The organism is Kribbella sp. VKM Ac-2566 (genome assembly GCF_004366005.1).
GTDB lineage: Bacteria > Actinomycetota > Actinomycetes > Propionibacteriales > Kribbellaceae > Kribbella > Kribbella pratensis.
In genome coordinates, this window is record NZ_SODT01000012.1 from 342331 (window position 1) to 455712 (window position 113382).

108 protein-coding genes and 3 tRNA genes (1 of these 111 only partly in view) are annotated in these 113382 nt (G+C 67.9%); 81 read left to right on the forward strand and 30 right to left on the reverse strand.

The window, feature by feature from the left end; all coding sequences use genetic code 11:
• The 3 genes from EV647_RS28665 to EV647_RS28675 all read left to right on the forward strand — a co-directional run.
• On the forward strand, positions 1 to 1061 hold the 3' portion of the coding sequence (locus EV647_RS28665) for a PQQ-binding-like beta-propeller repeat protein (RefSeq protein WP_134008243.1). It extends 1132 nt beyond the left edge of the window; the window shows 1061 of its 2193 coding nt (coding positions 1133-2193); the start codon falls outside the window, past its left edge; its stop codon occupies positions 1059 to 1061.
• A gap of 65 nt (positions 1062 to 1126) precedes the next feature.
• Complete coding sequence (locus EV647_RS28670; protein ID WP_134008246.1) at positions 1127 to 2218, forward strand: hypothetical protein; 1092 nt, start codon at positions 1127 to 1129, stop codon at positions 2216 to 2218.
• An 81-nt stretch (positions 2219 to 2299) separates the two neighbouring features.
• A complete protein-coding gene (locus EV647_RS28675) occupies positions 2300 to 2818 on the forward strand; it encodes a YciI family protein (protein WP_134008249.1) in 519 nt (172 codons plus the stop codon).
• Between the two features lie 7 nt (positions 2819 to 2825).
• On the opposite strand, the gene EV647_RS28680 is transcribed toward EV647_RS28675, so the two are convergent.
• On the reverse strand, positions 2826 to 3512 hold the full coding sequence (locus EV647_RS28680; RefSeq protein WP_134008252.1) for an alpha/beta fold hydrolase: 687 nt from the start codon (positions 3510 to 3512) through the stop codon (positions 2826 to 2828).
• On the reverse strand, positions 3509 to 3934 hold the full coding sequence (locus EV647_RS28685) for a MarR family winged helix-turn-helix transcriptional regulator (RefSeq protein WP_134008254.1): 426 nt from the start codon (positions 3932 to 3934) through the stop codon (positions 3509 to 3511). Before EV647_RS28685 ends, EV647_RS28680 begins: the two co-directional genes overlap by 4 nt.
• A 92-nt stretch (positions 3935 to 4026) precedes the next feature.
• Here EV647_RS28685 and EV647_RS28690 point away from each other — a divergent pair, with 92 nt between their 5' ends.
• Positions 4027 to 4911: an LLM class flavin-dependent oxidoreductase gene (locus EV647_RS28690; protein WP_134008257.1), complete on the forward strand. Its 885-nt coding sequence runs from the start codon at positions 4027 to 4029 to the stop codon at positions 4909 to 4911.
• A 126-nt stretch (positions 4912 to 5037) separates the two neighbouring features.
• Here EV647_RS28690 and EV647_RS28695 read toward each other — a convergent pair whose 3' ends face one another.
• Complete coding sequence (locus tag EV647_RS28695) at positions 5038 to 5721, reverse strand: RraA family protein (protein WP_134008260.1); 684 nt, start codon at positions 5719 to 5721, stop codon at positions 5038 to 5040.
• 108 nt (positions 5722 to 5829) lie between these two features.
• Entirely contained in the window at positions 5830 to 6369 is a 540-nt protein-coding gene (locus tag EV647_RS28700) for an AAA family ATPase (protein WP_238175633.1), read from the reverse strand.
• An 82-nt stretch (positions 6370 to 6451) separates the two neighbouring features.
• Here EV647_RS28700 and EV647_RS28705 point away from each other — a divergent pair, with 82 nt between their 5' ends.
• On the forward strand, positions 6452 to 7714 hold the full coding sequence (locus EV647_RS28705; protein ID WP_134008263.1) for an AlkA N-terminal domain-containing protein: 1263 nt from the start codon (positions 6452 to 6454) through the stop codon (positions 7712 to 7714).
• A gap of 4 nt (positions 7715 to 7718) precedes the next feature.
• On the opposite strand, the gene EV647_RS28710 is transcribed toward EV647_RS28705, so the two are convergent.
• Both EV647_RS28710 and EV647_RS28715 read right to left on the reverse strand, forming a co-directional pair.
• Positions 7719 to 8459: an isocitrate lyase/phosphoenolpyruvate mutase family protein gene (locus EV647_RS28710; protein ID WP_134008266.1), complete on the reverse strand. Its 741-nt coding sequence runs from the start codon at positions 8457 to 8459 to the stop codon at positions 7719 to 7721.
• On the reverse strand, positions 8456 to 8752 hold the full coding sequence (locus tag EV647_RS28715) for a putative quinol monooxygenase (protein ID WP_134008269.1): 297 nt from the start codon (positions 8750 to 8752) through the stop codon (positions 8456 to 8458). The genes EV647_RS28710 and EV647_RS28715 overlap by 4 nt, the downstream gene beginning before the upstream one ends.
• 169 nt (positions 8753 to 8921) lie before the next feature.
• Here EV647_RS28715 and EV647_RS28720 point away from each other — a divergent pair, with 169 nt between their 5' ends.
• Positions 8922 to 9716: a methyltransferase domain-containing protein gene (locus EV647_RS28720; RefSeq protein ID WP_134008272.1), complete on the forward strand. Its 795-nt coding sequence runs from the start codon at positions 8922 to 8924 to the stop codon at positions 9714 to 9716.
• 230 nt (positions 9717 to 9946) lie between these two features.
• On the opposite strand, the gene EV647_RS28725 is transcribed toward EV647_RS28720, so the two are convergent.
• Both EV647_RS28725 and EV647_RS28730 read right to left on the reverse strand, forming a co-directional pair.
• Positions 9947 to 10753 (reverse strand): RNA methyltransferase, encoded by an 807-nt coding sequence (locus EV647_RS28725; RefSeq protein ID WP_134008275.1) that lies wholly within the window; start codon positions 10751 to 10753, stop codon positions 9947 to 9949.
• A gap of 124 nt (positions 10754 to 10877) precedes the next feature.
• Positions 10878 to 11945, reverse strand: coding sequence for a LacI family DNA-binding transcriptional regulator (locus EV647_RS28730; protein WP_202870652.1), 1068 nt, complete (start codon positions 11943 to 11945; stop codon positions 10878 to 10880).
• 222 nt (positions 11946 to 12167) lie between these two features.
• Here EV647_RS28730 and EV647_RS28735 point away from each other — a divergent pair, with 222 nt between their 5' ends.
• From EV647_RS28735 to EV647_RS28785, 11 genes are all read left to right on the forward strand, one after another.
• Positions 12168 to 13454, forward strand: coding sequence for an extracellular solute-binding protein (locus EV647_RS28735; protein ID WP_134008279.1), 1287 nt, complete (start codon positions 12168 to 12170; stop codon positions 13452 to 13454).
• Complete coding sequence (locus EV647_RS28740) at positions 13451 to 14404, forward strand: carbohydrate ABC transporter permease (RefSeq protein WP_202876348.1); 954 nt, start codon at positions 13451 to 13453, stop codon at positions 14402 to 14404. Before EV647_RS28735 ends, EV647_RS28740 begins: the two co-directional genes overlap by 4 nt.
• Positions 14391 to 15272 (forward strand): carbohydrate ABC transporter permease, encoded by an 882-nt coding sequence (locus EV647_RS28745; RefSeq protein ID WP_238177442.1) that lies wholly within the window; start codon positions 14391 to 14393, stop codon positions 15270 to 15272. The genes EV647_RS28740 and EV647_RS28745 overlap by 14 nt, the downstream gene beginning before the upstream one ends.
• A 34-nt stretch (positions 15273 to 15306) precedes the next feature.
• On the forward strand, positions 15307 to 16071 hold the full coding sequence (locus EV647_RS28750) for an SDR family NAD(P)-dependent oxidoreductase (RefSeq protein ID WP_134008282.1): 765 nt from the start codon (positions 15307 to 15309) through the stop codon (positions 16069 to 16071).
• Positions 16072 to 16223: 152 nt separating this feature from the next.
• Positions 16224 to 17819, forward strand: a complete 1596-nt coding sequence (locus tag EV647_RS28755) for a heparinase II/III family protein (protein WP_134008285.1) — start codon at positions 16224 to 16226, stop codon at positions 17817 to 17819.
• The gene (locus EV647_RS28760; RefSeq protein ID WP_134008288.1) at positions 17819 to 19798 is read left to right on the forward strand and encodes a hypothetical protein; all 1980 of its coding nucleotides are present in this window, start codon (positions 17819 to 17821) and stop codon (positions 19796 to 19798) included. The genes EV647_RS28755 and EV647_RS28760 overlap by 1 nt, the downstream gene beginning before the upstream one ends.
• Before the next feature lie 158 nt (positions 19799 to 19956).
• Positions 19957 to 20448 (forward strand): hypothetical protein, encoded by a 492-nt coding sequence (locus EV647_RS28765; protein WP_202876349.1) that lies wholly within the window; start codon positions 19957 to 19959, stop codon positions 20446 to 20448.
• A gap of 47 nt (positions 20449 to 20495) precedes the next feature.
• Positions 20496 to 21548: a right-handed parallel beta-helix repeat-containing protein gene (locus tag EV647_RS28770; RefSeq protein ID WP_134008295.1), complete on the forward strand. Its 1053-nt coding sequence runs from the start codon at positions 20496 to 20498 to the stop codon at positions 21546 to 21548.
• Positions 21549 to 21997: 449 nt separating this feature from the next.
• The gene (locus EV647_RS28775) at positions 21998 to 22834 is read left to right on the forward strand and encodes a GDSL-type esterase/lipase family protein (RefSeq protein ID WP_202876350.1); all 837 of its coding nucleotides are present in this window, start codon (positions 21998 to 22000) and stop codon (positions 22832 to 22834) included.
• Positions 22835 to 22844: 10 nt separating this feature from the next.
• A complete protein-coding gene (locus EV647_RS28780; protein ID WP_134008301.1) occupies positions 22845 to 25154 on the forward strand; it encodes a polysaccharide lyase 8 family protein in 2310 nt (769 codons plus the stop codon).
• 26 nt (positions 25155 to 25180) lie between these two features.
• A complete protein-coding gene (locus EV647_RS28785) occupies positions 25181 to 26161 on the forward strand; it encodes an acetylxylan esterase (protein WP_134008304.1) in 981 nt (326 codons plus the stop codon).
• Here the strand turns inward: EV647_RS28785 and EV647_RS28790 are convergent.
• Entirely contained in the window at positions 26124 to 27341 is a 1218-nt protein-coding gene (locus EV647_RS28790; protein ID WP_134008307.1) for a hypothetical protein, read from the reverse strand. The two genes, EV647_RS28785 and EV647_RS28790, sit on opposite strands and share 38 nt — an antisense overlap.
• A gap of 84 nt (positions 27342 to 27425) precedes the next feature.
• Complete coding sequence (locus EV647_RS28795; protein ID WP_134008310.1) at positions 27426 to 28424, reverse strand: LacI family DNA-binding transcriptional regulator; 999 nt, start codon at positions 28422 to 28424, stop codon at positions 27426 to 27428.
• A 157-nt stretch (positions 28425 to 28581) separates the two neighbouring features.
• Between EV647_RS28795 and EV647_RS28800 the strand changes: the two genes are divergently transcribed.
• The 4 genes from EV647_RS28800 to EV647_RS28815 are packed head-to-tail and all read left to right on the forward strand — an operon-like array spanning position 28582 to position 33531.
• Complete coding sequence (locus EV647_RS28800; protein ID WP_134008313.1) at positions 28582 to 30438, forward strand: glycoside hydrolase family 127 protein; 1857 nt, start codon at positions 28582 to 28584, stop codon at positions 30436 to 30438.
• Complete coding sequence (locus EV647_RS28805) at positions 30387 to 31751, forward strand: extracellular solute-binding protein (protein ID WP_202871195.1); 1365 nt, start codon at positions 30387 to 30389, stop codon at positions 31749 to 31751. The genes EV647_RS28800 and EV647_RS28805 overlap by 52 nt, the downstream gene beginning before the upstream one ends.
• Positions 31748 to 32698 carry a carbohydrate ABC transporter permease gene (locus EV647_RS28810; RefSeq protein ID WP_134008317.1) on the forward strand — a complete coding sequence of 317 codons (951 nt, stop codon included), beginning with the start codon at positions 31748 to 31750 and terminating at the stop codon, positions 32696 to 32698. The genes EV647_RS28805 and EV647_RS28810 overlap by 4 nt, the downstream gene beginning before the upstream one ends.
• Positions 32699 to 32700: 2 nt before the next feature.
• Positions 32701 to 33531, forward strand: a complete 831-nt coding sequence (locus tag EV647_RS28815) for a carbohydrate ABC transporter permease (protein WP_134008320.1) — start codon at positions 32701 to 32703, stop codon at positions 33529 to 33531.
• 57 nt (positions 33532 to 33588) lie between these two features.
• On the opposite strand, the gene EV647_RS28820 is transcribed toward EV647_RS28815, so the two are convergent.
• Positions 33589 to 34797, reverse strand: coding sequence for a TerC/Alx family metal homeostasis membrane protein (locus EV647_RS28820; RefSeq protein WP_134008323.1), 1209 nt, complete (start codon positions 34795 to 34797; stop codon positions 33589 to 33591).
• A gap of 219 nt (positions 34798 to 35016) precedes the next feature.
• On the opposite strand from EV647_RS28820, the gene EV647_RS28825 reads away from it, so the two are divergent.
• Positions 35017 to 35625: a TetR family transcriptional regulator gene (locus EV647_RS28825; protein WP_134008326.1), complete on the forward strand. Its 609-nt coding sequence runs from the start codon at positions 35017 to 35019 to the stop codon at positions 35623 to 35625.
• Positions 35626 to 35689: 64 nt separating this feature from the next.
• On the forward strand, positions 35690 to 37201 hold the full coding sequence (locus EV647_RS28830; protein WP_134008342.1) for an FAD-dependent monooxygenase: 1512 nt from the start codon (positions 35690 to 35692) through the stop codon (positions 37199 to 37201).
• Here EV647_RS28830 and EV647_RS28835 read toward each other — a convergent pair.
• Entirely contained in the window at positions 37168 to 37728 is a 561-nt protein-coding gene (locus EV647_RS28835) for an XRE family transcriptional regulator (RefSeq protein WP_166680044.1), read from the reverse strand. The two genes, EV647_RS28830 and EV647_RS28835, sit on opposite strands and share 34 nt — an antisense overlap.
• Before the next feature lie 42 nt (positions 37729 to 37770).
• Between EV647_RS28835 and EV647_RS28840 the strand changes: the two genes are divergently transcribed.
• Entirely contained in the window at positions 37771 to 38292 is a 522-nt protein-coding gene (locus tag EV647_RS28840; protein WP_134008348.1) for an arsinothricin resistance N-acetyltransferase ArsN1 family B, read from the forward strand.
• On the opposite strand, the gene EV647_RS28845 is transcribed toward EV647_RS28840, so the two are convergent.
• On the reverse strand, positions 38289 to 38933 hold the full coding sequence (locus EV647_RS28845; protein WP_134008351.1) for a M15 family metallopeptidase: 645 nt from the start codon (positions 38931 to 38933) through the stop codon (positions 38289 to 38291). The genes EV647_RS28840 and EV647_RS28845 overlap by 4 nt on opposite strands.
• Positions 38934 to 39054: 121 nt before the next feature.
• On the opposite strand from EV647_RS28845, the gene EV647_RS28850 reads away from it, so the two are divergent.
• Positions 39055 to 39564: a GNAT family N-acetyltransferase gene (locus tag EV647_RS28850; protein ID WP_134008354.1), complete on the forward strand. Its 510-nt coding sequence runs from the start codon at positions 39055 to 39057 to the stop codon at positions 39562 to 39564.
• 5 nt (positions 39565 to 39569) lie between these two features.
• On the opposite strand, the gene EV647_RS28855 is transcribed toward EV647_RS28850, so the two are convergent.
• Positions 39570 to 40490: a M23 family metallopeptidase gene (locus tag EV647_RS28855; protein WP_238177443.1), complete on the reverse strand. Its 921-nt coding sequence runs from the start codon at positions 40488 to 40490 to the stop codon at positions 39570 to 39572.
• 335 nt (positions 40491 to 40825) lie between these two features.
• Here EV647_RS28855 and EV647_RS43750 point away from each other — a divergent pair, with 335 nt between their 5' ends.
• From EV647_RS43750 to EV647_RS28910, 12 genes are all read left to right on the forward strand, one after another.
• A complete protein-coding gene (locus EV647_RS43750; protein WP_355483003.1) occupies positions 40826 to 40900 on the forward strand; it encodes a putative leader peptide in 75 nt (24 codons plus the stop codon).
• Between the two features lie 113 nt (positions 40901 to 41013).
• A complete protein-coding gene (locus EV647_RS28860; RefSeq protein WP_134008357.1) occupies positions 41014 to 41907 on the forward strand; it encodes an amino acid ABC transporter permease in 894 nt (297 codons plus the stop codon).
• Positions 41904 to 42656: an amino acid ABC transporter ATP-binding protein gene (locus EV647_RS28865; RefSeq protein ID WP_134008360.1), complete on the forward strand. Its 753-nt coding sequence runs from the start codon at positions 41904 to 41906 to the stop codon at positions 42654 to 42656. The genes EV647_RS28860 and EV647_RS28865 overlap by 4 nt, the downstream gene beginning before the upstream one ends.
• Positions 42656 to 43588: an ABC transporter substrate-binding protein gene (locus tag EV647_RS28870; protein ID WP_134008363.1), complete on the forward strand. Its 933-nt coding sequence runs from the start codon at positions 42656 to 42658 to the stop codon at positions 43586 to 43588. Before EV647_RS28865 ends, EV647_RS28870 begins: the two co-directional genes overlap by 1 nt.
• A 9-nt stretch (positions 43589 to 43597) precedes the next feature.
• On the forward strand, positions 43598 to 44551 hold the full coding sequence (locus EV647_RS28875; protein ID WP_134008366.1) for an ABC transporter substrate-binding protein: 954 nt from the start codon (positions 43598 to 43600) through the stop codon (positions 44549 to 44551).
• A 9-nt stretch (positions 44552 to 44560) separates the two neighbouring features.
• A complete protein-coding gene (gene ssuE / locus EV647_RS43535; protein ID WP_134008369.1) occupies positions 44561 to 45616 on the forward strand; it encodes an NADPH-dependent FMN reductase in 1056 nt (351 codons plus the stop codon).
• The gene (locus tag EV647_RS28885) at positions 45613 to 46692 is read left to right on the forward strand and encodes an LLM class flavin-dependent oxidoreductase (RefSeq protein ID WP_134008372.1); all 1080 of its coding nucleotides are present in this window, start codon (positions 45613 to 45615) and stop codon (positions 46690 to 46692) included. The genes ssuE and EV647_RS28885 overlap by 4 nt, the downstream gene beginning before the upstream one ends.
• Positions 46689 to 48005, forward strand: a complete 1317-nt coding sequence (locus tag EV647_RS28890) for an NtaA/DmoA family FMN-dependent monooxygenase (protein ID WP_134008374.1) — start codon at positions 46689 to 46691, stop codon at positions 48003 to 48005. The genes EV647_RS28885 and EV647_RS28890 overlap by 4 nt, the downstream gene beginning before the upstream one ends.
• The gene (locus EV647_RS28895; protein WP_134008377.1) at positions 48002 to 49939 is read left to right on the forward strand and encodes an FAD/NAD(P)-binding domain-containing protein; all 1938 of its coding nucleotides are present in this window, start codon (positions 48002 to 48004) and stop codon (positions 49937 to 49939) included. The genes EV647_RS28890 and EV647_RS28895 overlap by 4 nt, the downstream gene beginning before the upstream one ends.
• A complete protein-coding gene (locus EV647_RS28900) occupies positions 49929 to 51029 on the forward strand; it encodes an LLM class flavin-dependent oxidoreductase (protein ID WP_134008379.1) in 1101 nt (366 codons plus the stop codon). Before EV647_RS28895 ends, EV647_RS28900 begins: the two co-directional genes overlap by 11 nt.
• The gene (locus tag EV647_RS28905; protein ID WP_134008382.1) at positions 51026 to 51802 is read left to right on the forward strand and encodes a DUF1684 domain-containing protein; all 777 of its coding nucleotides are present in this window, start codon (positions 51026 to 51028) and stop codon (positions 51800 to 51802) included. The genes EV647_RS28900 and EV647_RS28905 overlap by 4 nt, the downstream gene beginning before the upstream one ends.
• 6 nt (positions 51803 to 51808) lie before the next feature.
• Positions 51809 to 52852 (forward strand): LLM class flavin-dependent oxidoreductase, encoded by a 1044-nt coding sequence (locus EV647_RS28910; RefSeq protein WP_134008384.1) that lies wholly within the window; start codon positions 51809 to 51811, stop codon positions 52850 to 52852.
• Positions 52853 to 52859: 7 nt separating this feature from the next.
• Here the strand turns inward: EV647_RS28910 and EV647_RS28915 are convergent, their stop codons facing one another.
• Positions 52860 to 53492, reverse strand: a complete 633-nt coding sequence (locus EV647_RS28915; RefSeq protein WP_134008387.1) for a DUF899 family protein — start codon at positions 53490 to 53492, stop codon at positions 52860 to 52862.
• Positions 53493 to 53613: 121 nt separating this feature from the next.
• On the opposite strand from EV647_RS28915, the gene EV647_RS28920 reads away from it, so the two are divergent.
• The 4 genes from EV647_RS28920 to rpmG all read left to right on the forward strand — a co-directional run bounded on the left by EV647_RS28920 (position 53614) and on the right by rpmG (position 55103).
• Positions 53614 to 54555, forward strand: coding sequence for an NAD-dependent epimerase/dehydratase family protein (locus tag EV647_RS28920; RefSeq protein WP_134008391.1), 942 nt, complete (start codon positions 53614 to 53616; stop codon positions 54553 to 54555).
• Positions 54556 to 54678: 123 nt separating this feature from the next.
• A tRNA-Thr gene (locus EV647_RS28925) sits at positions 54679 to 54751 on the forward strand.
• Between the two features lie 44 nt (positions 54752 to 54795).
• Positions 54796 to 54869 (forward strand) — tRNA-Met (locus EV647_RS28930).
• A 66-nt stretch (positions 54870 to 54935) separates the two neighbouring features.
• Entirely contained in the window at positions 54936 to 55103 is a 168-nt protein-coding gene (gene rpmG / locus EV647_RS28935; protein WP_130384703.1) for a 50S ribosomal protein L33, read from the forward strand.
• A gap of 57 nt (positions 55104 to 55160) precedes the next feature.
• On the opposite strand, the gene EV647_RS28940 is transcribed toward rpmG, so the two are convergent.
• Positions 55161 to 55907: a (2Fe-2S)-binding protein gene (locus tag EV647_RS28940; RefSeq protein WP_238177444.1), complete on the reverse strand. Its 747-nt coding sequence runs from the start codon at positions 55905 to 55907 to the stop codon at positions 55161 to 55163.
• A gap of 71 nt (positions 55908 to 55978) precedes the next feature.
• Here EV647_RS28940 and EV647_RS28945 point away from each other — a divergent pair, with 71 nt between their 5' ends.
• From EV647_RS28945 to EV647_RS28990, 10 genes are all read left to right on the forward strand, one after another.
• The gene (locus EV647_RS28945; RefSeq protein ID WP_134008394.1) at positions 55979 to 56401 is read left to right on the forward strand and encodes a MaoC family dehydratase N-terminal domain-containing protein; all 423 of its coding nucleotides are present in this window, start codon (positions 55979 to 55981) and stop codon (positions 56399 to 56401) included.
• The gene (locus EV647_RS28950; RefSeq protein ID WP_134008397.1) at positions 56398 to 56799 is read left to right on the forward strand and encodes a MaoC family dehydratase; all 402 of its coding nucleotides are present in this window, start codon (positions 56398 to 56400) and stop codon (positions 56797 to 56799) included. The genes EV647_RS28945 and EV647_RS28950 overlap by 4 nt, the downstream gene beginning before the upstream one ends.
• Entirely contained in the window at positions 56796 to 57821 is a 1026-nt protein-coding gene (locus EV647_RS28955; RefSeq protein WP_134008399.1) for a UDP-N-acetylmuramate dehydrogenase, read from the forward strand. The genes EV647_RS28950 and EV647_RS28955 overlap by 4 nt, the downstream gene beginning before the upstream one ends.
• Positions 57822 to 57963: 142 nt before the next feature.
• Positions 57964 to 58815, forward strand: a complete 852-nt coding sequence (locus tag EV647_RS28960; RefSeq protein WP_134008402.1) for a type IV toxin-antitoxin system AbiEi family antitoxin domain-containing protein — start codon at positions 57964 to 57966, stop codon at positions 58813 to 58815.
• 214 nt (positions 58816 to 59029) lie between these two features.
• The gene (locus EV647_RS28965) at positions 59030 to 60289 is read left to right on the forward strand and encodes an ABC transporter substrate-binding protein (protein WP_238177445.1); all 1260 of its coding nucleotides are present in this window, start codon (positions 59030 to 59032) and stop codon (positions 60287 to 60289) included.
• Positions 60289 to 61221, forward strand: coding sequence for a carbohydrate ABC transporter permease (locus tag EV647_RS28970; RefSeq protein ID WP_134008405.1), 933 nt, complete (start codon positions 60289 to 60291; stop codon positions 61219 to 61221). Before EV647_RS28965 ends, EV647_RS28970 begins: the two co-directional genes overlap by 1 nt.
• Positions 61214 to 62038: a carbohydrate ABC transporter permease gene (locus tag EV647_RS28975; RefSeq protein WP_134008407.1), complete on the forward strand. Its 825-nt coding sequence runs from the start codon at positions 61214 to 61216 to the stop codon at positions 62036 to 62038. The genes EV647_RS28970 and EV647_RS28975 overlap by 8 nt, the downstream gene beginning before the upstream one ends.
• The gene (locus tag EV647_RS28980) at positions 62035 to 63414 is read left to right on the forward strand and encodes a hypothetical protein (protein WP_134008410.1); all 1380 of its coding nucleotides are present in this window, start codon (positions 62035 to 62037) and stop codon (positions 63412 to 63414) included. Before EV647_RS28975 ends, EV647_RS28980 begins: the two co-directional genes overlap by 4 nt.
• 22 nt (positions 63415 to 63436) lie before the next feature.
• On the forward strand, positions 63437 to 64312 hold the full coding sequence (locus EV647_RS28985; protein WP_238177446.1) for a MurR/RpiR family transcriptional regulator: 876 nt from the start codon (positions 63437 to 63439) through the stop codon (positions 64310 to 64312).
• Between the two features lie 11 nt (positions 64313 to 64323).
• Positions 64324 to 66546, forward strand: a complete 2223-nt coding sequence (locus EV647_RS28990) for an FAD-dependent oxidoreductase (protein WP_134008416.1) — start codon at positions 64324 to 64326, stop codon at positions 66544 to 66546.
• On the opposite strand, the gene EV647_RS28995 is transcribed toward EV647_RS28990, so the two are convergent.
• Genes EV647_RS28995 through EV647_RS29005 form a run of 3 tightly spaced genes read right to left on the reverse strand, consistent with a single transcriptional unit; the run spans position 66540 to position 69165 of the window.
• Positions 66540 to 67187 carry a hypothetical protein gene (locus EV647_RS28995; RefSeq protein ID WP_134008418.1) on the reverse strand — a complete coding sequence of 216 codons (648 nt, stop codon included), beginning with the start codon at positions 67185 to 67187 and terminating at the stop codon, positions 66540 to 66542. The two genes, EV647_RS28990 and EV647_RS28995, sit on opposite strands and share 7 nt — an antisense overlap.
• On the reverse strand, positions 67184 to 67822 hold the full coding sequence (locus EV647_RS29000; protein ID WP_134008421.1) for a 2'-5' RNA ligase family protein: 639 nt from the start codon (positions 67820 to 67822) through the stop codon (positions 67184 to 67186). The genes EV647_RS28995 and EV647_RS29000 overlap by 4 nt, the downstream gene beginning before the upstream one ends.
• A complete protein-coding gene (locus tag EV647_RS29005; RefSeq protein WP_134008424.1) occupies positions 67819 to 69165 on the reverse strand; it encodes a hypothetical protein in 1347 nt (448 codons plus the stop codon). Before EV647_RS29005 ends, EV647_RS29000 begins: the two co-directional genes overlap by 4 nt.
• Before the next feature lie 449 nt (positions 69166 to 69614).
• On the opposite strand from EV647_RS29005, the gene EV647_RS29010 reads away from it, so the two are divergent.
• Positions 69615 to 70118 carry a hypothetical protein gene (locus EV647_RS29010; RefSeq protein ID WP_134008427.1) on the forward strand — a complete coding sequence of 168 codons (504 nt, stop codon included), beginning with the start codon at positions 69615 to 69617 and terminating at the stop codon, positions 70116 to 70118.
• Positions 70119 to 70121: 3 nt separating this feature from the next.
• Here the strand turns inward: EV647_RS29010 and EV647_RS29015 are convergent, their stop codons facing one another.
• The 4 genes from EV647_RS29015 to EV647_RS29030 form a co-directional block, all read right to left on the reverse strand.
• On the reverse strand, positions 70122 to 71492 hold the full coding sequence (locus EV647_RS29015) for a TrpB-like pyridoxal phosphate-dependent enzyme (RefSeq protein WP_134008430.1): 1371 nt from the start codon (positions 71490 to 71492) through the stop codon (positions 70122 to 70124).
• A 63-nt stretch (positions 71493 to 71555) separates the two neighbouring features.
• Entirely contained in the window at positions 71556 to 72155 is a 600-nt protein-coding gene (locus tag EV647_RS29020; protein ID WP_134008433.1) for a histidine phosphatase family protein, read from the reverse strand.
• A complete protein-coding gene (locus EV647_RS29025; RefSeq protein ID WP_134008436.1) occupies positions 72122 to 73156 on the reverse strand; it encodes an adenosine deaminase in 1035 nt (344 codons plus the stop codon). The genes EV647_RS29020 and EV647_RS29025 overlap by 34 nt, the downstream gene beginning before the upstream one ends.
• A 37-nt stretch (positions 73157 to 73193) precedes the next feature.
• Positions 73194 to 74387 (reverse strand): pyridoxal phosphate-dependent aminotransferase, encoded by a 1194-nt coding sequence (locus tag EV647_RS29030; protein ID WP_134008439.1) that lies wholly within the window; start codon positions 74385 to 74387, stop codon positions 73194 to 73196.
• A 290-nt stretch (positions 74388 to 74677) separates the two neighbouring features.
• On the opposite strand from EV647_RS29030, the gene EV647_RS29035 reads away from it, so the two are divergent.
• From EV647_RS29035 to rplA, 5 genes are all read left to right on the forward strand, one after another.
• Positions 74678 to 74750 (forward strand) — tRNA-Trp (locus tag EV647_RS29035).
• 55 nt (positions 74751 to 74805) lie between these two features.
• A complete protein-coding gene (gene secE / locus EV647_RS29040; RefSeq protein WP_134008442.1) occupies positions 74806 to 75048 on the forward strand; it encodes a preprotein translocase subunit SecE in 243 nt (80 codons plus the stop codon).
• 358 nt (positions 75049 to 75406) lie between these two features.
• Positions 75407 to 76315 carry a transcription termination/antitermination protein NusG gene (gene nusG, locus EV647_RS43165; protein ID WP_370344271.1) on the forward strand — a complete coding sequence of 303 codons (909 nt, stop codon included), beginning with the start codon at positions 75407 to 75409 and terminating at the stop codon, positions 76313 to 76315.
• A gap of 12 nt (positions 76316 to 76327) precedes the next feature.
• Positions 76328 to 76759 (forward strand): 50S ribosomal protein L11, encoded by a 432-nt coding sequence (gene rplK, locus EV647_RS29050; RefSeq protein WP_132319511.1) that lies wholly within the window; start codon positions 76328 to 76330, stop codon positions 76757 to 76759.
• Between the two features lie 74 nt (positions 76760 to 76833).
• A complete protein-coding gene (gene rplA / locus EV647_RS29055; RefSeq protein ID WP_134008448.1) occupies positions 76834 to 77556 on the forward strand; it encodes a 50S ribosomal protein L1 in 723 nt (240 codons plus the stop codon).
• A gap of 428 nt (positions 77557 to 77984) precedes the next feature.
• Here rplA and EV647_RS29060 read toward each other — a convergent pair whose 3' ends face one another.
• Positions 77985 to 78824, reverse strand: coding sequence for a methionyl-tRNA formyltransferase (locus EV647_RS29060; protein WP_134008451.1), 840 nt, complete (start codon positions 78822 to 78824; stop codon positions 77985 to 77987).
• 14 nt (positions 78825 to 78838) lie between these two features.
• On the reverse strand, positions 78839 to 79870 hold the full coding sequence (locus EV647_RS29065; protein ID WP_134008454.1) for an alpha-hydroxy acid oxidase: 1032 nt from the start codon (positions 79868 to 79870) through the stop codon (positions 78839 to 78841).
• A 226-nt stretch (positions 79871 to 80096) separates the two neighbouring features.
• Here EV647_RS29065 and EV647_RS29070 point away from each other — a divergent pair, with 226 nt between their 5' ends.
• Positions 80097 to 81215, forward strand: a complete 1119-nt coding sequence (locus tag EV647_RS29070) for a hypothetical protein (protein WP_134008457.1) — start codon at positions 80097 to 80099, stop codon at positions 81213 to 81215.
• Here the strand turns inward: EV647_RS29070 and EV647_RS29075 are convergent.
• Positions 81170 to 81724: a hypothetical protein gene (locus EV647_RS29075; RefSeq protein ID WP_134008460.1), complete on the reverse strand. Its 555-nt coding sequence runs from the start codon at positions 81722 to 81724 to the stop codon at positions 81170 to 81172. The genes EV647_RS29070 and EV647_RS29075 overlap by 46 nt on opposite strands.
• A 166-nt stretch (positions 81725 to 81890) precedes the next feature.
• Between EV647_RS29075 and EV647_RS29080 the strand changes: the two genes are divergently transcribed.
• The 3 genes from EV647_RS29080 to EV647_RS29090 are packed head-to-tail and all read left to right on the forward strand — an operon-like array spanning position 81891 to position 84563.
• Complete coding sequence (locus EV647_RS29080; protein WP_134008463.1) at positions 81891 to 83168, forward strand: sensor histidine kinase; 1278 nt, start codon at positions 81891 to 81893, stop codon at positions 83166 to 83168.
• Between the two features lie 58 nt (positions 83169 to 83226).
• A complete protein-coding gene (locus tag EV647_RS29085; RefSeq protein WP_134008466.1) occupies positions 83227 to 83871 on the forward strand; it encodes a response regulator transcription factor in 645 nt (214 codons plus the stop codon).
• Positions 83871 to 84563 carry a DUF4097 family beta strand repeat-containing protein gene (locus EV647_RS29090; protein WP_134008468.1) on the forward strand — a complete coding sequence of 231 codons (693 nt, stop codon included), beginning with the start codon at positions 83871 to 83873 and terminating at the stop codon, positions 84561 to 84563. Before EV647_RS29085 ends, EV647_RS29090 begins: the two co-directional genes overlap by 1 nt.
• Here the strand turns inward: EV647_RS29090 and EV647_RS29095 are convergent.
• From EV647_RS29095 to EV647_RS29110, 4 genes are all read right to left on the reverse strand, one after another.
• The gene (locus EV647_RS29095) at positions 84550 to 85113 is read right to left on the reverse strand and encodes a hypothetical protein (protein WP_134008470.1); all 564 of its coding nucleotides are present in this window, start codon (positions 85111 to 85113) and stop codon (positions 84550 to 84552) included. The genes EV647_RS29090 and EV647_RS29095 overlap by 14 nt on opposite strands.
• Positions 85114 to 85176: 63 nt before the next feature.
• Positions 85177 to 85809 (reverse strand): bifunctional 4-hydroxy-2-oxoglutarate aldolase/2-dehydro-3-deoxy-phosphogluconate aldolase, encoded by a 633-nt coding sequence (locus tag EV647_RS29100; protein ID WP_134008473.1) that lies wholly within the window; start codon positions 85807 to 85809, stop codon positions 85177 to 85179.
• Positions 85806 to 87410 carry an amidohydrolase family protein gene (locus tag EV647_RS29105; RefSeq protein ID WP_134008476.1) on the reverse strand — a complete coding sequence of 535 codons (1605 nt, stop codon included), beginning with the start codon at positions 87408 to 87410 and terminating at the stop codon, positions 85806 to 85808. The genes EV647_RS29100 and EV647_RS29105 overlap by 4 nt, the downstream gene beginning before the upstream one ends.
• A 1-nt stretch (position 87411) precedes the next feature.
• Complete coding sequence (locus EV647_RS29110; protein ID WP_134008478.1) at positions 87412 to 88716, reverse strand: amino acid deaminase; 1305 nt, start codon at positions 88714 to 88716, stop codon at positions 87412 to 87414.
• A 144-nt stretch (positions 88717 to 88860) separates the two neighbouring features.
• Here EV647_RS29110 and EV647_RS29115 point away from each other — a divergent pair, with 144 nt between their 5' ends.
• The 20 genes from EV647_RS29115 (at position 88861) to EV647_RS29210 (ending at position 113275) form a co-directional block, all read left to right on the forward strand.
• Entirely contained in the window at positions 88861 to 89835 is a 975-nt protein-coding gene (locus EV647_RS29115) for a sugar kinase (RefSeq protein WP_134008481.1), read from the forward strand.
• Positions 89832 to 90566, forward strand: coding sequence for an IclR family transcriptional regulator (locus EV647_RS29120; RefSeq protein ID WP_134008484.1), 735 nt, complete (start codon positions 89832 to 89834; stop codon positions 90564 to 90566). Before EV647_RS29115 ends, EV647_RS29120 begins: the two co-directional genes overlap by 4 nt.
• A gap of 15 nt (positions 90567 to 90581) precedes the next feature.
• The gene (locus EV647_RS29125; RefSeq protein ID WP_134008487.1) at positions 90582 to 90986 is read left to right on the forward strand and encodes a RidA family protein; all 405 of its coding nucleotides are present in this window, start codon (positions 90582 to 90584) and stop codon (positions 90984 to 90986) included.
• A 147-nt stretch (positions 90987 to 91133) separates the two neighbouring features.
• Positions 91134 to 91943 (forward strand): IclR family transcriptional regulator, encoded by an 810-nt coding sequence (locus tag EV647_RS29130; RefSeq protein ID WP_134008490.1) that lies wholly within the window; start codon positions 91134 to 91136, stop codon positions 91941 to 91943.
• Positions 91943 to 93127, forward strand: a complete 1185-nt coding sequence (locus tag EV647_RS29135; protein WP_134008493.1) for an MFS transporter — start codon at positions 91943 to 91945, stop codon at positions 93125 to 93127. Before EV647_RS29130 ends, EV647_RS29135 begins: the two co-directional genes overlap by 1 nt.
• 231 nt (positions 93128 to 93358) lie before the next feature.
• Entirely contained in the window at positions 93359 to 93979 is a 621-nt protein-coding gene (gene rplJ / locus EV647_RS29140; protein WP_134008501.1) for a 50S ribosomal protein L10, read from the forward strand.
• 64 nt (positions 93980 to 94043) lie between these two features.
• Entirely contained in the window at positions 94044 to 94430 is a 387-nt protein-coding gene (gene rplL / locus EV647_RS29145) for a 50S ribosomal protein L7/L12 (RefSeq protein WP_133789427.1), read from the forward strand.
• A gap of 223 nt (positions 94431 to 94653) precedes the next feature.
• Positions 94654 to 95601: an ABC transporter ATP-binding protein gene (locus EV647_RS29150; RefSeq protein ID WP_133789426.1), complete on the forward strand. Its 948-nt coding sequence runs from the start codon at positions 94654 to 94656 to the stop codon at positions 95599 to 95601.
• A 115-nt stretch (positions 95602 to 95716) separates the two neighbouring features.
• Entirely contained in the window at positions 95717 to 96490 is a 774-nt protein-coding gene (locus EV647_RS29155; RefSeq protein ID WP_134008504.1) for an ABC transporter permease, read from the forward strand.
• A gap of 1 nt (position 96491) precedes the next feature.
• Positions 96492 to 97322 (forward strand): ABC transporter permease, encoded by an 831-nt coding sequence (locus EV647_RS29160; protein ID WP_134008508.1) that lies wholly within the window; start codon positions 96492 to 96494, stop codon positions 97320 to 97322.
• The gene (locus EV647_RS29165; RefSeq protein WP_238177447.1) at positions 97319 to 98647 is read left to right on the forward strand and encodes an MCE family protein; all 1329 of its coding nucleotides are present in this window, start codon (positions 97319 to 97321) and stop codon (positions 98645 to 98647) included. Before EV647_RS29160 ends, EV647_RS29165 begins: the two co-directional genes overlap by 4 nt.
• On the forward strand, positions 98644 to 99675 hold the full coding sequence (locus EV647_RS29170; protein ID WP_134008511.1) for an MCE family protein: 1032 nt from the start codon (positions 98644 to 98646) through the stop codon (positions 99673 to 99675). The genes EV647_RS29165 and EV647_RS29170 overlap by 4 nt, the downstream gene beginning before the upstream one ends.
• The gene (locus EV647_RS29175; RefSeq protein WP_133789423.1) at positions 99672 to 100685 is read left to right on the forward strand and encodes an MCE family protein; all 1014 of its coding nucleotides are present in this window, start codon (positions 99672 to 99674) and stop codon (positions 100683 to 100685) included. Before EV647_RS29170 ends, EV647_RS29175 begins: the two co-directional genes overlap by 4 nt.
• Entirely contained in the window at positions 100685 to 101872 is a 1188-nt protein-coding gene (locus EV647_RS29180; RefSeq protein ID WP_134008514.1) for an MCE family protein, read from the forward strand. Before EV647_RS29175 ends, EV647_RS29180 begins: the two co-directional genes overlap by 1 nt.
• The gene (locus EV647_RS29185; RefSeq protein ID WP_134008517.1) at positions 101869 to 103113 is read left to right on the forward strand and encodes an MCE family protein; all 1245 of its coding nucleotides are present in this window, start codon (positions 101869 to 101871) and stop codon (positions 103111 to 103113) included. The genes EV647_RS29180 and EV647_RS29185 overlap by 4 nt, the downstream gene beginning before the upstream one ends.
• Entirely contained in the window at positions 103110 to 104399 is a 1290-nt protein-coding gene (locus EV647_RS29190; protein ID WP_134008520.1) for an MCE family protein, read from the forward strand. The genes EV647_RS29185 and EV647_RS29190 overlap by 4 nt, the downstream gene beginning before the upstream one ends.
• Positions 104396 to 104887: a hypothetical protein gene (locus EV647_RS29195; RefSeq protein ID WP_134008523.1), complete on the forward strand. Its 492-nt coding sequence runs from the start codon at positions 104396 to 104398 to the stop codon at positions 104885 to 104887. The genes EV647_RS29190 and EV647_RS29195 overlap by 4 nt, the downstream gene beginning before the upstream one ends.
• A complete protein-coding gene (locus EV647_RS29200) occupies positions 104887 to 105600 on the forward strand; it encodes a hypothetical protein (RefSeq protein ID WP_134008527.1) in 714 nt (237 codons plus the stop codon). Before EV647_RS29195 ends, EV647_RS29200 begins: the two co-directional genes overlap by 1 nt.
• Before the next feature lie 263 nt (positions 105601 to 105863).
• Positions 105864 to 109346 carry a DNA-directed RNA polymerase subunit beta gene (gene rpoB, locus EV647_RS29205; protein WP_134008532.1) on the forward strand — a complete coding sequence of 1161 codons (3483 nt, stop codon included), beginning with the start codon at positions 105864 to 105866 and terminating at the stop codon, positions 109344 to 109346.
• 68 nt (positions 109347 to 109414) lie between these two features.
• The gene (locus tag EV647_RS29210; RefSeq protein ID WP_133789417.1) at positions 109415 to 113275 is read left to right on the forward strand and encodes a DNA-directed RNA polymerase subunit beta'; all 3861 of its coding nucleotides are present in this window, start codon (positions 109415 to 109417) and stop codon (positions 113273 to 113275) included.
• The last annotated feature ends 107 nt before the right edge of the window (positions 113276 to 113382 follow it).

Here is a 113382-nt window from a genome sequence, read left to right on the forward strand (position 1 = left end):
ATCCTCCGGCGAACGTCGACGCGGCATCTGTCGTGTACGGCAGCGACCGGATGTGGACGAACACCGGCCGGCTCGACTTCGGTGAGACCGTCGCGACCGCGCACGGCATCGCGGTCGCGCGGGGACGCGGCACTGTCGAGATGCTCGACCCCGCGACCGGCAAATCCCGCTGGCGCTACCTCCGCGCGAACACGAACGACAAACCCGACCTGTTTGTCGTGGACGGCGGTCAGAAGCTGCTCGTCCGGTACGACGACTTCGGGTACCTCGTCCTCGACGCCGACACCGGAAAACGTACGGCGGGCTGGCACGAACGCACCCGCGACTACGACATCGACGACAACGACCCGCTCATCACCGGAAAGTCGGTCAGCAAAGGCTCCGACAAGCTGTACGGGACGAAGCTCGACGGCTCCAACCGCTGGACGTACGAACCCGGCCGCTGCACCAGCATCAGCGCCGAGGCCACCACCGACATGGTGGTAGTCCACCTGGGGCACAGCTGCGGCAACCTCCCCGACCAACTCGTCGGCCTGGACCTGAAGCGCGGCGGAAAACGCTGGATGCGCGACGGCTCGCTCAGCGACCTGACGACGGTCGGCGGCCTGGTCGTCGGCATCGAGGGCAGCGTCCAGCATCCGAGGCAGCTGACTGCCCTCGACCCGCATTCCGGGGAAGTGCGCTGGCAGTCCGAGATTCCGCAGGACTGGTCCTGCCCGGTCCAGATCGAGCCGGCTACCAACCGCGTCGTACTGCTCAGCTGCCTGGGTGCCGCGGAGCGCACCACGCAGACCGTCGTACGGTTCGTCGACGCCGCGAACGGTCAGGTCGTCTCTACTGCGCAGCCGAGCATTCCGTCGGGCATCCGGTACGCCGTGACGCCCAGCGGACGGGTGTTCCTGATGGGTAACGAAAACGCTTGCCGAATCGCGAAGGTCGTCGCGGGCGCACCTGTCGAGTACGTCCCGCTGGATCCGGAGGTCAACTGCCGGGCCGGTGTCGTTGCCGCCGGCGAGCTGATCCTGGTCAGCGGCAGGGACAGCCTGATCGCGCTGAGATAGTGGGGAATAGGGTCAGCTCGGGCGGGAGTTGAAGGTTGAGTCCGAGTGTCTGAGCGAGGAGAACGATGAAACCCACCGAGTTCGTGAAGGTGAACAGCCAGTTCTGGGGGGAGCACCTGAAGGAGGCCGCCGGGCATCTGCCGGTGAGTCACCGGACCGAGCTGCCCGGGCCGATGCTGTTCCCGCGGATGATGGTGCTGACCGAGACGCCGGACTGGAACATCCTCGAGCTCGTCGGGCTGAGCCGTGAGTACCGGACGCTCGAAGTCCGGCGGCAGAAGGCCGCCACGGTCGAGGAGTACTTCGGGATCGGCGACGGCCGCACCGTGGTTGCGAACCTCAAGGGACAGAACTGGTTCAAGGACGCGACCATCACGACCGAGGCCGGCAAGAGCGCCCTCGAAAAACGTTTTCCGGGTACCGGGAACATGCTCGGAAGCGAGGTCGTCGGCCCGGCGGACGAGCTGTTGCGGTTCGGGCCGGGAAACTACTCGACCTTCGACCGCGCGCTGCTCGTGCACACCGCGGGCGACTCGCTCCGCGCGCACTGGGTGTTCTTCGCGCTCGCGATCCACCGCTCCGAGCCGGCCGACAAGTACCTCGATTTCCTCCGGAACTACTCCAACGCCAGCCCGCACCTCGACCCGATCGGCACGATCAGCCTGCCGGTCGACCCGGCCGTGCTGAAGGCGGACGCGTTCGAGAGCACCTATCTCGCGCACGGTCTGCAGGATTCGACCGTCGACGAGTTCCTGGACAAGCACGAGAGCATCCTGCTGTCGGCGTTCGACGCGACCAAGCTGGTCCGGCAGCCGGCGCTCGGCGACCTGCACCCGGACTTCATCCTCGAGCGCGCGGACGGCAGCCACGTCGTCGGCCGGCTCGAACTCCCGGTCGTCGACACGGTCAACGGAAAGAAGCGCCGCCGCGTTTTCCGCGCGCCGGTGCAGGACAGCGCGACCGAGCTTGCGCAGTACGCGGAGTACCTCGGCAACGCGGAGAACCGTTCCCAGGTGAAGTCGAAGTACGACGTCGACGTCAGCGACCTGCGCCAACTGGTGATCGTCCCCTCCCAGGGAACCGTGACCCCCGCGGCCGGCGTCGAGGTCGTCGACTACGACACGATCCTGCGCATCCACCTGGCCGCCACAGCCTGACCCCGCGCCACGCGTAGTGCGTACGGCGACCCGCCGTACGCACTACGGTCTACGGTTTTCACGGGTCCGGAGGAGCTGAGCATGGAGTACTTCGTCTATGGGCGTGACAAGCCGGATGGATTCGAGATCAAGGTCGCGCTGAAGGAAGAACACTGGGCGTTCATGGACGAGTACGCCGACCGTCTGATCGCCCGTGGCCCGACGCTGACCGACGACCGCGAGCGAACGACGGGCAGCCTGCACATCGTCGTACTGCCGGACGACGAGGCGGCCGGCAGGTTCGCGTATGACGAGCCGTACTACCGCGCCGGTGCCTTCGAGACCGTGGAAGTCCAGCGTTTTCACAACCACAACCCGGGCCGCACGATGTGGGACTTCGCGACTGCCGTCGAGGGCTACAACCGCTACCTCGTCCTCACCAAGGACGCCGCGCGCCCGCTCACGTCTGACCACTTGATCATGTACGGCGACCTCCTAACCGACGACAGTCACGTAGGACGGGCCGCCTTGGTGGAAGCGCCGAGCCCAGAGGCCGCCGCAAACCTCATCCAGGCCGACAACGCCGAAGTACGCCCGTGGGAGTTCGGCGGCAGGCGCTAGCGCGACTTCACGCTGCGCCCTGGCCGAGCAGCCGATCCGCCACTGTCTGCGCAACGCGCAGACCATCGGCTGACTCGTCGCCGAGCCCGCACGCGGTATGGCTCAACCCGTCGAACTCCAGATAGCGGAAGCCGATACCTTCCAGCACCGGCCGGAGTTTCCGGAGCCGCCGGATCGCCGGGTCAGCGGTGCCGATGTACGCCACCTTGGTCCCCGCATAGAACCTGAGCTCGTGGTGCCAGTCGTACGAGCGATAGCTCCGCCAGAACTCCAGCGCAGCCTTTGGTAGCCGCGGCTCCCGCTCCATCCGGCGCATCGTGGCGTCGGTCGGAAAACCGATCGGCGGTACGCCGCCCATCACCAGTGCGGCCGCCCGATCCGTCGACCGGGCGACGATCGCCGACATACAAGCCGGCTGTGAGAATCCCCAGACGGCGAACCGATCGATGCGTTCGTGATCGAGTACGGCGAGCACCTGCCGGCCGATGCTGCCGAAATCGTATTCCGCGGGCCGGTCGCCGGCGCCGAACCCGACGGGATGGATCTGCAGGACCCGAAATCGCTGGGAGAGCACGGATGCGACCGGGTAGTCCAGCGGGCGGCGGTTGTTCTTCATCAGTACGAGCGCGGGCCCGGAACCGCTTGCCCGGTAGGCGATGCGGGCGCCGGCCACAGCGACGTACTGGTAGCTCATCGGGTCAGGATCGACTGCAGTGCTGTGGTGATGGTCGCGCGCGTGGTGCGGGGGAGGTCGGCAGTCATCGCGTTGATGCGGTTGACCACCGCGTCGTGGGCCTCGTGCGCGAGGGCCAGGCCGTCAGGGGTCAGCTCGATCTGGCTGGCGCGGCGGTCGGTGGGGTTGGGGGTGCGAGCGACCAAGGTACGGCGTTCCAGGCGGTCGACCATGCTGGTGAGGCTGGAGCGTTCGATGCTCAGGATGCGGCTGAGTTCGGTCATGCCGAGTGGGCCGCTGAGCAGCACGCACAGGAGATGTGCCTGCTGCGGGGTCAGGCCGAGCGGGCGGCTCGTCTCGGCGTGGAGGTCCTGCAACCGGTGCATCATCTGCACCAGCGCGCTCGCGAGATCGGTGTCCCGGGCAGCCGTCGTCGTCGCCATGTCCCCAATGATAGTCCGTTGGCCTAATAGTTTGCAGTGCTAACATTTCGTGCTACAACTAGTTAGAACAACGAACTACCTGAGGAGTCGATATGAACGTGCGGTTCGGATATGGATCGCCGGACTCGGTGCGGGAAGCGGCCGGTATCGTCCGGCTCGCGCAGCAGGCCGATAGGGACGGTCTCGATCACGTCAGCCTCGCCGATCACCCGTACGTCCCGGACATGCTCGACGGCTACGCCGCGATCGCCTTCATCCTGGGGCGAACGGAGCGACTGTCGGCGTTCGTCAACGTGACCAACCTGCCGCTGCGGCCCGCACCGGTCCTCGCCCGTACGGCGACCTCGTTGTCGGCACTGTCCGACGGCCGCTTCGTCCTCGGGCTCGGCGCCGGCGGGGCCTGGGACCGCATCACGATGATGGGCGTGCCGGAACTGCGTCCGGCCGAGGCGGTCGAGGCGTTCGAGGAGGCGATGCAGCTCGTCCACTCGATGTCCGACGGCGGTACCCCGGCGCCGACCAAGCACTACCCGATCGGTGCCCTCCGCCCCGCCGCCGTACCCGCGCCGCTGATCTGGACCGGCTCGAACGGCCCGAAATCGCTGGCCGCGACCGGCCGGAACGCCGACGGCTGGATCCCCGGTCACGCCGCCGACTGGCTCAGCGACCGTTTCCGTTGGTCCCGCCCGATCATCGACGAAGCGGCACTCTCGGTCGGCCGGAAACCGTCGGACGTCGCGACGATCTACAACTTTCCCGGTGCGATCACCGCGATCCCGCTGCGCCGTACCCGCGACGAGGAAGGCCGCTGGGTCGGCGGCTCGGCAAAGCAATGGGTCGAGGAACTCACCGACGCAATCCTCAACCACGACGCCGCCGGCTTCACGCTCTTCCCACGCGGCTCCGACCCGTTCGAAGTCCAACTCTCCCGCTGGTCCCAGGAGGTCGTGCCCGCCATTCGAGCGGCGATCAGTTGAGGCGGACGTGCGCCACTCGCCAAACGCGTCACGGGTAGGTCGGCTCAGCGCGCAGCTGACCCGCGGCGCCGGCTTGGTGAGTGGCTCAGGTCCGCTCGGCGGCGACCTCACCCAGCAGACACGTGGTCATTCCTCGATCGCTGCCCGCACCGCGCGCAGATGCTGGCGGAAGGTCAGCGACGGATCGGCGGCCCGGCGCTCGAGGTACTGCTTGAAGCTCACCTGCTCACGCAACGACCGCCCGGCCCGGATCTCGTCCGCCTGCCGGTGCTCGGTGTCGCGGATCGACTCCGCCAGGTCGAACAGTTCCTCCAGGCGATCCGCCGGCACGAAGACCGCCCCGTCCTCGTCCGCGAGTACGACGTCGTCCCGGGTCACCGTCCACTCGCCGATCGTTGCTCTGGACAACGCATCGGCCGGCTGCGGGTCGAGCCGCAACGGCCCGGTCGGCAATGCACCGAGGCTGAAGACCGGCAACCCGATCGCGGCGATGTCGACCGTGTCCCGGTGCAGACCCCAGATCACGATCCCAGCGACACCGGCGGCAGCAGCCTCCAGCGCGGCCAGGTCGCCGACGCAGGCCTCGTCCCGCCGGCCACCGTTGTCCACGACGAGTACGTCGCCCTCGGCGGCGGACTCGAACGCCTCCAGGAAAACGTCGACACTGCCGACATGCTGCGCCGGCAACACCCGCCCCGCGACCCGACCGCCTGCGACCGCTGTCAACGACACCGTCCGCACCGGCACCCCGGCCCTGACACAAGCATCCGCAACATGTGCAGTGGTCAACCCGGCAAACCGCTCAAGCATGTGGACCCCTCCGCGAACCGCTAACGACAGGAGGTAGTCCACCACGCCCGTCGACTCCTCGCGTGCGCGCCCCGGACCCGGCCGCTCCGACGCGACTACCTCCTGTCGTTAGCGCGACAAGAACGCCAGCACTTCCTCGATCGATGGCTCGGCAGTCGTATCGATGGTGATGGAAGGAACCGGCAGATCAACGGGCTGGAAGGAGTTGTGGGTGCGGAGCCGGGCATCCGGGCTGATCTGCGCATCCTCGTGAGCAGAACGGCGTGGGTCCGAGCTGGTCCGGGCGGTGATCCGCTCGAGCGCAACCTCGGCCGGGACCGTGCAGTGCACGATCCGGACGTCGGCGCGGCCGAGGAGCGGGGTCAGGCCCGGGTTCCACAGCCGGTCCTGGAACGCCGCTTCCGCGACCACCGTCGTACCGCGGCCGATCAGCAGGCCGAGTACGTCGAAGAACGTCGACAGCGTCCGCATCGTCAGTGGGTCGCCGGGGCCTGGCACGAAGCCCGGGGTCGCGTGCGCCATGCCTTCCTTGATCTCGTCCCGGCAGATCGCCGGGCAGCCGATCGCGGCCGCGATCCGGTGCGCCAGCGTCGTCTTCCCGGTCCCGGGCGGCCCACTCACCACGACCAGCATCGGTTTCGACTGCACCCGCCGTACCTTAGCCGTCACGGTGGGCGCTCGGTGTAAAACGCGTGTCAGAACTGTCGGTGGCCCCGCCTAGCGTGTTCTCGTGACCACCTATTCCGCGGTCCGTACGACGGGGATCTACTGCCGGCCCGGGTGCGGGGCCAAGCCGCTCGCGGAAAACGTGAGCACGTTCGAGCTGCCCGCCGCCGCGGAGGCGGCCGGGTATCGCGCCTGTTTGCGCTGCCGGCCGTACCGGGTCGCCGGGACTGTGGCCGACGAGGCGCCCGAGCTGGTCTGCCGTGCGGTGCAACTGATCATCGCGGGCCTGCTCGACGAGTCGGGTGAGGAGGCGCTGGGTACGCGCCTCGGGGTGTCGGCGCGGCACCTGCGGCGGATGTTCCACGAGCACCTGGGTGTCACGCCGGATCAGTTCGCCCGCTCCCGGCGGGCGCACTTCGCGCGACGTCTGCTGGACGACACCGATCTCGGCGTCGCGGAAATCGCGTTCGCGTCCGGTTTCGGCAGCCTTCGCCAGTTCAACCGGGCGATGCGCGAGATTTTCCGCGCGTCACCGCGCGCGCTTCGCGATCGCCGGCGCCGCGGCGACCGCCTCGCAGCGGATGGTGGTCTGGTGCTGCGGTTGCCGTTCACTCCGCCGTACGACTGGGCAGCGATGAGCACGTACCTCCGGGCGCACGCGGTCCCGGGCGTCGAGTCGGTCGAGGACGGCGTCTATCGGCGGACGATCTCGCTCGACGGTGAGCCCGGCCTGCTGGAGATCGGTGCGGGCGGTGACGATCACCTGATTCTGCGCGCGCATCTCCCGTTCTGGGAGGGCGTCATCCATGCCGTCGACCGGGCCACCCGGCTCGTCGGGCTCGATCATGAGCCGATCCGCGCCAGGGAGCATCTGGCCGCGGACGCCGACCTCGGGCCGCTCGTTGCCGCGCGTCCCGGAATACGTGTTCCTGGCGCGTGGGGTCCGTTCGAGGTTGCGGTCCAGGCGGTCGTCCGGGACCGGCTCGCTCCGGACGACGGGACCGAGGCGTTGCGGAAACTCGTCGAGGTGTACGGCGCACCGGTCCCCGGGCTCGGGCACGGATTGACGCACGCGTTCCCGGGACCGGAGGCGTTGACCGGAGCGGAGCTGATCGGCCCACTCGCGCGCGAAGTTGCTGACGGCAACATTACACTTCAGGCAGGCGTGGAGCTCCGATCGCTTGCGGCCGTCACGAGCCCGCGCGCCGCGCAGGAAATCGCCTTGCGCCTCGGAGCTCGCGACGCCTGGCCGTTCGGCGGCGAGGCCGAGCACCTCCGCCCGTGGCGCTCGCTCGCCGCCGTCTATCAACTGGTCAACGCCTCGTAGGCACTCAACTGGTCAATCCCGCGTAGGTGCCGCTGGTCAGCAGTTCCTTGGCGGCCGATTGAGCCAGCGCGTACGCCGCGCTCGTGATCGCCGGCCCGACGCTGATCCGCGCCACGCCGACCTCCGCGAGCTCAGCGACCGTCGGCGCACCTGGGCCGACCATCACGTTGAGCGGCAGCGGCGACTCCAACACGAGTTCGGCGATCGTCGGAAGGTCGACCACGCCAGGGACGAAGAGCACGTCCGCGCCCGCGTCGGCGTAGATCTTCGCGCGTTCGATCGTGCCGGTCCGGTCACTGAACAAATACGTGTCGGTCCGCGCGTTGATCACCAGATCGATGCCAGCGGCAACAGCTGCAGCGCGTGCCGTCTTGATCCGCTCGGCCTGCACCAACGGATCGTCGAGGACCCGGGCCGTGCTGTCCTCGAGGTTGATGCCGACCGCACCCGCCTCGACGACAGCGGTCACCGTCCCCGCGACATCGCCGTACCCGGCCTCGATGTCGGCCGTGACCGGGACGGAAACTGCCGCGCAGATCGCGCGTAGTGCAGCGATCGCGGACTCCTGGTTCAGTCCGCCGGCGTCGTCCACACCGGCGGCCCAGGCGACACCCGCGCTCGTCGTCGCGATCGCCGTCGCCCCCGCGGCCTCGATCGCCCGCGCTGAGCCGGCGTCCCACGCGTTCGGCAGGACGAGCGGCGGCTGTCCGTGCAGTTCGCGCAGCCGTCGCGCCAGGTCGTTCACAGGCTGACCAGCAGTTCGTGATCGACCTCGACGAACTCGACGATCAGGTCGGCGAACCGGCCGGCGATCAATTCCTTGTACGCCGCCGACCCGGTGTGCGCGCCGTACGCCGCCTGGTCCGCGAAATGCTCGACGAACAACAGGTAGTCCGGGTTCGACGGGTCGCGGTACACGCGGAAGGACAACGTACCCTCCTCGGCACCCGGTCCCTTCGGCGCGAACTCCTGCACGATCGCCTCGGCAGCGGCCTGGTGGCCGTCCTTCAGCTTGATCGGAAACACCTTTGCCAGCATCGGAATCCTCCTGGGTTCTGTTCGAGTCCCTCAAGGTTCACCCGCGGACACAGGCCCGGTCTGGCCATATTCGGTCACGTATGTCGTCTCTTATTGCAAGATGATATGTCTCATTCAGTAAGATCCTGGGCTAGCGTGAGGACCATCGAGCAAGGCAAAGGAGCCTGGGATGAACAACGTGTACACGCACGGCCATCACGAGTCAGTCCTGCGGTCGCACAGCTGGCGGACCGCCGAGAACTCGGCCGGATACCTGCTGCCGCACCTGCGGCCCGGGATGTCGTTGCTCGATGTCGGCGCCGGTCCCGGCACGATCACCGCTGACCTGGCTCGCCTGGTCGAACCGGGCCGGACGACCGCGCTGGAGGCGAACGCCGCCGCACTCGACATCACCAAGTCGGCGTTCGAAAACCTGGAGCTCGACGTGCAGTTCGTCGTCGGCGACGTTCACGCACTGGATCTGCCGGACGACACGTACGACGTCGTGCACGCGCATCAGGTTCTGCAGCACGTCGCGGATCCCGTGCAGGCGCTGCGGGAGATGCGGCGGGTGTGCAAGCCCGGCGGCATTGTCGCGGTCCGCGACTCGGACTATCACGGCTTCGTCTGGTACCCGGAGCTTCCCGAACTGGACGAGTGGATGGCGCTCTACCAGCGGATGGCGCGCGCGAACAGGGGTGAACCGGACGCGGGCCGGCGCCTGCTGTCGTGGGCGCTCGCGGCCGGCTTCGAGCAGGCGGAAGCGACCACGTCGACCTGGGCGTTCGCCAGCCCGGAGGATCGTGCCTTCTGGGGCGGCATGTGGGCGGACCGCATCCTCAAGTCGGCTCTGGCGGATCAGGCGCGCGCATCCGGCGTACCGGAGCAGCAACTCGAGGCGATCTCCCAGGCGTGGCGGACCTGGGCCGACACCCCCGACGCCTGCATCTCCATCCTCCACGGCGAACTACTCTGCACCGCCTGAGCACACCCCATCCCCTCGCCGGCCGTCGCTCGACCAGCCCGGCGCCATTTGCTGGGTTGACCAGGCAATTTGCTGGGTTGGCCAGTCAAATTGGGGGTTCGTGACCGAAACTCAGGGTGTGGAACCCCGCATTTCGCTGGCTGACCCATCAAATTCGCTGGCTGACCCATCAGATTCGCTGGCTGACCCAGCAAATGTGGACGACGGCTACGGGTGGTGCGGGGATGTGGTCAGTGGGGAGAGTGTGAGCGCTGGCGGGAGATTTCGTAGAGGACCGCGGTTGCGGCGTTGGCGGCGTTGAGGGAGCTGGCCGATCCGGTGATCGGGATCCGGACCAGGTGGTCGGCGGCTTCCTTCCACGCCGTACTCAGGCCTGCGGTCTCGTTGCCGATCAGCAGCAGGACAGGCTGGGTGAAGTCGAAGTCGTAGACGTCGGTCGACCCGTGCTCGTCGGTGCCGACCACGACGACCGGCTGCGTGGACCGGCGTACCCAATCGAGGACTTCGCGGTGAGAGGGCGCGCGTACGGCGGGAACCGCGAACAGCGATCCCGTCGTCGCGCGGACCGCCTTCGGGTCGTAGACGTCGGCGGCATGCCCGGTCACGATCACCCCGTCGGCGCCGAACGCGTCGGCGGAGCGGATGATCGACCCGATGTTCCCCGGCCCGGTCGGCCGGTCGAAGACGACGCCCAGGAACTCCGGCCCGACCGGGATCCGATCGAGATCGTCCGCCGGCAGCTCCAGTACGGCGATCAGCTCGGGCTCCTCCTTCTCGCCAAGCTCGGCCAGCAGCTCCGGCGCCATCGTGACCCGTTCGACGTCCGGCAGTCGCTGCAGCAGGTCGGAAGCCCAGCGGGACAAGGGGCGGGATGCGTCGGTGATGACGGTGCGCACCGGCCAACCGTTGTCCACGGCAACCGAAATCGGGCGCACGCCCTGCACCAGGAACTCGCCGGACCGCTGCCGTTTGGTGCGATTGGTCAGCGACGCCTGCCACACTTGGAACCGAGCGTTCCGCGAGGAGATCCGTTGCACCGCCCCACCCTACGACGACGACGCGCCCGCGACACCCGGCTGCTGCGCCTCGGGGCCGCAGGCCGCGGCGGCAGAGCCGGCACCTCACCCCGGGACCTCGCGCCCGGGGTTCCGGGGCGGAGTGTCAGGTCGGTGGTGCGGTTGATTCGCGGACGATGAGTTCGGGGCGGAACAGCAGGGACTGGCCCTGGGTCGGTCCGGAGTCGTCCAGGCGGGATCGGAGTTGGGTGAACGCGGCCGCCGCCATCTCCTTCATCGGCTGCCGCACCGTGGTGAGCGTCGGCGCGTACAGATCCGCGAGCACGATGTCGTCGAACCCGACCACCGACACGTCCTTGCCCACCTCGAGACCGCCGTCCCGCAGCCCGCGGCAGACCCCGAGAGCGCACATGTCGTTGATCGCGACGATCCCGGTCGGCGGCTCCTCCAGCGCGAGCAGCTCCGCCGCGGCCGCGCGACCCAACTCGGACGCCTCGACATCGCCGAAGTCGTCCGCATCGCCCTTGACCGGCGCCCGGACCGAAGTCGCCGGATCAATGCCCGCCTGTTCGAGACCGGCCGTGAACCCGCGGTACCGCTCCTTGCGGTTGACGCTCGCCAACGCGCCGGACACGAACGCCAGCCGACGATGCCCGAGATCCGTGAGGTGCTGCGTGGCGAGCTGACTGCCGATCGCGTTGTCGACGCTGATGCTGACGAGCGACGCGGGGTCGCCGGCTTGCGACGTACGGTCGAAGGCGACCAGTTGCAGCCCGCGCTCGACCAGCGGCATCACATGCTCGAGCGACGGCAGCGACGAGCACAGTACGACGCCGTGGACGCCGTCGGCCCACAACTCGTCGACGTAATCGCGCTCGCGCCGGGGATCGCGCTCGGAATTGCAGAGCAGCACGTGGTACCCCTCGGCCAGCGCCGCGGATTCCAGGTGCCGCGCGAGCGCGCCCCAGAACGGGTTGCCCACCGAGGGGACGACGAGCCCGATCGTGGTGTTCCGGCCGGTGCGCAGTTGCCGGGCGGCCCGGTTCGGCCGGTAGCCGAGCTTGTCGATGGCGCGCTCGATCCGCTGCCGGGTCTCCGGCAGCATCCGGTGGTTGCGCCCGTTGAGCAGGTTCGACACCGTGCTCGGCGAGACGCCGGCCTCGGTCGCGACCTGCTGGATCGTCACCTCGCCAGTTCTCAATTCACCGCCCACCCGCGCATTCTGTCACCCCGTCGGTGCTGCCGTGTCGCAGTGCAACGATGCATCAGATGGCGTCGAAAGTCCAGCGTGAAGTTGATGGCGCCGACCTCTTGACGTGCCATGAAATCCGTTCCTAGCATGCGGTGCATCGTTGCACCAGCCTCGCATAACTGCGCCGCTCCGGCTGGTAGATCGTTGCACCACTCCCTTCCGCAGCACCACGAAAGGCGCGCCATGGAGTACACCCGCAGATCAGTCCTGACGGCCCTCGGGCTCGGCGCGGTCGCCGCCGCCACCGGGTGCTCCGCGCCGTCCGGCAACAGCCAGGCGACCGCCGACGGACCCGTCGAAGGCGAGATCAGCCTGCTCACCCCGCTGTTCGAGGGCAGCACCGGCAAGGACCTGCTGGAGGGCAAGCTGCTGCCGGCGTTCAAGCAGAAGAACCCGAACGTCACGGTCAAGGTCGACTACACGACGTACGCCGCCCTGAACGAGAAGATCACCACCAGCCTGGCCGGGGGCCTGATGCCGGACGTGGTGATGCTCGGCGTCGGCTGGATCCCGCCGTTCGCGCACAAGAAGGTGCTCGCGCCGCTGCCCGACGACCTGGCCAAGCGGTACGAGTACGAGGACCGCGTCCTCGAGCCGTCCCGGTACGACGGCAAGCTGTACGCGTTGCCGATGGTCCTCGACACCCGCATCGTCACCTACCGCAAGGACCTGTTCGCCGAGGCCGGGATCAAGGCACCGCCGAAGGACTGGGCCGAACTGCGGGAGATGTCCAAGGAACTGGCTCGTAGCGACAGCTCCGGCAAGCTCAGCCGGGTGGGCTTCGACCCGTTCTCGATCGATCTCCGGCAGTGCTGGGAGACGTTCCTGTTCGCCAACGACGGCAACCTGTTCGACGAGAGCGGGCAGCAGGTCAAGTTCAACGACGACCGTGGCGTCGAGGCGTTGCAGCTGTTCCTGGACGTCATCAAGGACAAGTCCGCCGACTATTCGTTCAAGTCGGCCGCCGGTCAGCCGACCACCCTGCAGCAGGGTCGCTCCGCGATGATGATGTCGAACAACTCGCTCTGGGTGCAGCTCAAGAAACAGAACCCGGAGCTGCTCAAGGAGGACAAGGTCGGGGCGTTCATCCTGGCCAACAAGGTGCCCGCGATGTTGCAGGGCGGCACCATGGTGGCCCGGTCGGCCTCGTCCAAGCACGCCGCCGCGGCCCAGGCGCTGGTGGAGTTCATGGGTACGCCGGAATCCATCCTGCCGACCGCGGAACAACGCGGATCCGTGCCCGGTGTCCAGGACCTGCGGACCTCGGACTACGTCAAGGAAAACGGTTTCGTGAAGCTTGCCCTGGACAACATGAGCAAGGCCCGGTCCGAAGGCGGTACGGCGGCCTGGATGGAGATCCGGGAGAAGATCAAGACCACGCTCGAGACCGCTGTGGTCGGCAAGCGGACCGCCAAGGAAGCGATCGACGAGCTCGCGAACCTGAGCAAGGAAGCGATTTCGCGACTGTGAGCGGAACGATGGTGCCGACGCGGGATCGGGTGCGCGCGACCGCATCCGGCCCCTCCGCTGCTCCGCCCCGGCGCCGGGGGCTGCAGCGTGCCCGCCGCCGGGCCGGTCTGCTGATGGTCGCGCCGGCCGTGCTGCACGCCCTGATCTGGATCGGCATCCCGCTGGTCGCCGCGGTCGTGCTGAGTTTCACGTCGTACGACGTGCTCACGCCGCCGCGTTTCATCGGCCTGGAAAATTTCCGTGATCTGCTTTCCGACAACGTTTTCCGGCGCGCCGTACTGAACACCAGCATCTACACGTTCTTCACAGTTCCGGTGGCGATGGGCATCGCACTGCTGATCGCGCTGATGCTGAACACGCGGCTGGCCGGACGGGCGATCTTCCGGACTGCGATCTTCATTCCGCAGGTGACCGCGACGATCGCGGTGGCCCTGGTGTGGCTGTGGATCTACGACCCGCGGAGCGGTCTGGCCAACGCTGTCCTGTCGTTTCTCGGCCTCGACGGCCCGGCGTGGCTGTCGTCGACGGACTGGGCGATGCCGGCGGTGATCGTGGTCGGGATCTGGCAGGGGATCGGCCTGAAGATGCTGATCTACTTGGCTGCGCTGCAAAGTCTGCCGACCGATCTCTACGAGGCGGCGTCGGTGGACGGCGCGTCGAAGCTCCGGCAGTTCTTCAGCCTGACCCTGCCGTTGCTCCGGCCGGCGACGTTCTTCGTCTTCGTCACGTCGGTGATCGGCGCGTTCCAGTCGTTCGACCAGGTGTACATCCTGACCGACGGCGGGCCGGCCAACAGCACGACGATGATGACCTACGAAATCTACAAATCCGCTTTCCGGGAGTTCCGGATGGGATACGCGTGCGCGCAGAGCCTGGTGTTGTTCGCACTGCTGCTGTTCCTGACGTTGCTGAACCGGCGGATCACCGGAGGTGACCGTGCCACCCGTTGAGACCTCCGGCCGGGCCCGGACCGGCCGGATCGCCCTCTACCTGACCCTGACCGCGATCTCTGTGGTGATGATCGTGCCGTTCGTCTGGATGCTGCTCACCTCGGTGAAGAGCCCCGGCGACATCGCCGCGGTCCCACCGCGGTTGTTCCCGACGAAGTGGGCCTTCGGCAACTATGTGGACGCGTTGCACGCCGCGCCGTTCGCGACGTACGCGCGGAACAGCTTCGTGATCGCCGCGAGTCACACCGTGCTGAACGTGCTGATCGCCTCGATGGCGGGGTACGCGCTGGCGCGGCTGCGGTTCCGGGGCAGTTCGCTGATCTTCCTCGCGTTCGTCGGGGCGCTGATGATCCCGACGTACACGAAGATCCTGCCGGAGTTCCTGATCGTGCGGTTCATGCCGCTGTTCGGCGGGAACGACATCACCGGGCAGGGCGGCACCGGGTGGCTGGACACCTGGTGGGCGCTGATCATCCCGGGCGCGGTCAGCCCGTTCTCGGTGTTCCTGTTCCGGCAGTTCTACCTGGACCTACCGGTGGAACTGGAGGAGGCGGCGCGGCTGGACGGACTCGGTGAGCTGGGCATCTACGCGCGGATCATGACGCCGCTGGTGAAGCCGGCGTTCATCACGGTCGCGCTGCTCACGTTCGAGGGGTCGTGGAACAACTTCCTCTGGCCGCTGCTGGTGACCAAGAGCGACAGTCTGCGGGTGATCCAGGTCGGACTTTCCGTTTTCCGCACCGAGAACGACACCCAGTGGGCGTTCCTGATGGCCGGGACCACGCTGGCCACCGTGCCGATGGTGGTGCTGTTCCTGATCGGGCAGCGCTACTTCGTCCAAGGTTTCGCGACCGCGGGCATCAAATGACACTCAGCTGATACTGACTGAAAGGACTGTTTCTATGACCGGGGAACTGCAGGGGACGCGCGCGCTGGTGACCGGTGCCGGGCACGGCATCGGTCGCGGGATCGCGCTCGGCCTGGCGGCGGCCGGCGCGGACGTGGTGGTGCACTACGGAAAGTCCGCCGATGCGGCCGCGCAGACCGTTTCCGACATCGAGGAGCTCGGCCGGAAGGCGATCGCGGTCGGCGCCGACGTGACGAGTACGGCGGACGTCGACCGGCTGCTCGACGAAACGGCCGGTTTCCTCGGCGGTCTCGACGTCCTGGTCTGCAACGCCGGTCATCTGATCGGGCGGGTCAAGGTGGAGGACATGACCGACGAGCACTTCCAGCAGGTCGTGGACGTGAACCTGGGCGCGACGTTCCGGACCACCCGGGCCGCGATTCCGCACCTCGTGCAGTCGGCGAACCCGCGGATCATCACGATGGCCTCGCTCGCCGCACACAACGGCGGCGGTCCCGGGTCGGTGATCTACGCGGCGGCGAAGGCCGGGATCCGCGGGTTCACCAAGGGCCTGGCGAAGGAGCTCGGGCCGCAGGGGATCACGGTCAACGCGATCGCGCCGGGGTACATCGCCGAGACGGCGTTCCATCAAACGTTTTCCACCGAGGCGGCGCAGGCGAACATGGTCGCGGGCACGCCGATCGGCCGCGCCGGGCAGGTCGCGGACGTGGCGAACGCGGTGCGGTTCCTGGCGCTGCCGGCGTCCGGGTACCTGACCGGGATCACCATCGACATCGACGGTGGCACGTGGCCGCGCTGAACGGAAATCCGCCTACGGAACGCGGTGGCTGGTGGCACGAGTACGTGTGCCCGGCCCATGGCGTCGAGTTGGCGCACGTCGGATTCGATTCCGGAAACTTTCCGGCCGGTGGGGTTCCGTGTTCCTACGGTTGCCGGGTCGACACGCCCGCGGTGCGCGGCGCGTGGACCGTGCTGGCACATCACTTCTGGGCGCGGCGGATCCGCTTGCTCTCGTACGACGGCGGTGGGGCTGAGCTGCTCGCGTCGTACGCGCGGTTGTATTCGGACCTCACGAAGGCGGGAGAGCACGAGCAGGCGCAGGGGTGGATGCAGCGCGGGCGGCTCTTTCATCAAGCGCTCACCGATGCGGTGTGGGGTGTGCCGATCGCACACTCGATCCTGAACCTGGCTGGGCGCGCCGAACTGCGTGAGACGTTGCCGATGCTCGATGACATGGTTGCCGGGGCGCACCGGGCGCGTGAGGCGATGGTTGCCCAGGACAAATTCTCGTCCAACTACACGGCGTGGTTCAACGCGCTCGGTACGACGGCGAGCCAGGCGGCTGCGGCCGTTCGGGGAGAGGTGTGGTCCGGGGAGAAGGAGTGGCTGACCGGCGAGCACGGGCAGTTCGCGCATCTGGAGGCGGCCACCGGCGATGACGGCTGGGAGTGGGAAGCCAGCACGTATTACCACGGCTTCGTACTGCGCGCTTATCTGCTGAGCCTGCGTGGCTTCGACCCGTCCCTGGCGCCTGATCGCCTGGAGAAGATGATCACGGCCCTCGCATCAATCGCCACCGAGGGCGGTATTCTTCCGGCCCTCCACGACGGCCCGTATCTCCGGGTGCCACTGGCGCTGGAGTGGCTGGAGATCGTCGCGCTGGCCCGGCAGTTCACAACCGCCCATGGTCTGGACGCCGTCGCTGCTCGAGCTCTGGCAGAGGTCGGCTCGGAGTACGACGGCCTGGAGGACAAGCTCACCGGTTGGTTCGGCGGCCCGCCCCGCGCCCCGGAGCCAACCTCGTTCCAGGGCTCACACCTGAGCTCGTCCTATGCGGTGATTCGCGTGCCCGGGATTCACGCGATCCTCGACCACGGGCCGCACGGTGGCTCTCACGGGCACCACGACAAGCTCGCGCTCTACCTGTACGGCGCGACTACGCCGTGGCAACCCGATCCCGGTCAGGTCCCGTACGGGCATGCCCAATGGCGCGCCCACTACAAGTCCGTCGCCGCGCATCCGACGATCCGCATCGACAACCTCGAACCCGCCGAGGCAACGGGCGAGTTGACGCACGACGAGGACTCGGTGACGGCCACGATCGACGGTTGGTACGAGGGCGTTCGCGCGACGCGGAAGCTGATTGCTGGTGACAACTACCTGGTGGATGTCGTCCGGGTGACAGCGGATCGCGAGCGCGAGATCGTGCTGCAGTTCCGGCCCGATGTCGAGCTGACCGTGGAGGTTGGTCCGGACGCGATCCGCACGACTTGGATCGGGGACGAGATGCTCTACGGCTACCACGTCGGCGGCGTGCGCGCTGAGGCCGAACCGGGTGACGTCGTACTGAGTGGTGCTGTGCCGGTGGTTCGGCCGGGTCCTGGGCCGGCTGATGACCCGCAGCGGGTGCGGACGTGGGTCGACTGGACGGTGGTCGGTGCGGACGCGACGTACTGCTCTGTCTACTCGACCGCGCCTGTGGACGTGCGGCTGGTCGGGGACGTGATCACCGTCGACGGGCATGAGCATGCGATCGGAGGGCTGTGATGTTCGACGATCGGATCGCGGAGGTGCGTGACGGGCTCGACGGGCGGTATGCCGCGCAGTGGCGGCGGTTGCGGGAGCAGTGCGACTGGTACCGGACGCAGACCCCGCCGACCGAGCACCCGTCCGCGAGCATCACCTACTTCGGCCCGGCCGCCGCGAACCTTGCGCTCGCCTACCGCCTGACCGGCAACGAGGGTTACCGGTCTGAGGCAGCCCGCTGGATCTCGGACGCAATCGGTTTCCCCCATTGGGGCAAGGCGCACCTGCCGGACCACGATCTCGACGCGGGGTGGTTGCTCCATGGCTTGTCCCTCGCCTCCACCTGGCTCGGCGAGGACTTCGAGTTGGCCGACGAGCTGCGCGCCAAGCTGGAGTTGCAGGGTTCGCGGTTGTACGAGTTCGCCGTCGAGTCCGAGGGCTCGTGGTGGAGTTCGTCGTACTGGCAGAACCACAACTGGATCTGCTACACCGGGCTCGCTGCTGCCGGGTACGCGCTGGGTCGCACCGAGTGGACCGAACGTGCCCGGCGGAACTTCGAGACAGTCATCGAGTTGCTGCCGGCCGACGGGTCGGACATGGAAGGCGTCGTCTACTGGCGGTACGGCGTTCCGTGGCTGGCGACGTACCTCGATCTGCTGCAGGACCAGGAAGGACTCGACTGGTGGGAGCGCTGCCGGTTCCTGGCGAACACGTTTTCCTACCGGTTGCAGCAGTGCGCGCCCGGGTTCGAGGAAAACATCGATCACGGCGACTGTCACGACCGGCGGAGCGGACACAGTGTGGCGCTGTACCGGAAACTGGCGTCCGCGTACCGGATCGGTGAGGCGCAGTGGCTGGCGGACCTCGTGTCAGAACGTTTCTTCTGGCGGGAGGCATACGCGAGCGGCGTGAAGCCGGGCGTGATGCCGGAGGCGTACCTCGAGCTGCTCTGGTACGACGACTCGCTGCCGCCGGTCGATCCCGCGAAGACCGCGCCGCTGTCCGCGTACTTTCCGGACCTCGGCCTCGTCACGGCGCGGACCGGATGGGAGGACGAGGCAACGATGGTGTCGTTCAAGGCGGCGCCGGGTGGCGGGCACCAGGCCTGGGAGATGTCGCACCGGCTGGACCGCGAGCCCGGATGGGACACGTTGAGCGCCGGGCACCATCATCCCGACTCGGGATCGTTCGTTCTTACGTCGCGGGGCGCGTTCCTGGCCGTGGACGAGGGATACAGCAACCGCAAGCGGGCGGGCGACCACAACCTGATCCTGGTCGACGGCCTCGGGTACGCCGACGAGGACAGGTATCACGTCTACAAGGGGATCCCGTACGAGCGTCAGGCGCGGATGGTCGACGTATACGCGGTCGACGGGATGGCGCATGCCACCGCGCAGATCGCTGCGATGTACCCGCCCGAACTGGGCATCACGCGGCTCGATCGGACGCTGGTCTTCACCCCCGCGGGACGGCTCGTCCTGCTGGATCGCTGTGCGGCCGACTCCCCGCGTGACTGGACGCTCCTGCTGCATGCCGACTGGCCGATCGAGTACGCCGACGAGATCGCGCTGCGTTCCGGGTCCGCGCAGGCGTGGGTCCGATTCCACACGCCGCTGACCGTCGAGTCTGCGGTGACGGAGGTCGAGGCCAACCCGACGTCCAGTACCCCAAGCCTTCGCCTGACCCGCACAATGCACACGCTCCGCGCCACCGCCCGTCAGTCGACGACCGCCACTCTCCTCACCACGATCGAGCCAACGTCCGCCCTCCACCCGACCCCGCCGACCGCTCGCCGGCTCGACCTCAGCCACGGCTTCGGCATCGCCTTCGACGACGAGACCGTCCTGCTCGCCGACGACGAAGGAGCACTGGACGCCCAGGCCATCACAATTGCCGCCGATGCGGCCGTCGGAGCGGGCGGTCACCTGCGGCAAGCCGATCGTGATGGCGTGGCGGTCCGCGCCATCATCCGCACCGCAGACAGGACGGTCACCCTATGACCCGCCCCGCCGGCCAGCACCCACCCCGCGCCACAGCCCAGGGAGCCGCCGCGGGTGTGGGTCGGCGGGGAGGGGGCGGGGTCGGTCGGCGGGCGTTGGACTGGTTGGGGTGGGTTGCCAATCCGGCGGCGGCGGGGGCGGCGTTCACGGTGTTGTGTTTGGGGATTGTGACGTGGTTGCCGGCGTTGGCTTCGGTTGGGTTCGCGCTCAACCGGTGGCGGACCGACGGTGACGCGCGGTGTTTCACCGGCGTGTTCGTCGGCTGGCGCAAGTACTGGCGTCCGCTGCTCCCGCACTCCGTCCTGATGACGATCGCCGCAGTGATTGCCGCCAGCAACCTATCGTTCCTGTCCGGCCGATCCGGGCCGCTCGTCCTGACGCTGTTCATGATCCACGTCGGTCTGATCGCCGCCGCGGTCACCTACCACCTCGCGCTCGCCGTCGCCGCGGGCCGCGACCCATCCGGATCATCCGCCGACTGGCGCCGTACGGCGTTCCGGCTCGCCTTCACCTCCGTACCGCGCGGCACCGCACTCCTCGGTGCCGCCGTCGCCGCGCCTGTCTTCTCGCTCGTCGTACCAGCAGGTCCCCTGCTCCTCGGCACCACAGTTCCGGTTCTGGTCGGCCTGCTCGTCGCCGACCACTCCTAGCCAGACAGCACTCATAGGCAGCAAACCGCCCAACCAGGAGGACCACCATGTCCCGAGCTGTCCCGATCCTGCTTCTCGGCGCCGCGCTGGCGCTGCCCGCGGTCCCCGCGCACGCGGCGACCGACTACTACGTCGCCACCACCGGCAGCGACGCGAACTCCGGTACGTCGACCGGTACGCCGTTCGCGACCATCCAGAAAGCGCTTGATACCGCGCCCCGCGGAGCGACCGTACATCTTGCCTCCGGCACCTATCTCCAGGACGCGGTGACGATCAGGTCCGGTGTCACGATCACCGGCCCGTCGACCGCGGTCGTGAAAGGCGCCGGAAACTCGCGCATCTTCCAGATCCAGCACGACAGCGTCACGCTGGACGGGTTCACGATCGACGGGCTGTTCGGGTCGTCGTCCAGCAAGGACGGGTACCGGGACAAGCTCGTGTACGTGATGAGCACGTCGCCTGGTGACGGCGTGGGCACGCTGACGATCCGGAACATGCGGTTGAAGAACGCGGGCGGCGAGTGCCTGCGGCTGCGGTACCTGATCACGAACGCCGACGTCCATGACAACACCGTCGGCCCGTGCGGGGTGTACGACTTCAAGTTCAACGACGGCGGGAAGAACGGCGAGGGGATCTACCTCGGCACCGCGCCGGAGCAGCAGGGTCAGAACGGCGCACCGGACGCCCAGGCGGATCGCAGCCGGAACAACCACATCCACCACAACACGATCGCGACGTACGGCAACGAATGTGTCGACGTGAAGGAGAACTCCACCGCGAACGTGATCGAGCACAACGACTGCAGTCAGCAGAAGGACTCGAGCTCGGGCGGACTGGACGCCCGCGGCAACGGAAACACGTTCCGCTACAACACGATCCACGACAACACCGGCGCCGGCGTCCGCCTCGGCGGCGACACGGAAACCGATGGCGTCGACAACCACGTCTACGGAAACACGATCACGAACAACGCGTCGGGCGGCGTGAAGTTCATGCGGACGCCGCAGGGTCAGGTCTGCGGAAACACCATGTCAGGAAACACCGGCGGAGATTCCGTCGGCACCTACGCCGCCAACTTCACCCCCACGGCGGCCTGCTGATGAGTAGGCCCTTGGACCGAACGGGCGACCCATCGGACGGGCGTCCCTCCGTGGGCGGTGTCGCGCGCCGCCCAGGCGCAGGCAGCGCAGACGGCGGTGTGTCGCGTCGCAGAGTCCTCGGCGGCGCAGCGGTCGGGATCCTTGGCACTGCGGTGGGCGCAACGCCGGCCGCTGCAGCCATCGCCGGCACCTCAGCGCCCACGAACTCGCGCGAACACCGGTGGGCTGCGAGTTGGGCGACTGCGCAGACCGCTCCCACCGCCGCGGACGCCGACGCAACGAGCGGCTTCACCGATACCACCCTCCGATACAAACTCCGGCTCTCCGCCGGCACCACGTCTCAGTCGGGCGAGGGTGTTCCGGCGGTTGGTGGTGTGGCCGGCGCCGATCCTGCGGTTCGGTTGCGGTTTGCGAATCCGTTTGGTTCTGCGCCTGTCGTCGTGGGGCCGGTGACGGCTAATGCCGAGCCGGTGTCGTTCGGCGGCGAGAAGGACGTAGTGCTGGCCGCAGGGGCCACCGTGGTGAGCGATCCGGTCGCGCTGGTCCTGCCGGATGGCGGGGATCTGGTGGTGAGTATGTACCTACCCGGTCCGACCGGTCCGCTGAGCTTCCACCGGAACGTGCATGCGACCGGCTCCATCGGGGATCGCGCCACGAACTCGGTGTTTCTGCTCACTGCCGTCGATGTACCGGCGGCCGGACGTCAGGTGGTCGCGGTCCTCGGCGACTCGATCACCGAGGGCGTCGGCACACCGGACAACGCCAACCTCCGCTGGCCCGACCAGTACGCCGCGCGCTTCCGCCGGCGCCCCGCGATCGCCAACCTCGGGATCAGCGGAAACCGTGTTCTGCTCGACGACGCCCGCTTCGGACCCGGCGGTCAGTCCAGGTTCGACCGCGACGTACTCGGCCTGCCGAACGTCGCGACGCTGGTGATGTTCCTGGGCATCAACGACATCCAGCAACCGCCCAGCCAGACCGACCCGGCCCGGATCCTCCAGGCCTACGAGCAGTTGGTACGCCGCGCGCACGACAACGACCTCGAGGTGATCGGCGCGACCATCGGCCCGTTCAAGGGCTGGATCCGCTATACCGACGCACTCGACCAGGTCCGTAACCACGTCAACGCCGTACTCCGGCAAGGACGCCTCTTCGACCGACTCTTCGACGTCGACGCCGCGCTCCGCGACCCAGCGGATCCCGCCCGGCTCCGCCCCGAGTTCAACAGCGGTGACGGCCTACACCCCAACTCAGCCGGCGCAAGGGCGATCGCCCTAGCTCTTTGAGAGGACCCACATGCCTGACCTCACCCTCCGCCGCCGGAGTGTTCTCGGCGGAATGATCGGCGGGGCCGCACTCCTCGCCCTCCCGACACCTACCTGGGCTGCCACGTCCACCGACGAGCTCCGCCTCCGCTGGCAGACGCTGCTCACCGGCGGCCCGACCGTCGACCCCGCCGACCCGGATCTCGCCGTCGCGATCGCCCGCGTCGACCGCCTGGCCCAGTCCGCGCTCGCCACCCTCGACCGCTCGGCGAACCGCATCACCCTCTGGCCGGATCTCGCGAGTACAACGCTTTCCAACCACGTCGCCTCGAACTTCCGCCGGATCAAGCAGATCGCGGTCGCCTGGGCCACGAACGGATCGGCCTACCAAGGAAACGTCTCCGTTGCCGACGACATCCGCGGCGCACTCGAATGGATGCACGCGAACCGCTACAGCCCCACACTGCCGCGGTACGACAACGACTACGACTGGGAGATCGGCGGCGCCTCCGCCTTCGCGGACACGCTGGTCCTGCTGTACGACGTGATTCCGGCGGACGTGCGTACGACGTACACGCAGGCCATCAACTACTACACGCCTGACCCGAACCTGTGGCGCGCCGACCGCCAGATCGCGACCGGCGCCAACCGGGTCTGGATCGCCACCGTGGTGGCAGTCCGCGCTGTCCTCGACGGCGACGCCGCGGCGCTCGTCCGCGTCCGCGACGCGATCAGTGACGTCGAGGGCAGCGGCGCGAACAGCGTGCTCGCCTTCAACGATGCGCCCGGCCGGATCGACGGAACCGGCGAGGGGTTCTACAGCGACGGATCGTTCCTGCAGCACTACAAGCATCCGTACAACGGCGGCTACGGCAAGGAACTGCTCGGAACGCTTTCCTCTCTGCTCTACCTGCTCGGCGGGACCGAGTGGACCGTCACCGATCCGGAGCTCGAGAACATCTACGGCTGGATCAACGACGCCTTCGATCCGCTGATGGTGCGCGGTGACCTGATGGGTTCGGTCTGCGGCCGTGAGATCGCCCGTCCCAGCAAGCAGAACCACGCGCCGACGCAGACGATCATCGAGGGCACGCTGCGGCTGATCCCGGCCGCCCCGGCGGAACGGGCCGCGCAACTGACCGCGCTGGTCAAGCAGTGGATCACCGAAGATACTTTCCGGGATTTCCTGACGGTGACCGATCCGGCCTCGCTGGTGGCGGCCCGGAACGTCCTCGCGTCGTCGGCACCGGCCCGCGGTCCGCTCGTCGTGCACAAGCAGTACCCCCGGATGGACAAGGTCGCGCACCACCGTCCGTCGTTCACGATCGGACTGAGCGCGTACTCGTCGCGGATCTACAACTACGAGTCGATCCAGACCGAGAACCTGCACGGCTGGCACCTGTCGGACGGGATGGTGCTGCTGTACGACGACGACCTCGGTCACTACTCGGGCGACTACTGGCCGACAGTCGATCCGTACCGGTTGCCGGGGACAACGATCGACACCCGGCGGCTGGCCGACTCCTACGGTTTCCGCAGTACCAGCGAGGCGGACTGGGTCGGGGGTGCGGCGGTTCCGCGGCGGACGATCGGTGCCTACGGCATGGATCTGCGTGGGTACGGGACGAACCTGCGGGCGTTGAAGAGCTGGTTCCTGATCGACGACGTGATGGTGTGCCTGGGGTCGGACATCACCGGCGACGGCACGGTCGAGACGGTCGTCGAGAACCGCAAACTGCGCACCGGCACCGAGACCTTCACCGCCGCGCCGGGCTGGTGTCATCTCGAGGGAACCGGCGGCTACGTGTTCCCCGATCGCACTCCGGTGCAGACGCTGCGCGAGAACCGGACCGCGACCTGGCGGGAAATCAACCTCAAGTACGGAACCGACACCCCGGTCAGCCGGCCCTACCAAACGGTGTGGTTCGCGCACGGTACGGCGCCGGTCGGAGAGGGCTACTTCTACGTGCAGCTGCCGACCGCAACCCTCGCGGAGACGAAGTCGTTCGCCGGCAAGCTCCCGGTCCAGAAACTACAGGCAGACAGTACGGCGCACGCGGTCCGGCTGCGCGACGTCCTGGCAGCCAACTTCTGGACTGCCGGCACCGTCGCCGAACTCACCGCGGACGGCCCGGCCTCGATCGTGGTCGCCGGCGGAACGGTCGCGATCTCGGATCCGACGCAGACCCGCACCTCGGTCACCGTCCACCTGGACAAGCCCGACCTGCTGCTGACGAAGGCCGATGCCGGCGTCACGGTCACCCGCCGTGGTCGCGGCTGGCGCATGGTCGTCGACACGACCGACCGCCACGGCAACGCCGCCACGGTCTGCTTCCACTGAGACGACCGCTACCGAGAGGAAAACTAATGCTGGTCGACATGCCCCTGGACCGGTTGCGTGAGTACCGGCCGGAGCCGGAGGAGCCCGCGGACTTCGACGTGTTCTGGAAGCAGACACTCGACGACGCGGCCGGCCGCCCGATCGATGCCCGGTTCACGCCGTACGACGCACGTCTTGCGACCGTCGAGGTCCAGGACGTCACGTTCAGCGGGTGGGGTGGTCAACCGGTGAAGGCGTGGCTGCTCCTGCCCCGCCATCGCACCGGGCCGCTGCCCGCGGTTGTGCAGTACATCGGCTACAACGGTGGCCGCGGAATCCCGTACGAGTGGCTGATCTGGAGCGCGGCCGGGTACGCGCACCTGATCATGGACAACCGCGGCCAGGGCGGTGGCGGAAAAACCGTTTCGGAAACTCCGGATATCGCGCCGGAAGGGCACGGATCGTCGGCACCGGGTTTCCTGACCCGCGGAATCGAGGATCCGGCCAAGCACTACTACCGCCGGCTGATCACCGACGCGGTCCGTGCGGTCGACGCCGCGAAGAGCAGCCCGGACGTCGACAGCGATCGGGTCGCCGTGGTCGGTGGCAGCCAGGGCGGTGGGCTGGCGATCGCGGTCGCGGGCCTGCGCGCCGACCTGTCCGCCGCCATCGCCGACGTACCGTTCCTGTCGCACTACCGGCGGGCGTCGCAGATCACCGACAACGGCCCGTACGCCGAGATCGCACGCTGGCTCAAGGGTCACCGGTTCGAGACCGAGACCGCGATCGGCACGCTGTCCTACTTCGACGCGGTGAACTTCGCCGCCCGGGCGACCTGCCCGGCGTGGTTCTCGGTCGCGCTGATGGACAACATCTGCCCACCGTCGACGGTGTTCGCGGCCTACCACCGGTACGCCGGTCCCGCGGAGATCGAGGTGTTCACCTACAACGGGCACGAAGGCGGCGCGGAGTACGACCTGCCGCGCAAGCTCAGTGCGCTCGCTTCCGCCTTCGGCCGCGATGCCTGAGGCGGAGCGCGCCCCAGAGGATCAACGCTGGTAGCCAGAGCAGCACCAGCCAGGGAAGCCGCCACCAGCCGGACCCGCCGTCGAGCTCCGGCTGGCCGCGACTTCCCTGGCCACCGGCGGCCTCTTCGGTGGAGACCAGGGGCCGGGCCGACGTCGACCAGGCCAGGAACGCATCCCCGATCGGCATCGCGCCGAACAGGTACCGCTTCGTCTTCAAGCCGCTGAACGGCAGGCCGACCAGCTCACCCTCGCGCGCCAGCCGATCCGCGAGCGGATCGTGGTGCACCCGCGCCGCGCCCATCGCGACGACGGTCGCGGACAAACTCCTCCCGAACACCAACGGCCCGGAATCGACATCGCCCTGGCCGGTCGTGCCCTTCGGGTACTCGCGAACGCCGAGCCCGGTGACGAACTTGTCCTTGAAGATCTCGTACTGCGTTCGCGCGAACGCCGGATCGACGTCGATCAGAAACCGCTGGATCATCGCCTGCGACGAACCGCGCGCGCCGGAAACCTGCGGAACGGCCTGGTGCGGGAGCAGCCCGGTCGCCGGATCCAGTTTCGTCGTCGCCGTGGTCACCCAGTTCTGCGCGATCTGCTCGAAGCGCGGTGCGACCAAAGCGTCGTACAGGCGCAGCGAGGCGATCGCGACGACCGAGTCGACCGGCCAGGCCTGCCCCGGGTACGCCGCCAGGAACGGGGTTTCCGCGGTCCGGAAAGCGGTGGCGATCTCCACCGATTCGCTCGTGAACCTGTCGCGGTCGGCGGCATCCGAGCGCCCGAGCGCGATCAGCCCGCCGCGCAGCCAGTTCGTCCAGCCCGCGTAGAAGACGCCGTACTGCGGTTGCAGCGATTCGTCGAACGGAGCGGTTCCGTCCGTGGAGGCGATCCGCTCGAGCGCCCACCGCACCTCCGCGGTCGCGTCCGCGGATCGCGCGGGATCGTCGATGCCGACCTGGACCCAGGTCAGTCCGTACAGCACGTTCAGGAAGAAATAGCCCTCCGGAAACTGTTTCTGTGCGGCCACATCCGCGCCGCCTTCGAGCTCGGCCCGCAGGAACGCCAGCTGTTTCACCACGCCACGGGCAGGATCGGTCCACGGAAGGACCAGGCGCGCGGTCCCCAGCCCCGCCATCAAGGTGGCAATGACCGCCACGCCGATCACCAGCTTGCGCAGCACTGCATCAATCTAGAGGGTTTTCGGCAACCAACGGCCGTCGTACGGGTGACCATCCGAAGACTGGACGGCCACCGCGCGGCCCGCTCAGGTGCCGAGTGTCGACTCGCGGGTGATCAGGCGGGTGGGGAGGATCAGCTGGCCGCGGCGGGGCGAACCGGCGATGACGTCGAGGAGCAGGTTGGCCGTCCGGCGGCCGAGTTCCTCGAGCTCCATGTCGACGGTCGTGAGCGGTGGGCGGCTCGCCAGCGCCATCACGGACCAGTTGTCGTACCCGGTGACCGCGATGTCGTCGGGGACCGAGCGGCCGAGCTCGCGCAGGCGATCGCAGACGCCGCGGGCGATCTGGTCACTGCCGCAGGTGATCGCGTCCACGGTCGGCTGCGCCCGGAGCAGTACGTCGACGGCGTGCCGGCCCCAGCGCTCGCTCCACTCGCCGTACAGCGGCTGGCCGACGAACGCCTCCCGCGCGGCCCCCATGGTCGCCGCGGCCCGGATCTGTGCGCTGAGGTGTGACTCCGGCCCGGTGACGTGCGCGATCTGCTCGCGGCCGAGGGACAGCAGGTGCCGCGCGGCCGACGCGGCGCCGCCGTGGTCGTCGACGATCACCGACGTGTCGTCCGGATCGGTCGACGGACTGAAGGCGTAGACGACCGGGATCGGCACGTCGATCGGCTCCCGCGCCTCGGTCCGCCGGCCGGTCACGATGATGCCGTCCACCCGGCGCGACACCAGCGACTTCAGGTAGTGCTGCTCGCGGAGCGGGTCGTCGCGGGTGTCGCAGAGGACCAGTGCCATCTCGCCCGCACTGAGCGCGTCCTCGGCGCCGAGCATGATCGGGATGCTGAACCGGCCGGAGCTGTCCGTGGTGATCAGACCGACCGTGAAACTGCGCCCGGACGCGAGCGCGCGGCCGCGGCTGTCCGGGGTGAAACCGAGCTGTTCGGCAGCCTGCCGGACGCGCTCGCGGGTCGCCGCGCGGAGCTGCCCGGTGTCGTTCAGCGCCTTCGACGCCGTGCTCGCCGAGACGCCGGCCAGCGCGGCCACGTCCTTGATCCCGGGCGTGCGGATGCTCCGTGACGCCATGCGGCAACTCCTTTCCTGAGGTTTCCGGCACAGTACCCCACGAATCGCCACCGGCCCGGAGTTTATCCACAGGCAGGGGTTGACCTGGCGCCTCAGGCTCTCTACCTTCGTCCAGGAAAACGTGTTCCGGATTTTCCTAACTCAGGAGTCACGGCAGATGAGCGCTTCCCCGGAAACTGTCACTACTTCCCGCAGCCCGGCGGCCACCACGAAGGGCCGCCGGCACCCCCTGGGACTCGGCCAGGTCACGATCACCGGCGGCTTCTGGGCGCCGCGGCAGGCCCGCAACGGCGCGGACGCCATTCCGAGCGGCCAGGACCAGCTCGAGAAGGCCGGAAACCTGCAGAACCTCCGCCTCGCGGCCGGTATCGGCGAGGGCGAGGCGATCGGCCCGGTGTTCGCCGACTCCGACGTCTACAAGTGGCTCGAGGCCGCGGCCTGGGAGTACGGGCGCAACCCCGACGACGACCTGCTGCAGCGCATCCGCGACCTGACCGCGGTCGTCGCGGCCGCCCAACGCGAAGACGGGTATCTCGACTCGGTCGTCCAGCTCCGGTACGGCGACGAGGGCCGCTACCAGCAACTCGTCTGGAGCCACGAGCACTACTGCGCCGGACACCTGATCCAGGCCGCGGTCGCCCAGGTCCGCTGTACCGGCGACCGGGCCCTGCTCGACGTCGCGACCAAGCTGGCCGACCATCTGGTCGCGACGTTCGGCGACGGCAAGACGGTCGACATCGACGGCCACCCGGTCATCGAGATGGCGCTCGTCGAGCTTTATCGAGAAACCGGTACGACGGCGTACCTGGACCTGGCGAAATGGTTCGTGGAGGCGCGTGGGCACGGGATCATCGAGCGGCACGGACACGCGCCGGCGTACTTCTCCGACCGGGTCCCGGTCCGCGAGGCGACGACGGTCGAGGGGCACTCGGTTCGCGCGGTCTACCTCGCCGCCGGTGCGGCCGACGTCGCGCTGGAGACCGGCGACTCCGAGCTGCTGGATTCCCTGCAGCGGCAGTTCGAGCACATGTGGTCCACGAAGACGTACGTCACCGGCGGGCTGGGCGCGCGCTGGGAGGGCGAGGCGTTCGGCGACGAGTACGAGCTGCCGCCGGATCGTGCGTACGCGGAAACGTGTGCCGCGATCGGCGGAATCCAGTGGGCCTGGCGGATGCTGCTCGCGACCGGTGAGGCGTCGTACGGCGATGCGATCGAGCGGATGCTGTACAACGGTTTCCTTGCCGGCGTCTCGCTGGCCGGGACCGAGTACTTCTACGTCAACCCGTTGCAGCTGCGCGGGGCGGCGTACCCGGACACCGGTCGGAGTCCGGCGCACGGACGGCGCGGCTGGTTCGACTGCGCGTGCTGTCCGCCGAACATCATGCGCACCCTGTCCAGCCTCGACGGCTACCTCGCGACGACCACCGACGACGCCATCCAGATCCATCAGTACGCCGCCGGCGTCATCAAGTCCGGCGATGTCGAGCTGACTGTCGACACGAACTACCCGTGGGACGGCTCGGTCCGCATCACCAGCGCGACACCGGTGGCGGTGGAGCTGCGCATTCCGGGATGGGCGGATGGTGCCACGGTCAACGGGCAGCCAGTCGAGGCAGGTGGTTACGCGAGGGTCGAGGCCGCCGACATCGACCTGCAGTTGCCGCTCACACCGCGTCTGGTCGGTGCGGATCCGCGGATCGACGCGGTGCGGGGGTGTGTCGCCATCGAACGGGGACCGCTGGTGTACGCCGTCGAGCAGGCGGACAACACCGCGAACGTCGACGACCTCCATCTGTTGCCTGAGGCCCCTGTCGCGCAGAGCTCGGAACTGCTGGGCGGGGTCACAGTCCTGTCGGCACGAGGACGTACCGGCACCGGTCACCGCGAGGGCTGGCCGTTCACCGGCGATGCGGGCGACTCGACCGGTGACGAGGTCGAGGTGACGGCAATCCCGTACTACGCGTGGGCGAACCGGGAGATCGGTGCCATGCGGGTCTGGCTGCCCAGGGCCTGACGATGCTCACCCGGCGGAAATTCCTCGGCGTTGGCGCCGCGGCGACCACGGCAGGTCTGCTCCCGGGCTGTAGCTCGGTCCTGCCCGAACCCGACGTCCAGGCGGCGGGTTTCGGGCAGGACGCCACCGGCACCGTGCAGGTGTGGTGCCGGGCGGCGACGCAGAGCGGTCTGACCGACCTGGTGAAGAAGTTCAATGCGTCCCAGAACCGGCTCACCGTCGAGCTGACACCGGTCCTGGACGCCCAGTACGTGACCAAGCTGGCGACCGCGATCCGCGGCCGGACGGTGCCGGACCTGGTCGACATCGACGACATCAACTCGATGCTGTTCATCTACCGCGACGCGTTCACCGACCTGACCGAACCGCTCGCCGCTCTGGACTTCCGGGACAAACTCAGCCCGGGCCATCTCCGGCTGGCGACCAAGGACGAGCGGGTGTACGGCGTTCCGTACCTCGCGGACAACTCGATGTTCTGGTTCAACACCGAGCTGTGTGACCGGGCCGGCGTCGATCCCGACGAGGCGGTGAAGTCGTTCGGAAACCTGCTCGATGCAGCGCGGAAATTCCGGAAACTCGGCGACGACATCTACGCGTGGAGTTTCCCGGCGAACAGTCCGGGAGCGCTCGGCTTCGTCGTCCAGCCGATGGTGTGGGCTGCGGACACGGACCTGATCCAAGGCACGATCGGCAGCCAGTCCGGGCACATCATCGGAAACGACGTCGTCCGGCAGATGCTCGAGCTGCACCGGCAGTTGTGGGTGGACGGCCTGGTCCCACGGGCGAACTTCTCCGACGACGCGTCCCGGTGGGGGAGCGATTTCCGGGCCGGCAAGATCGGCATCTTCCCGTCCAACTACAGCGTGGTCGTGTCCGCGTCCGACGAGGCGTTCCACCAGAAGGTGGCGCCGCGGTTGCTGTCCGGGCCCGACGGCGGTGCGGCGTTCTTCGACGGCGGCGACAACATGTGTATCCCACGCGGCGCGCGCAATGCGTCGGGCGCGTGGGAGTTCGTCCGGTTCGCGCTGGATCTGCCGCAACAGATCGATCTGCCGGCCGGCGGGTACACGCCGGTGCGGTCCGATGCGCGAACTGAGGAGTTCGCGAAGAAGTATCCGTTGGCGACGCTGCCGCTGGAGCGAATCCAGGAGGGGTACGCGCCGACAACGCTTTCCTACAACCTCCTCTACAACCAGCCGGACGGGCCGTGGCTGCAGATGTTCCGCCGCGCCGTGTTCGACGGCGAGCTGGAGGCCGCCATGAAGGAAGCACAGCAGAACTACGACCGCATCCTGAAACAGGGGCAGGCATGAGTACCAGAGTGCGAGGTGCTCGCCGGCTGGATCCGGAACTGCGCAAGGCAGCTGCGGCGCGGCGGCGCGCCGGTCACGGCTCGCTGACGCATCCATCGCGGACCGGGCTGCTCCTCGTGAGTCCCGCCGTACTGTTCGTCGGGGTCTTCGTCTTGATCCCGCTCGGGTTCGCGCTGGTGATCTCGCTGACCAACTGGCCGTTGATCGGCACGGTGAAGTTCAGCGGGCTGAAGAACTACACCGCGATCGTCTCCGACGCGGCGTTCGCCAAATCCGTCCTGTACACCCTGCTGTACACGGTCATCGTGACCGGGCCGATCCTGGTGCTCGGCTACGCGCTCGCGGTCCTGGTACGCCGGAAACGCCGTGGCTCCACGGTGCTGCGGACGGTCTTCTTCTTGCCGTTCGTCGTCGGACTGTCCACGCTCAGCTTCGTCACCGTCCTGGAGGCACAGCCGGACAGCGGCGTGATCAACATCGTGCTCCGCGAACTCGGTATCACCGACGGTACGACCGCCTGGCTGGTGGACGGGCCGCTCGCCACCGGGCTGATCTGCGTGCTGGTGATCTGGGCGGTCAGTGGGCTGACGATGATGCTGCTGATGGCCGGCATGCAGGCGATCCCACGTGACTTCTACGAGTCGGCCGAGCTGGACGGGGCGGGCTGGTGGAAACAGGAGTGGGAGATCACGATCCCGATCCTGCGGCGGACGATCGCGATGGCGGTGATCATCTCGGTGATCGGCTCGCTGCTCGCGTTCTCGCAGTTCTACATCCTCACCCGCGGCGGTCCGGGCACCGACACCACGACGGTGGTCCAGTACATCTACAACCGGGCGTTCGTCCAGCTGCAGCTCGGCGCCGCGACCGCGCTGTCGATCGTGCTGGTGATCGTGATCGGTCTCGTCACCGCGGCCCAGTTCCGCCTGCTCCGGGAGAAGGAGTGACGATGCGACTCAAGAACACGTTTTACGTGATCGGCGGTGGCGGCGCGTTCCTGGTCTTCGCCGTACCGTTGCTGTGGGCCCTCTTCCGGTCGGTGCAGCCGAACGACGTGATCGTCGCGGCCCCGGACGGGAAAACGTTCTTCGACCTGACCTGGGACAACTTCCGGACGTTGATCGAGGGACCCGGAAACCTGATCCGGGCGGTCGGGAACAGTCTGATCGTCGCGATCAGCACCGCGATACTGACGGCGTTGCTCGCCACGTTCGCCGGGTACGGGTTCGCGCGTTTCCGGTTCCGCAGCGGTCCGGTGCTGTTCGCGCTGGTGGTGGTGTCGATGATGATCCCGTTCCAGGCGATCCTGACGCCGCTGTACCTGGAGATGAACGTCCTGCGGCTGACGGACAGCCTGCTCGGGCTGGTGCTGTTCTACACGACGGTCAACCTGCCGTTCGGGGTGTTCGTGATGCGGAACTCGTTCGCCTCGGTGCCGGTGGAGCTGGAGGACTCGGCGCAGGTCGACGGTTGCGGAACGTTCCGGATGCTCGGTTCCGTCCTGCGTCCGCTGATCACACCGGGCGCCGCGACCGTCGCGCTCTATGCGTTCCTGGCGGCCTGGACGGAGTTCCTCGGCGCGCTCACCTTCCTGACCAAGGACGAGCTCTACACGCTGCCGGTCGCGCTCGTGAACGTCCAGGCCGGCGCGTACGGCGAGATCAACTTCGGCTCGCTGGTCGCGGGATCGGTGATCGCGATGATCCCGTGCGTGGTGCTGTACGTGGGCCTGCAGCGGTTCTACGTGAGCGGTCTCGCGTCGGGAGCCGTCAAAGGCTAGACCGGATCAAAGGCTGGGCCGGATCAGAGGCTGGGCCGGATCAGAGGCTGGGCCGGATCAGAGGCTGGGCCGGATCTCGTGGTCGGCGTGGGCGGCGGCGTGCGCCTCGCCGACCTCGCGGCACAGTGCCATCAGGTCGTCCTCGTTCCACACCTGCTGCTTGGCCTTCGGGCCTAGCTCGGTGATGTGGTCGCGGGCCCGCAGCAACCGCTGGAACACCCGCTCCCGCTCCGCCGGGTCGTCGGTGTACTCCGGATCGAGGTACGCCGTCGCGTCCCGGCGGATGTGGGCCATCGCGGTCTGCGTCCGCCCGCGTGTGCTGAACAGGGACGCGAGGATCGTGATCACCAGCACGACCAGGATCACGACCAGCGAGAGACCGGTGCTGATCTCGGCCACCTCGACGTGGTCGCCGCCGTTCACGAACGGCAGGTTGTTCTCGTGCAGCGCATGCAGGATCAGCTTGGCCCCGATGAACGCGAGGATCGCGGCGAGCCCGAAGGACAGGTAGATCAGCCGGTCCAGGAGCCCGTCGAGCAGGAAGAACAGTTGCCGCAGCCCGAGCAGGCTGAAGGCGGTCGCGGTGAACACGACGTACACGTTCTGGGTCAGGCCGAAGATCGCCGGGATCGAGTCGAGCGCGAACATCAGGTCGGTGGCGCCGATCGCGACCATCACCAGCAGCATCGGCGTCAGCATCCGGCGCCCGTCGACGGTGGTCGCCAGCCGGTCCCCGTCGTACTCCTCGCTCGTCCGGAACAGCCGGCGGCTCAGCCGGACGACCAGGTTCTGCGCCTGGTGCGACTCCTCGGTTTCCGGCTTGAGCATGTTTCCGGCGGTCAGCAGGAGCGCGATCCCGAACAGGTAGAACACCCAGGAAAACGTGTGCAGCAACGCCGAGCCGATGAAGATGAACCCGGCCCGGGCGATCAGGCTGACCACGATCCCGACCAGCAGGACCTTCTGCTGGTTCTCCCGGGGCACCCGGAAGCCGGTCATGATGATCAGGAACACGAACAGGTTGTCGACCGACAGCGCTTTCTCCGTGATGTACCCGGCGAAGTACTCCGAGCCTATGTCGCCGCCGCCGAGGACGAGCGTGCCGAGTCCGAACAGCACCGCGATCCCGACGTACAGCGCGGACCAGACGGCGGCCTCGCGCAGGGTCGGGACGTGCGCCGATCGCACATGGAAGAAGTAGTCGAACAGCAGCAGGCCGACGATCGCCAGCAGCGTCAACACCCAGACCAGCGGGGACACGGTCATGGGGCCTCCCGTCCTGGACTGAGGAGTGGAGGGAGCGAAGCGACCGGAGCGACGAGGGAAGGACGGGAGTTACGGCCCCATGACCCGCCGCGCCGGAGGCGTGGCATCAGCACCGTCATGGGGTTACCCAACCATGGCCTGCTCGTGGTCTCAGCAAGTCGGAGGAAATTGCCTAAAAGGCATCTTTGCTCTTTGGGCAAGTTCTGTTACGGTCGAGGCATGGCCGGAGGGTTGCGGGAGCGGAAGAAGCAGGAGACGCGGATCGCGTTGAGCTGGGCGGCGGTCCGGCTCGCCGTCGAGCGCGGGTACGGCAACGTACGGATCGAGGACATCGCCGCCGAGGCCGGTGTCTCGCTGCGGACGTTCCGCAACTACTTCGACAGCAAGGCCGACGCGATCGCCGCGCGCGAGGTGGACCGCAGCCTGCGGATCGCCGAGGAGCTCCGGGCGCGGCCGGCCGACGAGCCGTTGTGGGTCGCGATCCGGGCAGCGATCGAGAAGCACTTCGCCCTCGGCGAGGAAGGCCACGGCGGACGGCGGCCGCCGGACGAGCAGTGGCTCACCGGCATCCGCTTGATGATGAACGAGCCGGCTCTGCAGGGCGCGATCGCGCGCGCGTACGCCCGCGTCGGTGAAGAACTGGCGGCCGCGGTCGCCGACCGGACCGGGACCTCGGGGATGTACCCGCGACTCGTCGCCGAGGTGATCGGCGCGACCCGCGCGGTCGTGATGGCGGAGTGGCTGCGGGCCGATCCGCCGCGCTCGATCGCCGACCTGCTGTCGTCGGCGCTCGACCAGGTCGAAGCCGGCCTGCCCGTCCCCGAATAGCAGCCCTAGAACAGACCCCGGTGAGTCGCCGGGGCGGTCAGTCACGCCCAACTGGAGGGGAATCATGGACGCAGAAGTTGTCATCGCCGGGGCCGGCCCGAACGGCCTCCTGCTCGCCAGTGAACTCATGCTGGCCGGAGTCCGGCCGATCGTGCTGGAGAAACTCCCGGAACGCAGCATGGTGCCGCGCGCCAACGGCCTGGTCGGCCAGGTCATCAGAATGCTCGACCGCCGCGGACTCTACGAGCGCTTGAGCGGTACGTCGGGTCCGCCACAGCCGGCTCCCGGATTCGTGTTCGGCGCGATGCCGTTGCCGCTCGACGTGCTCGAGAACAACCCGGTCTACCTGCTGCAGGTTCCGCAGGTACGCATCGAGGAGGTGCTGCAGGAGCGGGCCCTGGAACTCGGCATCGAGATCCGGCGTGGTCACGAGCTGACCGGTTTCACGCAGGACGCGGACGGCGTCACAGTGTCGCTGTCCGGTCCGGAGGGCGAGTACGAACTGCGGGCCGGCTATCTGGTCGGCGCCGACGGCGGCCACAGCCCGACGCGGAAACTCGCCGGAATCGACTTTCCCGGTGTCACCAACGACTCGATGGTGTCCCGGACGGGCAGCGCCGCGGTGCCGCCCGAGTACATCGAGAACGGGCTGCTGAAGATTCCAGGGTACGGCGTCGTGCCGCCGTTCCTGCACCAGCGGACGGAACGTGGCCTGTTCGTCTGGGCGCCGTTTCCGAATCGGCTGCCCGCGATCAGCACGGGAGAGTGGGACACGCCGCCGGAGGGCGAGGTGACGTTCCAGGAGTTGCAGGAGAGCGCCGATCGGGTGCTCGGCGTTCATCTGCCGTTGGTCGAGCCAACGGGTGAGGGGGTTCGGCAGCTCCGGCGCGTGGTCGGCGGAAACAGCCGGCTGGCGTCGAGTTTCCGTTCCGGACGGGTGTTGCTGGTCGGCGACGCCGCGCACGTGCACTCCGCGATCGGCGGTCCGGGGCTGAACCTCGGGTTGCAGGATGCGGTCAACCTCGGGTGGAAACTGGCGGCGGAGGTGCAGGGCTGGGCGCCGCCGGGGCTGCTCGACACGTACGAGTCCGAGCGTCGGCCGGTGGGGGAGCGGGTCGTGATGCACACGCAGGCACAGTCCGCGCTGATCGCACCAGGTGAGCAGGTGACGGCGTTGCGGAAACTGTTCGGCGAGTTTCTGACCGATCCGCGAAACGTGCAGCGAGTTGCGGAACTGATTTCCGGCGCGGACATCAAGTACCACGAGGGTTCGCATCCCCTCGTCGGCCGCTGGGCGCCCGATCTGACAATCGGCTCCAAGCGGCTGGCCGAGCTGATGAGGTCGGCTCGCCCGCTCCTCGTCGACCTCACCCCCGATGCCTCGTTCGCCGACCTCGTGGCGGATCCGATCGAGGTGGTCACCGGTCGGGGCGAGGCTCCGATCGCCGTGCTGATCAGGCCGGACGGCTACGTCGCCTGGGCCGCCGAGCAGGACGGCGTCGCGGAACGTGAAGGGCTGCGTGACGCGGTGGCGCAGTGGTTTCAGCCACGCCCCTTGACCAGCGCGACCAGGTAACGGCACACCGCCGTACCCGGATTGTGGAAGGTCGTCGGCAAAGGTGGGCCGAGTTGCAGGCAGTCGCCGGCGTGCAGTTCGTGAACCTGTGATCCTTCGTGAAAGCGCAGCCGTCCGTCGAGGATCCACAACTGCTGGTACTTGAAGATGTAGGCGTCGGCCGGGTACGAGACCGACGCCCCGGGAGGCAGTTCCACCTCCACCAGTTCCAATGGCCCATCGGTCACCGGGGACACCGCGCGTCGGCGGTACCCGGTGACCGGGTCGGTCCAGACCGGCTGGTCGTGTGCTCGACGGAGCAGCTCACCGGTGTTCTCCGCGCGGGCGACGAGCTCGGACAATGTCATGCCGAGCGCACCGGACAGCTTCCCCAGCAGTACGGCGGTGGGCTGCGCCTCGCCCCGCTCGATCTTCCCGATCATCGCGCGCGAAACCCCCGACCGCTCGGCGAGCGCGTTCACGGACAGGTCCTGCGCGACCCGCGCCTGCTGCACGGTCGCGGCCAGGGATCGAGACAGTTCATCCATCACGCTTGCCACTATAGCGGCAGTTGTGGCTACTATCGTGGCATGGTTCAGGTCAGAGACGCCTCGGCTGCCGACGCCGAGGCCTGCGCGGCGATCTACGCGCCCTACGTCACCGGTACGTCGATCACGTTCGAGCTCGATCCGCCGACGGTCGAGGAGATGGCCGAGCGGATCGCCAAGGCCCAGTCCACCCACGCGTGGCTGGTTCTCGAAGACGACGGCCAGGTCGTCGGATATGCGTACGGCGGCCCGATGAAGCCGCGCCCGGCGTACCGCTGGTCCTGTGAGGTCAGCGTTTATGTTGCCCCCAGCCACCACCGCACCGGCGCCGGCCGAACGCTCTACAACGCCCTGTTCGAGCGCCTGTCAGAACGCGGTTTCCGCACCGCCGTCGCCGGTGTCACGCTGCCCAACCCGGCCAGCGAGGCCCTGCACAAGTCCCTCGGCTTCGACCCGATCGGCACCTATCGCGAAATCGGCTGGAAACTCGACGCCTGGCATGACGTCGCCTGGTCCCAGCGCCCCCTCGCCAAACTCCCCGATCCCCCCGAAGAACCCCGCTAGCCCTTCGGGCCGGTCATGGGTGGGCAGGTCCCGCGCGGAGTGGTGACCAGCTCGAAGTGCCAGATCTCGTTGGAGAGGGTTTGGCAGAGGCCGTAGCGGTTGCCGTGGCGGATCAGCCAGTAGTCGGCGTCGGTGGGGCCGATGTCGACGGCGTGGCCGGTGACGTGGTGCGATTCGTCCGGGTCGGCGACGTACTCCTTGGCCTTCTTCTTGCTGCCGTACTTGCGGATCGCCTTCTCCATCAGCTCTTCCTGGTACTTCTTGCTGCGCCAGCCCGTCGTGACCTGCATCGTGATGCCGTCCGCCTTCATCGCGGTCTCGGCCTTCTGGACGGCCTCGCGGAGGGCGGGATCGAGCTTGGTGACCCCGGGCAGGCTGGTGTCGTACGCCGAGGTGTGGTCGGGCAGGACGCCGTCCGCCGCGCCGGGCGGTCCGCCCTTGGTCGAGCCGGACTTCGACGGCCGGCCGGAGGTCGACCCGGTGCTCGACCCCGTGTTCGACCCGGTGCTCGACGGTGACGAATCGTCCTGCGCGGAAACCGCTGTACACGAGGTCAGCGCGAGACTGATGACGGCGGCAACGATCGCCAGACGGCCGGATCCGGCGAGCCGACGATCGCGCCTCAGGTGATTGGTCAGCATGCCGACAGTTCATCCAAGGCGATGTTGCGGCAGCGTCTGCGATTTCCGATATGTTTTCGATATCGGTCCCGGAACCTGACCCCGCAGGCAGTTGGCCCGCCCGGCGGGCGAGGATGGTGCGGTGAGTGACGACCGCCGATCAGGCGACCAGCAGGTGACGGTACGACGTGCCGTCGAGGAGGACGACACGGCGCTGCTCGCGATCGAGCGGAGCGCGTGGGACGCGTCGTCGGGATTCCCGTCCTACCAGGACACGCTGCAGGACACGTTCTTCAGCCGGAGCGGGCCGGAGGCGCATCTGGTCGCGGAGCACGAGGGCGCCGTGGTCGGGTACTTGCGGCTGCAGGACAAGTACCCGTTCCCCGAGGGTTCCGGCGTACTGTCGATCAACGGCCTCGCGGTCGCCCACGAGGCGCGCCGCCTGGGCGTCGCGTCCGCCCTCCTGGACGCCGCCACCGCCGAGGGCCGCCGCCGCGGCGCGCGCAAGATCAGCCTGCACGTCCACAGCACCAACACCGCCGCCCGCCGCCTGTACGAACGCCACGGCTACGTCCTGGAAGGCACCCACCCCAACGAATTCCTCATCGAGGGCACCTACATAGCCGCCCTCGACATGGCCAAGACCTTGTAGGGGTCTTACGGGGTGAGGCCGTGGTCGCGGAGCCAGGGTTCGGGGTCGATGGGGTCGCCGCCGTGGGGGAGGACCTCGAAGTGGACGTGGGGGCCGGTGGTGTTGCCGGTCATGCCGATGCGGCCGACCATCGTGCCTGCCTCGACCGAGTCGCCGACGGAGACGTCGAACTCGGACATGTGGCTGTACGACGTGACGGTGCCGTCGGCGTGCCGCACTTTCACCTGACGGCCGTACGCGCCTTCGAAGTCGGCCTGGATGACCTCACCGGCCATCACCGAGCGGACCGGCGTACCCATCGGGGCCGCGAAGTCGAGACCGGTGTGGTTGTGGGCCCAGCGGCCGCCGGCCTGGTTGAAGCGGGCGGTCAGGTGGTAGCCGGTGGTCGGCAGCACGATCTTCGGGGTCGCGGCCGCCTTGATCGCCGCTGCCTTGGCGAGGGCTTCCTTCTTCGCGGCGGCGAGGGCCTTGGCGTTCGCCTCGGCCTTCTTCGCGGCGGCTGCCTTCGCGGCTGCCAGCGCAAGTGCCCGGCGCTGCGTCAGTGCCGCATGCGCGGCCAGGCGTGCGGCCCGCTGCTTCGCGGCGGTCTCGGCCGCCGCCTTCCGGGTCGACGCGAGCGACAGGTCGATCCGGGACGCGTCCCGGGACCCGAGGTCGCGCCGGTCGACCCGGGCGGCAGTCAGAGCGTCGGCCTGTGAGGGGCTCAGGCCGGTGCTTCCGGATGCGGCGGCCGGACCGGTCGCGGACGAGCTGAGCCCGACGGTCGTGGTCCCGGCCGCGGCGGCCAAGGCGGCGGTCAGGCCGATCAGCTGGGTACGGCGGGTCGCGTTGCGGCGGGAGGAGCGGTGCTTTGCCACCCGGCGCGGAGCAGCCGGGCGGCTGGACGCCTGCCGCTCTGTTTGCGGCGCGTCTTGGTGAGTGGGCACGAGAAGCCTTCCAGGGAGGGGTATTCGCCGTTGAGGGGTACGGCGACTGAATGACCATAACGAGGAGGTCACGGCGCCTCAAACGGATTGCGGAGCGCTCAACAAAATCGAACACGCTCGGTGAGGGCATCCTGCCGTCCGGTGCATGCTCAGGCGTGAACCGGCTGGGCAAGAAAGTCGCCGCGCCTGTGACGCGAATCACCTGGCGATCGGCGTCGAGCAGGCCCTCTGGACCGGTATAAGCCGTCCATATATTGAGAGCTTTGTCGATCGACTTACTAATCTTTCAACCGCGTCCCATACTGAAATGACACGACCGACGAGAGGAGACGGGAATGACGCGCAAGCCGCCGTACTACCGCCTCCACATCGATCTCCTCCGGGTCTCCAGCGCCCTCTGTCTGCGCTGACCTGAGTCTCCTCACGTCCTGTCAAGGCGTCCGGTTCAGGACGCCTGCTGCCCGCTGCCGCCCTCCGCCGTCGCAGGGCCCGCGAAGCCTGCCCACCGCCAGGGAGTGTCATCGTGTCCACCACTTCAGTCACGTCTGCGTCCGGTACGACCGGACCGCCGGCGACCGCACTACCGCTCGAAGCCGATCTGACCGTCGTCGCCCGGCGACATCCGTGGCGCTGGGTCGGCGTCGGGGTCGTCCTCGTCCTGCTCGCGATGTTCGTGCACGGACTGGCCACGAATCCGGGCTGGGACTGGCCGACGTTCTTCCAGTTCTTCGCCACCAGGACCGTCTTCTCGGCGCTCTGGGTGACCGTGCAGCTGACGGTGTACGGCACGGTGCTCGGGTTCGTGCTCGGCGCCGTCCTCGCGTCGATGCGGCTGTCCGGCAGCCCGTTCCTGCAAGTAGTTGCCTGGGGCTACATCTGGGCGTTCCGCTCGATCCCGTTGATCGTGCAGCTGCTGTTCTGGTTCAACATCGCCTACCTCTACCAGGAGCTCAGCCTGGGCATCCCGTTCGGCCCGGAGTTCGTGCACTTCAGTACGAACAACCTGTTCGGTCCGCTCGGCGCCGCCGTACTCGGACTGGCGCTGCACCAGGCGGCGTACGCCGCGGAAATCATCCGGGGTGGAATCATTTCCGTCGACGCCGGCCAGACCGAAGCCGCCGCCGCACTGGGGATTCCGAAACGGCGGCAGTTCTTCCGGATCGTGCTGCCGCAGGCGATGCGCTCGATCCTGCCGAACGGCGCGAACGAGGTGATCAGCCTGTTCAAGGGCACCTCGATCGTCTCGGTGATGGCGATCCCGGAGCTCTTCTACCAGGTGCAGGTGATCTACGGCCGGAACAGCCGCGTCGTACCGCTGCTGATGGTCGCCACGGTCTGGTACATCGTCCTGACCACACTGCTGTCGATCGTGCAGTACTACGTGGAACGCCGCTTCGCGCGAGGTACGACGCGATGATCGACGTGAAGGGTGTGCACAAGAACTTCGGCGACCTCGAAGTACTGAAGGGGATCGACCTCGAGGTCCAGGCCGGCGCCGTCACTGTGATCCTCGGCCCGTCCGGATCGGGGAAGTCGACGCTGCTGCGGTCGATCAACCATCTGGAGAAGGTGGATCGCGGGCTGATCCGGATCGACGGCGAGCTGATCGGGTACCGACGCCGCGGCGACAAGCTGCACGAGCTGCGGGAGCGCGACATCCTGCGGCAGCGGTCGCAGGTCGGGTTCGTGTTCCAGAACTTCAACCTTTTCGGGCATCTCACTGCGCTGCAGAACGTCGTCGAGGCGCCGGTGTCCGCGCAGCGCCGCAAGCGCAGCGAGGTCGAGCCGTTCGCGCGCGAGCTGCTGGAGCGCGTCGGCGTCGGTGAGAAGGCCGACGCCTACCCGCGGCAGCTGTCCGGCGGTCAGCAGCAACGTGTCGCGATCGCTCGCGCGCTGGCGCTGAAACCGAAGGTCCTGCTGTTCGACGAGCCGACCAGCGCGCTGGACCCGGAGCTCGTCGGCGAGGTCCTCGACGTGATCAAGGAGCTCGCGCGCGATGGCTCCACGATGGTCGTCGTCACCCACGAGATCGGCTTCGCCCGGGAGATCGCGGACACGGTGGTCTTCATCGATGGCGGCCGGATCGTCGAATCGGGTCCACCGCGCGAAGTGCTCGACAACCCCGTCCACGAGCGCACCCGTGCGTTCATCTCGAAGGTGCTGTGATGAAACGACTTCTTGTCCTCTCCCTTGCGCTGCTCACGCTGGCCGGCTGTGGCGCTGATGCCACAGCTGCCTCGGATACCGGGGTCAACACCTCCGCCGAGCAGAACCGGGTGACCACCACTCGCAACGACGCCGCTGCCGCGTTACTGCCGGCCAAGGTCCGCGACCGCGGCACGTTGGTCGTCGGCGCCGGCTTCGGCAGCGGCAGCGTGCCGCTCGGCTTCTACGCCGACGACAACAAGACGCCGATCGGGCTGGAGGTGGACATCGCCTACCTGGTCGCCCAGGCGCTCGGGCTGCAGCCGAAGATCGAGGTGACCAGCTGGGAGAACCTCTTCGTCGGCCTCGACTCCGCCAAGTACGACGTGGGCTTCTCGAACATCACCGTGACGGAGAAGCGCAAGCAGAAGTACGACTTCGCGACGTACCGCAAGGACGACATCGCGTTCGAGGCGAAGAAGGGCGGGACCTGGCGAGTCACCGGTGCGAAGGACATCGCCGGGAAAACGATTGCGGTCGGCTCGGGGACGAACCAGGAGAAGATCCTGGTCGACTGGAACGAGGCGAACGTCAAAGCCGGGTTGCCGGCGGCAACGATCAAGTATTTCCAGAAGAACACCGACACGTATCTGGCGCTGAGCTCCGGCCGGATCGACGGATACCTCGGGCCGAACCCGTCGATCGCCTACCACGTGAAGACGTCCGGCGAGACAGAGACGATCGGCAAATTTTCCGGCGCCGGGCCGACGCTGCAGGGCCTGATCGCGGCCACCACCAAGAAGGACAGCGGCCTGGTGAAGGCCTACCAGACGGCGATCGACGGCGTGATCGCGGACGGCAGCTACGCGAAGGTCCTGGACCGCTGGAACGTGTCGACCGAGGCGGTCGCCAAGTCCGAGATCAACCCGCCCGGCCTTCCCCTGACGAGCTGAGGACAACAGATGAGAAAACGTTGGAGCTTGGTGCTCGGGGTAGTTCTGCTGGCGGCGGCCGCGTGTGCCGATCCGCAGGCGGAGTCCGCCAAGAGCAGTGATCCCTCGGTGGTTTCGTTCGACACCTCGGCGAACCAGCAGCACATCACCTCGGCGAAGGTGGACAGCATCGCGGCCGAGTTGCCGGCCTCGGTGCGGGAGTCCGGGAAACTGGTGGTCGGGAACGGCTCGGCCGGTGGCGGACTGCCGCCGCTCGGGTTCACGGCCGACGACAACAAGACCCCGATCGGGGTCGAGATCGACGTCGCCCACCTGGTCGCGAGCGTCCTCGGGCTGCAGGCCCAGATCGACACGACGAGCTGGGAGAACCTGTTCCTCGGGCTGGACTCCGGGAAATACCAGGTCGGAATCTCGAACATCGGAGTTTCCGAACTGCGCAAGGAGAAGTACGACTTCGCGACGTACCGGCTCGGGCTGCACGCGTTCGAGGCGAAGGTCGGCTCGGGGCTGAAGATCACCGGCCCGGCGGACATCTCCGGAAAGAACGTCGCGGTCGGTTCCGGAACGCTTCAGGAAGCGATCCTGGTCGACTGGAACAAGCAGAACGTCGCGGCCGGCCGGAAACCCGCGAACCTCAAGTACTACCAGCAGGCCGCGGACACCTACCTCGCGCTGCAGTCCGGCCGGATCGACCTGTACCTCGGCCCGAACCCGAACGCGTCGTACCACGTCGCGACCCAGCACAAGACCGAGATCGTCGGCACCGTCTCGTCCAGTTATCCCGTGCAGGGTCTGGTCGGAATCACGACGAAGAAGGACAACGGGCTCGTCAAGCCGCTCGCGGACGCGCTGAACGCGGCGATCGCGGACGGCAGTTACGCGAAGGTGCTGGCCAAGTGGGGCCTGCAGGCCGAGGCCGTCCCGAAGTCCTTGATCAACCCGCCCGGTCTGCCGAAGAAATAGGAGAACTCAATGGCGACCATTGCAACGATCTCCAGCAGCCCATCGGTCCCGTCGCGGACCGACGCGGTTCTCGACTATGTCACCAAGCGCCTGATCAGCCACGGCCACACCGTCACGCCGATCGTGTTGCGCGATCTTCCGGCCGAGCCGTTGTTGCGCGGTCAGGCCGACGATCCAGCGATTTCCGCAGCGGCTTCGGTGCTCGAGAACGCGGATGCGGTCGTGGTCACGACCCCGGTCTACAAGGCGGCGTACTCCGGTTTGCTGAAGGTGTTCCTGGATCTGCTGCCGCAGTACGCGTTGAAGGGCAAGACGGTGTTGCCGTTGGCAACGGGCGGTACGCCGGCGCATGTGCTGGTGATCGACTACGCGCTCCGACCGGTGCTCACCAGCCTCGGCGCGGGTGCGATCGGGCAGGGGTGGTTCGTACTGTCGTCGCACGTCCAGCTGTACGACGGCGGCGGGCTGCTGCTCGATCCGGTGGCATCGGTGCCGCTGTATCAGGTGACGGAGGCGTTCCTTGCGACCGTCGAGGGCGAGCAGCCGGTGGAGAGTACGCCGGTGCAGATCGCCGCGGTGGAGGCGATCCGGGCGCGGCCGGAGGATCCCGAGGCGGCGCCGTTACTGGCGGATCTGGTCGTCGAGTACAGCACGCGTTACGGGCGTACGAACGAGAACACGCAGCTGACCGAAGTACCGCCGTCGGACTTTCACGTCGAGCGCGGCGGCGCGTTCGTGCTGCTGCGGTACGGCGGGCAGACGGTTGCCGGGGGTGCGATCCGTCGGTACGACGACGAGACCGCCGAGGTGAAGCGGATGTGGACGTCGCACCTGCATCGCCGGCAGGGCTTGGGTCGTCGTGTGCTCGCGGAGCTGGAGTCGGCGGCGCTCGATCTCGGGTACCGGCGGCTGTATCTGACGACGGGGCCGCGGCAGCCGGAGGCGGCCGGGTTGTATCTGTCGGTCGGATTCGAGCCGCAGTTCGACATCGAGGCCGATCCCGAGTCGATCGGTCCGCTGCCGTTCAGCAAGGACCTCCCGGTGGCATTGAAGGTGGCGTCATGAGCCACGGGTTCATCACGGCGATCGAGATCGATGGCGCGGGTGGGGATCCCGGGGCGTGGCGTGGTCCGGAGGTCGATCCGCGGGCGATTCTGACCGGTGAGCTCGCCGTACGGGCAGCGCAGCGGGCGGAGGCGGCGGGGGTCGACCTCGCGACGTTCGCGGATGCGCTCGAGGCGCCGGACGACGTACCCGATCGGGTGAGTGTCCGGCTGGATGCGCTCGGGCTGGCCGCGCGGGTCGCGCCGGTGACACAACGGATCGGGTTGCTGCCGACGATCACCGTCACTCACACGGAGCCGTTCCATGTGCAGGCCTCGGTCGCGACGCTTGACCACATCTCGGGTGGTCGGGCCGGCTGGATCGCTGAGGTCTCGACGTCGGCCGAGGCGGCCGCGGTGATCGGGCGGCGCGAGCCGGCGCCGGCTGCCGAGACGTGGAGGGAGGCGCGGTACGTCGTCGACGCCGGGCGTCGCCTGTGGGACTCGTGGGAGGACGACGCGATCATCCGCGACGCTGCCACCGGGCGATTCGTCGACCGGGAGAAGCTGCACTACGTCGACTTCGAGTCGCCGACGTTCAGTGTCAAAGGCCCGTCGATCGTCCCGCGGCCGCCACAGGGACACCCGATCACCGCGATCCGGGTCAGTACGCCGGAGGCGCTGGAGGCGGCCGCTGATGCGGAACTCGTCTTCCTGCCGGATTCCGGCGTCCTGTCGGATCAGGTGCTGGAGCTGCGGGAAAACGCTCGTCGCAGTGTGACGCTCGCCGGTCCGAGTGTGACTTTGACGTCGGACCAGGTGGTCGGCCCGCTGGTTCTCGTGTCTGCCGAGGTTCGGCCGCACGTCGACGGTGTCGAGCGGCTCGCCTCGTCGATAGAGGAATGGGCGGCGGTGGGCGTTGACGGCGTACAGCTTCGGCCCGCGTCGCTCGAGCTCGATGTGCCGTTGATCGCGGAGCAGTTGCTGCCGGTGCTGCGGGAACGCGGCCTGGCCGGGTCCGGACAGCGGGGCGGGAGTTTGCGCGGGCGGCTCGGGTTGCGGCGGCCGGTGAACAGGTACGCGAGGAGTGTGCGATGACCAAGCAGATCCATCTTGCCGCGCACTTTCCGGGCGTGAACAACACGACCGTCTGGTCGGACCCCGCGTCCGGGTCGCAGATCGATTTCGGATCGTTCCGGCAACTTGCGGAAACTGCGGAACGTGGGACCTTCGACTTCTTCTTCCTGGCCGAGGGGCTGCGGCTGCGTGAGGTGAAGGGAAGGATCCACGACCTGGACGTCGTCGGGCGTCCCGAGTCGCTGACCGTGCTCAGCGCGCTGGCGGCGGTCACGACACACCTCGGCCTGGCCGCGACCGTCAACTCGACCTTCAACGAGCCGTACGAACTGGCGAAACGACTCTCGACCCTCGACCACGTCTCCAACGGCCGCGCGGCCTGGAACGTCGTGACGTCGTGGGACGCGTTCACCGGCGAGAACTTCCGCCGCGGCGGGTACCTCGACAAGGGCGACCGGTACGTCCGCGCGCAGGAATCGCTCCGGATCGTGCGGAAACTCTGGGACTCCTGGAACGGGGACGACCTCGTCCTGGACCAGGCGGCGGGTGCGTTCGCCCACGAAGGCGCTGGGGCCTTCGCGGACGACGGCGCGCACTTCACCATCCGCGGGCGGTTCGGTCTGCCGCCGTCGCCGCAGGGCCGGCCGGTGATCATCCAGGCCGGTGACAGCGACGAGGGGCGCGAGTTCGCGGCGTCGAGCGCGGACGTGATCTTCAGCCGGCACGGGACGTTCGAGGGCGGGCAGACCTTCTACAAGGACGTGAAGGCGCGGCTGGCGAAGTACGGGCGGACCGACGAGTCGCTGAAGATCATGCCCGCGGTGACGGTCGTGGTCGCGGACACGGACGCCGACGCGATCGAGAAAGCGGCGTACATCCGGGAGCAGCAGGTTTCCGGTCCGACCGCGTTGGTGTTGGCCGAACTGCTCTGGGGCCGCGATCTCTCGGCCTACGACCCGGACGGTCCGCTGCCGGCCGAGGACCCGGTCGTCGGGTCGTCGGTGACGCAGGGGCGGGTCGGGTACAACGATCCGTTTCCGATCGTTTCCGAGTGGCGGGCGCAGGCGGAGGCGCACGGCTGGTCGCTGCGGCAGACCGTCATCAACCAGCAGAACCGGCAGACGTTCGTCGGTTCACCCACCTCGGTCGCGGAAGCCGTCAACCGGCACGTCCAGGAAAACGCCGCCGACGGTTTCGTACTCGTTCCGCACCTCACCCCGTCCGGCCTCGACGACTTCGTCGACCGAGTCGTCCCCCTGCTCCGCGAACGCGGCGTCTTCCGCCCGGAATACACCGGCACAACCCTCCGCGACCACCTAGGACTGCAGCTATGACCGTGTCCGATCTGCATCCGTGGAAGGAGGCGCCGGCGACTGTGGTGTTCGTGGGTGGTGGCCCGCGGACGGTCGGGTTGCTGGAGCGGTTCGCGGCCAGTGCCGACGAGTTGCTCGGTGGCCGCCGCGTCGAGATTCACGTGGTGGATCCGTTTCCGGCCGGAGGCGGGCGGATCTGGCGGCGCGAGCAGTCGCGGCTGCTGTGGATGAACTCGATGACGTCCGACGTCACGATCTTCACCGACGAGTCGGTCGACTGCGAGGGCCCGATCGTGCCGGGGCCGGACCTCGCCACCTGGGTCGCCGGCGAGGGCGCGGTGATCCTCGAGAAGGCCGGGCTCGAACCTCCCGGCCCTCTTGCCTTCCCACCGCGTCTGGTGCAGGCGGAGTACCTGGCGTGGGTGTGGGAGCGCGTCGTCCGCGATCTCCCCGCGACCGTCGTCACCCATCGGGAGCGAGCCGTCGAGCTCACTGCGGACCAGCGGGTGATCCTCGGGTCCGGACGGGAGATCGCGGCCGACGCGGTGGTTCTCGCGCTCGGCTACCTGGACCGGTTGCCCACGGCATCGGAATCCGCATGGGCGGCGCAGGCCGCCGACGCCGGACTCACCTACATCCCGCCGGGGTACACCGCCGATGTCGACCTGGACGGGCTGTGGCCGCAGGCACCGGTCATCGTCCGCGGATTCGGGCAGGCCTTCGTCGACCTGATGGTGCTGCTCACCGAGGGCCGCGGCGGCTGGTACGACGAGTCCGACGGCCTGCTCAGCTACCACCCGTCCGGCGACGAACCGATCCTGTACGTCGGTTCGCGCCGCGGAGTCCCGTACCACTCGAAGCTCGGCTACACCGTCCCGGGAACGAGGCCGGTCCCGACGCGCTACCTGACGAAGAAAGCGCTTGGCGAAGGCGTTCTCGACTTCGACCGCGACGTGGCGCCGTTGATCGAGAAAGAACTGGCCTACGCGCATTACCAGCAGCTGTTCACAGTGCATCCCGAAAGGACCAGGTGGCCGTGGAAGCGGTTCGCCGAAACGCTCGACGCCTGGTTGCCCGGCGCGAGCCTCAACGCCGTCCCGGGGCGCGATGCGGGATCCGGGGCGGTGGCGGATGCGGAGTTCGAAGCCGCCGTTCGTGCCGGTGTTCCGGACCCTGCCGACTGGTTCGTCCGGCACGAGGTGGACCGGCCGTTGGCCGGGCGGTTCTTCGAGGATCGGGACGGGTTCGAACGGTTCCTCACCGAACTCATCGAGAACGATCTGCTCCGGCGGGCGGATCCGGCGTACTCGGCGGATCTGGCGGTCTTCAACGCGCTGCTGAGTATCTACAGCGTGTTGTCGCGGGCGATCACCGACGGGCAGTTGTCCGACGAGGACCGGGTGCGGCGGGTGGAGAGCGAGTGGCACGGGTTCTTCTCGTTCGTGGCGAGTGGACCGCCGCCACGGCGGCTCGAGGAACTGCTCGCGCTCCACCGGGCCGGCATCGTCCGGTTCGCCGGACCGCATCTCGAGGTTGCCATCGACAACGATCAGTTCGTTGCCACGAGCCCTGCTGTGGCGGGTGAGATCCTGGCGCGCGCCTTCGTCGAGGCCCGGTTGCCGCGTCCCGACGTACTCGCGACCGCCGATCCGTTGCTGCGCGGTCTGCTGGACTCGGGAGCGCTGGCGGCGGACGAACTGTTCGCGGCCGATGGAACCAGTCTCGGCGGCGGTCAGCTGAAGGCGGACTCGCGGTGCCGCGCGATCCGTTCCGACGGGTCCATCCAGGAAACGCTGTTTCTGCTCGGGCCGTCCGTTTCCGGATCGGCCGGCTCGTCGGGTTTCTCCCGGCCGCATTTCAACGGTCCCGGCTTCCGGCAGAACGACGCCGTCGCAAGGGACCTGCTCAAGCTGCTCGCACCTACCGTACGGAAGGAAGAACGCCATGCCAGTTGAGTTCCTCGGCATCGCCGGAACCAACCCGGCCAGCGAGGTGACGCCCCGAATCGGCGGCCCGCTGGACCTGGACTACACCAGCAAACTCGCCCGTGCCCACGAGGACAACGGGTGGGACCGCATCCTGTTCGCCTACCACTCGGGCTCACCCGACCCGGCCCAGGTTGCGGCGTACGTCGCCGGCCGTACGGAGCGGATCAACCTGGTCGTCGCCCACCGGCCGAATGTCGCCTACCCGACGCTGACCGCGAAAACGTTTGCGACTCTGGACCACCTCAGCGGCGGCCGGTTCGAGGTGCACGTGATCACCGGCGGGTCGACCGCGGACCAGGCCGCCGAGGGTGACTTCCTGGCCAAGGACGACCGGTACGGGCGAACCGCCGAGTTCATCCAGATCCTCAAGCAGGCGTGGACGTCTGACACCCGGTTCGACTTCGACGGAAAGCATTACCGGTTCGAGCAGTTCCTCGCCGACATCAAACCGGTGCAGCAGCCGCGGCCGCGGATCTCGTTCGGTGGCTCGTCCGCGGCGGCGTACGCGGTCGGCGCAGCCGAGGCGGACATCTTCGCGCTCTGGGGCGAACCGTTGGCCGGAACCCGGGAGCAGCTCGCGACCATCGACGCCGCAGCAGCGCGCGCAGGGCGGACGGACCGGCCGACGATCCAGATCGCGTTCCGGCCGATCCTGGCACCGACCGAGGAACTCGCCTGGGAGAAGGCGGAACGCATTCTCGGCCGGATCAAGGACGTGCGGGCCGGCGGCGTCCCGGCGAGCACCCGGCTGCGGTCGAAGACGCCGGAAAACGCTGGATCGCAACGGTTGCTGAAGGCGGTCGCGGCCGGCGAGCGTCACGACCGTGCGCTCTGGACGGCGCCGACCGGCCTGACCGGTGGCGGCGGAAACTCCACGGCACTGGTCGGAACGCCGGAAACCGTAGCTGCAGCGCTGCTCGACTACTACGACCTCGGGATCCGGATCTTCTCCGCGCGCGGTTACGACATCTACGACGACGCGATCGACTTCGGCCGGTACGTGATCCCGCTGGTCCGCTCCGAGGTAGCCCACCGCGAACAAAGGAAAGCGTCATGACAGTTGTTTCCGATCTCGAGCAGGACTGGCAGACCTGGCATGCGGCGCGGGAGCGCGACCTGGACACCGACTACGGCTGGCTCTCCGTCGTCGCGTTCAACTGGCTGTCGGCCACGCCCACTGCGATCGACGGTCTGGCCGGAAAGTGGTGGGCGGACGAGCAGGCTCACGTAACGGCCTCCGGCGAACTGACGGCTGGCGGAGAACCGGTACACGGAACGGTTTCCGCCAGCGTTCCGGAAGCCGGCTCTCTCAGCTGGTTGTTGCACGGAAACCGTCTGGCGGAACTCGTTCTCCGCGGCGGCCGGTACGCCGTGCGGCAACGGGATCCAGACGCGGCGACGCGGAAGGGCTTCAAGGGCGTTCCGACGTACCCGATCGACGACGCCTGGGCGGTCACCGGGTACTTCAGCCCGTACGCGAAGGCGCAGCGGGTGGAGGTGTCGACGGCGCGCGACGACCTGCGTCAGCACGTCACCGCGGTCGGCACGGTGCATGTGGCGTTGGGCAGCACGGCGTACGAGCTTGTCGCGACCGCTGCGAGTGACAGCCGGCTCAACCTCTCGTTCCACGACAAGACGAACGGTGAGGAGACGGCGCCCTGGCGGACGGTGACGACCGGGCCGGTCGAGCGGGACGGGTCGGTGCGGATCGACTTCAACCGAACCGTCAACCTGCCGTTCGCGTTCACGGCGTACGGGACCTGCCCGGCGCCGGTGCCCGGCAATCGCCTCGGTCTGCCGGTGACCGCGGGCGAGAAGAAGGTGCGGTGACCTTGGGTGAAGTTCTGTACCTACACATTGATCGACAACTCGCCGGACCCGATCAGCGGCGTGCAGCTCACGCCGTCCGAGCGGTTCCGGTGCGTCGTACAGCAGGCGCAGTGGGCGGAGGAGCTGGGCTTCGACGCGTACGGCGTCGGGGAGCGGCACGCGCAACGGTTCATCTCGTCGTCGCCGCCGGTCGTGCTGTCCTACATCGCGGCGGTGACCTCGCGGATCCGGCTGCTGACCACGGTGACGGTGCTGTCGCTACTGGACCCGGTGCGGGTGGCGGAGGACTACGCGACGCTCGACCAGCTGTCGGGTGGACGGCTCGACATCATCATCGGGAAGGGAAACGACCCGGAACAGAACGCGCTGTTCGGGTACGAGCTGGACGGGCAGTGGGACCGCAACCGGGAGAAGTACGAGCTGCTCCGGCGGCTGCTCCGGGAAACCGGAGTTTCCTGGTCGGGGCGCTACCGCCCGGCGCTGACGGACGCGACCACGCAGCCGCGGCCGTACCGACCGGACGGCATCCCGCTGTGGCACGGGTCGGCGTCGTCGACGGAGTCCACCGAGCTGGCGGCGCGCTGGGGTGACCCCTTGTTCTCGGCGAACGGCTTCCATCCGCTGGAGAAGTACGCCGGGCTGATCCGGCACTACCGGGAGCGTTGGGAGGCGTACGGACGGGACCCGGCGGCGGCCGTGGTGGGCGCCGGGTTCAACGGGCTGTACGTGAAGAAAACGTCGCAGGAAGCAGTCGAGGGGTACCGGCCGATCTTCGACGCGTTCATGGATTCGCCCGGCGCCCGGCACAACCAGCTGCCGTTCCGGACGCTCGAGGAGTTCCTCGACGGCGGATCGGTGCTGGTCGGGTCACCGGAACAGGTGATCGACAAGTTCGGCCGATACCAGGACGCGTTCGGGCACGAGCTTTCCGGCATTTCCCTGGAGGTCCCGGGACTCCCGGAGGAGGACAACCGGGAGTCCGTCGAGACCTTCGTCACAGAGGTCATGCCGGTACTGCGAACGTCGTACCCGAGCCGCGTCTGGGCCTAGGGCACCTCTAGCCGTACGTCGGGGCTTGCGGCCAGCCTGCCGGGGAGTCCTCCCACTCCTCCTGGCGGCCGTACACGGCGAGGTCGGAAACGTTGGTGCTGAAGAGCAGCCGGTCGACGCCGCGCTGGCCGGTCGTGTAGGTGCGGAAAACGTTGTCGCCGTCGCGCAGGAACATGCTCAGCAGGAAGCCGCCGCCGACGCCGCAGTCGGCGGAAAACGTCGTACCTGCCGAGGACGCGAACGGGATGTGCTCCCAGCCCATCTCCTTCCAGTACCCGGCCATCTGCTCGATCGGCATGTCGGAAACGGTCGCCCACGCGATGTCGTTCCGCGCCAGGCCGGCGAGGTTGGCGACGTTCTTGGTGAAGTACGTGCAGCCGCCGCAGAACGCGTCCGGGCCGACGTTCATGAACTGGTACAGCGCGAGCTGGCGGTGCTCACCGAAGAGCTCCCGCAGCGTGACCGGCCCGTCGGCCGCCGTGAACGTGTACTCGCCGAACCGCACCATCGGCAGCCGTCGCCGCTGGGCCGCGATCCGGTCCAGGGCGCGCGTGGCCTCCTTCTCGGCGACCAGCAGCTCGGCGCGGGCCGCAGCCCATTCCTCGGCCGGCACCACCGGCGGCATCGCTGTCTCGGACATCTGTGCTCCTCTCGTAGGTTCTGCCAGCGGGACGAAGCCGTGCGGCGGTTCTCGACATCCGCTTTCTGCCGGGCGCAGACGAATCTAGGACCCGGGCGCCCGCACCGGTAGGACTGTGCTCATGCGGATCGCGATCTTGGGTGGAACCCGGTTCATCGGCCGGGCCGTCGTCGAGCGGCTGGCTGCGGAGGGGCACACGCTGCTGGTGGTGCATCGCGGCGACCATGAGCCCGACGATCTGGTGCCGGTCGAGCACGCGCACGTCGACCGCCACGACGGAGCGGCGTTGGCCGTCGCGCTGAAACCGTTCGATCCCGAGGCGCTCGTCGACATCTCGGGCATGAACGCGGCGGCCGCCGACGCGGCCCTCGGCGCGGTCGGACCGTCCGTGAAGCTCGTCGCCATCTCCAGCTGCGACGTCTACCGCGCGTACGACGGTCTGCACTCGGACCGTACGACGGACGCGCTGCCGCTGACCGAGGAATCACCGCTGCGGGACCGCCGTTTCGTCGACGGGCCGGAGTACGAGAACCTGGAGGTGGAGGAGCGGTATCTCCCGCGGGGCGCGACCGTGCTGCGACTCGGGGCCGTGTACGGCGAGCACGACTATCAGCGGCGCTTCGAGTTCGTCCTGCGGCGAGTCCGGGCCGGGAGGCGCCGGATCCCGGTCGGTTCCGGGCAGTTCCTCTTCAGCCGTGTGTACGTCGGCGACGTCGCAGCCGCAGTGTCCTTGGCGCTGGGTGGTGACTTCCCCGGTGCCTTCAACGTGGTGGAGCCGGCGATCGCGCCGTACCGGCTGTTCGCCGAACAGATCCTGGCGGCGGCGGGGGCCGAGGACACGGAGCTCGTGCGGGTGCGGGACGACCTGCTGCCGTCGGATCTGTCGCTCACAGGCGCGATCGACCAGCACCTGCTGATGGACCCGTGGAAGGCGCGTACGGTGCTCGGCTGGACTCCGGTGGATCCGGCCGAGACGCTCCGCGCGTCGGTTCGGTGGCATCTCGCGCATCCGCCGGCGGACGCTGCGGACGACTTCTCCGAGGACGACGCCGTACTGGACTGAAAATGGTCAAGAGCACTCTGCCGGACCCGGTATGCTTTCCGGGACGGACTGAGGGGCCTGCAAGGTGCGGTCGGCTCGATTTCACATCGGGGCGGCAGACCGTGTAATCTCTCTCCTCGGCCCGCCCCTTTAGCTCAGTCGGCAGAGCGTCTCCATGGTAAGGAGAAGGTCTACGGTTCGATTCCGTAAAGGGGCTCTGAGAACGGCATCCCACCTCCGGGTGGGATGACGAACTCACCCGGCGGGGTAGCTCAGGTGGTTAGAGCACACGGCTCATAATCGTGGTGTCGCGGGTTCGACTCCCGCCCCCGCTACCTGGCAAGGCAGTATCTCGAGAGTGCGATCACCTCAGTTGCGCACTCCTGACAGAAGAGGCAGCAGTGGCCAAGTCAACCGACATTCGCCCGAAGATCACCCTGGCGTGCACGGTCTGCAAGGAGCGGAACTACATCACCAAGAAGAACCGGCGTAACGACCCGGATCGTCTTGAGCTGAAGAAGTACTGCCACCGGTGCAACGACCACACGGACCACCGCGAGACCCGCTGACCTCAGGTTCTTCGCAAGGGCCGCTTCGGACTACCGAAGCGGCCCTTTGCCGTTCCCTCAGACAGTCAGAATCGGGCGGCCGCCCTCGTACGCCGTGAGACGCTCGTCACGGGGAGTGAGACAGCAGGACCCGCAGAGCCTGCCGTTGCCGACCTCGCTCGTGTAATACAGACAGCACGTGTTCCGCAGATAGACGAGCTTCCCGGCCGCTACCTCCACCTCGCCGAGCCGCGCGAGCCCGCCCGGTGCCTTCGCGATGAACGTTTGCCAACGCTCGAGCAGGTACGTCGGGTCCACCGTGACGTCCTCGCGCGTTGCGGCACAGAATCCCATCGCGACGCCCGCCGCAACCCCGCCGTACACCTGCCGCAGCCCGGCCCGTGTCCGGTGGTGCAGCTCCTCGGCGAGTGGCAGCAGGTGCTGGCGCAGCACCACGTCGTACAGCGTCTCCATCCCACCGGGGAGGAAGCGGGCAGAGCGTACGGCGACTGAGGCGATGCCGTGCCCGTCGTGCGGTCGGACCCACAGGTTCTGGGGGCGGATGTCGAGGACGCGGCCCTCCAGCGCCCAGAGCAGGAGTGCGGTCGCGGGCGCGCGGCCGGCGTAGAACGACATCATGCTGAGCGCGTTCGCGTGCGCCGTACGGTGGCAACTGGCCTCGTCGTCCCGCTTGAGCAGCTCGGTCAGCTCGGGACTGCCGGGCTCCAGGATCCGGTCCACCCGCAGCCACTCGGAGCCCTCCGGCTCGCCGATCTCCAGCCGGTACCGAGGCGCGTACCTCGCCAGTGCCGCCACTGCCGTCACGTTCAACCCTTCCCCAGTCGGATCATGGGCGGCGGTATCCCGGGGCCAGTCTGCCAGTAGGGTTAGCGGATATGACGATCGACGCCACGATGGTCGGCCGGAGTTACGCGGCCGCCGAGTCCTACCAGGTCGGCCGGGAGAAGATCCGGGAGTTCGCCGACGCGATCGGCGACCGTAACCCGGCGTACCGGGGCGACGACGCGATCGCGCCGCCGACGTTCGCGTTCATGGTCGGCAGCCGCACACTCGAGGAGCTGCTGAACGACGAGGAGCTCGGCCTGCGCCTGGACCGGATCGTGCACGGCGCGCAGAAGTTCAACTACACCCGCCCGATCAAGGCCGGTGACAACATCGCCGCGACCGCCACGATCACCACCGTGCGCAAGGCCGGTCCCGTCGAGGTGATCATGTACGAGACCACCCTGACCACCGTCGACGGCGAGCCGATCGCCACCGCGACGTCGACCCTCTCGCACAACCGGGCGGACGCATGATCGAGGTAGGGACCGAGCTGCCGGCGCTGACGGTCACGCTGCGGCGCGAGGACCTGGTCCGGTACGCCGGGGCCAGTGGGGACTTCAACCCCATCCACTGGAACGACCGGATGGCCGCGGCCCTCGGCCTGCCCGGCGTGATCGCGCACGGGATGCTCACGATGGCGTCCGCGGCACGCGTCGTCACGGACTGGCTCGACGATCCGGCCGACCTGGTGGAGTACGGCGTACGGTTCACCAAGCCGGTCGTCGTACCTGACGACGACAAGGGCGCGAGTGTGATGTTTTCCGCCAAGGTCGACAAGGTCGCGGACGGACTGGCGGAGATCGACATCACGGCGGTAGCCGGCGAGGAGAAGGTGCTCGGCCGGGCCAGGGCGGTCGTGCGGGTCCGGTGAGTACGCACGTATCGCTGGCCGACTACACCACACTGCGGCTCGGTGGGTTGGCCGACAAGTTCGTCGAGGTCAGTACCGAGGACGACCTGATCACCGCGGTCCGGGACGCCGACGCGGCCGGGGAGCCGGTGCTGCTGCTCTCGGGCGGCAGCAATGTGGTGATCGGGGACGACGGGTTCCGCGGGACCGTGGTGAAGATCGCGACGTCCGGCATCCGCGTCGACGCGGACATGTGCTCCGGGGCGATGGTGCACATCGCGGCCGGGGAGGACTGGGACGACGTCGTACAGCGCGCGATCGCGGAGGAGTGGAGCGGGCTCGAGTCGATGTCCGGCATCCCCGGGCTCGCCGGGTCGACGCCGGTGCAGAACGTCGGGGCGTACGGTCACGAGGTCGCGGAGACAGTCGCATCCGTGCGCGTGTGGGACCGCGTCGTCGGCAAGGTCGAGACGATCTTCGCGGGGGACTGCGGGTTCAGTTACCGCAATTCGCGGTTCAAGGCCGACCCGTCGCGGTACGTCGTACTCGAGGTCACCTTCCAGTTGCCGCTGGGCGATCTGTCCGCGCCGGTCGGGTACGCCGAACTTGCCCGGGTGCTCGACGTCGAGCCGGGTTCGCGCGCGCCGATGATCGAGGTCCGGGACGCCGTCCTCGGCCTGCGCCGCAGGAAAGGCATGGTCCTCGATCCCGCCGACCACGACACCTGGAGCGCAGGCTCCTTCTTCACCAACCCCATCCTCGACACCCCCGCCGAGGTCCCCGCCGGCGCTCCCCAGTGGCCGCAGCCTGACGGCCGTGTCAAAACCAGCGCCGCCTGGCTCATCGAACACGCCGGCGTCTCCAAGGGCTTCACCATCGGCAACGCCGCAGTCTCCACCAAACACACCCTGGCCCTCACCAACCGAGGCCAAGCCACCGCCAAGGAACTCCTGACCCTGGCCACCCACGTCCGCACCCAAGTACAGCAATCCTTCAACATCACCCTGGTCAACGAGCCTGTACTGGTGAACTGCACCCTCTAAGGACAGGACGTACTGCCCGTCGAGCCGATCCGCACCGATCGGCTGAGCGTGCCGGGTCGTCACCGATACGACTACCTCCTGTCGTTAGCGGGCCTGTGGACAACTTCCGCGCCAGTCACCGCGAATCCCGCAGTATCGATGGGTGACCGTTGTCGCCGAGATCCTGGCCCGGCTCGGCGGCTGTGCGACAGCGGCGCAGTTGGTCGGCCTGGTCTCGCCTGGGGCCTTGAAAGCGGCGATGCAGCGAGGCGAGGTCGAGCGGCTTGCACGCGGGGTTTACGGTCTGCCGAGTCTCGGAGCGGACCGACTTGCCGCGATCGCGTACGACGGTGTCGTTTCCAATACCAGCGCCGCAACGGCTTGGGGACTGCCGCTGCTCGTACGACCGGAGAAGCCGCACGTCACGGTTCCTGCTCACCGCAGGCCGCGGCCGGGCCGCCCGGCTGAGCTGCACTGGGCAGCGGTCTCGCACGAGGAGCGAGATGCTCGGCTGACGGGCCTGCTGCGAACGGTCCTCGATTGTTCACGACTCCTGCCGTTCGGCGAGGCGCTCGCGGTAGCTGACGCGGCGTTGGCCACTGGCAGGCTGGCGAAGGAAGAGTTGGAAGCTGCGGCCGAGGCGATGCGTGGACCGGGTCGTCCGAACGCGGTACGGGTCGCCGCCACAGCCATCACGCGGTCCGAGAGTTTCCTGGAGTCGATGTTGCGGAGCCTGCTGATCGGCGCTGGGATCGAGGACTTCGAGCCGCAGGTCGTTGTGTACGCAGGCGGTATCCGAGTTCGGGTCGATCTCGGGCATCGGGCTGCGCGGATCGCGCTGGAGGCTGAGGGCTACGAGTTCCACGGGTCGCCTGGTGCGTTCGCTGCGGATTGCCGGCGGTACGACGACCTGGTTGCTGCCGGCTGGTTGGTGCTGCGGTTCACCTATCAGCAGGTGATCGGGGATCCGGTCTGGGTGATTGAGACCGTTCGCGCCGCGCTCGTGGGGCGCTAACGACAGGAGGTATGCCTGTGGAGCTGGCCGAGCTGCGCTGGAGAGCGGGCGTCGGTGGCGGGCAGGAGCTACTACCTCCTGTCGTTAGCGGTTCTGAAAAAGATTTGCGTTGGGGGTAGGCAGGAGGGGCTGGGGTCGCTAATCTTTTGCGCAATCTGGTGGGAGGTGGGTTGTGAGGCGTAAAAGATTTTCTCGGCGGGAGGTGTTGGCCGGGGTGGGGGCAGGGCTGGCGGCTGCTGTGGTGCCGGGGTGTTCCGGTGGTGACGGTGGGCGGTCGGGGGCTCTGCAGGTGTGGGGCGGGGTGCCGGCGGCATCCGGGCCGGCTGATGTGGTGAAGGCGTTCCAGGAGAAGTTTCCGCAGTACAAGGTGAACTACACGCGGTTCGTGAACGACGACCGCGGCAACCTCAAGCTCGACACCGCCCTCCAGGGTGGCGTCGACATCGACGTGTACTTCACGTACTCGCAGGGTGCGATGGCGTTGCGGGCCGGGTCCGGACTGGCGGCGGACCTGACCGATCGCGTGAAGGCGGACCCGGACCTGCAGGTGTTCCTCGACACCGAGCAGCCGCGGTCGTACATCGACAACGGCAAGGTCAAGGCGCTCGCCACCGCGCGGGAGCCGTTCTTCGTGCTGTTCAACGAGAAGCTCCGGCAGCAGGCCGGGGTCGAGCTCCCGCAGTCGTGGACGATCGACGAGTTCCGCGCGACGGCGAAGAAGCTGACGACGGACAAGACGGTCGGCACGTACACGCTGCCCGACGTCGCCCGGATCGCCCTCGGGCCGAACTACTGGTACGACGGAAACCGCTCGAACTTCGGCGATCCGCACTTCGAGCAGGGCTTCCGCCTCGGCCGCGAGATGATCGCGGAAGGTACGGCGTTCCCGTGGACCGAGGTGCTGTCCCGGCATCTTGACGCGTACCAGCAGAACTCGTTCCTCGGTGAGGAGTTCCACCTCTGGTCGACCGCGCCGTTCAACCTGCGCTACCTGTACGACGCGAAGAAGTACCCGCACGACTTCAAGGTCGCGTTCGCGCCGTCGCCGACCGTCGACGGCCAGAACTGGAACGGCGGATCGTTCAGCAACTTCATCATGGTCAACCCGAAGTCGCCGAAGTTCGAGGCGGCCTGGGCGTTCGTGAAGTTCTGGCTGACCGAGGGCGCGACGCCGATGCTCAAGGGCGGCAAGATGCCGGCGCTCGGCAACGTCACCGACGAGCAGATCGTTTCCGGAATGCTCGGAAAAGAGCCGGAGAAGTACTTCGACCTCGACTCGTTCCGGCGCGTCGTCCTGGCGTCCGATCCGAAGCTCGCGACCGACACCCGGCTGACCGGATTTCCGGAGATTTCCCTGGCGGTGAAGCAGCAGCGCGACCTCTGCTGGCTCGGCGAGAAGGACCCCGGCGTCGCGATCCGTGAGGTACGGCGGCTCGCCGACGCCGCGATCGCCCGTAACGAGAGGAGGCCCTGATGGCCACCGCCACGGTCGTCGCGGCCGGCACCGAGGCCCGGACCGAGCAGGGCTCCGGGATCCGCCCGTCCGGCTGGATCGGGTTCCTGTTCATCGCCCCGAACCTGCTCGGCGTGATCGCGTTCACGTTGATTCCCCTGATCAGCGTCGTGGTGCTCGCCTTCACGGACTGGAACCTGGTGTCCGGCCTCGGTGGCATCACCTTCAACGGCATCGACAACTTCGTCGCGATCGCCCGGGACCCCGGGTTCTGGCACGCGATCGGCCTGACGCTCGTGTACGTCGTGGTGTCGGTCCCGCTCACCGTCGTCCTCGGACTCGCGCTCGGGATCGCGCTCAACCGTCCGCTCCCGGGTCGCGCCGTACTCCGGGCGATCTTCTTCCTGCCGTACATCGTCAACGTGGTCGCGATCGGCATGACCTGGTTGATGCTGATGAACCCGAAGGCCGGTCTGGTGAACCAGGTCCTCGACGCGTTCGGGCTCCAGCCGGGGTGGTTCGCGTCCTCGCACTGGGCGCTGCCGGCGCTGATCGTGATGGCGGTCTGGGGCGGCGTCGGGTACTGCTCGCTGATCTACCTGTCCGCTCTGCAGGATGCGCCGCGGCAGCTGTACGAAGCGGCCGACATCGACGGCGCCTCCGCGTGGGCGAAGTTCCGCGTGATCACCTGGCCGTCGTTGCTGCCGACAACGATCTTCCTGCTGGTCACGCTGATCATCGGGGCGTCGCAGGGCTTCGGCCTGATCGCCTTGATCACCGCGGGCGGTCCGGGCGACGCGACCACCACGATCTCGTACTACATGTACCAGACCGGTTTCCAGTTCTACCGGTTCGGTTACGCGTCGGCGATCGGCCTGGTGACGTTCGTCGGCGTACTCGTCCTGACCCTGCTCACCTGGCGGGCGCAGCGAGGGAGGGCCCTCAATGACTAACAAGTACAGCAAATGGATCTGGGGCGTGCCGCTGTGGATCCTCGCCATCGCTTTCCTGGCACCGTTCGCGTGGATGATCTCGACCGCGCTGAAGCCGGACGTGGACGCCTACAAGATCCCGATGCAGTGGATCCCGGACCCGTTCCAGTGGGACAACTTCAGCACAGTCCTGAGCGGGGCGACCTCGGTCCTTCCCGCGTTCGGCCGCTCGGTGTTCGTGGCGCTGCTGCGGGTCGCGGGGGAGCTGATCACCGCGACGATGGCGGGCTACGCGTTCGCCCGGATGTCGTTCAAGGGCCGGGACAAGCTGTTCCTGCTGTACCTGGCGACGGCGATCATTCCGGCGCAGCTGCTGCTCGTTCCGCGGTTCATCTACTTCCAGAAACTCGGGCTGTACGACACGCTCTGGGCGCTGGTCCTGCCGGGGATGTTCACCGTGCTCGGAACGTTCCTGATGCGCCAGTTCTTCGTCAGCCAGCCGGCGGAGTTCGCCGAGGCCGCGCGGATGGACGGCGCCAACGAATGGCGGGTGTTCACCCGGATCTACTTGCCGTTGGCAACGCCGGTGATGAGCGCGCTCGGCATCCTCGCGTTCGTCTGGTCCTGGAACGACTACGAGACGCCGCTGGTGCTGATCAGCAACCCGGACCGGTACACGCTGCCGCTCAGCCTGACGAACTTCGTCGACGAACAGGGCCAGATCGCGCCCGGCCTGACGATGGCCGCCTCGGTGATCTCGATCGTGCCGGTGCTGATCGTGTTCGTCGTCCTGCAACGCCGCTTCATCGCTGCGATGACTCATACAGGGATCAAATGATGCAGAACGTTTCAGGTGTCTTTCCGCATCTCGCGCAGATCGGCGACTTCGGACCGCCGCGCAGCGAGCTCGGTATCGGCTCGCTGATGCCGTGGAACGGGAAGCTCTACGTCCAGAACTACAACTCCCACAAGGCGCGGTCCGGTGCGGGTGTCAGCCTGCGCCGGGTCGACGCCGACCTGTCGATGGAAATCGTTCCGGAAACTCTCGGCGTGGACGGAACGTACACCAACCGTTTCGTGCATTTTCCGACGTCGAAGCTGGTCCTCGGACCGCACGTGATTTCCGCGGACCACAAGATCGTGACGATCCCGGAGCTGCAGCCGTTGCGGGTCTGCGGTACGTCGCGGCACCTGACGAAACCGGACACGCACGTGTACGTGCTCGCGATGGAGGGCGAGCTGTTCGAGCTCGACGTCACGACGTACGAGTGCAGGCAGCTCTTCGATCTCAACAACGAGCTCGGGACCGACGGCGAGATGAAGGTCCACTACAAGGACTGCTACACGAGTTTCGGCCGGCTCGTGGTGTGCTCCAACGAGTACGCCGAGCCGGAGTGGGCCGGCGAGCGGTCGCGCGGCCGGCTGGCCGAGTACGACGGTACGTCGTGGAAGATCCTGCGGGACGATCCGTTCACCGCGATCGGGGGACGGCACGAGTTCGGCGGGACGATCTTCGCGACCGGGTGGGACCGGGCGTCGGCGATCCTCGAGGTGTTCACCGAGGCCGACCAGCAGTGGACCCGGTACCGGCTGCCGAAGGCGTCGCACTGTTTCGACCACAAGTGGCAGACCGAGTGGCCGCGGATCCGCGAGGTCGAGCACGAGCGGCTGCTGATGGACCACCACGGGATGTTCTACGAGGTGTCGCCGTGGGCGTACGGCGGCCGGATCTGGGGTGTCCGCCCGATCTCGACGCACCTGTGGGTCCTGGGCGACTTCTGCTCGTGGCGCGGGATGCTCGTGGCGGGTGCGGACAACGCTTCACCGAGCCATGGGCTCAACCCGACGACGGCCGAGCCGCAGTCCGGGCTGTGGTTCGGGAAGACCGACGACCTGTGGAGTTTCGGAAAGCCGGCCGGGTGGGGTGGGCCGTGGTGGGAGACAACGGTTTCCGCCGGCGTCCCGTCCGATCCGTACCTGATGACGGGCTTCGACGGAAAGTGTCTGCACCTGGAGAACTTCTCCGACATGCCGCTGACGATCACGGTCGAGATCGACTTCCACGGGCACGGCCGGTTCGGCGCGGTGGAGACGTTGACGGTCGAGCCAGGGCAGATCCGGTCACACGTTTTCCCGCCCGGGTTCAGTGCGCACTGGGTACGGGTGGTGAGTGATGCCGACGGCGTCGCGAGTGCCCAGTTCGTCTATACGTGATGATCACGGAATGGATTCCTCGATGGAACGAGCCGGCAGTCCGAGTCCGTTGCAGCTCGTCAAGCGGGCCCTGCCCGAGCTGAACGGTGCGATGCAGCGGGTCGCCGAACACATCCTGGCGAACCCGGACGAGGTCGCGCGCGGTTCGATCACGAAGCTGGCCGAGGCCGCGCAGACCTCGGCCGCGACGGTCACCCGGCTGTCGACCCACCTCGGGTACGCCGGGTACCCCGCGCTGCGGGCCGCGCTGGCGATGGAGGTCGGGCGCGGTCTGGAGGCCGGCTGGGCGAGCGACATCGGTATGGCGATCGGCCCGGCGGATCCGCCCGAGCAGGTGCTGAACGTGCTCGCGTCGACGCAGGCGAACGCGCTGCGGAACGCGTTGGCCGCGATCGACCTGACCGCGGCCACCCGGGTCGCGGACGCGATCGCCGGCGCCCGGCGGACCCACATCTACGGCGAGTGGGGCGACGCGATCCCGGCCCGCGAGCTGTACATCCGGCTGCTGCGGATCGGGATCCCGGTTTGGTTCTTCGACGGTCCGCAGTCATCGCAGATCGGCGCCGGCTTACTCGGCGAGGGCGATGTCGCGCTGACGGTGACGCGGTCCGGCACCGATGCGACCACGCTCGACTTCATCAAGCGCGCCCGCGAGGAGGGCGCGCTCACGGTTGCGATCACCGGGATGCCGGACGCGCCGATCGGCCGGATCGCCGACGTCACCCTCGACACCGGTACGCCGAACGGCGCGAACTGGACCGAGTTCTTCGCCGGCCGCGCGAGCGACGTACTGACGGCCGGCCTGCTGTTCGTCCTGGTCGCGCAGCGGGTGCCCGATCACCTGACCGCACATCATCCGAACGGGCCGGGGCAGCCCGTCGTACAGCGAGATACCTGAAAGGCTTGTGCATGCAGCAGCTCGAGGTCCAGTCCGATCTGACCGTCGTCGGCGGCGGGCTCGCCGGGATCTGCGCGGCGATCGGCGCCGCGCGGCAGGGGAGCACCGTGGCGCTGGTGCAGAACCGGCCGGTGCTCGGCGGCAACTCGTCCAGCGAGGTGCGGGTGTGGGTGTGCGGGGCGACCGCACACGGCGTCCAGAGCTTCGCCCGCGAGACCGGCATCATGGGTGAGCTGTTCGTCGAGAACCAGTTCCGGAATCCGCTCGGAAACCCGTACTACTGGGATCTCGTGCTGCTGGAGGCGGTCCGCGCCGAGCCACGGATAACGCTGTACCTGAACACCGACGTCCGGACCGTGGAGGCCGCGGACGGCGAGATCCGGTCGGTGACCGGGTGGCAGATGGGGTCCGAGAAGGAGATCCGGTTCGTCAGCCCGGCGTTCGTGGACTGCTCGGGCGACGGCCTGGTCGGCGTCCTCGCGGGAGCGGAGTACCGGACCGGGCGGGAGCCGCGTTCGGAGTACGACGAGTCGTGGGCTCCCGACGTACCGGACTCGAACACACTTGGCAGCACGATCCTCTTCTACAGCAAGGACGCCGGGGAACCGGTGCGGTTCGTGCCGCCGTCGTTCGCCCGGGACGTCACGGAAACCGCGATTCCGGAACGTCGCGTGATCCGGACCGATATGAACGGGTGCGCGTTCTGGTGGATCGAGTGGGGCGGTGAGCTGGACGTCGTCGACGACAACGAGGCGATCCGCGACGAACTGCAGGCCGTGGTGTACGGGATCTGGGACTACATCAAGAACTCGGGGCAGTTCGACGCGGACAACCTGACCCTGGAGTGGATCGGGTCGGTACCCGGAAAACGTGAGTACCGGCGGTTCCTCGGCGACCACGTGCTGACTCAGCACGACGTGCTCGACCAGACGGAGTTCGACGACCGCGTGGCCTTCGGCGGCTGGTCGATCGACCTGCACCCGCCCGGTGGCGTGTACGCGGCCGAACGCGGATCGAAGCACTGGCATCCGGACGGCAACTACCACATTCCGCTCCGTTCCTTGTACTCACGGAACGTCCGGAATCTGTGGATGGCGGGACGGAACATCAGTGCGAGCCATGTCGCATTCGGTACGACGCGGGTGATGGCGACCTGTGCGTTGCTGGGTGAAGCAGCCGGCGTCGGCGCAGCTGTTGCCCTGCGCAACGGGTTGACGCCACGCGAGCTGGCGCACGACCGGTTCGGCCTGATGAAGCACGCGCTGACCCGGGCCGACTCGTCGGTTCTGGGCGTCATCGACGACGACCCGGAAAACGCTGCATTGTCGGCGACCGTCACCGCGTCCTCCGCCCTGACCCGACCGGTCCTCGAGGTCTCGTCCGGAACGCTGCCGCTGACCACAGACCTCGGAATGGTCATTCCGGTCGACCCCGCGCTCGACGGTTTCGAGTTACTCGTCGACTCCACCGGAGGTTCCCTGACCGTCGAGCTCCACGACCCGGTCAAGGCGCAGAACTACCTCCCGGCCAAGCTCGTCGACTCCTGCACCGTCGAGGTGCCGCCCGGCGAGAAGCGCTGGATCCACGTCCCGTTGGCCTGGCGTCCGTCCGCTCCGTCCAACGCGTTCGTCGTACTGCGAAGCACACCGGACATCTCCGTACACACTGCTGCGACGGGACTCCCCGGCACGGTTCACTTCGCCCGTCGCGATCCGGCGCCCGACGAGCAGTGGACGGAGCAGTTCCGTGCCTGGAAACACGTCCTGCCCCGCGGCGGCCTCTGCATCCGCCTCGGCGAGACCGCGGCGTACGCACCCGAGAAGGTGATCGGCGGCTACTCCCGCCCGTACGGCGGCCCGAATCTGTGGTCGTCCGAAGACCTCGCCTGGGACTCCGAGCCCTGGCTCGAACTCGCCTGGCCCGAGCCGGTCGATCTGTCCGAGATCGTCGTCATCCTGGACGCGGACGTCCAAGAGGACCTCATCAACCTCCACCATCACCGCACGCCGTTCGAGTCGCTCCCCACTCTTGTGGCGGACTACGACGTGGAGGTCCGCAACGGCGACGGCCCGTGGCAGCAGATCGCCCAGGTCACCGACAACCACCATCGCACCCAGCACCACCGTTTGGAGACCCCCACCCGAGTCACCCAGCTCCGCCTCACAACCCGACGTACCAACGGCGCCCCACGCGCGCACGTGGTCTCCATCCGCGCCTACTCGTCGGCTCAGTAACGCCACTCGAGTTCGTGCTCCAGCATCCAGTGCGTCAGAGGCTCAGCCGCACCGGCCGACGCTGCACCCGTCAGTAGGTCTGCGAGGACTTGTGCGGGTGCGGCGAGCCGGATGCCGCTGTCGGTCTTCCGGGAGCGGGTGTACACCACATCCCCGGAAGGCTCGGCCAGGATGATGGCCCTGCCCCTGGCCGGCACGAGCTCCCACACCGTGGCCGCAGCTCGCGCATCGGGGGTGTAGATCACGGTCGGGCCGGCCGGTGTCTCTGGCACCCACACCCGTGCCGCATGCGCGCCGCTGACCGCGTGACGAACTGGTGTGGCTGCGACGCGGTCCAGGAGCGGCTGGGCGCCGTGCTTGCTGCGCCAGTACGTCACACGGACGTCGCGGCTGAAGCGGACCTCCTCGTTCCAGCGGCGGAGCAGAGTGAGCCAGCTCGGTACGGCGATGACTCCGGGCGCCTGACGCTCTACGAGTTCTTCGCGCTCGAGCCGGTTGACCACCCGCCGGATGATCTGTGCCGGAACGCCGGTGGTCGTCACGAGGTCATGGGTGGTCCAGAGGCTGCGGAAGTCCAGGAGCGCGCGGATGATCAGCGAGGCCGCGTCACCGGCCAACGGGCTGGTTGTGGTTGCGCTCATGGGTTCGCTCCGCTCGGCCGGGCTCCGAGCTGGAGGGTTGCGTAGGTGGTCCACTCGTACTGGTGGTGATCGCGGTTGAGGTTGATGAGGCTCACGCGGCTGATCTCGGTTCTGGCGACGCCCCCGGCCAGAGCGTTGACGCGTTGGCGGAGCGGCTCGGCAGGGGCAGGCTGGTTCCAGTAGCCGAGTGAGACGTGTGGGTCGAGCTCGGGCAGTGCGGGCACGGAGTCACTGCCCCAGACGTCGGTGATCGCGGCACGGAGCTGTGCCCGCAGACGGCGCAGGCGGTCGACGGGGGAGACCGGGAGCTGCAGGCTCTCGGCGTCGACGACCGCGGGGCCGAGCTTGATCTCGAACGGCCGGAAGTACTCGAGTCGGCGCTGCGCCGCGTCGATGATCGGGTCGAGGTCCGACTGCGGGACCTTGTCGGCGAACCCGATGCCCTGCAACGTGAGGTGCAGCCATTGGACCGGTACCGGCGTAATCCCGGGCAGCGAATCGACCAGCCGCCGGTACGCCGCGTGCACGTCGGTCAGCACGGCGTCGTTCGGGAAGACGACGTGCCATGTGTAGAACGATCGCCCGGGCCGCCAGTTCGGGCGCCAGTACCAGTGATCGCGGACTTCCTTGATCATGTGTGCTCCTCGATCACGCGTCGTCGGTTCGGGGTGGTCAGCCGCGTCGGCAGTCCCGGCTGCTGGGTGAACTCGGCGATCCGGTCCCGCAGCATCCGGCCCTTCGGGCTGCGCGCGTACGGCGCTGTCAGGGCGGCGACCTCGGCGACACGCTGGATCAACGGGCGCACGCGGTACTCCGGCTGGAGCTCCAGCACCGGGTCGACCGCCTCGATCGCACCGTCGAGGTGTCCGAGGAGCAGCCGCGCCTTCGCCTGCTGGAGGCGGGCCATCCGTTCGGAGCCGGCGTTCCGGAGTGCGTACGGGACGGCCTCGAACAGGGCGATGCTGTGGTCGGCGTGATCCGCGGTGCGCTGGGCGTCGCCGAACGCCAGGTGCGTGTCCGCCCACAGTCCTTCGGCGCGTTCCGGCGTACAGAGCAGGACGCCGCCTGGTTCCGAATCGGCGGGGCGGACGGCGAGGGTTCGGGCGACGTCGAGGAGGTCACGAGCCTTGTCAGTGCGTCCGGCGCGGGCGTGGTCGACGGAGGCGGCGCTGGCGAGGAAGAGTCTGGCCGTGCCGGCGTTGTACCGCAGGCCGTCCTCGGCGTACGCCGCCGCGCGGGCGAAGTCCTCCTGCCAGAACGCGGCGGTGTGCTGGGTGGCGCGGATCCAGCCCCGCAGTACGTCGTGATCCGCGGCCTCGGCGCAGGCCCACGCCGTCCGGGTATGACCCTCGGCGATATCCGGCCGGCCGAGATCGACCGACATCCACGCGAGCAGCGTGATCGCCCAGCCGGCGGCCGCGTACAGGTCACGGGACTGGCGCGGCGACTGGTTGCCGGCCAGCAGCCCGAAGGCGCGGTCGCGGATCGCGCGGCTCTTCGCGAACAGCGGCCGGATCGGCGTCCGCAGGTAGGACTGCGCGATCCGCTCGATGTCGGCCTGCAACTGTTCGACGGTGAGCTCGCCGACGTTCGACTCCTCGGCGAACGACAGCAATGCGATCGACTCGTCGCCCGCGTTGACCAGGTCGTCGTCGTGGCCGGCCATCGACGCCGGCGGCGCCAACTCCGGCTCCGTCAGGGAGACGCCGGAGGGCGGGAAGAAGCCGAGGTCGTTGTCGGAGGCAACGCCGAGCACGTGGCGCAGACCGGAGCGGTACGCCGCGCCGGGCCAGCGGACCGCGCCGCGTTCCAGCTTGGCGATGTAGTGGCCGTCGAGCTCGTACTTGATCTCGGTCGTGTCCCAGAGCCACGCGCAGATGGTGTCGGCCAGCTCGCTCCGGGACATGTGTTCACCCGGCGCGCGCCGTGAGGGGGTGCGTTCCCGCGCCTCGCGGAGAAACTCGTTCGGCCCTGACATGGCGGTAACTGTAAGACGCCGAACACCCTCTGCGACGGCGAAATCGGGTCCTGTGGACGATCTGCCCCAGGCTGCCCCGATCTGCCCCGATCTGCCCCGAATCCCTGTGGAAAAAGGGGTTCTCGACCGCCGTGGATGGTCCGCGGCGACGAATCGACGGTGATTTCGGCGCGCGTTGACGGTTGCTGAGCGTGAGGAAGGTGGGGCATCCCGGGGCAGATAGGGGCAGCCCCTCGACGATGGACCTCTAAGAGGTCCCGCGAGTAGGTGGCCCTCTAAGAGGTCTCGCGAGTAGGTGGCGCCTGCTACGCGCCGCCCCGCGGGCACTGGGCGGCGTTGTCGTCGGTCGACAGGACTCCGTCCTGCCTCCCTCCTCCGCCTTGCCCAGCACTCCGCTGGACGACGCTCGCGACGGCGCCACCTACTCGCGAGACCTCTAAAGTTGTGGGATGCCCGAGGAAGCCGTGACGACGTTGCATGCCGAGCTGGAGCGGTTCGGGCGGGCGGAGGAAGGGCTCGCGCTGCTCGAGGTGTTCCTGGAGGTGGCGCGGCCGCGGTTGGGTGCGGTGGTGCTGGATCCGGTGGGACTACAGCTGCCGACGGAGCTCACCGACGATCGCCTTGTCGTGCAGAAGTTGATCGACGAGATCGAGCAGGAGCCGCAGGGCAAGGCGCGCGCCGTCGAGCGCGCCTTCGACATGGACGACGAACAGGCGCGCTGGGATTACGTACGCCTCGCCTACAGCTCGAGTCAGGCGACAGTGTGGAGCCGTCGCCAACGTACGACGTACTTCGAGGCGTCCGGCCGCCACAAGGCGACGTACTGGCTGCCGGACAGCCTGAAGGTGCAGTACTTCGACGCGCTGACCTCCCGCGGGTGGGCCATCCCGGAGGAATGGCTCACCGCGGTGGCGAAGCGGCCCAAGCCGTGGTGGAAGCGTGGCGGCCGCTGACTGTCAGCCCATCGCCGGCAGATGGGTCAGGGCTTCGGCGACTGCTGACTGGATCTCGGAGTCCTCCCAGGTGCGGTCGGTGATGGCGTTGGACAGGTAGGCGTCGTACGCGGCGAGGTCGAGGTGACCGTGGCCGCAGAGGGCGGTGAGGATAACCTTCTCCTCGCCGGATTCCTTGCAGCGTTGCGCTTCTTCGACGGTGGCCGCGAGGGCGTGGGTGGGCTCGGGCGCGGGGACGATGCCTTCGGTCCGCGCGAACTGGACTCCGGCGGCGAAGCACTCGGACTGTGGTTTGGCGACCGCCTCGATCTCGCCGGTCTCGTAGAGATGGCTGATCAGCGGGCTCATGCCGTGGTACCGCAGGCCGCCCGCGTGGATCGGATCGGGGATGAAGTCGTGGCCCAGCGTGTGCATCTTCATCAACGGCGTCATCCCGATGGTGTCGCCGAAGTCGTACGCATACGTGCCCTGGGTGAGTGACGGGCACGCCGCCGGCTCGACCGCGCGCACAACCGGAGACATCCGGCCGGCCCATTTCTCCCGCAGGAACGGGAACGCCAGGCCGCCGAAGTTCGATCCGCCGCCGGTGCAGCCGACGATCAGATCGGGGGTCTCGCCCACCATCGCGAGCTGCATCAGCGCCTCTTCGCCGATGATGGTCTGGTGCATCAGCACGTGGTTGAGCACCGAGCCGAGCGCGTAGTGCACCTCGGGATCCTGCACGGCGGCCTCGACCGCCTCGCTGATCGCGATCCCGAGCGAGCCGGTGGAGTCGGGGTCACCGGCGAGGATCTTCCGCCCGGCCTCGGTCAGGTCGGACGGACTCGGGTGCACGGTCGCCCCGAACACCTGCATCATCGTCCGCCGGTACGGCTTCTGGTCGTACGACGCCCGCACCTGCCAGACCTCGCACTCCAAGCCGTACTGCGCGCAGGCGAACGCGAGCGCCGTTCCCCACTGGCCGGCCCCAGTCTCGGTCGTGAGCTTCCGGACGCCGGACTTCGCGTTGTAGTACGCCTGGGGGACCGCTGTGTTCGGCTTGTGTGATCCCGCCGGTGAGACGCCTTCGTACTTGTAATAGATCCGGGCCGGCGTATCGAGCGCCTTCTCCAGCCGGTGCGCGCGATACAACGGACTGGGCCGCCACAGCCGGTAGACATCGAGCACCTCACCCGGAATGTCGACGTACTGCTCCTGTGAGACCTCCTGCAGGATCAGGTCCATCGGGAACAGTGGCGTGAGATCGTCCGGCCCGATCGGTTGCCCTGTACCCGGATGCAGCACCGGCGGCGGAGGCGTCGGCAGGTCGTGCAGCACGTTGTACCAACGGGTCGGCAGCTCTTCCTCTGGCAGCAGGATCTTCGTCGGCGTCATGCACGCAAAGTTAGGCCCGCACCGCCCCCCGGACAATGACCTGAACCGGAACGCAACCAGCACTTATCCGGAACTCGACAACCCCTCCAGCACCCCACCGGCGCGCACACGGTAGACGACATCGGACGGCTGCCGTGTACCGAGCGCATCCGGTACGCCGAGCCGTCGCAGCAGCATCCGCCCGATCATCTCGTGCGACACCAGCAAAGGCCGCCGTACGCCGCTCCGTCCGACCTCCTCCAGCACCCGTCCGGCGCGCACCTCGCCGTCCGCGTAGCTCTCACCCTTCGGAAACCGATAGGTGTACTTCTCCCGCTCCCGCGCATCCCGCTGCCCCGGCCAGCGCGCGTCGATCTGCCCCGACTCCAGACCCGACCACAACCCGTGGTCGATCTCGGCCAGGTCGTCGACAACTTCGACGGTCAGACCGAGCTCAGAAGCGATGATCGAGGCCGTACGCCGTGCTCGCTCGAGGGGGCTGGCGAAGATCGCGTCGATACCTTCGCCGGCCAGCAACTGGGCGTTCCGGTGGGCCTGTTCGAGGCCGAGCGGAGTGAGTGGCGAGTCGAGACGCCCTTGCCGGCGGCCGGCGACGTTCCACTCGGTTTGGCCGTGGCGGGCCAGGTAGGTCAGGCCGGGACTGTGGCGGGGGTTCCCAGCCATTCGTCGATTTCGGTGAGGAGGGTTTTCTGGACCTCGGGTGGGGCGGTGGAGGCGAGGACCGAGCTGCGGGCGAGGTCGGCCAGTTCGGGGTCGGTGAAGCCGTGGACGATGCGGGCGGTCTCGTACTGTTCTGCCAGGCGGGAGCCGAAGAGCAGCGGGTCGTCCGCGCCGAGCGCGATCCGGGCGCCTGCCTCGTAGAGCTTGCGGAGCGGGACGTCCTCAGCACGCCGGTAGACGCCGAGCGAGACGTTGGACGCGGGGCAGACCTCCAACGCGATCTGCGCGTCGACGACGCGCTTCAGGAGGTCAGGGTCCTCGACGGAGCGGACACCGTGGCCGATGCGGCCCGCACCCAGCTCGTCCAGACAGGTGCGGACAGTCGCCGGACCACACAGCTCGCCACCGTGCGGCGCCGCGAGCAGCCCGGCGTGGCGGGCGATCCGGAAGGCCGGTTCGAACTCGGACGTCGTACCGCGCCGTTCGTCGTTCGACAGGCCGAACCCGACCACGCCACGTCCGACGTACTGCGATGCCAGCCGCGCCAGAGTGCGGGCGTCGAGCGGATGCCGGGTCCGGTTGGCGGCGATGATGACCTGGACGGCGATCCCCGTCGACGCCGACGCGTCGCGGGCTGCGTCCAGCACCAGGTCGGTGAACTCGGTGATGCCGTGGAAGCGGCTCGCGTACCCGGACGGGTCCACCTGGATCTCCAGCCAGCGCGAGCCGTCCGCCCGGTCGTCCTCGGCCGCCTCACGGACCAGACGCCGTACGTCGTCCTCCGTCCGCAGCACCGAGCGGGCGATGTCGTACAGCCGCTGGAACCGGAACCAGCCACGCTCGTCCGCCGCCGACAGCTCCGGAGGCCAATCGGTCCGCAGCGCGTCCGGGAGCCGTACGCCGTGCTTGTCCGCCAGCTCGACCAGCGTCAGGTGCCGCATCGACCCGGAGAAGTGCAGATGCAGGTGTGTTTTCGGCAGCACCCGCAGATCCCGCTGCGTCATTACCGAAGGTTACCGATCCCCTACCTGCCCCGCGAAATCAGCTCAGCAATTTGGCAATCCGGCCGAGGCCCTCGGCCAGGTCGTCGTCTCCCAGCGCGTACGACAGCCGCAGGTACCCGGGCGCGCCGAACGCCTCACCCGGCACGACCGCCACCTCGACCTCGTCCAGAATCAGATCGGCCAGCTCGGCGGACGTGGTCGCCGTACGTCCGTTGATCTGTTTGCCGAACACGCCCTGGACCGACGGGTACGCGTAGAACGCGCCGGTCGGCTCGGGGCACTCGACGCCGGGGATCTCGTTGAGCATCCGGACCATGGTGCGGCGGCGCCGGTCGAACGCGACCTTCATCTCGTCGACCGCGCTCAGGTCGCCGGACACCGCGGCGAGTGCGGCCCGCTGGGCGATGTTGCAGACGTTCGAGGTCTGGTGCGACTGCAGGTTCGTCGCGGCCTTGATGACGTCTTTCGGCCCGATCATCCAGCCGACCCGCCAGCCGGTCATCGCGTACGTCTTGGCGACACCGTTCAGTACGACGGTCTTGTCGGCCAGCTCCGGTACGGCGACCGGGATCGAGGTCGCCCGTACGTCGCCGTACGTCAGGTGCTCGTAGATCTCGTCCGTGATGACCCACAGGTCGTGCTCGAGCGCCCAGCGACCGATCGCCTCGATCGCCTCCGGGCTGTCGACCGCACCGGTCGGGTTCGACGGTGAACAGAACAGGAGAGCCTTGGTCTTCGAGGTCCGGGCCGCCTCCAGCTGCTCGACGGTGACGCAGTAGTTCTGCGACTCGTCGGCGAGCACCTCGACCGGTACACCGCCGGCCAGCCGGATCGTCTCCGGGTACGTCGTCCAGTAGGGCGCCGGCAGCAGCACCTCGTCACCCGGGTCGAGCAGCGTCGCGAACGCGTTGTAGACCGCGTGCTTGCCGCCGTTCGTGACCAGGACCTGGGAGGCCTCGATCTCGTACCCGGAGTCCCGCTTGGTCTTGTCCGCGATCGCCTGCTTGAGCTCCGGCAGGCCACCCGCGGGGCTGTACCGGTGATTCTTCGGATCCCGCGCGGCCGCGACCGCCGCCTCGACGATGTAGTCCGGCGTCGGGAAGTCCGGCTCGCCGGCGCCGAACCCGATCACCGGGCGCCCGGCTGCCTTGAGTGCTTTCGCCTTGGCGTCGACCGCCAGCGTCGCCGATTCACTGATGGCGCCGATCCGCGCCGAGATCCTGGAACCCATGCGGCCCATCCTGGCACCACGCCGTACGGCGGTGCTCCCGGGTTTCACGGGGTGGGCGGGGAACGCGCCGGGGGCACCGTCCGTTCAGACCTACTGGAGGCTGTATGGTTCTGTCCGCGGTGCGGCGCCCAACCAGGGGTCGTGCGGGCAGGGCCAGGCCGAACTGTTGCCGAGAGGCTGAGTTCGACCAGGTGGCTCGAACCCCGTACACTTCTCTAGGTCCGGGCGTTGGTGGCCCTGATCCGGCATGCCCGAGATCAGGTCCGACGCGGCGTCCGGATGGATTGCAGAGGGCACTAGCTCAACTGGCAGAGCATCGGTCTCCAAAACCGAAGGTTGGGGGTTCAAGTCCCTCGTGCCCTGCAAATCCTGACCGGCGCAGGGCCGGTCAGGCCGCCGCTAGCGAAAGAGGTAGGTCGTGACGGAGACGCGCACCCCGGCACCGTCCGGCGCCGGCAAGCCTGCGGAAGGGAAGCAGCGCCGCGGCCTGCTGCGCTTCTACCGCGAGGTGGTCGCCGAGCTCCGCAAGGTCGTCTGGCCGACCCGCAAGCAGCTCTCCACCTACTTCGTGGTCGTTCTGACCTTCGTGGTGTTCGTCATCGCGATCGTCTCGGTCCTCGACCTCGCCTTCGGCTGGGCGATGTTCAAGATCTTCGGCTGAGGCTGCCCACCACGATCCGACCGTAGGTCCCGGGCTCCTGACCCGACCCGAAGCAGAACAAGACCCCGATCCACAGATGACGGAGTACGACGTGTCCGAGCGCGACGACGAGGTCCTCGACCACGAGGACGAGTTCGACGTATCCGACGCCGACCTCGATCTCGACTTCGACGAGACCGCCACCGATGACGATCTGTTCGCTGACGACGACGATGACGACGACGACCCGTTCGCGGGCCTCGACGACGACGACGCCGGCGAGGACGAGGACGATGTGGACGACGACGAGTACTCCGCCGACGACGAGGCGGAGACGCCGCGGGCGGACACCGACACGTCCGACGACGAGCCGGTGGTAGTGGTCCCGGCGGCTGACGATTCCGAGGCCGCCGAGTTCGTGACCGAGGACGACGTCGAGGACGCCGCCGAGGAGCTGGCCGACGAGACCGCCGAGACCGCTCCGCCGACCACCGCCGAGGTGCCTGCCGCGGCTGACGAGGTGGTCTTCTCCAGCGGTGACGACGAGTCCGGTGACGACGAGTCCGGTGACGACGACGCCGACGTGGACGCGGCGGCTGCGGCCGCCGCCGCGACGGACGACGACGAGGACGACGCGGAGGCCGAGGAGGCGGAGCCCGAAGAGCCGGGCGACCCGCTCGAGGAGCTGCGCAGCCGGCTGCGTTCGCAGATCGGCGACTGGTACGTCGTACACACGTACTCAGGGATGGAGAACCGGGTCAAGGGCAACCTGGAGAACCGGATCAACTCCCTGAACATGGAGGACTACATCTTCGAGATCATCGTGCCGACCGAAGAGGTCGCCGAGATCAAGAACGGTCAGCGCCGGATGGTGAAGCGCACCGTCCTCCCCGGCTACGTGCTGGTCCGGATGGACCTGACCGACGAGTCCTGGTCGACCGTGCGGCACACGCCGTCGGTGACCGGCTTCGTCGGGAACAGCCAGAAGCCGGTCCCGCTCAGCCTCGAAGAGGTCGAGAAGATGCTCGCTCCGGCTGTCGTGGCGGCAGCCGAGGCGGCGGCAGCCGAAGCCGGCGCCGCACCCGCCAAGACCGCGGCGAAGAAGAAGGTCGAGGTCGCCGACTTCGGTGTGGGCGACTCGGTCATGGTGGTCGACGGGCCGTTCGCGACCCTGCACGCCACAGTCACGGAGATCAATGCCGAGGCCCAGCGGATCAAGGCCCTGGTGGAGATCTTCGGCCGGGAGACCCCGGTGGAACTCAGCTTCAACCAGATCCAGAAAGTCTAAGGACCCGACAGAATGCCTCCCAAGAAGAAGATCGCTGCCCTGGTCAAGGTGCAGCTCCAGGCCGGTGCAGCGACGCCGGCCCCGCCGGTCGGTACCGCGCTCGGTCCGCACGGCGTCAACATCATGGAGTTCTGCAAGGCGTACAACGCCCAGACGGAATCCATGCGTGGCAACGTGGTGCCGGTCGAGATCACCATCTACGAGGACCGTTCCTTCACCTTCATCACCAAGACGCCGCCGGCGCCGGAGATGATCAAGAAGGCCGCCGGTCTGCAGAAGGGCTCGGCCGTCCCGCAGCGCGACAAGGTCGGCAAGATCACCAAGGACCAGGTCCGCGAGATCGCCACCACCAAGATGCCGGATCTGAACGCCCGTGACATCGACGCGGCGATGAAGATCATCGAGGGTACGGCGCGCTCCATGGGCGTCACCGTCGACGGCTGAGCAGTACCACTTCACACGTAGTAGTGGCAGGGCGAAGCGCCGCCCGGAGACCACACCCCAGAGAGGAACCAGTCATGGCACAGCGCAGCAAGGCTTACCGCGCCGCCGCAGAGAAGATCGACTTCGATCACCTGTACACGCCGCTCGAGGCGATCAAGCTCGCCAAGGAAGCGGCCGGCAGCAAGAAGTTCAACTCCACCGTGGACGTCGCGATGCGTCTCGGGGTCGACCCTCGCAAGGCCGACCAGATGGTGCGTGGCACCGTCAACCTTCCGCACGGTACCGGCAAGACGGCACGGGTCCTCGTCTTCGCCACCGGTGAGAAGGCCGAGGCCGCGAAGGCCGCCGGCGCCGACTTCGTGGGCGACGACGACCTGATCAAGAAGGTGACCGACGGCTGGCTCGACTTCGACGCGGTCGTCGCCACCCCTGACCTGATGGGCAAGGTCGGCCGCCTCGGCCGGGTTCTCGGCCCGCGTGGTCTGATGCCGAACCCGAAGACCGGCACGGTGACCCCGGATGTGGTCAAGGCCGTGAACGACATCAAGGGCGGCAAGATCGAGTTCCGGGTCGACCGGCACGCGAACCTGCACTTCATCATCGGCAAGGCGTCGTTCGACGAGGCCCAGCTGGTGGAGAACTACAGCGCCGCACTCGAGGAGATCCTCCGGTTGAAGCCGGCCAGCTCCAAGGGCCGCTACATCAAGAAGACGGTCTTCTCGACCACGATGGGGCCGGGCGTCCAGGTTGACCCCAACCTGAGCCGCAACCTCACCGAGGACGCGGTCGAGGCCTGATCCTCCACACCTCATCAACAGCAAGCCCCCGGGACCTGAACTGGCCCCGGGGGCTTGCTGTCTCTGTCGCCCGAGGCGGGTCATCCGGCTGTCCTGTCCGACGTACGGGTGGTGATCAGTCCAATCCGGGGTCGTGCAACAGGTAATGGTGAGTCGGCACCTGCTATTGCCTGTTCCCGGTCACCAGCACCTATCTCCAGTCACGCGTCTGTGCCCACTCCCCGGCTCGTGAGCTACCGCCCGTCGAGTTGACGATGGGTTATCCCCTCGCGTTGTGGGTTCTCTACTGATACGCGAGGGGAGACCCCTGCACGCGAGGGGCTAACCGCTCTTAGTGACTGATCCGTGGATGTGCGTTTGGTCGCCGAGGTCCACGACTCGAGGACCACGGGGTGACCGCGGTCTGTCGGTCGAGGGGGTGCGTCGGATCAGGCGTGGGTCAGGCGGAGGGGGTGGTCTGCGGTTTGGATGGTCCAGCCGTTGGGGTGTTTTTCGAGGATGGTGCCTGGGGCGGCGGTGCTGTGGTGGGTGGCCGGGTCGGTTCGGGTGATGAGGTGGGTGGTGCCGTCCAGTTCGACCTGGGCGGTGGGTGCGGTGACGTTGAGGGCGGCGGCCTTGCGGCGGATCACGCGGGACGGTTCGGTGAGGTCGAGGAGTCGTTCGTCCTCGGTGAAGAGCGGCGCGTCGGAGGCGTACGCCGGGTCCTGCGGTTGACCGGGATCGCCGGCGACGAGTTTGGGAACCGCCTCGTCCAGGCATTCGCTCAGCAGCGTCCGCCAGCACTGCATCAGCCCGGAGCCGTTCAGGTCCTCGGGCAGTGGCGCGATCCGCTGGGCGAGGATGGCGCCGGTGTCGAACTCCGCCGCTGTCCGGTGCACGGTCGCTCCGACCCGCTCGTCACCTTCGTAGATCAGCCGCTGCGGTGTCGGCCCGCGTCCGGCCGGCAGCGGTGACGGGTGGCAGTTGACAGCGCCGTACGCCGGGATTTCGAGGATCTCGTCCGGGATCAGGCGGGGGAACGCGGCCGAGATGATCACGTCCGGCCGGAGCGCGGCGATCACCGGCGCGGCGACGGTCCGGAGTTTGCGGGTGATCAGCACGTTCAGGTCGTCCGGCAGACCCGCGACCATCGGGTCGGAGGCGCCGTACCTGCTGGTTTCCGGCAGCGTCGCGACCAGCACCAGTTCGTGTCCGTTCCGTTCGGCGAACTCGTGCACGAGCCGGAATCCCGGCAGGAACGCGTTCAGGCCGACGATCCGCAAGCTCATGTTTCCCCAGGTGGTCAGTGCGCGACGAGGTCCGGTGTCAGCGACGACGGCGTGGAGACGCCGACCAGCCGCAGGGTGTGGTCGAGTTCGGTGCCGAGGTCGGTCAGCAGCCGGGTGACGCCGTCGGACGAGCCGACGGTCAGGGCCCACAGCGCGGGACGGCCGACGAACACAGCCCTGGCGCCGAGGGCCAGGGCCGCGAGGACATGCTCGCCACGGCGGATGCCGCCGTCGACGTACACCTCGAGGTTGCTTCCCGCGACGGCTTCGGCAACCTCGGGCAGCGCCTGCGCCGTAGCGATCGAGCCGTCGAGCTGACGGCCGCCGTGGTTCGAGACGATGATGCCGGCGGCGCCCGCGTCCGCGCAGCGCTTGGCGTCGTCGCCGCGGAGGACGCCCTTCACCACCACGGGCAGGCCGGTGCGTTCGGCGAGCCAGCCGATCACGTCGGGGGTCAGGTCGTCGGCCTTCGCGAGGTCGTCGTCGGTCCACTCGCCGACGGGCAGGTTGGCCAGGAACTGTCCGGGGTGCGCCACGTCCCAGACCGTCTCGCCATCGTCTTCCTTCCGGCCGACCACGGGTGTGTCGACAGTCAGCACGACCGCCCGCGCCCCGGCCTCGACGGCGGCATCGAGCATTCGGACGGTGATCTCGCGGTTCCGCACGATGTAGATCTGCAGCCACCACGGAACGCCGGTCGCCCCGAGGTCGGCGAACGACGTACCGGCGTTGCTGGAGACACCGACGACCGACTTCGCCGCCCCGACGCCGCGCGCCATCGCGAGCTCGCCGTCCGGGTCGGCCATCCGCTGCATCGTCGACGGGGCGACCAGGATGGGCGCGTCGACGGGTGTGCCGAGCACCGTCGTACCCAGGTCGACGGTGGACACGTCGTTCAGCACGTGCGGACGGAACCGGTACGCCGACCACGCCGAGGTCGCCTCGGCGACGCTGACCCCACCGGCCGAGCCCTGCCGGAAGTAGCGATGCACGGCCTCCGGCAGCTTCTCGGCGGCCGCGTCTTCCAGGGTGTCGATCCATCGCATGCGGCCCATCGTCGCACCCGGTGGTTCCGCAGCGGACCGAATTTCGCGGCGCAGGGTGGTGGCCGGACGGTACAGTGGACGACATGACGCAGTACGGGCAGCGATTTCTGCGCCCCGGCCGGCACGACGGTGCCGACGGGGTGAGCTGCTGCTGCGCTCTCTCCTGAGGTGACCGCGGCCGACCGGGGTGGACCCCCGTCGAGACCGTCATCCTGGAGAGAAACTCATGCCTGTCCTCACTGTTGAAGAACTGCACTCTGCCCTCGCGCTGCGCGATCTCACCGACCCGGCCCAGGGCCCGCACGCCGTCCAGCTCGTCGTCGATTCGATCCGTGCGGCGCTCGGCGCCGCGTGGCCGTACACCGAGATCTGGACCCGTCGCGACCATCCCGTCGTACCGATGGCCGACAATTACGACAACCTCGGGTACGCCGCCGACGCGGTGACCCGGGAGGCCCGCTACACGCGCTACGTGTCCGAGACCGAGGTGCTGCGAAGTCACACGTCGGCGATGATTCCGCCCGCGCTCCGTGAGCTCGCCGGATCGGAGTCGTCCGATGTGCTGATGATCTGCGCGGGCATCTGTTACCGCCGGGACTCGGTCGACTGGCAGCACACCGGTACGCCGCATCAGCTCGATCTGTGGCGGGTCAGCCGCAACGTGACGCTCGGCGAACCGGAGCTGGAGGACATGATCGCCCGTCTGGTCGACACCGTCCTGCCCGGCCAGACCTATCGCACCGTGCCGGCCGTCCACCCGTACACGATCCACGGCCGGCAGATCGATGTCCTGCTGGACGATCAGTGGATAGAGATCGGTGAATGCGGGGTCGCAGCGCCGCACGTGCTTCGCATGGCCGGCCTCGACGACAGCTGGACCGGTCTCGCGATGGGCCCTGGCCTGGATCGGCTGATGATGCTCCGCAAGGGGATCCGTGACATCCGCCTGCTCCGCTCGACGGATCCGCGGGTGGCGGGTCAGATGCTGGATCTCGCGCCGTACAAGGCGGTCTCGTCGATGCCGCCGGTCCGTCGTGACCTGTCCGTCGTTGTCGACGAGTCGGCGGACGTGTCGGCGGAGGTTCTCGGTGACAAGGTGCGTGCCGCGCTCGGCCCGGACGCCGATGCCGCGGAGTCGCTGGAGGTGCTGGGCGAAACGTCGTACGACGACTTGCCGACGAAGGCCCGTGAGCATCTCCAGATGACTCCCGGTCAACGGAACCTCCTGGTCAGGCTGGTCCTGCGGCCGGTGGACCGCACGCTCACCGACGCGGAGGCGAATGCCTTGCGCGACAAGGTCTACCGCGCGCTGCATGAGGGTCCTGTGCTCGAGCTCATCGGATAGACCCGTCGGAGCTCGCGGGCGGCGACCACGAAGGCGCAGACCGCGAGCGGCAGCTCCAGCAGGAGCGCCTCGGTCACCGAGAGGGTGCGGTCGAACCCGGCCGCCGCCGTACTCACGTCGAACCAGGCGTCGGCCGTGAGTAGCGTCCCGGCGGCCATCGCGGTCAGAGCGGCGTATCTGTTGCGTGTGTGCAGCAGGTACGCCGTGAGACCGGCGGCGATCGCGGTGCCGCAGTCGAGGCCGATCCAGGTGAGCTTCCAGTGGCCCGCCTGATAGGTGCTCGGCAGCGTGGCCGCGAGAATCAGGCACCAAGGAAGCAGCACTGCCGCGACCCCGGCGGCGACCAGCGCGGCCAGTCCTCCGGGTGAGCGGCGGGCGCGGATCCTGCCGTCCAGCCGCCCCTCGGTGATGTAGTCGTCGAGCGCGTCCGCCACGCGGTCGTCGATCGCGTCGCCGAGTTTCCCGTCGATTGCCCGGCTGAGATCGCCGTTGATCGCTGTCGTCGTCATGCCTTCGAGGATTCCGGCGGCGGGCGCTCAGCACAGTCCGGCCAGCCCACGAACAGGGGTAGGGATAACCCCCGGCCGGGTCCGTGGGTTGTCCTCATGCCGCCCGCCTGGGCCGACGACGTAAGTTGTGACGGCAAGCAGGCGCTGACACGGGGAGGTGGTCCGGATGACGGTTGCTGCGAATCCGGTTCCCCGGACGCCCTGGCGACTCTGGCGCTCGCCGTACTTGTGGTTGGCAACCATCCACATCCTGGGCGACGCGATCGTGGTGCTCACCTCCGGACTGGTGGTGCTGGCCGCGGTTCTGGTCGCCTTGCTGGCTTGGCCCCTCGGGTACGTCGGGATTCCGCTGAGCGCCGGCGCGAACCGGTTCGTGTACCGGGTGGCCGGATGGGAACGAGCGCGGGCACGGATCACTCGCGGGCAGGTCATCCCGCCGTTGATCCCACCACCGCCGGGCGGATCACGGGTCGCCGACGCGCGCCTCGCGGTGACCGACCGCGGGATGTGGCAGCAGTTCCTGTACTACCTGCTGCTGTTGCCGCTGGCAATCGTTTGGCTGGGCCTCATCCCGGCTGCATGGTCGGTGCCGCCGGTGCTGATCGCGTTGCCGCTGTACTACGACCAGTTCGCCGCCGCGCAGGCGCAGCTCGGGCCGTTCGTGATCGACTCGGTCAAGACCGCTTCGATGGTGGCGATCGTCGCGGCCGTGTTCCTGCTTGTGGTGTCGCCATGGCTGATGCGGCTGGCGTCGGCGCTGGACGCTGAGCTCGCGCGGCGGTTGCTCGGCCGGTCCGAGAGCGGTGCCCTGGCGGAGCGCGTCACGCAGCTGGTGACGAGCCGGCAGCAGGTGGTCGACTCCGTCGAGGCCGAGCGGCGGCGGATGGAGCGCGACCTGCACGACGGCGCCCAGCAGCGGCTCGTGTCACTGGCGATGACGCTCGGCCGTGCCAAGAATCGCCTGGGAAGCAAGGAGCCCGCGGTGCGCGCGTTGATCGAGGAGGCGCATTCGGAGGCGATGCAGGCGATTGCCGAGCTCCGCGACCTGACTCGAGGACTGCACCCGCCGGTGCTGACCGATCGCGGTCTGGACGCGGCACTGTCGGCGGTGGCGGTCCGATCACCGGTTCCGGTCCACCTGAGGCTCGCCATACATTCCCGGCCGTCGCTGACGATCGAGTCGATCGCGTACTTCGTCGTGACGGAGGCGCTGACCAACGTGGCCAAACATGCAGAGGCGGCGCACGTGAAGGTATCGGTGGTGCGGAGGGGCGACGTACTGCGGGTCGAGGTGCGGGACGACGGGCAAGGTGGCGCCGATCCGTCCAAGGGCACCGGGCTGCGCGGGCTGACCGATCGGGTGGCGGGCGTTGACGGATGGCTCACGGTGGACAGTCCACCGGGTGGCGGGACCACGCTGATCGCGGAGGTGCCCTGTGGTTGAAAACACGGTGCCTGAAAACACGGTGCCCGAAAGAGCGGCGGTTGAGGAGAATGAGCGGATGCGGGTGGTGATCGCCGAGGACTCGGTGCTGCTGCGTGAGGGCATCGTGCGATTGCTGGAGGAGCAGGACTGCGCGGTGGTCGCGGCAGTCGGGGACGGCGACGCGCTGCTGAAGGCGGTCGAGTCGCATCGGCCGGACGTGTGTGTGGTCGACGTACGGATGCCGCCGACGTTCAGCGACGAGGGACTGCGGGCGGCGTTGGTGATCCGCGAGCAGTACGCCGAGGTCGGCGTACTGGTGCTGTCGCAGTACGTCGAGGAGCGCTACGCGAGTGAACTGATCGGTGGGAACCCGGGCGGTGTCGGATACCTGCTCAAGGACCGCGTGGCGGATGTGGATCAGTTCATCGAGGGGCTGCGCCGGGTCGCGGGCGGTGGCGCGGCGCTGGATCCGGAGGTGATCTCGCAACTTCTGGTGCGATCGCGGAAGGAGGATCCGCTCGCGGTGCTGAGCCCGCGGGAACAGGACGTTCTCCGGGCGATGGCGGAAGGAAAGTCGAACGCCGGGATCGCCCAGGCGCTCGTCGTCGGTGAAGGCGCGGTGGAGAAGCACATCAGCAACATCTTCCTGAAGCTCCGGTTGTCCCCGACCGACGGCGAGCACCGGCGGGTGCTCGCCGTGCTCAAGTACCTGGACACGTGATGACGACCGCGCAGCGGAGGATGCTGATCATCGGTCTGGTGCCGGTGCTGGTGCTGGTGATCACGGCCGGGGCGGTGACCGTGTCGTTGATCCGGGGCAAGCTGCCGTACGAATACTCGGCCTCGTTCAAGCCCGGACCGCAAGGGGTGAAGGTGGTGTCGGGTGTCGCGATGCAGTTGCTGGCGAGCGCCGACGGACAGGTGCACGTGACGGTCGACGGGACGTATGCCGTCGCGAAGCCCGCCGTAAGAGTGTCGACGGTGGGCGGAGTGCTGGACGTCGAGACGACCTGTCCCGACGTGCACTGCGAGGTCGAGCTGACCGTGGAGGTGCCAAGTGCGGCCGCCGTCCACGCGAAGGCCGACGGTACGTCGATGACTGCGACCGGCGTTGCTTCGCCATTGACGGTGGAAGCGACCGATGCTTCGGTCACCCTGACCCGCGTGCGGAGCCCGCGGGTTTCGGTGGACGCGGTGCATGGCTCGATCGACATGCTCTTCGACAGCGCGCCGGATCAGGTCAACGCCACGGCCAGCGACGGTTCTCTCATGGTGCAGCTTCCGCGTACGGCGACGTACGCGATCGATGCGCTCGCGGCCCAAGGGTCCACCCAGGTCGACGTACCGAACGACTCCAGTTCCTCGAACCGCCTCTACCTACGGACCAGCTACGGCAGCATCACCGTCCAGTAGGCCGTCCGCCGACCCAGTCGACCTGGACAGAGTCGAGGACCTGTTGGGCGGTTCGCTCGTCGTCGGCGCGGACCTGCACGATCCCGGTGGCCCCGCTCTCGAAGGTCTTCTGCATGAGCATGCTCACCTGGCCCTCCGGACAGTCGGGGTATGCCCAGATCCGGGTCCGAGCGGCCGGTGTGTTGCCGTCCAGAGGCTCTGCGGCTTTGCCGCACTGTTCTCCGGCGTCGACGGTGCCTGGCCCGTTGTACACGGCCACCTTGAGAGGCGAGTCCTCCCATGTGCCGAGGTACAGGTAAGCGGCCCATTGCTTCGGAGCCCGACCCTCGACCTCCTTGGTCCACGCTCGCGGCACCCGGACCGAGATGCGCCCGCTGTCGTCGTGAACCTCGACCAGCTGACGCGGCCTGATCACCAGGAACCACGTACTGATGCCTGCGGTCAGTAGCAGCACCAGCGCGACGCTACCGGCGACGACGAGACGGGCGCGGTGACGTGTACGCGGGGCGTCCGTCGACGCGGCGTCCTCAGGTGGTGCTGTATCGGGCATCTGCTCAGCCTAGGCAGACCCACGGCTCGCTGTACGAAGGTGGCAGACTGATGCCACAAGCAGCTACAGCGCTGCGCAGAACGTCTTGGCCTTGGTGGTGATGGCGGGCCAATTGGCGGACGCTACGTCGGCGGGGGAGACGACATCGGTGCCTGCGCTGACGGCCAGGGCGCCGGCGGCCAGGAAGTCGTGAGCGTTGGTGGCGTTGACGCCGCCGGACGGGATCAGCGGTACGCCGGGGAACGGGCCGTTGAGGTCCTTGAAGTACTTCGGGCCCAGTTGGTGGGCGGGGAAGATCTTCACCGCGGCCGAGCCGAGGGCGATCGCGGTCATCACCTCGGACGGGGTGAAGGCGCCGAGTACGACGGGGATCCCGGCGATCCGCGCGGCCTCGGCGATCGCAGCCGCCTCGGGGCCCTGGCCGGGGGTGACGAGGAACTGGGCGCCGGCGTTGATCGCCTGGGTGGCCTGGTCGCCGGTCTGAACGGTGCCGGCGCCGACGACCGCGCCGGTCTCGGCCGCGGTGGAGGCCGCGCGTTCCAAGTGCCGGAGGAGATCCGGGGTAGTGTAGGTGAGCTCGACGACGTGGATGCCGCCGGCAACCAACGCGGCACAGAGGTCGCGGGCGTCCGAGATCTCCGGGGCGCGGACGACAGTCAGAACCCGATCGGCTCGGAGCAGCTCCAGGGTGTTCACGACAAGTTCCTTTCAGCTGAGGTACGGCGAATGGCGCGGCCGGGGCGGGTGGGCGTTCGCTGCGAGTCGTCGATGACGGGGATGCCGTTGACGAAGACGTACGGGATGCCCGTGGCTTGCCGGCGAGGTTCGGGGAACGTAGCGGTGTCCTGCACCGTGGCGGGGTCGAAGAGGACCAGGTCGGCGGCGTACCCCTCGCGGATCAGCCCGCGGTCCGGGAGCCGGAGACGACGGGCGGGGCGGCCGGTGAGGTGGTGGATGCAGTCGGCGAGGTCGAGTACGCCGAGCTCGCGGACGTAGCGGGCGAGGTACCGCGGGAACGTGCCCCACGACCGCGGGTGCGGTTTGCCGCCGACCAGGATGCCGTCCGAGCCGCCCGTGTGCGACGGGTGCCGCATGATGGCGCGCACGTTCTCCTCGTGGCCGACGTGCTGCAGGATCGAGGTCGCGAGGTCGTCGGCCAGCAGGATCTCGAAGAAGACCTCCGAGGGCGGCTTACCGGTACGCGCCGCAAGGGCTGCGACGGTGTTGCCGACCGCGTCGGACAGGGCCGGGTTGCGCACGCCGCCGATCTCGATCGTGTCCCACTCCACCACACAGCCGTGGCAGCCGTCGGACCCGACCTGCTCCAGCTCGTAGGTGATGCGCTCCCGCGCGGACGGATCGCGGAGCCGGGCGAGCAGCGCGTCCGGTCCGCCCTCGGCCGTCCAGCTCGGCAGGATCGCCGCCAGGGTGGTGGCGCCCGGCAGGTACGGATAGGTGTCGGTGGTGACGTCGACCCCAGACGCGAGCGCCTTGTCGATCATCTCGACCAGCTCGGAGCCTCGGCCGGCGTTCGGGGCGAAGTTCATCACCGCGTGGGTCAGGTGCAGCGCACACCCGGAGCGGCGGGCCACGTCGACCATCTCGGCGTACGCCTCGAGGGCGCCCTTCCCGTACGAGCGCTGATGCGGCGCGTAGTACCCGCCGTACGACGCGACGACCTCGCACAGCTCGACCAGCTCGTCGGTGCCGGCGAACATGCCGGGCGTGTAGGTGAGTCCGCTGCTCATCCCGACCGCGCCGTCGCGCAGTCCGTCGGCGAGCAGTTGCTTCATCCGCGCGAGCTCGTCAACGGTCGCGGGACGGTTGGAGGTGCCAACGACCATCAGGCGGAGCGTGCCCTGCGGGACCAGATACGCCGCGTTGCAGGCGATCCCCTGGTCGAGGCGGTCGAGGTACCCGGCGACCGTCGACCAGGAGAAGTCGAAGTCGTCCGGTTCCCCGTTCCAGCCGGCGATCTGGCGGCGTACGACGGCCCGCGTCGGATCGTCGATCGGGGCGAAGGACAGGCCGTCCTGACCTAGGACCTCGAGCGTGACGCCCTGGCTGACCTTGGCGGTGTGGTCAGGGTTGACCAGGATCTGCAGGTCCGAGTGCGAGTGCATGTCGATGAAACCGGGCGACAGCACCAGCCCGTCCGCGTCGATCGTCCGGTGCGCGGCCGGGAGGTCGTTGCCGATAGCCACAATCCGCCCGGCGTCGACCGCGACGTCCGCGTGGTACCCCGGTGCGCCGGACCCGTCGACGACCAGCGCCCCGGTGATCAAGACATCTCTCATGTCAGAAGAACGTTCGGATCAGGTCGACGATCACGGGATCTGCGGCGTCCGGGTCGTCGACGACCGGGATCAGGCCCCATTTGTCGAAGGCCGTGCAGGGGTGTGACAGGCCGACCCGCAGCTCGTCGCCGATCACCACGTCCTGGTCGTCTCCGAACTGCAGGTAGCCGTGCTGGTCGTTGAGGTTCGTCACCTTCATCCCGGTGGCCGGCAGGATCGGCGACCCGTCCGACCGCGGCCGGATCAGCTGCGGCTCGGGATAGTCCTGGTCGAACGGGAAGTCGCGGCGTCCGCCGTCGAAGATCGCCAGTCCCGGCTCGGGCTGCGACGTGATCCGCATCCACCCGTGCATTGCCGGCAGGAGCTGCTCGCCGTCCGTCCGCGGATGCTCGCCGAGCGGCGACACCCGACGGTAGAGGCCGTCGTCGTGGGCGATGTACGCGCCGGAGCGCAGTACCACCCGGGCGCCTTCGCCTGCCTCGGAGGCGAGCACCTTCGCGACCTGCTCGAAGTACTGGCTCCCGCCCGCGCTGACCACCGGTACGACGTCCTCGTCGTACAAAGACCGCAGCCGGTGATGAACGGCCGCCAGGTCCCGCAGGTACGCGCGGACCTCCTCGAGGTTGGCCTCGTCGACGCCGTGCCCGATCGCGCCCTCGTACCCGGCCACGCCGACGAGGCGCAGGGTCGACGCGTCGGCGATCGCGTAGCCCACGGCGAGGGCGGTCTCGAGATCCCGGGCGCCGGTCCTGCCTCCGATGCCGCCGACCTCGACCATCACGTCGAGCGGTCGCGCGTCGGCGCCGACGTACGCCGAGCGGGCCGCTTCCATCAGCTCGACGGTGCGGATCGAGTCGGCCCACACCATCACCTCGAACGTCGGGTCGGCCGCGAGCTCGTCGGCGATCCAGCGCAGCTGCAGGGGCGAGATCACCGCGTTGGCGATGAGGACGCGCTGTACGCCGTACGCCCGGGCGACTCCGAGCTGGAACGCGTTGGCCAGCGTGATCGCCCAGGCGCCGGCATCCAGCTGCATCGCCCAGAGGGCAGGCGCCATCGTGGTCTTGCCGTGCGGTGCGAGCTCTACGCCGTGCCGGGTGCACCAGGTGGCGAGGGTGTCGACGTTGTGTCGCAGGCCGGGGGCCGACAGCGTCATCAGCGGAGTCGGAAGCTGGGACAGCCGAGGCCGGTCGGCCAGCACCTCCGCGACGGTGCGGCCCCAGAAGGCGGGCGGCAGGGCCTTGTCCTGCCAGCTCACCTGCTGATCGGCGAGCGCGGCGACGGTGTCGGCATCGTAAGCAGGCATGTGACCCCCTGGGTTGGGATTGCAGAATACGCAACGCTCATTGCGCATTCTGACTCGTCGGTTGTAGCATCGCGCCCGAAGTCGCGTCAACGCACGTCTATCCAACGCACGCCTATCCCATCACCCCGCCGCCAAGGAGTGCCGATGCCCGAACCGCTCCATGAGACGGACGCGATCTGCTTGGGTGAGGCGATGATCATGCTGGCGGGCGGGCCGGGACCCCTCAAAGACGTGGAGACGTTCAGGCGGTCGGTCGGCGGGGCGGAGTGCAACGTGGCCGGTGGGCTGGCGGCGCTCGGCGTACCGACGGGGTGGATCTCGCGGCTCGGGGACGACGGCTTCGGCCAGCACGTACTGCGGGATCTGCAGGCGCGGGGTGTCGACGTCGGGGGCGTCGAGCTGGACCCGGTCCGGCCGACCGCGCTCTACGTGAAGGAGTCGGAGGACGGGCGCTCCCGGATGCACTACTACCGGACCGGTTCGGCGGCAGCGGCTATGAACCCCGAGTTCCTGGACCGGCCAGAGGTCAGCGGGCGACTCAAGCGGGCCAAGCTCGTTCACACGACCGGCATCACTGCAGCGATCTCCACGACCAGCGCGGCGATGCTGGAGCGGCTGGCGACCGAACCGCGTGAATTCCTGCTCAGCGTCGACCTGAACTGGCGGCCGGCGCTGTGGCGCGACAGGGACCCCGAGCCGTTGTGGCGGTTGCTGAAGGCGGCCGACATCGTACTGATCGGTGCTGACGAGGCGGAGGTCTTTGCCGGGACTGGGAACCCGGACGAGCTGTACGAGCGTCTGCAAACGCCTGTGCTGGTGGTGAAGGATGACGCGCATCGGGCGATGGTGCTGGAGCCAGGCGGTCGCACTGAGGTTCCAGCGCTCACGGTGGATGTGGTGGAGACAGTCGGTGCAGGTGATGCGTTTGCCGCGGGCTTCCTGGCCGCGACGCTGCAGGACCTTCCGATGACGCAGCGGCTCCGCTTGGGGCACCTGAACGCCGCAGCAGTCCTGACCGCTCCGGAAGACCACGCCCCACCGCCTGCGGTCGAGGTGCGCGAGCGACTCCTCAAAGCATCAGACGAGGAGTGGGCGGCTACGAAGATCGGTGTGGCATGAGTCAAAGCCTCGGCAGGGCGTTGCAGATCCTCAAGAGCCTCGGCGAGGGGGAGCGGTCGCTTGACCAGCTCGCGACCGAGCTGGGTGTGCACAAGACGACAGTGCTGCGTCTCTTGCGCACCATGGAGGCAGAGCGGTTCGTACGGCGTGACTCGGCGCACCGCTACCGCCTGGGTTCGCGGCTGTTCGCGCTCGCGGACGTGGCGCGCGAGCAACACGTCGTACGGCAGGTTGCTGCACCGCATCTGCGTGAGCTGAACCAGAAGACCGGCCAGACGGTTCACCTGGCGGCCTGGGAGAACGGTGAGGTGATCTACGTCGACAAGCTCGACAGTGTGCGCTCGGTGCGCATGTACTCGCAGGTCGGCGTACCGGCGGCCCTGCACTGCACAGCGGTTGGCAAGGTGCTGCTGGCTGCGCAGCCGAAGCGGCAGCGGGAGGCGGTGCTCGCCACGCTGGACTACAAGGTGTACACGCCGAACACCATCACTGACGCGGACCGGTTGCGCGACGAACTGCAGCTGACCAAAGAGCGTGGCTGGGCTCAGGACAAGGCAGAGCACGAGTCGTTCATCAACTGCATCGGTGCGCCGTTGAGTGACAGCACCGGCCGCGTTGTCGGGGCCGTGTCGTTGTCGGTGCCCGACGTACTGCTGAACTATGACCAGGTGCTCGAGCTGCTGCCTGAGTTGCTCGCCACCGCGAATGCGATCAGTGCCGACTACAACTGAGAGGTGTCAGACCTGATGTCCGACAAGACCGCAGTCTCCACCACCGACGCGCCGCCGCCGATGCCGGTGTTCTCGCAGGGCGTCCGCAAGGGCAACATCCTGCAGGTGTCCGGCCAGGGCTCGGTCGACCCGGCCAGCGGCGACTTCGTGTTCAAGGGTGACGTGAAGGGCCAGACCACGCGGGTCCTGCAGAACATCGAGGCGATCCTCAAGGCCGGCGGCGGGAGCATCGACGACGTGGTGATGCTGCGCGTCTACCTCACCCAGCGAGAGGACTTCGCCGCGATGAACGAGGCGTACGCCGAGTTCGTGTCGACCCGTACGCCGAGCGGCGTCCTGCCGTCGCGGACCACCGTCTTCACCGGCCTGCCGCTGCCGGACATGCTCGTCGAGATCGACGCGCTGGCTGTCCTGAGCTAATTCCTGGGCCGGTTCTGAAGCAGGCACCCGGATCAGTGGCTCGTCTTTGACGGCCTGCTGGTCCGGGCCGCGGTCCCACCAGCGGTGATGCTCATCGGCTGGACACTCCCTCGACAGCTTTCCCGTATCGCGGGATAGGGTTTCACCATGCAGGAAGCGCGGGGTTCGGTGCAGTCGATCGACCGCGCTGTGGCGATCCTCCGGTGCTTCGACGCGCGGACGCCGGACCTCGGCATCAGTGACCTGGCGCGGGCGACCGGCCTCTCCACGAGCACTGTGCACCGGCTGCTGCTCGCCATGCAGGAGAACGGGCTCGTCCGGCAGACCGCCCACCGGCGGTATGCGATCGGCCCGCTGGTCGTGCAACTGGCGCACAGCGGCGGGATTCCGGCCGGCTTGCGCGACGCTGCCCTGCCGGTGCTGCGTGCACTCCGCGATGACACAGGGGAGACCGCGGCCGTGCACGAGTTGCTCCCGTCGGGGCAGCGCGTCGTCCTCGACCAGGTCGAGAGCCATCACCAGTTGCGCCGTACCTACACGGAGTTCGGCCTGCCGGTCGCGCTGCCACTAGGTGCGCCGGGGAAGGCGCTGCTGGCTTTCTTGCCGTTCGAGCGGCAGCAGGAGGTCCTGAAAGGCCCGCTCGAACAGGTGCAGCCCGCGACCATCACCGACCCGGAGGTGCTCGCGGAGCAGTTCGCGGCGATCCGCCGGCGCGGGTATGCGATGTCTCGGACCGAGCGGACGCCCGGGATCTGCAGCGTCGCGGCGCCGGTGTTCGGCTACTCCGGCGAGGTCGCCGGTTGTCTGAGTATCTCCGGCCCCGAGATGCGGATGCCGGTCGAGCGGATGGAGGAGTTCGGGATGAGGGTCGCCGAAGGTGCCTGGTCGGTGTCGGAGTTGCTGGGGGCCACCCCGGTCGCCCGGGACCGCAGTACGGCGCTCGCCGGCGGCCGGTGATGTCACAGGCCCGGAGCCTCTGGAAAATCGCACCTGCGGTCTATCTGCCTGCTCTGCTCTACGGAATCGGCCAAGGTGCGATCGCACCCGTCGTTGCGCTGTCGGCCACGCATCTGGGCGCTTCGGTCGCTGTAGCCGGTCTGGTCGTTGGTGCAGCCGGCCTGGGCCAGGTGATCGGTGACATCCCAGCTGGTGCCCTCACAAACCGCATTGGCGAGCGCAGCGCGATGCTGTCCGCCACCGTCCTCGTAGCGCTTGCACTGGCAGCCTGTCTGGTGGTCCCAACGGTCTGGGGTCTGGCCATCGCCATCGGCTGCACCGGACTGGCAGGTGCGGTCTGGGGCCTCGCCCGACAGGCCTACCTGAGTGAAGCCGTACCGATCGAGCTACGGGCCCGCGCGCTGTCCACACTCGGCGGCGTACAACGCATCGGCTCGTTCATCGGTCCGTTCCTCGGTGCGGGCGCCATGAAGTTCCTCGGTACGGACGGCGCGTACTGGGTGCACCTGGTGGCCGCCGTACTCGCCTGCGCGGTCCTGGTGAGCCTGCCGGACGTCGCCAACCGGCGCGGGAGGGGGCCGATCGCGGCACAGTCGACCTGGGGTGTCATCCGCGACCACTTCCCCGTACTGCGGACTCTCGGTGTCGGAGCGTTGCTCGTCGGGGCGGTGCGAGCCTCGCGGCAGGTGGTGATCCCGCTGTGGGCGCTGCACATCGGACTGGATCCGCAGACCACCAGCATCATCTTCGGACTGTCCGGTGCGGTGGACATGTTGCTGTTCTATCCGGCCGGTTCGGTGATGGACCGCCTCGGTCGCAAGTGGGTCGCCGTACCGTCGATGATTGTGCTGGGGCTGGCGCATCTGCTGCTCCCGTTGACGCACACCACGGCGACACTGACCGCGGTCGCGCTGCTGATGGGGATCGGGAACGGCCTGGGCGCCGGAGTCATCATGACCCTCGGCGCGGACGCCTCACCGCCGGTCGGACGAGCCCAGTTCCTCGGCGCCTTCCGCCTCTTCGCGGACACCGGCAACGGCGCCGGACCCCTGCTGCTCGCGGGCGCGACCGCGACCCTCGGACTGGCGCCGGCGATCATGATCATGGCGGGGACAGGGTGGGCCGCCGCGACGGCGATGCACCGCTGGATCCCACCGCATCCGAGAGCAGAACAGCCTGCTTGAACAACCGATTTGGTCGCCAAGCTAGACGTTGATACTGTTGACGAGCCGAAGACCGCTGGTTGCTGCCCTAGGTAGCTGAAGGTCCCACTCAGGTGGGCGGCCCGCGCAGGTGACTTGGATAGTGACATCAGTATGTTCACGCCCTTGCGCCTGCGCAGGGGCGCTTTTCTTTTGATGGGTACTGCCAATGTCAGGGGTCTCAGGCAAGGAAGCCGAAAGAAGGAGACCCCCATGGCGAGGCCGGACAAGGCAGCCGCTGTCGCGGAGCTGACGGACGAGTTCCGTAGCTCCAACGGCGCCGTGCTGACCGAGTACCGCGGTCTCACCGTTGCGCAGCTCAAGCAATTGCGAGTTTCGCTCGGTGACGACGTGAACTACGCCGTGGTGAAGAACACGCTGACCAAGATCGCGGCCAAGGATGCGGGAGTCGACTCGTTCGACTCGCTGCTCGAAGGCCCCTCGGCAATCGCCTTCATCAAGGGCGACCCGGTGGTTGCGGCCAAGGGTCTGCGTGACTTCGCCAAGGCGAACCCCCTGCTCGTCATCAAGGGTGGAGTGCTGGACGGTAAGGCACTCGGCTCTGACGAGATCAACAAGCTCGCTGACCTGGAGTCGCGTGAGGTCCTCCTCGCGAAGCTCGCAGGTGCGATGAAGGCGGCCCCGCAGCAAGCGGTGTCGCTGTTCGCTGCTCCGCTGTCGCAGGCCGCGCGCCTGTTCGCGGCGCTGCAGGACAAGTTGCCGGCCGAGGCCCCTGCGCAGGACGCAGTGGCGGACGTCCAGGACACCGTCCAGGACACGGTCGAGGCACCTGCCGAGGCGAGCACCGAGGAGACCGCCGCAGCTGACAGCTGAGGCATCTCACCGCAACACCCCATCAGTGATCACCAAGCACCATTTGTCAGGAAGGACCGCCACCATGGCGAAGCTCAGCACCGAAGAGCTCCTCGGCCAGTTCAAGGAACTGACCCTGCTGGAGCTGTCGGAGTTCGTTAAGGCTTTCGAGGAGGAGTTCGGCGTCACCGCCGCCGCCCCGGTTGCCGTTGCCGCTGCTCCGGGCGCCCCGGCTGCCGCTGCCGAAGAGGCCGCGGAGCAGGACGAGTTCGACGTCGTCCTCGAGTCGGCCGGCGACAAGAAGATCCAGGTCATCAAGGAGGTGCGCGGTCTCACGAGCCTCGGCCTGAAGGAGGCCAAGGACCTCGTCGAGTCGGCCCCCAAGGCCATCCTGGAGAAGGTCGACAAGGCAGCCGCGGAGAAGGCCAAGGAGGCCCTCGAGGGCGCCGGCGCCACCGTCACGCTCAAGTGACCTCCGTTACGTTCCGCTGACGGGACGTAACGAATGTGTAGAGAAGGGCGGTCCCCGCAAGGGGGCCGCCCTTCTGCCATGTCGGATCGCTAGGATCTCATCCGCTTGACTTTCAGGGGTTACGCAAAACCGTACTCGTGCGTAACCTAGGCCACTGCCCCGTCGTTGGGACGGCAGAACGTCGTCGGTCGGGGACCAGCAGACATTCCCGTGAGGAGGGCCGGTGGGCGTAGAAGTCCGCGTCGAAGGTCTCACCAAATCGTTCGGCAGCCAGCTCATCTGGGGCGACGTGTCCCTGACGCTGCCCGCCGGTGAGATCTGCGTGATGCTCGGCCCGTCCGGTACCGGCAAGTCCGTGTTCCTGAAGACGCTGATCGGCCTGCTCAAGCCCGACCGGGGCCACGTGTACATCGAGGGCACCGACATCGCCACCTGCAGCGAGCGCGAGCTGTACGAGGTACGGCGGCTGTTCGGCGTGCTGTTCCAGGACGGCGCGATGTTCGGCTCGATGAACCTGTACGACAACGTCGCGTTCCCGCTCCGCGAGCACACCAAGAAGTCCGAGTCCGACATCCGCTCCATCGTGATGGAGAAGATGGAGATGGTCGGCCTGGTGGGCGCGGAGAAGAAGCTGCCCGGCGAGATCTCCGGCGGTATGCGCAAAAGAGCCGGCCTGGCCCGCGCGCTGGTGCTGGACCCGCAGATCCTCCTGGTCGACGAGCCCGACTCCGGCCTGGACCCGGTCCGTACGTCGTTCCTGAACCAGGTGATGATCGACCTGAACGAGGCGTTCAGCCCGACGTTCCTGATCGTCACCCACGACGTCAACACCGCGCGCACCGTGCCGGACAACATCGGCATGCTCTACCACCGGCACCTGGCCATGTTCGGGCCGCGGGAGATGCTGCTGTCCAGTGAGGAACCGGTGGTCCGCCAGTTCCTGAACGCGCAGATGGTCGGTCCGATCGGCATGTCCGAGGAGAAGGACGCCGACGAGCTGGCCGCCGAGGCCGGCCAGGAGCTGCCGCCGCTGCCGCCGATCCCGATCCAGCAGCTGCCCAGCAGCGGCATGCTCCGGCCGACCCAGCGCGAGCCCGGCGCCTGGTGCCGCGAACACGGCGTCACCCCACCACCTGGCTCGTTCGCCACCTCGACAGTGGGGGCCAGGTGACAGTGCTGAATGCCGCGCTGCCGCGCGGCGGGTCACGGGGCTTTGGCTCCCGCCCTTCCCTCGTCGCTCCGGTCGCTTCGCTCCCTCCGCTCCTCAGTCCAGGGCGGGAGGCCCCGTGACCGTTTCTGCGACCGCCCCGCTGAAGCAAGCCGGTTCGCTGTTCGCTTTTGCTCTCGACACCGGACGGGCGACGTTCCGGCGGCCGTTCCAGGTGAAGGAGTTCCTTCAGCAGGCCTGGTTCGTGGCGAGTGTGACGATCGTCCCGACGGCGCTGGTCGCGATCCCGTTCGGCGCGGTGATCGCGCTGCAGGTCGGCGGCCTGATCAAGCAGTTCGGCGCGCAGGCCTTCACCGGTTCCGCCGCGGTGCTGGCCGTCGTACGGGAGGCTTCGCCGATCGCGACCGCGCTGCTGATCGCCGGGGCCGGTGGCTCGGCGATCTGCGCGGACCTCGGCTCGCGGAAGATCCGCGAAGAGCTGGACGCGATGATGGTGCTCGGCATCGACCCGATCCAGCGTCTCGTCGTACCGCGGGTGCTGGCGACGATGCTGGTCGCGTTCTTCCTGAACGGGTTCGTCAGCGTGGTCGGGGTGATGGGCGGTTACGTCTTCAACGTCGTCCTCCAGGACGGCACCCCAGGTAGCTACATCGCGAGCTTCACCGCGCTCGCTCACCTGCCAGACCTGTGGCAGGGGCAGGCGAAGGCACTGGTCTTCGGGTTCATCGCCGCGGTCGTCGCGTCGTACAAGGGCTGTAACGCGGGCGGCGGCCCGAAGGGCGTCGGCGACGCGGTGAACCAGTCGGTCGTCATCACGTTCATGCTGCTGTTCGTCGCGAACTTCTCGATGACCGCGATCTACTTCCAGCTCGTTCCGCCGAAGGGGGCCTGAGATGTCGGCCCTCATGGACGTGCTGGTCAAGAAGCCCCTGAACTCGCTCGACCACCTCGGTGAGCAGCTCGCCTTCTACATCAAGGCGCTCGCCTGGTCCGGCAAGTCCGTCACGCGGTACCGCAAGGAGATCCTCCGGCTGCTCGCCGAGGTCACGCTCGGCTCCGGCGCGCTGGCCGTGATCGGCGGCACCGTCGGCGTGATCACGTTCCTGGCGTTCTTCACCGGCACCGAGGTGGGCCTGCAGGGCTACTCGGCGCTGAACCAGATCGGTACGTCGGCCTTCGCCGGCTTCGTGTCGGCGTACATCAACACCCGCGAGATCGGCCCGCTGATCGCCGGGATCGCGCTCGCCGCGACCGTCGGCTGCGGTTTCACCGCGCAGCTCGGCGCGATGCGGATCAGCGAGGAGATCGACGCCCTCGAGGTGATGGCGATCCCGTCGCTGCCGTTCCTGGTCACCACCCGGATCATCGCCGGCCTGATCGCGGTGATCCCGCTGTACGTCGTCGGCCTGCTCTCGTCGTACTTCGCGACCAGACTCACCGTCACCACGTTCTACGGACAGAGTACGGGCACGTACGACCACTACTTCCACCTGTTCCTGCCACCCGGAGACGTGCTCTGGTCGTTCGGCAAGGTGCTGGTGTTCTCGGTCCTGGTGATCCTGGTGCACTGCTACCACGGCTACCACGCGAGTGGCGGTCCGGCCGGTGTGGGCGTCGCTGTCGGTCGCGCCGTACGGACGTCCATCGTCGTGATCAACGTCGTCGACCTGCTGCTGTCGATGGCCATCTGGGGTACGACGACCACCGTGAGGTTGGCCGGATGACCAGACTCATCTCGCACAAGGTGCTGGGCGTCGCGTTCATCGGCGTACTGGTGTTCCTGCTGTGGCTGACCTACGCGTTCTACGCCAAGGTCTTCACCAAGACCGTGAACGTCGAGCTCAAGACCAGCCACATCGGCCTGCAGCTCAACGAGCACGCGGACGTGAAGCTGCGCGGCATCATCGTCGGCGAGGTCCGCGGGGTCTCCACCGACGGCGACGAGGCGACCGTCGATCTGGCGCTCAAGCCGGACCAGGTCGCCGAGATCTCCAGCGCGGTCAGCGCCCGGATCCTGCCGAAGACCCTGTTCGGCGAGAAGTACGTCGCGCTGGTCCCGCCGCAGGGACCGGAGGGACGGCCCATCAAGGCCGGTGACGTGATCAGCCGGGACAAGACCGCGGTCGGCATCGAGATCGAGAAGGTGCTGAACGACGCGCTGCCGCTGCTCCAGGCGGTCGACCCGGCCGACCTGAACGCCACACTCAACACCCTCGCGACCGCGCTCGAGGGTCGCGGCGCCGAGATCGCCGGCACCCTCACGCAGCTCGACGGGTACCTGAAGAAGCTGAATCCGCACGTCCCGAAGCTGATGGACGCGCTCGCCAAGCTGACCCAGGTCTCGGACATCTACGGCGACGCGACGCCGGACCTGGTCCGCGCGCTACGGAACCTGACGATCACGGGCAACACGGTCGTGGAGAAGCAGAAGCAGCTGCAGCAGTTCTTCGTGGACGTGCAGAACCTGTCAACGACCGGAGACACGTTCCTGAAGGCCAACGAGGACCGGGTGATCCGGCTCGGCCAGGTCAGCCGCCCGGTGCTGGACCTGCTCGAGAAGTACTCGCCCGAGGTGCCGTGCTTCCTCCAGGTGATGACCGAGACCGCCCCGATCCTGAACGACACGTTCCGCGACGGCCGGCTGAACATCAACCTCGAGCTGATCACCAACCAGCCGACGCCCTACGAGCCGAACGAGAAGCCGGTGTACAAGGACCACCGCGGCCCGACCTGCGTGGGGAAGAACTACAGCGTCCCCGGCGAGAAGCCCGGCCCGTACAACCAGGAGAACCCGGCGCCCTACGTGACCGGGGACGACGGCGTGATCGGCGACCACAACAAGAACCAGCGCTTCCCGCTCGACCTCAAGCTGAACCGCGCGATGCCCGGGTTCGCGGTGGACACCCAGGGCGTCGGATCGCCGGCCGAGCAGAAGGTGATCGACTCCGTCGTCGGCCCGGAGATGGGCGTCGCCGCGAACGACGTACCCGACCTGACCACCCTGATGGTCGGCCCCCTCCTCAGGGGAGGGCAGGTGAACCTCAAATGAGCTTCTTCGACCGGAAGACCACGTTCGACACCGTGCGGCTCGGGATCTTCGTGGTGGTCACGACCATCGCGACCGCGCTCCTGGCGGTGACGATCGGGAACATCAGCTTCAACCCGACGACCAAGTACCGCGCGGTCTTCACCGACGCAGTCGGGCTGAACCAGGGCGACGACGTCCGGATCGCCGGGGTGAAGGTCGGGCAGGTCGACAAGATCGCCCTGTACCAGAACACGTTGGCGATGGTGACGTTCAGCGTCGACTCCGACCAGGTGATCGACACCTCGACGCATGCGACGCTGCGCTACCGCAACCTGGTCGGCAACCGGTACGTCGCGCTCACCGACGGCATCGGCGGCGGCGACCGGCTGAAGAAGAACGGCGTCATCCCGAAGGAACGCACGACGCCGGCGCTCGACCTGTCGGTGCTGTTCAACGGCTTCAAGCCGCTGTTCACCGCGCTCACCCCGGCGGACGTGAACCAGTTCGCGTTCGAGGTGATCAAGGTGCTGCAGGGTGAGGGCGGCACGATCGAGTCGCTGCTGGCCAAGACCGCGTCGCTGACCACCACGCTGGCCGACGCCGACCAGGTGATCGGCGACCTGATCACGAACCTGACCTCGACGCTGCAGATCGTTTCCCAGCGGCAGGCGAACTTCTCCCAGCTGCTGGTCAACCTGCAGCAGTTCATCACCGGCCTGAGCCAGGACATCAACCCGATCCTCAGCTCGCTGACCTCGATCAACTCGCTGAACACCAAGACCGCCGGCCTGCTGCAGCAGACCCGGGTGCCGATCAAGGCCGACCTGGACAAGCTGCGCGCCGTCGCCACGACGCTGGACGACACCCAGTCGATCTGGGTGAAGACCCTGCAGTTCATGCCGGAGAAGCTGAACACGATGACCCGCACCGCGTCGTACGGCTCCTGGTTCAACTTCTACCTGTGCAACTTCGACGGCAACGTCACGCTGCCCACCGGCACCCGCATCCCGGTCGCCTACGACCTCAATTCGGCGAGGTGTAAGAAGTGAAGCCTTTCCGGGAACAGAACCAGGTCACCATCGGTGTGGTCGGCCTGACCGTGATCGGGCTGATCATGCTGGCCGCGTTCAAGGCGCAGGACCTGCCGCTGATCGGCGGCGGGACGAAGTACTCCGCGCAGTTCTCCGAGGCCGGGGGCCTCAAGGCGAACGACGAGATCCGGGTGGCCGGCGTCCGCGTCGGCAAGGTCCGCAACGTCGAACTCGAAGGCACCCACGTCCGGGTCGACTTCGTGGTCGACAAGGGCGTGAAGCTCGGCGACCAGACCGGCGCCGAGATGAAGATCAAGACCCTGCTCGGCCAGAAGTACCTGAAACTCAACCCGGCCGGTCCCGGCGAGCTCAAGCCCGGCTCCGAGATCCCGCTGGCCCGGACGATCTCGGCGTACGACGTCGTGGACGCCTTCACCGACCTGGCCAACACCACCGAGCGGATCAACACCGCCCAGCTGGCGAAGGCCCTGGACACGCTGTCGGCGACGTTCAAGAACACGCCCGAAGAGGTGCAGGCGTCGCTGACCGGCCTGTCCCGGCTGTCCCGGAACGTGGCCAAGCGCGACGAGCAGCTCAAGCTGCTGCTGCAGCACTCGAACGTGGTCACCAAGGTTCTTGCCGACCGCAACCAGCAGCTGATCAAGCTGATGAAGGACGGCAATAAGGTCTTCCAGGCCGTGCAGGCCCGGCGGGCGCTGATCCACCAGCTGCTGGTGTCGACGCAGAAGCTGTCCGCGCAGATCACCGCGCTGGTCCGGGAGAACCGCAAGGATCTCGGGCCGACGCTGCAGAAGGTGAACGCGGTGCTCGCCGTCCTGCTGCAGAACCAGAACTCCCTGGACGCGAGCATCAAGGGTCTGGCGCCGTTCGTCCGGGTCTTCACGAACACGCTCGGCACCGGGCCATGGTTCGACACGTACCTGCAGAACCTGGTGCCGGTGCCCGAGATCCCGCTGCCCAAGGTGTTGCCCACCGGTCTGCCTCCGATCCTGGGAGGTGGCGGCTGATGCGGGTGAACGCTGTTTCGCGGCTGATCGCGATGGCGGTGGTCCTGGTGATCATCGTGGTCGGCGCCGTGTCGCTGTGGCCGAAGCCCGAGCGGGTGACGGCGACGGCGTACTTCCCGCGTGCGGTCTCGGTGTACCCGGGATCGGACGTGCGGATCCTCGGTATCAAGGTCGGCGAGGTGGAGAGCGTCACGCCGGCCGGCCGCAGCGTGCGGGTGAAGTTCTGGTGGGAGGCCAAGCACAAGGTGCCGGCCGAGGCGAAGGCGGTGATCGCCTCGCCGTCGATCGTCGCGGACCGGTACGTGCAGCTCACCCCGGCGTACTCCAAGGGCGCTGTGATGGCCGACGGGGCGCAGATCCCGCTCGAGCGGACCGCCGTACCGCTCGAGCTCGACCAGATCTACCAGAGCCTCAACGACCTGTCCGTGGCGCTCGGGCCGAAGGGCGCGAACGACCAGGGCGCGCTGGCCCGGCTGCTGGACGTCTCGGCGAAGAACCTGAACGGCCAGGGCGCCAAGCTGAACCAGACCATCACCGACGTCTCGAAGCTGACCAGCACGCTGTCGGGCAACTCGTCGGCGCTGTTCAACACGATCCGGCAGCTGCAGACGTTCGTGTCCGCGCTCGCCGCGAACGACCAGCTGGTGCGGCAGTTCAACACGAACTTCGCCGCCACCTCGACCACCCTGGCGGGCGAGCGCAAGGACCTGGGCGCGGCACTGTCGCTGCTCGCCACCGCGCTCGGTGAGGTCGCGACGTTCGTCAAGGAGAACCGGACGCTGGTGAAGAACACGGTCACCGGCGCCACCAAGCTGTCGCAGATCCTGGTGAACGAGAAGGCCGCGCTGGCCGAGGTGCTCGACACCGCGCCGCTCGGCCTCGGCAACCTCGCCCGGATCTACAACCCGCAGTTCGGCACGCTGGACCAGCGCATCAACCCGGGACAGCTCGACGACCCGGCGACGTTCGTCTGCTCGCTGCTGCTGCAGGCGAACCAGCCGATGTCGATGTGCTCCACGCTGAAGCCGGTCCTGGACGCCTTGGCCAAGCTGCCGCTGATCGAGCAGTTGACCGGCACCGCGCCGGCCAGCGGCGGCCCTGCCGGTACGCCGTGGGCACCGGCACCGAAGGCCCCGCTGAACAGCCCCGACCCCGTGGACCCGACGCTCGGGGGGTTGGTCCGATGAGACTCCCCAGAATCCAACGCCGTACGTCGATCGTCGCCGGAGTCATCGCGCTCGCGACCCTGCTGAGCGGCTGTGACTTCTCCGTCTACTCGCTCCCGCTACCGGGCGGCGCGAAGATCAAGGGGCCGTCGTACACGGTCACCGTCGAGTTCGCCGATGTCCTGGACCTGGTGCCGAAGTCGTCGGTGAAGGTCGACGACGTCACCGTCGGCACGGTCGAGAAGGTCTGGCTGGACGGGTACGTCGCGAAGGTGCGGATCAAGCTGCCGAAGAGCCTCGCGCTGCCGGACAACACGCACGCCACGATCCGCCAGACCAGCCTGCTGGGCGAGAAGTTCGTCTCGCTGGCCCGGCCGACCGGGTCCGAGAAGGCACGCGGCAAGCTCGACAACGGCGAGCTGATCCCGCTGTCCAGGACCACCAGCAACGTCGAGGTCGAGGAAGTCCTGTCCGCGCTGTCGCTGTTGCTGAACGGCGGCGGCGTCGCGCAGCTGCAGATCATCACGCAGGAGCTGAACAAGGCGCTGACCGGCAACGAGCCGGCCATCCGCAGCGTGCTCACGCAGCTGAACACGTTCGTCGGCACCCTGGACCAGAACAAGGCGCGGATCATCACCGCGATCAAGTCGGTGGACCTGCTCGCCAAGAAGCTGAACGCGCAGAAGGCGACGCTGGCGACCGCGATCGACTCGCTGCCGGCGTCGATCGCGACCCTGGACAAGCAGCGCGCGGCGCTGGTCAAGACGCTGCAGGCGCTGGCGACGCTGGGCAACACCGCGACCCGGGTGATCACGTCCGCGCAGAAGGACCTGGTGGCCAACCTGCAGTCGCTGTACCCGATCCTCACCAAGCTGGCGGAGGCGGGGGAGAACCTGCCGAAGTCGCTGGAGCTGCTGTTCACCTATCCGTTCCCCGACAACGCCGCCAAGGCCGCGCAGGGTGACTACACCAACCTCGGGATCACGGTGGACGTGAACACCAAGAAGGCACTCGACACCCTGCTCGGGATCCAGCTGCCGACGGTCGGCCCGACCGCGCTGCCGACCGGCCGGATCAGCCTCCCGCTGCACCTGCCGACCAGCCCGGGGCAGGGCAGCGTGCAGCCGTCGGTGCCGGTCCCGACCGGGACCGCGACGACCTGCATCACGGTGCTCGGCCTGCCGGTCTGCTCGCCGAAGCTGAACCGGTCCGGCTTCGATCCCGACCTGGCCAGGGCGCTGATGCCGGGGGTGGTCGGATGATCACCAGAGCGGTCCGGATCCAGCTGATGGTGTTCCTGCTGATCACCGTCGTGGGCGTGGCGTTCGTCGGCGCGAAGTACGCCCAGATCGACAAGCTGGTGGTCGACACCGACTACACCGTCAGCGCCAGCTTCGTCGAGTCCGGGGGCATCTTCGCGGGCGCCGAGGTGACGTATCGCGGCCAGCCGGTCGGCCGGGTCGGACAGTTGAAGCTGCTCGACGACGGCGTCCAGGTGGACATGGACATCGAGAAGAAGTTCAAGATCCCGAACGACCTGCTCGCGGTGGTCGCGAACCGGTCCGCGATCGGCGAGCAGTACGTCGACCTGCAGCCGCGCCGCGACGGGGCGCCGTACCTGCAGGACAACTCGAAGATCGACCGCAAGGACACCGCGATCCCGATCGACACCACCGAGCTGCTGCTGAATCTGGACCAGCTGGTGAACTCGGTCGACAAGGAGAGCCTGCGGACCACGGTGCGCGAGCTCGGGGCGGCGCTGAAGGGCAAGGGCACCGACCTGCAGAAGATCATCGACAGCTCCGGCAAGCTGATCGACGACGCGGACGCGAACGTGCTGCAGACCATCAAGCTGATCAACGACGGCGACACGGTGCTCGCCACCCAGGTGGCCAGCGGCGACGCGATCAAGACCTGGGCGAAGAACCTGGCGCTGCTGTCGGACACCCTGGTCAGCTCGGACAGCAACCTGCGCAAGGTGATCGACCAGGGTTCGCTCGCGTCCACCCAGATCACCGGCCTGATCCAGGACAACAGCGCGTCGATCGCGGTGCTGCTCGGTAACCTGCTGACGGTGAGCGAACTGACCGCGGTCCGGCTGGACGCCGTCGAGCAGTTGTTCGTGGTGTACCCGGCGGTGTCGATGGGCGGGTACGTCGTACCGGCCAAGAATGCCGAGGGGCACTACGACGCGCACTTCGGGCTGGTCGTCGGGCTCCAGCCGCCGGCCTGCCGGCCCGGGTACGGCGGGACGAACAAACGGGTTCCGCAGGACGTCAAGGACACCCCTGCGAACACCAAGGCCGGTTGTACGGCGGACCCGTCGAGCGGGATCAACGTCCGCGGCTCGCAGAACAAGCCGTCGCCGTCGACGCGGGAGGACCTGAACCGGTCCGGGTACGGGCTCGGGTACGACCCGACTACGGGCGCGGCGGGCGGAGCCGATGGGATGCCGGGTATGACGCTCGGCTCCACCGGCGGACAGCAGGACCTGCTCGGCAGCGACTCCTGGAAGGCACTCATCCTTGGACCGGTGACCGGCAAGTGATCGCACGGAACGGCCGGCTCGTGCTGGCCTGGGCTCTCAGCGTGCTGCTCCTGGTGGCGATCGCCGGCCTCACGCTGTCGGTGGTCGCCCTGAGCAAGCAGCGGGCCGACGACTCACAACGCGACGGCGCGATGAAGGCGGCGCGGCAGTTGGCGCTGGACTTCACGACGTACGACTACCAGACCTGGGACGCGGACTCGAAGCGGGTCATCGACGACTCGACCGGGCAGTTCAAGCAGGAGTTCCAGCAGGGGATCGACGCGGTGAAGACCGACGTGGTGACGAACAAGGCGACCTCCAAGGGCGACGTCAAGGAGGCCGCCGTCGTCTCCAACGACAAGGATTCCGCCCAGGTGCTGGTGATCGTGAACGCGGTGGTGACGAACACGGCCTCGGCCGAGGGCGTCGAGCGCCGGTACCGGATCAAGCTGGACATGGTCCGCGAGAAGGACCGCTGGCTGACCGCCGACCTGCAGGTGGTGGGCTGATGCCGGATCGCCGCAGCCGCCCACGGATCGCCGGCCAGCGCCGTACGGCGAAACCTGACCAGCCGGACGCGCCGGCCCCGGACGCGCCGGTCGTCGCCGAGGGCGAACTCGTCGAGGAAGTGGTCGAGGACCCCCGTCCGCAGGATGTGACCCCGGCCACAGACGACGCCGCCGCGGGTGTTCCGGAGAAGTCGCCGGCTGCCGAAATCTCTACGGAGAGTGAGCCGAAACGGGGGCTGGGGACCGCGTTGACGGCCGCGCTCGGCATCGTCGTCGTACTCACCCTGACCGTCGCCGCGGTGCTCGGGATCAAGGCCTGGCACGGCAAGCAGGCCGAGGACGCCCGCAACCAGGCCGCCGCCGCTGGCCGGAAGGCGGCCGAGACGGCGCTCAGCTACGACTATCGTGACCTGGACAAAAGCTTCGCCGCCGCGCGCGCGACGATGACCCCGGAGTTCGCCGCGAAGTTCGACGAGACCGCGAAGGTGGCCGGCGAACTCGCCACAAAGACGAAGGCCACGGTGAAGGCCGACGTCCGCGACGTCGGGGTCCGCGACGGCGACGCCGACCGGGTCACGCTGATCATCTTCGTCAACCAGACGACCACCAGCACGATCACGAAGGGTAGTCCCCGGGTGGACCTGAACCGGACCCGGTTCACGATGGTCCGAAACGGCGACCGATGGCTGGTCCAGGAGATCGCCGGACTGTAATCTCTAGGTAACTCCGCACCAGAGGGGCGCCGGTTGGCTCGTGGGTGATCTACCCACTGGAGACTCCGGGTCGGTCCTTGACGGAGAGGGTGGTCCGACGGCAAACTGTTGGACCCCATTGGACAGGCTTGCCTGGATCATGTAGCCTATTGCTTTGCGCTGCCTTTTCTCTCGCCCTCGCTCGAGTTCTCAACTTGACTGGGGCGGCTTGGCGTGCGCTCCCAGCACCGATGTGATTTTGCGAGCCCGTGGAAGGACGCCCCTTGGTCGCCTCGCGCAACCCCCAGTCCGACAGCATTTCCAACGTCACCGGCCCCCGCCGCATCTCCTTCGCGAAGATCTCCGAACCTCTCCAGGTTCCGGATCTGCTTGCGCTGCAGGTGGACAGTTTCGACTGGCTGGTCGGTAACGAAACGTGGCAGGCCCGCGTGGCCGCCGCCGAGGCCGAGGGGCGGTCGGACCTGTCCGGCCCCAGCGGCCTGGAAGAGATTTTCGAGGAGATCTCCCCGATCGAGGACTTCAGCGGCACCATGTCGCTGTCGTTCCGCGACCACCGCTTCGAGCCTCCGAAGAACACGGTCGACGAGTGCAAGGAGCGGGATGTCACCTACTCCGCGCCGCTGTTCGTCACCGCCGAGTTCATGAACAACGAAACCGGTGAGATCAAGAGCCAGACCGTCTTCATGGGCGACTTCCCGTTGATGACGCGCAAGGGCACGTTCGTCATCAACGGCACCGAGCGGGTCGTCGTGTCCCAGCTCGTCCGCTCGCCCGGTGTGTACTTCGAGCGCACCCCGGACAAGACGTCCGACAAGGACATCTTCACCGCCAAGATCATCCCGTCGCGCGGCGCGTGGCTGGAGTTCGAGGTGGACAAGCGCGACATGGTCGGCGTCCGCCTCGACCGCAAGCGCAAGCAGAACGTCACCGTCCTGCTCAAGGCGCTCGGCTGGACCGACGCGCAGATCCTGGAAGAGTTCGGCGACTACGAGTCGATCCGGCTGACCCTGGAGAAGGACCACACCTCCGGGCAGGACGACGCGCTGCTGGACATCTACCGCAAGCTGCGTCCGGGTGAGCCGCCGACCCGCGAGGCCGCGCAGGCGCTGCTGGAGAACTACTACTTCAACGGCAAGCGCTACGACCTGGCCAAGGTCGGCCGCTACAAGATCAACAAGAAGCTCGGCCGTGACGAGGCGCACGACATGGCGGTGCTGACCGTCGACGACATCGTCGCCACGATCAAGTACCTGGTCGCGCTGCACGAAGGCAAGACCGAGCTGCCCGCCCCGACCGGCGAGATCGTGGTCGAGGAAGACGACATCGATCACTTCGGCAACCGCCGGCTGCGGACCGTCGGCGAGCTGATCCAGAACCAGCTGCGCACCGGCCTGGCCCGGATGGAGCGCGTGGTCCGGGAGCGGATGACGACCCAGGACGTCGAGGCGATCACGCCGCAGACCCTGATCAACATCCGTCCGGTGGTGGCGGCGCTGAAGGAGTTCTTCGGCACCTCCCAGCTGTCGCAGTTCATGGACCAGACCAACCCGGTCGCGGGTCTGACCCACAAGCGCCGGCTGAACGCGCTCGGCCCGGGTGGTCTGAGCCGTGAGCGAGCCGGCTTCGAGGTCCGTGACGTGCACCCGTCGCACTACGGCCGGATGTGCCCGATCGAGACGCCGGAAGGCCCGAACATCGGTCTGATCGGCTCGCTCGCGTCGTACGGCCGGGTGAACGCGTTCGGCTTCGTCGAGACGCCGTACCGCAAGGTCGTCGACGGCCAGGTCACCGACCAGGTGGACTACCTGACCGCCGACGAGGAGGACCGGTTCGTCATCGCGCAGGCGAACGCCGCGCTGAACGACGACAACCGGTTCGCCGAGGAGCGCGTGCTGGTCCGTCGCCGGCACGGCGAGGTCGAGCTCGTGCCGGTCGACGACGTGGACTACATGGACGTCTCGCCGCGCCAGATGGTGTCGGTGGCGACCGCGCTGATCCCGTTCCTCGAGCACGACGACGCCAACCGCGCGCTGATGGGTTCGAACATGCAGCGCCAGGCGGTGCCGCTGATCACCTCGGACGCCCCGCTGGTCGGTACCGGCATGGAGTTCCGCGGTGCGGTCGACGCCGGGGACGTGGTCGTCTCCGACAAGGCCGGTGTGGTCAAGGAGGTCTCGGCCGACCTGATCGAGATCGCCGCCGACGACGGCACGTACCAGACCTACCGGATGGCGAAGTTCCGCCGCTCGAACCAGGGCACCTGCATCAACCAGCGCCCGCTGGTGGACGCCGGTCAGCGGGTCGAGATCGGTACGCCGCTGGCCGACGGTCCGTGCACCGACGAGGGCGAGATGGCCCTCGGCCGCAACATGCTGGTCGCGTTCATGACGTGGGAGGGCTACAACTACGAGGACGCGATCATCCTCAGCCAGCGCGTCGTCCAGCAGGACCTGCTGACCTCGATCCACATCGAGGAGCACGAGGTCGACGCCCGCGACACCAAGCTGGGTCCGGAGGAGATCACCCGGGACATCCCGAACGTCTCCGACGAGATGCTGTCCGACCTGGACGAGCGCGGCATCATCCGGATCGGCGCCGAGGTCACCACCGGTGACATCCTGGTCGGCAAGGTCACGCCGAAGGGCGAGACCGAGCTGACCCCGGAGGAGCGGCTGCTGCGCGCGATCTTCGGTGAGAAGGCGCGCGAGGTCCGCGACACGTCGCTGAAGGTCCCGCACGGCGAGGAGGGCACCGTCATCGGCGTCCGCGTCTTCGACCGGGACAACGGCGACGAGCTGCCGCCGGGCGTCAACCAGCTGGTCCGGGTGTACGTCGCCCAGAAGCGGAAGATCTCGGTCGGCGACAAGCTGGCCGGCCGGCACGGCAACAAGGGCGTCATCTCGAAGATCCTTCCGGTCGAGGACATGCCGTTCCTCGAGGACGGCACCCACGTCGACGTCATCCTGAACCCGCTGGGCGTGCCCGGCCGGATGAACGTCGGCCAGGTCCTGGAGACCCACCTCGGCTGGATCGCCAGCCGCGGCTGGGAGGTCGACCCGGAGAACGAGGAGGAGTGGGCGCAGCGGCTGATCAAGATCGGCGCCGGTGCGGCCGAGCCGATGACGAACGTCGCCACTCCGGTGTTCGACGGCGCCACGGAGGAGGAGGTCACCGGCCTGCTCAGCTCCACGCTGCCGAACCGGGACGGCGTCCGGATGGTCAACGGGCAGGGCAAGGCGAAGCTGTTCGACGGTCGTTCGGGTGAGCCGTTCCCGGACCCGATCGGCGTCGGCTACATGTACATGCTGAAGCTGCACCACCTGGTCGACGACAAGATCCACGCGCGTTCGACCGGTCCGTACTCGATGATCACGCAGCAGCCGCTGGGCGGTAAGGCCCAGTTCGGCGGCCAGCGGTTCGGCGAGATGGAGGTGTGGGCCCTGGAGGCCTACGGTGCCGCCTTCGCGCTGCAGGAGCTGCTGACCATCAAGTCCGACGATGTTGTCGGGCGGGTCAAGGTGTACGAGGCGATCGTCAAGGGCGAGAACATTCCGGAGCCGGGTATCCCGGAGTCCTTCAAGGTTCTGGTCAAGGAAATGCAGTCCCTGTGTCTGAACGTGGAAGTGCTCTCGTCCGACGGAAGCCGCGTCGAGATGCGCGACAGCGAGGAGGACGTCTTCCGTGCAGCGGAGGAACTGGGCATCGACCTGTCCCGGCGCGAGCCGAACAGCGTCGAGGAGGTCTGAGCGGGTTGCCGCTTGAGATCAACAACCAACTCACTCAGACCATTTTTAGCAACGGGAGATAACACATCGTGCTCGACGTGAACTTCTTCGACGAGCTTCGGATCGGCCTTGCGACCGCGGATGAGATCCGCCAGTGGTCGCACGGCGAGGTCAAGAAGCCCGAGACGATCAACTACCGGACGCTCAAGCCCGAGCGTGACGGTCTGTTCTGCGAGAAGATCTTCGGTCCCACCCGGGACTGGGAGTGCTACTGCGGCAAGTACAAGCGCGTTCGCTTCAAGGGCATCATCTGCGAGCGGTGTGGCGTCGAGGTCACCCGCTCCAAGGTGCGCCGCGAGCGGATGGGCCACATCGAGCTGGCCGCGCCGGTCACCCACATCTGGTACTTCAAGGGTGTCCCGTCGCGGCTCGGCTACCTGCTCGACCTCGCCCCGAAGGACCTGGAGAAGGTCATCTACTTCGCGGCGTACATGATCACCGACGTCGACGAGGAGTCGCGGCACCGCGACCTGTCCTCGCTCGAGGGTCGCGTGGACGTGGAGCGCAAGCAGCTCGAGAACCGTCGTGACAACGACATCGAGCAGCGGATGAAGAAGCTCGAGGAGGACCTGGCGCAGCTCGAGGCCGAGGGCGCCAAGGCCGACGTACGCCGCAAGGTCAAGGAAGGCGCCGAGCGGGAGGTCAAGCAGCTGCGCGACCGCTCGCAGCGCGAGATCGACCGCCTCGACGAGGTCTGGACCCGGTTCAAGAACCTGAAGGTCCAGGACCTCGAGGGCGACGAGATCCTCTACCGCGCCATGAAGGAGCGGTTCGGCAAGTACTTCGAGGGCGCCATGGGCGCCGCCGCGATCCAGCGCCGGCTGGAGACCTTCGACCTGAAGGCCGAGGCGGACAACCTGCGCGAGACGATCAAGACCGGTAAGGGCCAGCGCAAGACCCGCGCCCTGAAGCGGCTGAAGGTCGTCACCGCGTTCCTGGCGACGAACAACAGCCCGATGGGCATGGTGCTCGACTGCGTTCCGGTGATCCCGCCGGACCTGCGGCCGATGGTCCAGCTCGACGGTGGCCGGTTCGCCACCTCCGACCTGAACGACCTGTACCGCCGGGTGATCAACCGGAACAACCGGCTCAAGCGACTGCTCGACCTGGGCGCGCCGGAGATCATCGTCAACAACGAGAAGCGGATGCTGCAGGAGGCCGTCGACGCGCTGTTCGACAACGGCCGCCGTGGCCGTCCGGTCACCGGCCCGGGCAACCGGCCGCTGAAGTCGCTGTCCGACATGCTCAAGGGCAAGCAGGGCCGCTTCCGTCAGAACCTGCTCGGCAAGCGCGTCGACTACTCCGGCCGTTCGGTCATCGTGGTCGGCCCGCAGCTGAAGCTGCACCAGTGCGGTCTGCCGAAGGCGATGGCGCTGGAGCTGTTCAAGCCGTTCGTGATGAAGCGGCTGGTCGACCTCAACCACGCGCAGAACATCAAGTCCGCCAAGCGGATGGTCGAGCGTCAGCGCGCCCAGGTCTGGGACGTGCTGGAAGAGGTCATCACCGAGCACCCGGTCCTGCTCAACCGTGCACCAACCCTGCACCGGCTGGGTATCCAGGCGTTCGAGCCGCAGCTGATCGAGGGCAAGGCGATCCAGATCCACCCGCTCGTCTGCTCCGCGTTCAACGCGGACTTCGACGGCGACCAGATGGCGGTGCACCTGCCGCTGTCGGCCGAGGCGCAGGCCGAGGCCCGGATCCTGATGCTGTCGACGAACAACATCCTGAAGCCGGCCGACGGTCGTCCCGTCACCATGCCGACCCAGGACATGATCATCGGCATCTACTTCCTGACCATGCTGAAGGAAGGCGCCCTGGGCGAGGGCCGGGCGTTCAGCTCGGTCGCCGAGGCGATGATGGCCTTCGACCGCAACGAACTGTCGCTGCAGGCCAAGATCACCATCCGGCTCAACGGTTCGGCCGCACCGCAGGACGCGGCCGAGACGGCGAACGGCGGCTTCGCGCTGGAGACCACGCTGGGCCGGGCGCTGTTCAACGAGGCGCTGCCGACGGACTACCCGTTCGTCGACACCGAGGTGGGCAAGAAGCAGCTCGGCGGGATCGTCAACGACCTGGCCGAGCGGTACACCAAGGTCGAGGTCGCGCACGCCCTGGACGCGCTGAAGGACCTCGGTTACTACTGGTCCACGCGTTCCGGCGTGACGGTGTCGATCGACGACTTCAGCACGCCGCCGTCCAAGCCGGAGATCATGGCGCGGTACGAGTCCCAGGCCGAGAAGGTCCAGAAGCAGTTCGAGCGGGGTCTGATCACCTCGTCCGAGCGGCGTCAGGAGCTGATCGAGATCTGGACCGGGGCCAACGCCGAGGTCGGTAAGGCGATGGAGGAGAACTTCGCCAAGGACAACCCGATCTGGATGATGGTGCACTCGGGAGCCCGAGGCAACATGATGCAGATCCGGCAGATCTCCGGTATGCGTGGCCTGGTGGCCAACCCGAAGGGCGAGATCATCGCCCGGCCGATCAAGTCCAACTTCCGTGAGGGCCTGTCGGTGGTCGAGTACTTCATCGCCACCCACGGTGCGCGGAAGGGTCTGGCCGACACCGCGCTGCGGACCGCCGACTCGGGGTACCTGACCCGTCGTCTGGTGGACGTGTCGCAGGACGTGATCATCCGCGAGGAGGACTGCGGCACCGAGCGGGGCCTGCCGAAGCAGATCGGCGAGAAGGACCCGTCCGGCAAGGTCGTGCACGCCGAGAACGTGGAGACCAGCGCGTACGCGCGGACCCTGGCCACCGACGCCCTGGACGCCGACGGCAACGTCGTGCTCGCCGGCGGCGCCGACCTGGGCGACGTGTCGATCGCGAAGCTGGTCGCGGCCGGGATCGAGGAGGTCAAGGTCCGGTCGGTGCTCACCTGTGACGCCAAGACCGGTACCTGCGCGAAGTGCTACGGCCGTTCGCTGGCGACCGGCAAGCCGGTCGACATCGGCGAGGCGGTCGGCATCATCGCGGCCCAGTCCATCGGTGAGCCGGGTACGCAGCTGACGATGCGGACCTTCCACACCGGTGGTGTCGCGGGTGATGACATCACCCACGGTCTGCCGCGTGTGGTCGAGCTGTTCGAGGCGCGTCAGCCCAAGGGCAAGGCGCCGATCTCGGAGGCCGCGGGCCGGATCGCGATCGAGGACACCGACAAGACCCGGAAGCTGGTGCTCACCCCGGACGACGGTTCCGAGGAGGTCGCCTACCCGGTGTCGAAGCGTGGCCGCCTGCTGATCGAGGACGGTCAGCACGTCGAGGTCGGTCAGCAGCTGACGCAGGGTACGCCGGACCCGCAGGAGGTTCTGCGGATCCTGGGTGTCCGCAAGGCGCAGGAGCACCTGGTGGACGAGGTCCAGGAGGTGTACCGGTCGCAGGGTGTGGCCATCCACGACAAGCACATCGAGATCATCGTCCGGCAGATGCTGCGCCGGGTCACGGTGATCGAGTCCGGCGAGGCGAACCTGCTGCCGGGCGAGCTGGCGGACCGGATCATGTTCGAGGCGGAGAACCGTCGCGTCGTGGCCGAGGGCGGTACGCCGGCCTCCGGTCGTCCGGTGCTGATGGGTATCACCAAGGCCTCGCTGGCGACCGAGTCGTGGCTGTCGGCCGCCTCCTTCCAGGAGACGACCCGCGTCCTCACCGAGGCCGCGATCCACGGCAAGTCCGACTCGCTGGTCGGTCTGAAGGAGAACGTCATCATCGGCAAGCTGATCCCGGCCGGTACGGGCATGGACCGGTACCGCAACATCCGGGTGGAGCCCACCGAGGAGGCGAAGGCCGCGATGTACTCGATGGTCGGCTACGAGTCGTACGACTACGACTTCGGCCCGTCCAGCGGTCAGTCGGTCCCGCTCGACGACTTCGACCTCGGTTCCTACCAGAACTGAGCCGAGTCGCCACGCCCCCCGCGGGCGATGAAGAACTGATACCAAGGGCGGCGCTTCCCGAACCGGGAGGCGCCGCCCTCGCGCTGTCTCCGAACCCCTGGCCATTG

Excerpts from the sequence above, each read along its gene's own strand:
- EV647_RS28670 (WP_134008246.1), top strand. The coding sequence starts at position 1,127 with ATGAAACCCACCGAGTTCGTGAAGGTGAACAGCCAGTTCTGGGGGGAG.
- EV647_RS28675 (WP_134008249.1), top strand. The coding sequence starts at position 2,300 with ATGGAGTACTTCGTCTATGGGCGTGACAAGCCGGATGGATTCGAGATC.
- EV647_RS28680 (WP_134008252.1), bottom strand. The coding sequence starts at position 3,512 with ATGAGCTACCAGTACGTCGCTGTGGCCGGCGCCCGCATCGCCTACCGG.
- EV647_RS28685 (WP_134008254.1), bottom strand. The coding sequence starts at position 3,934 with ATGGCGACGACGACGGCTGCCCGGGACACCGATCTCGCGAGCGCGCTG.
- EV647_RS28690 (WP_134008257.1), top strand. The coding sequence starts at position 4,027 with ATGAACGTGCGGTTCGGATATGGATCGCCGGACTCGGTGCGGGAAGCG.
- EV647_RS28695 (WP_134008260.1), bottom strand. The coding sequence starts at position 5,721 with ATGCTTGAGCGGTTTGCCGGGTTGACCACTGCACATGTTGCGGATGCT.
- EV647_RS28715 (WP_134008269.1), bottom strand. The coding sequence starts at position 8,752 with ATGCTGGCAAAGGTGTTTCCGATCAAGCTGAAGGACGGCCACCAGGCC.
- EV647_RS28720 (WP_134008272.1), top strand. The coding sequence starts at position 8,922 with ATGAACAACGTGTACACGCACGGCCATCACGAGTCAGTCCTGCGGTCG.
- EV647_RS28735 (WP_134008279.1), top strand. The coding sequence starts at position 12,168 with ATGGAGTACACCCGCAGATCAGTCCTGACGGCCCTCGGGCTCGGCGCG.
- EV647_RS28750 (WP_134008282.1), top strand. The coding sequence starts at position 15,307 with ATGACCGGGGAACTGCAGGGGACGCGCGCGCTGGTGACCGGTGCCGGG.
- EV647_RS28760 (WP_134008288.1), top strand. The coding sequence starts at position 17,819 with ATGTTCGACGATCGGATCGCGGAGGTGCGTGACGGGCTCGACGGGCGG.
- EV647_RS28770 (WP_134008295.1), top strand. The coding sequence starts at position 20,496 with ATGTCCCGAGCTGTCCCGATCCTGCTTCTCGGCGCCGCGCTGGCGCTG.
- EV647_RS28780 (WP_134008301.1), top strand. The coding sequence starts at position 22,845 with ATGCCTGACCTCACCCTCCGCCGCCGGAGTGTTCTCGGCGGAATGATC.
- EV647_RS28785 (WP_134008304.1), top strand. The coding sequence starts at position 25,181 with ATGCTGGTCGACATGCCCCTGGACCGGTTGCGTGAGTACCGGCCGGAG.
- EV647_RS28795 (WP_134008310.1), bottom strand. The coding sequence starts at position 28,424 with ATGGCGTCACGGAGCATCCGCACGCCCGGGATCAAGGACGTGGCCGCG.
- EV647_RS28800 (WP_134008313.1), top strand. The coding sequence starts at position 28,582 with ATGAGCGCTTCCCCGGAAACTGTCACTACTTCCCGCAGCCCGGCGGCC.
- EV647_RS28810 (WP_134008317.1), top strand. The coding sequence starts at position 31,748 with ATGAGTACCAGAGTGCGAGGTGCTCGCCGGCTGGATCCGGAACTGCGC.
- EV647_RS28815 (WP_134008320.1), top strand. The coding sequence starts at position 32,701 with ATGCGACTCAAGAACACGTTTTACGTGATCGGCGGTGGCGGCGCGTTC.
- EV647_RS28820 (WP_134008323.1), bottom strand. The coding sequence starts at position 34,797 with ATGACCGTGTCCCCGCTGGTCTGGGTGTTGACGCTGCTGGCGATCGTC.
- EV647_RS28825 (WP_134008326.1), top strand. The coding sequence starts at position 35,017 with ATGGCCGGAGGGTTGCGGGAGCGGAAGAAGCAGGAGACGCGGATCGCG.
- EV647_RS28830 (WP_134008342.1), top strand. The coding sequence starts at position 35,690 with ATGGACGCAGAAGTTGTCATCGCCGGGGCCGGCCCGAACGGCCTCCTG.
- EV647_RS28835 (WP_166680044.1), bottom strand. The coding sequence starts at position 37,728 with ATGGATGAACTGTCTCGATCCCTGGCCGCGACCGTGCAGCAGGCGCGG.
- EV647_RS28840 (WP_134008348.1), top strand. The coding sequence starts at position 37,771 with ATGGTTCAGGTCAGAGACGCCTCGGCTGCCGACGCCGAGGCCTGCGCG.
- EV647_RS28845 (WP_134008351.1), bottom strand. The coding sequence starts at position 38,933 with ATGCTGACCAATCACCTGAGGCGCGATCGTCGGCTCGCCGGATCCGGC.
- EV647_RS28865 (WP_134008360.1), top strand. The coding sequence starts at position 41,904 with ATGATCGACGTGAAGGGTGTGCACAAGAACTTCGGCGACCTCGAAGTA.
- EV647_RS28870 (WP_134008363.1), top strand. The coding sequence starts at position 42,656 with ATGAAACGACTTCTTGTCCTCTCCCTTGCGCTGCTCACGCTGGCCGGC.
- EV647_RS28875 (WP_134008366.1), top strand. The coding sequence starts at position 43,598 with ATGAGAAAACGTTGGAGCTTGGTGCTCGGGGTAGTTCTGCTGGCGGCG.
- ssuE (WP_134008369.1), top strand. The coding sequence starts at position 44,561 with ATGGCGACCATTGCAACGATCTCCAGCAGCCCATCGGTCCCGTCGCGG.
- EV647_RS28885 (WP_134008372.1), top strand. The coding sequence starts at position 45,613 with ATGAGCCACGGGTTCATCACGGCGATCGAGATCGATGGCGCGGGTGGG.
- EV647_RS28890 (WP_134008374.1), top strand. The coding sequence starts at position 46,689 with ATGACCAAGCAGATCCATCTTGCCGCGCACTTTCCGGGCGTGAACAAC.
- EV647_RS28895 (WP_134008377.1), top strand. The coding sequence starts at position 48,002 with ATGACCGTGTCCGATCTGCATCCGTGGAAGGAGGCGCCGGCGACTGTG.
- EV647_RS28900 (WP_134008379.1), top strand. The coding sequence starts at position 49,929 with ATGCCAGTTGAGTTCCTCGGCATCGCCGGAACCAACCCGGCCAGCGAG.
- EV647_RS28905 (WP_134008382.1), top strand. The coding sequence starts at position 51,026 with ATGACAGTTGTTTCCGATCTCGAGCAGGACTGGCAGACCTGGCATGCG.
- EV647_RS28915 (WP_134008387.1), bottom strand. The coding sequence starts at position 53,492 with ATGTCCGAGACAGCGATGCCGCCGGTGGTGCCGGCCGAGGAATGGGCT.
- EV647_RS28920 (WP_134008391.1), top strand. The coding sequence starts at position 53,614 with ATGCGGATCGCGATCTTGGGTGGAACCCGGTTCATCGGCCGGGCCGTC.
- EV647_RS28945 (WP_134008394.1), top strand. The coding sequence starts at position 55,979 with ATGACGATCGACGCCACGATGGTCGGCCGGAGTTACGCGGCCGCCGAG.
- EV647_RS28950 (WP_134008397.1), top strand. The coding sequence starts at position 56,398 with ATGATCGAGGTAGGGACCGAGCTGCCGGCGCTGACGGTCACGCTGCGG.
- EV647_RS28970 (WP_134008405.1), top strand. The coding sequence starts at position 60,289 with ATGGCCACCGCCACGGTCGTCGCGGCCGGCACCGAGGCCCGGACCGAG.
- EV647_RS28975 (WP_134008407.1), top strand. The coding sequence starts at position 61,214 with ATGACTAACAAGTACAGCAAATGGATCTGGGGCGTGCCGCTGTGGATC.
- EV647_RS28980 (WP_134008410.1), top strand. The coding sequence starts at position 62,035 with ATGATGCAGAACGTTTCAGGTGTCTTTCCGCATCTCGCGCAGATCGGC.
- EV647_RS28985 (WP_238177446.1), top strand. The coding sequence starts at position 63,437 with ATGGAACGAGCCGGCAGTCCGAGTCCGTTGCAGCTCGTCAAGCGGGCC.
- EV647_RS28990 (WP_134008416.1), top strand. The coding sequence starts at position 64,324 with ATGCAGCAGCTCGAGGTCCAGTCCGATCTGACCGTCGTCGGCGGCGGG.
- EV647_RS28995 (WP_134008418.1), bottom strand. The coding sequence starts at position 67,187 with ATGAGCGCAACCACAACCAGCCCGTTGGCCGGTGACGCGGCCTCGCTG.
- EV647_RS29000 (WP_134008421.1), bottom strand. The coding sequence starts at position 67,822 with ATGATCAAGGAAGTCCGCGATCACTGGTACTGGCGCCCGAACTGGCGG.
- EV647_RS29005 (WP_134008424.1), bottom strand. The coding sequence starts at position 69,165 with ATGTCAGGGCCGAACGAGTTTCTCCGCGAGGCGCGGGAACGCACCCCC.
- EV647_RS29010 (WP_134008427.1), top strand. The coding sequence starts at position 69,615 with ATGCCCGAGGAAGCCGTGACGACGTTGCATGCCGAGCTGGAGCGGTTC.
- EV647_RS29015 (WP_134008430.1), bottom strand. The coding sequence starts at position 71,492 with ATGACGCCGACGAAGATCCTGCTGCCAGAGGAAGAGCTGCCGACCCGT.
- EV647_RS29020 (WP_134008433.1), bottom strand. The coding sequence starts at position 72,155 with ATGGCTGGGAACCCCCGCCACAGTCCCGGCCTGACCTACCTGGCCCGC.
- EV647_RS29025 (WP_134008436.1), bottom strand. The coding sequence starts at position 73,156 with ATGACGCAGCGGGATCTGCGGGTGCTGCCGAAAACACACCTGCATCTG.
- EV647_RS29030 (WP_134008439.1), bottom strand. The coding sequence starts at position 74,387 with ATGGGTTCCAGGATCTCGGCGCGGATCGGCGCCATCAGTGAATCGGCG.
- rplK (WP_132319511.1), top strand. The coding sequence starts at position 76,328 with ATGCCTCCCAAGAAGAAGATCGCTGCCCTGGTCAAGGTGCAGCTCCAG.
- rplA (WP_134008448.1), top strand. The coding sequence starts at position 76,834 with ATGGCACAGCGCAGCAAGGCTTACCGCGCCGCCGCAGAGAAGATCGAC.
- EV647_RS29060 (WP_134008451.1), bottom strand. The coding sequence starts at position 78,824 with ATGAGCTTGCGGATCGTCGGCCTGAACGCGTTCCTGCCGGGATTCCGG.
- EV647_RS29065 (WP_134008454.1), bottom strand. The coding sequence starts at position 79,870 with ATGCGATGGATCGACACCCTGGAAGACGCGGCCGCCGAGAAGCTGCCG.
- EV647_RS29070 (WP_134008457.1), top strand. The coding sequence starts at position 80,097 with ATGCCTGTCCTCACTGTTGAAGAACTGCACTCTGCCCTCGCGCTGCGC.
- EV647_RS29075 (WP_134008460.1), bottom strand. The coding sequence starts at position 81,724 with ATGACGACGACAGCGATCAACGGCGATCTCAGCCGGGCAATCGACGGG.
- EV647_RS29080 (WP_134008463.1), top strand. The coding sequence starts at position 81,891 with ATGACGGTTGCTGCGAATCCGGTTCCCCGGACGCCCTGGCGACTCTGG.
- EV647_RS29085 (WP_134008466.1), top strand. The coding sequence starts at position 83,227 with ATGCGGGTGGTGATCGCCGAGGACTCGGTGCTGCTGCGTGAGGGCATC.
- EV647_RS29090 (WP_134008468.1), top strand. The coding sequence starts at position 83,871 with ATGACGACCGCGCAGCGGAGGATGCTGATCATCGGTCTGGTGCCGGTG.
- EV647_RS29095 (WP_134008470.1), bottom strand. The coding sequence starts at position 85,113 with ATGCCCGATACAGCACCACCTGAGGACGCCGCGTCGACGGACGCCCCG.
- EV647_RS29105 (WP_134008476.1), bottom strand. The coding sequence starts at position 87,410 with ATGAGAGATGTCTTGATCACCGGGGCGCTGGTCGTCGACGGGTCCGGC.
- EV647_RS29110 (WP_134008478.1), bottom strand. The coding sequence starts at position 88,716 with ATGCCTGCTTACGATGCCGACACCGTCGCCGCGCTCGCCGATCAGCAG.
- EV647_RS29115 (WP_134008481.1), top strand. The coding sequence starts at position 88,861 with ATGCCCGAACCGCTCCATGAGACGGACGCGATCTGCTTGGGTGAGGCG.
- EV647_RS29120 (WP_134008484.1), top strand. The coding sequence starts at position 89,832 with ATGAGTCAAAGCCTCGGCAGGGCGTTGCAGATCCTCAAGAGCCTCGGC.
- EV647_RS29125 (WP_134008487.1), top strand. The coding sequence starts at position 90,582 with ATGTCCGACAAGACCGCAGTCTCCACCACCGACGCGCCGCCGCCGATG.
- EV647_RS29130 (WP_134008490.1), top strand. The coding sequence starts at position 91,134 with ATGCAGGAAGCGCGGGGTTCGGTGCAGTCGATCGACCGCGCTGTGGCG.
- EV647_RS29135 (WP_134008493.1), top strand. The coding sequence starts at position 91,943 with ATGTCACAGGCCCGGAGCCTCTGGAAAATCGCACCTGCGGTCTATCTG.
- rplJ (WP_134008501.1), top strand. The coding sequence starts at position 93,359 with ATGGCGAGGCCGGACAAGGCAGCCGCTGTCGCGGAGCTGACGGACGAG.
- rplL (WP_133789427.1), top strand. The coding sequence starts at position 94,044 with ATGGCGAAGCTCAGCACCGAAGAGCTCCTCGGCCAGTTCAAGGAACTG.
- EV647_RS29160 (WP_134008508.1), top strand. The coding sequence starts at position 96,492 with ATGTCGGCCCTCATGGACGTGCTGGTCAAGAAGCCCCTGAACTCGCTC.
- EV647_RS29165 (WP_238177447.1), top strand. The coding sequence starts at position 97,319 with ATGACCAGACTCATCTCGCACAAGGTGCTGGGCGTCGCGTTCATCGGC.
- EV647_RS29170 (WP_134008511.1), top strand. The coding sequence starts at position 98,644 with ATGAGCTTCTTCGACCGGAAGACCACGTTCGACACCGTGCGGCTCGGG.
- EV647_RS29180 (WP_134008514.1), top strand. The coding sequence starts at position 100,685 with ATGCGGGTGAACGCTGTTTCGCGGCTGATCGCGATGGCGGTGGTCCTG.
- EV647_RS29185 (WP_134008517.1), top strand. The coding sequence starts at position 101,869 with ATGAGACTCCCCAGAATCCAACGCCGTACGTCGATCGTCGCCGGAGTC.
- EV647_RS29190 (WP_134008520.1), top strand. The coding sequence starts at position 103,110 with ATGATCACCAGAGCGGTCCGGATCCAGCTGATGGTGTTCCTGCTGATC.
- EV647_RS29200 (WP_134008527.1), top strand. The coding sequence starts at position 104,887 with ATGCCGGATCGCCGCAGCCGCCCACGGATCGCCGGCCAGCGCCGTACG.